Origin of the sequence: Verrucosispora sp. WMMA2044, assembly GCF_027497155.1 — a bacterium.
Classification (GTDB): Bacteria; Actinomycetota; Actinomycetes; order Mycobacteriales; family Micromonosporaceae; genus Micromonospora; species Micromonospora palythoicola.
On the sequence record NZ_CP114913.1, the window covers coordinates 6141949 to 6254732 of the forward strand.

The window sequence follows — 112784 nt, forward strand, 5'->3', positions numbered from 1 at the left end:
CTGACCAGACGGCCACGCCGCGTGCCTCGTCCACGACACCCGGCACCACGATGCCGAGCGCGGTCGGCGTAAGCCCGTCCGCGCACGCCTTGCCGGCGAGCCCCTCGGCCACCGTCAGGATCGTCTCGACCACGGCGTCGGGACCGCGCCCGGCGTCGGTGGGGTGTCGTTCGGCGTGCCGCACGACACCGTCCGCGCCGACCAGCGCGCACTTCATCCCGGTGCCGCCCACGTCGAGCGCGACGGCAACCTCTTCGATCACGTGAGTACCACGGAGCGACTCAGGTGCCGGGGCGCGTCGGGGTCGAGGCCGCGACTGGTGGCCAGCGCTACGGCGAAGCGCTGGGCCAGGATCAGGTCGGCCATCGGGTCGACCGGGGTACGCCCGGCGGCCCACCGGCCGAGCACGGTGCGGTAGCCGTGGGTGCGGCTGTGTGCGAAGGACGCGCCGGTGGCGGCGACATCCTCCGGCAGCCCGTCGGGCAACTCGCCGAAGGCCCAGACCAGCCGGCCGGGGGCGGCCACCGAGATGGGGCCGTGCCGGTAGTCCATCGCGGGGTACGCCTCGGCCCAGAAGGTGGCTGCCTCGCGGCACTTCAACGCGGCCTCCTGGGCCAGTCCGATGGTCCAGCCGCGACCGAGGAAGGTGACCTGTTCGATCAGGCTCGGATCGATCGGCAGCGGGGCCCGGACGGCGACCTCCGCGTCGGCGGCGAGGGCGTCCATGTTGTCGCCGAGGTGGGCGCGGAGCAGCGCCAGCGCGGTGGTGGCGAAGCGGGTCTGCACCACCGAGCGTTCGTCGGCGAACGGCATGGTGACGGCGGCGTCGGCGGTCTCCACCACCGGTGAGCCGGGGTCGCCCACCAGCACCGTGGTCGGGATCCGGCCGCGCAGCGCGGCGATCAGTTCCAGCACCTCGGTGGTGGTGCCGGAGCGGGTGATCGCCAACAGCCGGTCGTAGTGGCGGCCGACGGGGAACTCGCTGGCCTGGAAGGCGTCGGTCTCGCCCTGGCCGGCGGCTTCGCGGCGGGCCGCGTACGCCATGGCCATGAACCAGGACGTGCCGCAGCCGACGACGGCGACCCGCTCACCGGGGCGCGGGAGGCGGTCGAGCATCGCCGGGGCCAGTTCGCTCGCCTGGCGCCAGCAGTCCGGCTGGCTCGCGATCTCCGCGTGGACGTACGCCATGAGAACTCCTCGCAGGCCGGAGCCTTGCGCATTACGGCTCGCTAATCCCGTCTTTCGCGCGTCATTCTGCGTGAAACCCATCGGAAATGGCAACCGGGGACGCAATCGAGCAGAGCTGGTTTTTGCGTCTTCGTAGTTTCGAGCACTAGTGTGCACGCAACCAAGCACCGATCGTGCAGACACGGGAGGCCCGGGGTGGACCGCTACGCGAGATGGAACGCCCTGCTCGAAATGCTCACCGACTCGGGCCGGGTCACCGTGGAGGAGGCCGCCGAGCGGCTGGACGTCTCCCAGGCGACCATCCGCCGGGACTTCGACCAACTCGCGCAACAGCAGATGATCACGCGTACCCGGGGCGGGGCGGTCGCCAACGGCGTCTCGTACGACCTGCCGCTGCGCTACAAGACGGCCAAGCACTCGGCGGAGAAGCAGCGCATCGGCGCGGCGGCGGCGGCGCTGGTCTCGCCGGGCACGGTGGTCGGCCTCAACGGCGGCACCACGAGCACCGAGGTGGCCCGGGCGCTGGCGGTGCGCCCGGATCTCAACACCAACGCCGACGGTGCCCAGTTGACCGTGGTCACCAACGCGCTGAACATCGCCAACGAGTTGCTCGTCCGGTCCCGGATGAAGGTCGTGGTGGCCGGCGGCGTGGTGCGGCCGAAGTCCTTCGAACTGGTCGGCCCGCTCGGCGGGGCGCTGCTGCGTGAGGTCACGTTGGACGTGGCGCTGCTCGGGGTGGACGCCATCGACCCGCTCCTCGGTGCCGCCGCCCATCACGAGGGCGAGGCGGCGATGAACAACCTCATGGTGGCGCGGGCCAAGCGGGTGGTGATCATCGCGGACTCGTCCAAGCTCGGCGGTCACGCCTTCGCCCGGATCTGCCCGGTCGACCGGGTCGAGACGCTGGTCACCGACTCCGGGGCCGCTACCGAGGTGGTCGACGCCTTCCGCGCGGCCGGGGTGCACGTCATCTGCGCCTGAGCGTCCCTGGAGTACTGACGTCGCGTCGCGCCGTCGACGCTCACGGTATCGAAATTGCCCGTTTTCGGCGTGCCGCTGCATACCGGGTATTGCCTGTCGCTGCATACCGCGTATGGTGTCGTCGTCGCCCACACACCAACGGGGGAGGTGCAGCTTGCCAGCTGTCCTGGAAATCGAAGGTCTACGAAAGACGTACCGAAGTCGACGCCGTGGCACCCGCAACGCCCTGGACGGCTTCGACATGCGGGTCGAGGCGGGCCAGGTGCACGGCTTCCTCGGCCCCAACGGGTCGGGCAAGACCACCACGCTGCGTACACTGCTCGGCCTGATCCGGCCGGACGGCGGCCGGATGGCGATCCTCGGTCACGAGGTGCCCGACCGGCTGGACCAGGTCGCACCGCAGGTCGGCGCGATCGTGGAGAGCCCGCAGTTCTTCCCGCACTTCACCGCACGAGACACCCTGTCGCTGCTGGCCGGCGCCGGTGACCTGCCCGAGCAGCGGGTGGACGAGGTGCTGGAACTGGTCGGCCTACGCGACCGGGCCGGTGAACGGGTCAAGACGTACTCGCTCGGCATGAAGCAACGGCTGGCGGTCGCCTCGGCGCTGCTCAAGAACCCGCGACTGCTGATCCTGGACGAGCCGGCCAACGGCCTCGACCCGGGCGGCATCCGGGAGATGCGCACACTCATGCGCAACCTCTCCGAGGCCGGCATGACGGTGGTCCTGTCCAGCCACATCCTCGGTGAGATCCAGCTGATCTGCGACTCGGTCACCATCATCTCGTTGGGTCGGCGGGTCGCCTTCGGCCCGGTCGACGAGGTGCTGGCCCAGCACTCGTCCGGCGCGGTCCGGGTGCGGCTGGAGGCGGTCACCGACCTTCCGGTCGCCGCCACCGCACTGACCCGGGCCGGCGTACGGGTCACCGCCAATGACGATCATCTGATGCTCGCCGGGGTGGACAAGCCCGCCACGGTCACCCGAATCCTGGCCGAGCAGGGCCTCTACGTCAGCGAACTCGCACCGATCGCGGTCGACCTGGAGAGCGTCTTCCTCGAACTGACCGCCACCGCGCCGGTACCCGGCCAGCACCGGCAGGTCGACCAGTCCGTACGAGTCGACGGGACGGCACCGTCCGCACCCGCCGGAGGAGGTTGGGGCGCGTGAGTCTCTTCCGTACCGAGCTGCGCCGGCTGGCCAAGCGGCGCTTCGCCCGCTGGATGACCGCCGGTGGCCTGCTGGTCCTGGTCCTGGTGGCGGTGGGCATGTTCCTGAGCAACCAGAAGATCGGCCCGGATCAGCTCGCCGAGGCACGGCGGGCCGCCGACCAGCAGCATCAGGAGCAGGTCCGCTGGGCCGAACAGGAACGCGCGAACTGTGAGCGGGCCAAGGCGGCGGGTGAGAACGTCGACTACTACCCGGCCGACTGCGCCGAGATCACCCCACCGCCTCGGGAGTCGATCGAGGAACAGTGGTTCCTGCCCTCGACCTTCGACTTCCGGAAGAGCTTCGGCGAGATGCTGATCCCGCTCGCCGGGATCCTGGGAATGGTCGGGTTCGTGGTCGGCGCCTCCTTCGTGGGTGCCGAGTGGAACACCGGCGGGATGATGAACCTGTTGCTCTGGCGGCCGAAGCGGCTGACCGTCCTGCTGACCAAGTTGGGCGCGCTGCTCACCGGGCTGCTCGCGCTGGCGTTGCCCGCCACGGCGGCCTGGTTCGGCAGCATGTGGCTGGTCGCCAACCTGCGCGGCACCACCGAGGGGATGACCTCGGGGACCTGGCAGTCGTTCCTCATCGGTGGTTTGCGCGGCATCGTGCTGGCACTGGTCGCGGCGACGGTGGGCTTCGCCCTGGCCTCGCTCGGCCGGCACACCGCGATGGCGCTCGGCGGGGCGATCGCGGTGATGGTGGTCGGCCAGATCGGGCTCGGCATCCTGCTCTCCATGGCGCAGGTGCGTTTCCCCGAGGCGTGGCTGCTGCCCACCTACGCCATCGCCTGGATGACCAAGAAGGTCACGCTCCAGGACTGGCAGGCGTGCAACGCCACCTACACCGGTGAGTGCGAGCCGGCCACGCTGGACATCACCTGGCAGCACTCGTCGGTGCTGTTCACCGTCGGGATCGTGCTGTTCCTCGGCGCGGCGCTGTGGACGATGCGGCGGCGCGACATCACCTGAGTCGGCCGGTGGCGGACCGACCTTGCCAGGACGGTCCGCCACCGCCCCTCCTTGTCGCGACGGCCCGCCGGTCGGTGGGGTGCGGCAGGTGGTGGCCCTCGTTAGGCTGATGGGCCAGGTTGGCGTTGCCGTGCCGGCCGCCCCCGGATGAGGAGCACGATGCAGCCCGCCGACGCCACCCCGGCAGCGCAGACCGGTTCGGACGCCGTCACGGTGCCACCGCCGCGATCCGCCCCCGAGGTCGAGTCGACGTCACCGGACGCTGGGCAGTCACCTGCCGACGCAGGTGGGGAAACGGCCACGGCCGGCGGGCTCGACGAGCGGGAGCGGGAGATGCTCGCCTTCGAGCGGCAGTGGTGGCGGCATGCCGGTGCCAAGGAACAGGCCATCCGGGACCGGTTCGGGCTCTCGGCCACCCGCTACTACCAGCTGTTGAACGCGTTGCTGGACAATCCGGCGGCGCTGGCCGCCGACCCGGTGCTGGTGGGCCGGCTGGTGCGGTTGCGCGCCTCCCGGGCCCGCAACCGCCGCCGTTAGGCCTGCGATCTCGACGTGTCGTCCGGTGCTCGATGGGTAGGCGGGGGCGCGGGGGGTGGCGAATGAGCGGCGGGGGGCCCAGGCGGCCGGGACGAACGGCGCATCCGGAGACCGGCGTACCCGAAGCGGCCTCGGACGAGCGCCGCCGCGGTGCGGTGGTCGGCACCGCCCCCGACATGCGGGTACGCTCCGCCTCCGCCCCGCCACCCGGTCGGGCCGTCAACGAGGACCTGGTGTTCCGGTTCGGGCCGCTTGTCGGAGTGCTGGACGGCGCCACCGTGCCGGAGGGCTTCGACACCGGCTGCGTACACGGGCCGCAGTGGTACGTCCGGCACCTCGCCGCCCGACTCGGCCTGGCGGAGGCCGCCCGTCCGGCCGCCACGCTGGTGAGCAACCTGGCCGCGGCGATCCTCGCGGTCCGCGCCGACCACGGCGGGCAGTGCGACCTCGACCACCCCGGCACCCCGTCGAGCACGGTGTGCCTGCTCCGCGACGGCGGCGACCAGGTCGACTACCTGGTGCTCTGTGACAGCCCGCTGGTGCTCGACACCGGTGGGCGCGTCGACGTGGTGGTCGACGACCGCCTGGCCAGCTCGGTGACCGACCTACGGGAGACCGCCGACCTGCTGCCCGATTCGACCGACTGGGCCACCCGCTTCCGGCGTGCCGTCACCGCGCAGCGGGAGCGGATGAACCGCACCCACGGCTACTGGGTCGCCGCCGCCGACCCTGACGCCGCCTACCACGCGGTGGTCGGGACGGTGCCCCGGCACGGGCCCGCGGCGTTGCGTCGCGCCGTGCTGCTCTCCGACGGTGCCTCCGCCGTGGTCGAGGAATTCGGGCTCCTCGACTGGTCCAGCCTGTTGGACGTGGTGGCGGCGGAGGGCCCGGACGGGCTGATCGACCGGGTCCGCGCCGCCGAACGGGACCATCCCGACCGACGGCGTCGACACAAGGCGGCCGATGACGCCTCCGCCGTGTACTGCGAGTTCGCCCGGCCGGACGATCGCGGAGCGTGACCCGGGAGGTGATTCGACCCGACCGGTCGGTCCGCTCCGCCAGAGGGACCGGTCGTTTCCGAACCGGGTGGACGCGCGGCGCCGGGCGCGGAAGACTGCGGCACGTGACTGGTGCGGTCCGGTTGGAGCCGGTGGACGAGCGGAACCTCGAACCGTTGCTCTCGGTGGCGGTGGCCGAGGCGGAGCCGGCCGACGTGATGCCGCCGGTGGAGGCGCCGGCCGGCTGGTCGAACGCGCGACGGGAGGCGTTCCGGGAGTTCCACCGGGCCAGCTTCGGCGGGCTGGACGCGTCCACCCGCAGCGCGATGTACGCGATCGTGGCGGGTGGCGAGGTGGTCGGCATGATCCGGATGAGCCGACGGGACGAGCCCGGTGTCGCCGAGGTCGGCATGTGGCTCGGCCGGTCGGCCCGTGGCCAGGGCATCGGCGCGGCGGCGTTGCGGGAGCTGTTGCACCTGGCCGCGGCGGCCGGCATGCGGACCGTGGTGGCGGACACCGCGCCGGAGAACCGCGGCGCGCTGTCCGTGCTGGAGAAGTGCGGCGCGAAGCTGCGCGACGCCGACGACCGGGTGTACGCCGAGATCTCGCTGGACGACGTGGCCGCCTGCTGACCGGGCGTGCTCAGCCGCGCTGTTCGGCGTACGCGGCGAGCCAGGCGACCTGGGCCGGGTCCAGGGACGGGCGGACCCGCGACCGGGCCGCCGCGACGTGCTCGGCGGTGACCGTGGAGGCGGTCAGCGACTCACGCATCGCGGCCAGCGCGGCCTCCCGGACCAGTGCCGCACAGTCGGCGGCCGAGAACCCGTCCAACTCCGTGCCGAGGGCGGGCAGGTCGACGCCCTCGGCAAGCGGCACGTTGCGCGAGGCGGCCCGCAGGATCGCCGTCCGGGCCTCGGCGTCCGGTGGCGGCACGTACACCAGCCGTTCCAGCCGCCCCGGGCGCAGCAGCGCCGGGTCGACCAGGTCGGGACGGTTCGTCGCGCCGACCACCACGACGTTGCGCAGCGCCTCCACCCCGTCCAACTCGGTCAGCAGGGCGGCCACCACCCGGTCGGCGGTGCCGCCGTCGGTGGCCTGACCGCGTACCGGGGCGAGGGCGTCCACCTCGTCGAGGAAGACGAGCGTCGGGGCGGCCTCCCGAGCCCGACGGAACAGCTCCCGTACCGCGCGTTCGCTCTCCCCGACCCACTTGGACAGCAGCTCCGCGCCCTTGACCGACAGCACGTTCGCCCGGCCGGTCCCGGCCAGCGCGGTCACCAGATAGGTCTTGCCACAGCCCGGCGGACCGTAGAGCAGCACCCCACGTGGCGGTTGCACGCCGAGCCGGGCGAAGGTGTCCGGGTAGGTCAACGGCCACAGCACCGACTCGGTGAGCGTCTGCTTGACCTCCGCCAGATCACCGACGTCGTCCAGGGTGACCCGGGCAAGTTCGAGCGTGGCGGCGGCCATGCTGGTCGGCCGTACCACCTCCAGGGCGGCGGTGAAGTCCGCCATCAGCACCGTGGGGGTCTGCGCCGACTTCTGCCGCAGTGCCGCGCGTACGCCGGCCTCGCGGACCAGCGCGGCCAGGTCGGCGGCGACGAAACCGGGGGTACGCGCGGCGACCTCGTCCAGCCGTACGTCGTCGGCGAGCGGCACCGGGCGGGTCAGTACGGTCAGCTGCTCCCGGCGCAGGACGGCGTCCGGCAGCGGCACGTCGATCCGCAACGAGAGCAGGTCGGGCGAGCGCAGGGCCGGGTCGACCGCCTCCGGCCGGCTGGTGGTGCCGACCACCGCCGCGCCGGCCTGTACGAGCTGGGCCACGCACCGCCGGAACACGGTCGCCACCGGTCCGGGAGCCTCCGCCGGGGCCAGTGCCTCCACGTCGGTGACCAGCAGCACGGCCGGCCCGCCGGCCAGCGCCTCGGCCGTCAGCGCCCGCAGCCGGGCCGCCGCCGAGTCGTTTGTCAACGCCGCGACCTCCGGTGCCCAGAGCGGATGCACCCGGGCACCGACCTGGGCGGCCACCGCCCGGACCAGGGCCGCCTTGCCGGAGCCGGCCGGACCGCTCACCAGCACCCCCAACGACACGGTGGTGCCCAGCCGGCTGAGCACCTCCCGGTGGTGGAAACCGAGGTCGAGCAGCTCGGTCAGTTCCTCGGCCTGGGCGCGCAGGCCGGGCAGCTCGTCCACCGACGGCACGTCCAGTTCGTCCGTCCGGGCGGTCCCGGCCCGCCCGCTGCCGTCGGTCTGTCGTCCGGTGTCGCCGGCTCGCCCGGCGGTCCACGCACTGCTGCCGTCGGGACCGGCCGCGCTCCCGCCTCGACCGCCGGCCACCGTCCCGGCACCCGTCGGCCGGCCGCCGTCGGTCCCGGTGACCCCCGTCCCGCCGACGCCCCGCCCGTCTGGTCCGGTCGGACCGGCAGCGACCGAGCCGGTCCCGGCGCCACCGTGGGTCGCGGGGCCGTGCTCCCAGCCGACGAGGGTGTCCATGGTGACCAGCGCGCCCGGATCCGGTTCGGCGGCCAGCACCCGCAGCAGCGTGCTGGTCCAGGCGTAGCCGACCCGGGTGGCGAGACTGCGCCGGGCCGCCTCGACCAGGGTGCGGGTCGAGGCGTCCGGCAGCACGTCCTGAGGCAGCAGGGAGACGTCGTCGCCGGTGGTCACCACCTTGCCGAGCAGTGCCAGCCGCAGCATCTCCGGGGAGACCACCGCGACGACCTCGGCCGGCCCGGCGAGCAGCACCCGGCGGGCCGGGGCGACCGGAGCCGGGCTCAGTCGCACCTGCCCGCCGTCGCGTACGCCGAGGTTGCCCAGCATCAGGTCGTCGGCGAGCAGCAGCGCCGCGCTGGCCGTGCCGTCGGCCGCCGCGACCAGGCCGGCGGTCACCCGTCGCCCCGCCAGCCGGACCGGGTCACCCGGGCGCAGCGCGAGGGCGGTGAGCGCCTCCGGGTGCAGCCGGACGATGCCCCGCCGGGCGTCCAGTGCGGCCGGCCGCAGGCTCGCGATCAGGGTCAGCTCGGGTTCGCCCACCGCCCGACCCTAGCGCCTGCTCACCCCTCGTCCGGTCAGCCCGCCGGCTCCTCCCCGGTGAGCAGGGACGGATCCCGGCGGATCAGCTCGGCCAGCCGGGCCGCCGGGTCGTCGCTGAGCCCGTCCTGAGCGGCGGACCAGCCGGGTACGGTCTTCACCGACAACGGCCAGGACGGTGGCGGCGCGGCGGGCTGTCCGCTGACCGTGACCTCCTGGTCGACCCAGGCCACCCGCAGGTCGTACGCCTGCCCGTCGTGCTCGACCCGAGCGGCGACGGCCGCGCCCGGGTGCGCGGCGACGGCCGCGCGCAGCGCCTCGGCCACGTCCTCCACCGGGTGCCGTGGCGGTGCCTCGTGGGCCGGTTCGTGGACCCCGGCCCAGCCGGGTCCCGCGTTGCGGCTGTCGGTCCGACCCCAACCGGGGCCGGAACCGTGGCCCGGCTCCGGGCCGGGCTGTTCGTCGGCCGGCACGGTCGGATCCGCGGCCCGTCGGCGCAGCGCCTCCTCACGTCGACGCATCCGGGCCAGAGTCTCGTCCAGTCCGCCTCTCATCCGCCTCACCCCTTCCCACGAGGGGCCTGCGAGCCGCTCGGCTCAGGCCCGTTTCTCCCGGGTGGCCCGGTCCAGCGCGCGGTCCAGGACGACCAGCAGGGCGTCCCGGACCGAGAGCCGGTCCCGCGCGTCGAACTGCACCAGGGGTACATGTTCGCCGATCGCCAGGGCCCACCGGATCGCACTGAGGTCGTGCGCCAACCGCCCGTCGAAGGCGTTCACCCCGACCACGAACGGCAGTCCCGCCCGTTCGAAGAAGTCGACCGCCGGGTAGCAGTCGTCGAGCCGGGCACTGTCGACCACCACCAGCGCGCCGAGCGCACCCCGGGCCAGGTCGTCCCACATGAAACCGAAACGGGTCTGGCCCGGCGTACCGAACAGGTAGAGCTTCAGGCTTCGATCGATGGTGACACAACCGAAGTCCATCGCCACCGTGGTGGTGGTCTTCCCGGAGCGCTGACCAGGGTCGTCGACCCCGATCCCGGCGGTGGTCATCTCCGCCTCGGTGGTCAGCGGGGCGATCTCCGAGATCGATCCCACGGTGGTGGTCTTGCCGACGCCGAAACCACCGGCCACCAGGATCTTCACCGGGATCGGCGGGGTCGCCCGGTGAGTACCCGGTCCGGCGGGCGTCGCGGCGGGCGGCCGGTACGGCGGCGGTGCCGTGGCGGCGTGCGGCGGTGGCGGTGGCGCGGTGGCCCGGCCGATCGGCGGCGGGGTCGGTGCGGCACCGCCGTAGCGGGCCGCGGCGCTGTTGGCGGCGAGCGCGCCCGGTGGTGCGGCGGGCCAGTCAGGAGATTGCACGGAGTCCATCAATCACTCGCAGGATGACGTCGGGGTCGAGGGCGTCGTCGGCGTCGGTCACGTGTACGTCCAGGTGGCCGGCGGCGCGCAGATCGCCCACCAGCACCCGGGTCACGCCGAAGTGCAACCGGGTCTTGGCGGAGATCTCGGCCACCGAGATCGGTTCACCGCAGAGCGCCACGATCGCCTGGAGTTCCGGGCTGAGCCGGGCGGCCGTGACGCTCCATGATTCGGTTGTCGGTCGGGCGGTCACCTGGGTCTCCAGGCCGATCGTGGGGTCGGCGCCGGCCACCCGGCCGGCGGTCAGCACAAAGGGGCGGGGTCCACTCGGCCCGACCTCCTCCGTCTCCGGTCCGATCGCCGCCGGTGCGCCCGCCGGGCCGGCGGAGCCGGCCGGGGAGGACTCGCGCAGGTAGGGCCGGATGCGTATCACCGGCTCCTGTTCGGCACCGGCGGCGTCGGGATTCATTGCTGTACGGAGTTCTTGAGTTCGGCGATCAGACGCGGGGTGAGCGCCCCGCCGGCCCGACCGGCGAAGAGGGTCATCTCGTAGGCGACGGTGCCCAGGTTCGCCGACCGGTCGGCGACCACGCCGAGCACCGAGCCACTGCTGATCGCGCTGATCAGCAGGTAACCCTCGGCCATGTCCACCACGACCCGGTTCAGGCCGCCCAACGCGTACCAGCTGGCGGCACCGCCGGCCAGGCTGGTCATACCGGAGACGACCGCGGCGAGACGCTCCGCGTTGGACCGGTCCTTGATCGCGGACATGGCCATCAACAGGCCGTCCGACGACACGGCGATCGCCTCCAGCACCCCCGCCGTGCCGGAGGTGAAGGAATCCAGCAGCCAGTTGAAGGTGCGGGCCTCGGGGCTGAGGTCGCCGTGGCTCTGGTGGTCGAGGTTCTCGTGCACGTGCGGGCTGGTCAACGTGGCGTTCCTTCGTCGTCGCTGCGGTGGTTACGGACATCGCGCAGAGCCCGGGCGACGCCCGTCTCGAACGCGGTCATGCGATCGCGGACCTCGGCCGGATCGCCCGGGTCCTGAGTGAGCGGTTGCTGCGGCAGTTGCTCGATCAGGTTGGCGCCGGGCACCCTGCGGGACAGCTGGGACAGCCCGGGAGGAGTCGGCGGTGCGACCGGCTGTGGCAGGGCGTCGGTCTGACTCTGCTCGGCCCGGCGTACCCCCGACTCGAACGCCTCGACGGCCGCGCGGGCGGCGCTCGGATCGACGCCACCGGCGTCGACCGGGCCCACCCTCGGTGCCGTCCTCGGCAGGCTGGCGCCCGGTACCCGCTGCCGGACGCCGGGCATCGGGGTCGGCGGAGCCGCCGACACCGGTGCGACCTGCGGCACCGTCACGGTCTCCGGATCGGTCTCGGCCGGCTCCGCGCCGGCCTTGCCGGCGGGCTCCGGGCCGGTGGCGAACGCGTCCCAGGACTCGGACAGCTCCATGCTCTCGGACGCCCGGGTCAGCAACGTGGGGTTGAACCCGGGCGGGGCCACCGCCGGTTCCGTGGGGGAAACGACGGCCAGGTCCACCGCCGCCGGGGCGCCCTTCTGCGGTGGCACCGGTTCGAGCTGGTGTCGGGCCGGCAGCGCGGCCACCGGGGCGGCCCGGCCGACCGGCGGGACCGGAGGGCCGGCCGGCTCGGGCGTCCCGACGACAAGTGACGTACGCGGAATCTGGAGGGTGGCGGTGACACCGCCGCCCGGGGTGGCGGACAGACCGACCGCCCAGTGGTGCCGGCGGGCCAACCGACCCACCACGAACAGCCCGAGCACCTCGGTCGGAGCGAGGTCCAGCCGCTCCCGGCGGGTGAGGCGGGCGTTCTCGTCGGCCAGCCGCGCCTCGGTCATGCCGATGCCGTGGTCCACCACGGTGAGCTGTACGCCGTTCTCGGTGAGTTCGCCGCTGACCAGCACCCTGGTGTGCGGCGGCGAGAAGACCGTGGCGTTCTCCATCAGTTCGGCGAGCGCCAGCACCAGGTCGCCGACGATCGCCGGTGCCGCCGCGGCCTCGGTCGGCACCTGGACATCCACCCGGGTGTAGTCCTCGATCTCACCGAGGGCGAGGCGGGCCACGTTGGCCAGCGGAACCGGCGCGACGTGCGCGACGTCGCCCACCGCACCGGAGAGCACCACCAGGTTGCCCGCGTTGCGCCGCAGTCGGCTGGAGATGTGGTCGAGCCGGTACAGGTTCTCCAGCCGCCCCGGGTCGGTTTCCTGCTGCTCCAACCGGTCGATCAGGGCGATCTGCCGACCGACCAGGTTCTGGGTACGGCGGCCGACGTGACCGAACATCTGGGCGACGTTGCGCCGGCTCGCCGCCTGCCGTTCCACCAGCCTGGCGGCGGTGTTCTGCACCCGTTCGAAGGCGCGGGCCAGGTCGCCGACCTCGTCCCGGGCGTGGACGTCGACGGGATCGAGGCGGACGGGCTGGGCGTTGTCGGTCTCGTCGTCGGCCACCCGGACCAGTTCGGATTCGGCGACCCGGGCGACCCGGTCGGCGGAGCGGGTCAGCCGGGTCAGCGGCCCGGTCACCGTGCGGCCGATGGCCAGGGCGAGCAGCACCACGCCGACCAGGGTCACCGCGACCAGCGTGGTCACCCAGTACGCCCCGGCGAGCGCCGCCTGCCGTTGGGCGCGTACCTCGGCGGTCACGTCGGCGACCAGCTTCTTCTCGACGAACTGACCCAGCGTGATCAGCGAGGAGACCGTCGGGAAGAGGGCCTGGATGGGGATGTCCGCCACCGCCGCCACCGGGTCGAGGGCGCTCTGTTGCAGGAACTCCGGGCTGGTCCGGGCGTCCACCGCGGTCTGCTCGATGTTCACCAGCGCCTGCTGTTCCGGGGTGAGCAGGCCGAGCATCTTGTCGCTCTCCGACTGCAGCGTGGCCATGTTGGCCACGAACGCGGTGGCGAACCGTGGGTCCGGTGCGGCGGCGACCAGGACGATCAGGGCACCACCGCCGCTGAGTCCCTCGCTCTTGCGCAGGATGCTGTCCAGCGCCAGCGTCTGCCGTCCGGCCGAGGTCCGGGTGTCCACGTCGTACGGCAGCCGCAACGAGTCGATCAAGGCGAGGTGAACCGGCCCGTACGCGCCGATCACCTGTGGCGGTGCCGCCTCGCCGGCCAGTACGGCCGTGCGTATCTCGGCCAGTTGGGCAACGCCGTCGAGCGCCTGGCCCACCTCGACCGGAAGCTCGTCGTCGAAGTCGACCCGCAGGTCGACGATCCGGTCGTCGACCTCCGCGATCTCCTGCACCAGTGCGCTGCGCTCGACCTGCCCCAGCAGGAGGCCGATGGCGAGCATGCGTTCCCGCTGAAGATGCTGAAGCAGGGTGCCGACCCGGCCGGCGAGCTGGACGGTCTGGTCGATCTCGCCGGCCCGCTGGGCCACTCCGGCTCGTTCCAGGACCACCGGCAGGGTCAGCCCCAGCATGCAGAGCAGGGGAATGGTCACCAGCAGGGTCAGCTTGCCCCGGATCCGGAGCCTACCGAGCAGCATCGAAGGGCCTCCACCGATCCGGCTCGTGGACCTGTCCGACCGGCTGCAGCGCCGGTGGCGGTTCCATGGGACGGGCTCCGGCGTTGTCCCACCGGACACCGGGTGGCGGTGCCGGTGCGTCACCGGCCACCGGTGCGGCGAAAGTGTCTCGCGGACGGGACATCCAGGTGCTCACCGCGAGTCCGACCAGCAACAGTGCGGCGAGGCCGCCCGCGCCGAGAATCAGCAGACGGTCCCGGTCCAGCCCGTCGAGCCGCTCCGCCAGCAACCGGTCGATCTCGTCGAGCAGGACCGGTTGGAGCTGCTTCGCGGCCTGTTGGGCCTCGTTGCGGGCCGCGAGGAGCCGGGTCGTGTCCACCGTGCCGGCCTGGTCGACCGGCTGGGAGTGCAGGGCCATCGTCTCGACGGCCCGCTGGTACGCGTCGAAGGGGGTGAGCACGTTCGCGCCCAGGTCGGCGCTCTCCGTGTTCTCCACCACCGACCGCAGGTTGTTGGCCAGGTCGTTCGCGGGTTGCAGGGCGGCGGCCCGGAGGGTGGCCAGCTGGCTGAGCGACTGGAGCCGTTCGGCTTCGGACCGGCGGTTCATCAGCACGGCCAGGTCGGTGAGGCGGCCGGCGGCCACCATGGCCTCCGGCATCTCCTCCGCGACGCCGTCCTGAAGGAAGTACGCGTCGACGCCGGCGTCCCGGATCAGGCCGGAGGTCTCCCGGACCTTGTTGTGCAGGGCCAGCAGCAGGTCGGTCACCTCGCCGTACACGGTGAAGGCGGCCTCCCGGTCGGTCAGCGCACGTTCGGGGAGGGCCTCCAACTTCGCGCGGAGTCCGGCCCACCGCTCGCTGGTGCTCAACTCACCGCCGATGCGCGCGTCGACCGTGGCGGCTCGCTCGACCGCCTGGTCGAGGGTGTCCCGGCGCAGCGGCCGGCCGGTGACGGCGGCGCTCTGCGCGTCGACAAGCGCGTCGGTCACCGGCCCGAGGGCGCGGAGGTACTCGACGCCGAGTCGCTCCCGCGCGACCACGTCGCGGTCGGTGTCGACGAGTTGGTGTGCCTGTACGACGAGGAACGCCACCGGCAGCAGCAGCGCGGTGGTGAGTAGCAGCGGCAACAGCCGGCCCGGTGTCCGGGGCCGGCGACGGACCCGCGGAGCGGGAACGGTCATGGTTGTCTCCTCCGGCGTGGCGCAGGTTGTCCGACGGCGTCGACGAGCCGGTCCCGTGCGCCGGACCGGAAAACTAATCGAAGCCTGCTGACTTGGGCCCGGTCGGCGAGGGTCAGCTTTGCGTCACTTCGAGCGATGTGACTGACGGCGATCATTTCGCTCACGCTCGGTGTCACTCCTGCTGTAGATAGGCGTACTTGAGTATAGATTCGAGTGAAAGGCAGGAATTCCCGCGATGCGAAGTCGTCCCAAAGGTTCGCCGACTGGACGGTGTGCGGATGACCTTCGCCGGATGACGTTCGGGCTACCAGAACGGACGTACGGCGGATCTCAGCTAATACTCAGGTTTCGGGCCGTACCGTGTGCCCAATGAGATCGCCGTTCTCGGCCGCGCGGCTCCGACGTGCCCTGCCCACCGGCCGCCGGGCCGTCGCCGCCACGGCTGCTGTCATCCTGCTGGCGGCGGCCGTGCTGTGGGCGGTCTGGCCGGACCGGCCGGGCTTCCGTACCGAGTCCGCGATGCTCACCGTCCGGTCCGGACCGAACGGTGACGAGCCGGTCGACCTGGACACCACGTTGTACCTTCCGCGTGACGCCGCGGCCGGCCGCCCGGCGCCCGCGGTGCTGCTCGCCCACGGCTTCGGTGGCACCAAGGAGTCGGTCCGTACCGACGCCGAGGAGTTGGCCGACCGCGGCTACGCCGTACTGACCTGGACCGCGCGGGGCTTCGGGCGCAGCGGCGGGCAGATTCACCTGGACAGTCCCGACCACGAGGTGCGCGACGCCCAGCGGCTGCTGGACTGGCTCGCCGCCCGCCCCGAGATCCGTACCGACGCCGCCGGTGACCCCCGGGTGGGCGTGGTCGGCGGCTCCTACGGTGGGGCGCTGGCCCTGCTGCTCGCCGCCCAGGACCAGCGGGTCGACGCGATCGTTCCCATGATCACCTGGAATGACCTGTCCCGGGCCTTCCTGCCGGAGAGCACCGGTGGCGAGCCGACCGAGGGCGTGTTCAAGTCAGGCTGGGCCGGCATCTTCTTCGGCGGCGGCGGAAACGTCGGCTCCGGCCCGGCCGGGATCTCCGGCACCGGCGCCGAGACGCCGGAGGGCGCGCCGGGCGCCGGGCCACCCAGCCCCGCCCCGGGCCAGGGGCCTGGTACCGCACCCGGCGCACCGACCGCCGGCGCTCTGCCCGATCCCTCCTGCGGACGGTTCGCCGCCGACGTCTGTGCCGCGTACCTGCGCATCGCCGCCACCGGCCGGGCCGACCAGGCCGCCGTCGACCTGCTGCGGCGGTCCAGCCCGACCGGGGTGCTGGACCGCATCACGGCGCCCACCCTGCTGGTGCAGGGCGCGGCGGACACCCTCTTCCCACTGGCCGAGGCCGACGCCAACGCCCGGGGGATCGCCGCGAACGGGACCCCTGTTCGGGTCGCCTGGTTCACCGGCGGCCACGACGGCGGCGCGGGACCACAGACCGACTCCGACCGGGTCAAGTTCCTCACCGCGCAGTGGCTCGACCACTATGTCGCCGGCGACGGTGCGGCACCGGGCGACACCTTCACCTTCTCCCGGATCGCCGGCTTCGACGCGATGGACCGTGGGCTGGTCGCCACCGGCTACCGCACCGACGACTACCCCGGTCTCGGCGGTGGCTCCCGTGTCGAGGTGGCCGTGGCCGGCCCGGCCCAGCCGGTGGCCAACCCGCCCCGCGGCAACCCCGCCGCGATCTCCTCGGTGCCGTTCGCCGGCTCGTTGAGCTCGCTGCTCAGCGGGGTGGCCGGCGACATACCCGGGCAGCACGCCCGGTTCGAGTCCGAGCCGCTGACCGAGGCGGTCGACATCGTCGGCGCGCCGACCGTGTCGCTGCGCGCCGCGTCGAGCAGCGGCGAGGCCGTCCTGTTCGCCAAGCTCTACGTGGTCGACCCGGAAGGGGCAGCCACCCTGCCCAGCGGGCTGATCGCGCCGATCCGACTCAGCGGCCTGCCGGCGAGCATCGACGCCGCCACGCCGGTCACCGTGACCCTGCCCGCGATCGTGCACCGGGTGGCGGCCGGTCACCGGCTCCGGCTGGTGGTCGCCACCTCGGACCAGGCCTACACGACCCCGATCGAGCCGGCCGTCCACGTGGTAGCGCTCGGCGACACCCCCGTCAGCCTGCCGACGGTCGACGCCGACCCGATCCCCACCGAGGCGGCGCTCTGGCGCTGGATCCTGGTCGGGCTGCTCACCGCGATCGTGGTCGGGCTCGTCGTGCTCGTGGCCGTGCTACGCCGGCGGCACCGCCGCCAGGACACCTCGGTGCACCCGGAGTACGCGGACACACCGTTGGCGGTACGCCGGCTGCGCAAGGAGTACGCCGACGGCTTCGTCGCGGTCTCCGAGGTGGACTTCGAGGTGCACCCGGGTCAGGTGGTCGGCCTGCTCGGACCCAACGGTGCCGGCAAGACGACCACGCTGCGGGTGCTGATGGGGCTGACCCAGCCGACCGCGGGGGAGATCTACGTCTTCGGGCACCGGCTGGTGCCCGGCTCGCCCGTGCTGTCGCGGATCGGCGCACTTGTGGAAGGGCCAGGGTTCCTGCCGCACCTGTCCGGCCTGGAGAACCTGCGGGCGTACTGGCGGGCGACCGGCCGGCCGGAGACCGACGCCCACTTCGAGCAGGCCCTGGAGATCGCCGGCCTGGGCTCCTCGGTGCACCGGCGGGTGCGCAAGTACAGCCACGGCATGCGACAGCGCCTCGCCATCGCCCAGGCCATGCTCGGGCTGCCGGAACTGCTGGTGCTCGACGAACCGACCGACGGGCTGGACCCACCGCAGATCGCCGAGATGCGCCGGGTGCTCCAGCGCTACGCCACCGACGGTCGGGCGGTGCTGGTCTCCAGCCATCTGCTCGCCGAGGTGGAGCAGACCTGCACCCACGCGGTGGTGGTGAACAAGGGCCGGATCGTGGCCTCCGGACCGGTCGAGCAGATCGTCGGCGACTCGCCGAGCGTGCTGGTCGAGGTGAGTGACCCGAGTGCTGCCCGGACCGTGCTCGACGGCCTCGGTGGCGTACGGATCCTGGACGACACCGACGGGCAGTTGGTGGTCGACACCAACGGCATTGCTCGCAGCGAGGTGGTCGCGGAGCTGGTCCGGGCCGGGATCGCGGTGGACCGGGTGGTGCCCCGGCGTCGCCTGGAGGATGCCTTCCTCGCCCTGGTGGGCGAGAACTCTCGGGGAAGCGGGGACCGGTGATGGCGGGATCGACTGTCGAGCCGACGCGGGACACGACAACCGTTGCCGCCTCGGGTGCGGCGGCGGGTTACCGGCCCGCCCGGACGCTGCCGTTCGGCGCCGAGTTCCGCCGGCAGGCGTCGCGCCGGCGTACCCAGTTGGCGCTGGGCTTCATGGTGCTGCTGCCGCTGATCATCCTGATCGCGTTCCAGTTCGACTCCAACGACGACGACAACGGTGGCGGAGAGTTCGGCAGCCTGATCGATCTCGCCACCTCCGGCGGGCTGAACTTCACCCTCTTCACCATCTTCGTGTCGGCCTCGTTCCTGCTGGTCGTGGTGGTCGCGCTGTTCTGCGGCGACACGGTGGCGAGCGAGGCGAGTTGGGGCAGCCTGCGCTATCTGCTGGCGATTCCGGTGCCCCGGGCCCGACTGCTCACGGTGAAGCTGCTGGTCGCGCTCGCGTACTCGGCGCTGGCGTTGGTACTGCTCGCCGGCACGGCACTGGCCATCGGCACCCTGCGCTACGGCTGGTCGCCGCTGCGCAGCACGGTCGCGGCCCAACTGGAGCCGGGCGAGGGGCTGCTGCGGCTGCTCGCGGTGCTCGGCTACCTGGCGATCGTCCTGCTGGTGGTCGCGGGGCTGGCGTTCCTGCTGTCGGTGACCACCGACGCGGCGCTGGGTGCGGTCGGTGGTGCGGTGCTGCTGTGGATCCTCTCCAGCATCCTGGACCAGATCACCGCGCTCGGCGTCATCCGGTCGTTCCTGCCGACCCATTACAGCACCGCGTGGTTGGGGTTGCTCTCCACGCCCGTGCAGACCGACGACATCGTGCGGGGCACGGTCTCGGCGATCTGCTACGCCACCGTGTTCTGGGGCCTGGCCTACTGGCGCTTCACCCGCAAGGACATCACCAGCTGAGCCCGCTGTCCGACGTGTTCGGTCCGGTCAGAGCAGCGGGGCCGGTGTGGTGGGCGGCGGGTTGGGCACCGCCCGCGTCGGCTCCGGCGTGCTCGGCTCGCGTTTCTGCCAGGCGCTGACCCCGAGCCGGTCGGTGTTGCCCAGGTCGATCCGCCCTTGCATGACCACCTGTTGAGCGGGTCGGCCACGCAGCGGGGCGACCTCGAGGTGCTCGGCGTTCGTCGCCACCACGGTCGGGTTGTCGACCAGGTTGCGCCAGAGCAGGGCGGCGCCGGCCGCCTCACCGGGGGCCAGCACCAGCGACCGGGGCGGGTCGTCGAAGCCGGAGGTGATCCCTTTCGCGCCCCGGATCACCCTGACCGGGATGGCCCTGCCGTCCGCGTCCCGCAGGCTCGGCTCCGGATATCCACGCAGCCGGTAGGGGCGGTCGCCGCAGTTGACCAGTTCCAGGCCCATCGCCCGCAGCCCCATCGCGGCGCTGACTCCGCGGTAGGTGATCCGGACGCCGGAGTCGGGGCATTCGGACGTCGGGCCGTTACTCCCCCCAAGATCGCCGTCGCGGGAGGGCGGGCCGCCGAGACCGCCGTCGCTGGGCGGCGTGGTGCCGGAGCTATCGGCGCCCGGTCCACTGGAGGCCGGGACCGGGCCGGGTGGCGCCGCCACGATGTCGCCGGCCGGTGCGCACCCGGCAAGCAGGCCGAACGTTGCCGCGATCGAGATCGGCACGGTGCTGAGCCGACGGCCACCGGGGGCCGAGCTGCGGACCGTCGTGCGTGGCATCGGAGCATCGTCGCACCCGGCAGCGGTAGCCGGTGGTCCCGCCCCTCGCGTAAGCGGGCGGTAAGGAATTCCTCGTGGTACTGCTCGCCGGAAGTTTCGGCCGCTAGACTAATTTTGGGAGCGTTCCCACCAAGAGAGATTGCATCGATAACTATCTATCAAGTCCGCATGCTGGTACCACCACCCCATTCGTAGGAGGTACCAATGCGCACTGACCGGTTCGGCGGGCCGGCTCTGTCCCTGTTCCGCATTGTCATCGGGTTGTTGTTTCTCATTCACGGCATGTCGTCCGTCTTCGGCGTCTTCGGCGGCAACCGTGGTAGCGGCGAGGCGGTGCCGCTCGGCCAGTGGCCGGGCTGGTACGCCGCGGTGATCCAGCTGGTCTGCGGTGCCCTCGTGCTCCTCGGCCTGTTCACCCGGCCGGCGGCCCTGCTGGCATCGGGCTCGATGGCCTACGCGTACTTCGTGGTCCACCAGCCCGAGGCGCTGCTGCCGCTGCGGAACAACGGCGAACTGTCCGTCCTCTTCTGCTGGGCGTTCTTCCTGGTGGCGGTGCTCGGCCCGGGCACCTGGGCGGTGGACAACCTGTGGCGCCGGGAGGCGGCGACGGTCGCCCTGGACCAGGCTGAACCGCGGTCCGTGCCGGCCTGACGGCGAGGCTCAGCGGCGCCGGAGGGCGCGGCAACGGCGCCGCTGAGGTTTCGCTCACAGGCTGGGATTGACAGGCGACGGCCGCGTCCGGATTGCCTAGACTCGGCAACACAACTGCATACCTCATCCAGAGGGGCTGAGGGATACGGCCCGACGACGCCCCGGCAACCACCTCGCGCGCTCACCGATGAGCGTCCAGCGGGGCAGGTGCCAATTCCGTCCCCGCCGCAGGGTGCGATGCGGGGAAAGATGAGAGGACTTCGACATGACGTCGACGCTCGCCCCGTCCGGCATCGACACCGCCGCCAGCCCCGCTCGTGCCCTGGTCTGCCGGGCTTGTTCGGCCCGCTACCCGCTCGCCGCCCAGCATGCCTGTTACGAGTGTTTCGGGCCGCTGGAGGTCGACTACGATCCGGCCGTCCTCGCCACCGTCACCCGCGAGCAGATCGAGGCCGGCCCGCGCAACCTCTGGCGCTACGCCGCCCTGCTGCCCGCCGGCCAGGACCCGGCCACCAGGGTCACCCTCGACCCCGGGTTCACCCCGCTGGTGGCCGCCGACCGGCTCGCCGCCGAGTTGGGCGTCACCGCTCCGCTGTGGGTCAAGGACGACAGCGCCAATCCCACCCACTCCTTCAAGGACCGGGTGGTGTCGGTGGCGCTCACCGCCGCCCGCGCGCTCGGCTTCTCCCGGTTCGCCTGCGCCTCCACCGGCAACCTGGCCAACTCCGTCGCCGCGCACGCCGCCCGGGTGGGTACGCCGTCCGTGGTCTTCATCCCGGGCGACCTGGAGCAGGGCAAGGTCGTCACGACCGCCGTCTACGGCGGCGACCTGGTCGCCATCGACGGGTCGTACGACGACGTGAACCGGCTCTGCGGCGAACTGGTCGAGACCGACGCGTTCGAGGACACCGCCTTCGTCAACGTCAACGTGCGGCCGTACTACGCGGAGGGGTCCAAGACGCTCGGCTACGAGGTGGCCGAGCAACTCGGTTGGCGGATCCCCGCCCAGGTGGTCATCCCGATGGCCTCCGGTGAGCTGCTCACCAAGATCGACAAGGCGTTCAGTGAGCTGGTCGAGATCGGGCTGGTCGAGGCCCCGGCCGGCGGCTGGAAGGTCTTCGGCGCGCAGTCGGCCGGCTGCAACCCGATCGCCACCGCACTGCACGCGGGCACCGACACCATCACCCCGGTCAAGCCGACCGGGATCGCCAAGTCGCTGAACATCGGCGACCCGGCGGCCGGGCTGTACGCCCTGGAGGCGGTGCGCCGCACCGGTGGCTGGATGGACCACGCCGACGACGACGAGATCCGGGCGGCGGTGCGTCTGCTGGCGCGTACCACCGGGGTCTTCGCCGAGACGGCCGGCGGGGTGACCGTGGCGGTGCTGCGCAAGCTCGTCGAGTCGGGCCGGCTGGACCCGACCGCCGAGACGGTCGTGTTCAACACCGGCGAAGGGCTGAAGACCCTCGACGCGGTCGCCGGTGAGGTCGGTCCCACCCACCGCATCAAGCCTTCGTTGCGGGCCGCCCGGGACGCGGGCCTGCTGAGCTGACGAACGGATGAGTAAGCGGCATTTCGCAGCCAGTGAGCGAAACACGCCGCCAGGGACTTGACGCCCGCAAACGGACGGCGCAAGATGCTCCGTGCGGGAGGGCGCTTCGCCGTAGACTTTCAGTCTTTACGACCCAGCGCCGGAGGCGTTGTGCGATCGTCCCTCCCGACCAACGTCCGAGCGGGCCAGCGAAAATTCGCTGGCCCGCTCGTCTGTCGCTGGCTCAGGCTGCCGGCATGACCATCACCATCACCTCGGTCGAGGCCGCCGACGAGGCGGCCGTCGAGCAGGCGTACCAGATCAGTGCCGCACAGGTGGCCGCCGATGAGCCGGACTTCCCGGCCCCGTGCCGGCAACGATTCGCTGCTCTGCTCCGCCACCCGATGCCGGGCTACGAAACCATCATGCTGCTGGCGCGGATCGACGGCACGCCGGCCGGTTTCCTCCGGCTGGACCTGCCGCAGCTGGACAACACCGAGAACGCCTCCGCTGAGCTGATCGTTCATCCGGCGCAACGCCGCCGAGGCGTGGGCCGAACGTTGGCCGAACATGGGCTCGGCCTGCTGCGCGAGCGCGGGCGTAGACGGGTGAGTGCGATGAGCCGGGCGGAGCTTGCCGGCGAGACCGGCCGTCGGTCGCCGGGTAACGCGTTCGCGGCGGCCATCGGTGCGGTCGACGCCCTGACCGACGTCCGGCGGCGCCTGACCGTCGCCGACCTGGACCAGGCGCGGCTGGACGCGCTGCTGGCCGACGCCCGGAGGCGGGCGGTCGGTTACGAGGTGCTGCGCTGGCGGGGACGTACTCCCGACGACCTGGCGGCCGACGTGGCGTACCTCGACGGACGGTTGCTGGCCGACGCGCCAATGGGCGACCTGGCGTGGGAGCCGGAGCGGGTCGACGCCGAACGGCTGCGCGGCACGGAGCTGGCGCTGGATGCGCGGGGCCGGCGGCGCTACCACGTCGGCGTCCGCCACGAGGCGTCCGGTCGACTGGTCGCATGGACGCTGCTGGACGTCGGTGCGTCCGCGGACTGGCACTCGTTCCAGCAGATCACCATCGTCGACCCGGAGCACCGGGGCCATCGGCTGGGCCTGCTGTCCAAGATCGAAAACCTGCGACACCTGCTCGCTCACGAGCCCGCCGTGCGGGTCATCGACACGTTCAACGCGGCCAGCAACGACCACATGATCACCATCAACGAACAGCTCGGGTTCCGGGTGCGGGACCGGTGGAGCAACTGGCAGCTCGACGTGTGACCGGCGGGAAATCCGGTGGCGGTGCCCGCCGGTCGGCGGCAGGCTCGCGCCATGGCCGTCACCGTCACGCCGTACGACTCCACCGACGAGGCAGCGCTCGACGCGGCGCACCGCGTCGTCGCGGCGGCGCAGGCCGTCGACCTGCCCGACCTGCCGGTGGGGGACCGGGCCGAGTTCGGGCTCCTGATCGCCCATCCGCCGCACGGCAACGTGATCCACCAGGCGCTGGCCCGGCGGGACGGCGAGGTGGCCGGCCACCTGCGGATGCGGCTGCCGCAACTGGAGAACACCGGCATCGCCACCGTCGAGCTGACGGTGGACCCGGCGCAGCGGCGGCAGGGGGTGGGTCGGGCGCTGCTGGCGTACGCCCGGAAGGTGGCCGCCGAGCACGGCCGGCAGCGGTTGATCGGTGAGACCCCGGGGCCACTGCCCGACGGACCGGGGCGGGCGGCGCCCGGTGCGGCCTTCGCGGCGGCGGCCGGAGCGCAGGCCGCGCTGGCCGAGGTGCGGCGTCGGCTGGACACCACGCGGCTCGACCGGGCGGCCCTGACCGCCCTGCACGATGCCGCCCGCGCCCGCGCCGCCGGCTACCGGACGGTGGCCTGGCGGGGGCCGGTGGCCGAGGAGTACGTGGTCGACGTCGCGCGGCTGGAGAGCCGGCTGCTCGTCGACGCGCCGACGGGCGATCTGGTGATCGAGGCGGAGCGGGTGGACGCCGCGCGGTTCCGGGAGATCGAGCGGATCCAGCGGCTGCGGGGGCGACGGCGCTACCACGTCGGCGCGGTGCACCAGGCGACCGGCCGGATGGTCGCCTGGACAATGATCGACAGAGGTCCGTCCACGCCGTGGCACGCCTGGCAGGAGATCACCATCGTCGACCCCGCACACCGGGGACACCGCCTCGGCCTGCTCGTCAAGGTGGAGAACCTTCGGCACGCGCTTGTCCACGAGCCGGCCCTGGCCGCGATCGACACCTGGAACGCGGCGGTCAACGATCACATGATCAGCATCAACGAGCAGCTCGGGTTCCGCCCGGTCGACGCCTGGACCGACTGGCAGCTGACCATCTGAAGTTGTGACACACCCCTACTGATCTGAGGGCTTCGTGTTGCATGATGGCGGGCATGACGGAGACCCCGCACCCCCTCTACGCCAGGCACGCCGAGACCCTCAACCGCGCGCTGACCGCGATCGCGGAGCGGGGATACTGGTCCGCCTACCCGGAATCACCGAGCCCACGGGTGTACGGCGAGACCGCCGCGGCCGACGGCAAGGCCGCCTTCGAGGCGTACCTGGGCGCGGACTTCCCGCTCGACCAGCCGAGCGACGGCGACCGGGTCACCACCGAGCACAGCCCGTTCGGCGTTGCACTGAACGTGCGGTACCCGCACGCCGACGCCGACCAACTGGTCGCCGCCGCGTCCGCCGCGCTGCCGGCCTGGCGGGACGCCGGCCCGCGGGCCCGGGTGGGTGTCTGCCTGGAGATCCTCGACCGGCTGCACAAGAACGTCTTCGAGCTGGCCAACGCGGTGCAGTTCACCAGCGGTCAGGCGTTCGTGATGGCCTTCCAGGCCGGTGGCGCGCACGCCCTGGACCGCGCGCTTGAGGCGCTGGCCTACGCGTACGCGGAAATGACCCGGCACCCGGGCACCGCCGGTTGGGAGAAGGCCGCCGGCAAGGGCGACCCGCTGCGGATGTCCAAGACCTTTCACGTGGTACCCCGGGGCGTGGCCCTGGTCATCGGCTGCAACACCTTCCCGACCTGGAACTCGTACCCGGGTCTGTTCGCCTCGCTGGTCACCGGCAACCCGGTCGTGGTCAAGCCGCACCCGCGCGCCGTGCTGCCGCTGGCCATCACCGTCCGGTACGCCCGCCAGGTGCTTGCCGAGGCCGGCTTCGACCCGAACCTGATGATGCTGGCGCCCGAGGCCCCGGATGAGAAGCTCGCCTCGACGCTGGCCCTGCACCCGGCGGTCCGGATCGTCGACTTCACCGGCTCCACCGAGTACGGCGACTGGCTGGAGGCCAACGCCCGCCAGGCGGCGGTGTACACCGAGAAGGCGGGGCTCAACACGGTGGTGATCGACTCCACCGACGACTTCGCCGGGATGTGCCGCAACCTGGGCTTCACGCTGACGCTCTACAGCGGGCAGATGTGCACCACCTCGCAGAACATCCTCGTCCCCCGGGACGGCATCGACACCGACCAGGGCCACAAGAGCTTCGACGAGGTGGCCGGCGGCATCGCCGCGGCGGTCGGCAAACTCACCGGCGACCCGGCCCGGGGAGTGGAGCTGACCGGGGCGATCGTCAACGACGGGGTGCTGGAGCGGCTGGCCGAGGTCGCCAAGGTCGGTTCCCCGGTGTTGGAGTCGCGTACCGTCGAGCACCCGTCGTTCCCGGACGCCGTGGTGCGTACGCCGACGATCGTCAAGCTGGACGCGGGTGACACCGCGACCTACTCGCGGGAGTGGTTCGGGCCGATCTCCTTCGCCATCGCCACCGACTCCACCGCGCACAGCCTGGAGATCCTGCGCTCGACCGTGGGTGCGCAGGGTGCGCTCACCGCGGCGGTCTACTCCACCGACGACGCGGTGCTGGACGCCACCGAGGGGGCGGCGATCGAGGTCGGGGTGCACCTGTCGGCCAACCTGACCGGCGGCGTCTTCGTGAACCAGTCGGCGGCGTTCTCCGATTTCCACGGCAGCGGCGCGAACGCGGCGGCGAACTCGGCGTTGACCGACGGGGCGTACGTGGCGAACCGGTTCCGGATCGTGCAGAGCCGTCGGCACGTCTGAGGTGTGAGGAAGGGACGGTTCAGGCAGCCCGGCGCATTTGGAGTTCGCGCAGGGCGGGGATGTTCGGGTGCGGTACCCGGACACCGGTGTCGATGAATCCCAACCGCTGGTAGGCCCGGTAGGCGCGGTCGTTGCCGACCACCACCTCGAGCATCAGTTCGGTGCGTCCGCAGGCCCGGGACCAGCCCGCCACCCCGCTCACCAGTTCCGCGAGCAGGCCGGTGCGCCGCCAGCCCGGGGTGACGTAGACGGCGTAGAGCACGGTCACCCCGGGCTCGGTCGGGTGCGCCATCCCACCGGCGTGCCCGACCAGCCGGCCACCCGGATCCGCCACGAACTGCGCCGTGTCCGGGCCGGTGGAGACCCGGGCGACCCGGGCGGCGTACTCGGCGTGCGGTCGGGCCGCGGCCTCGGCGATCGTCTCCAGGAACGCCAGCGGCGCGTCCGCGAGCATCTCCAGGCGCAGCGCGCGCATCCGAGCCGCGTCGGCTGGTTCGACCCGGCGGATGACGGCCCGGCGCACCCCGGTTCCGTCGGTGACGTTCGTCATGCCCGCATGCTTATCACAATGACGTACGACGATACGGGAGACTGTAATACGCCCGATTTGTGGTCGTGCGCCGTCGTCACTCCTCGTGTAGCGTGCGATTTCGGTCACCCGTTTCAGCGGTCGTCGCGATTGCCGAAACCGGTGGTTTCCGGGTGCCGGTGCGCCGGCGACCCGAAGTAGTGGAACGCCGTGCAGAGTGAGGAAAACACCGTGGCACAAGGCACCGTGAAGTGGTTCAACGCCGAAAAGGGCTACGGCTTCATCGCCGTCGACGGCGGGCAGGACGTCTTCGTCCACTTCTCCGCGATCGAGATGGACGGCTACAAGGCGCTGGACGACGGTCAGCGAGTGGAGTTCGAGATCGCCCAGGGTCAGAAGGGCCCGCAGGCCGAGCGGGTACGCCTCATCGCCTGAGCGCGGACGACCCACCCCAGGCGACCGATCGTCGTCGAAGGTGGCGTGACCATCGCCGGAGGGGGCTGCGGTGCCGGTGCCCCACAAGGAAAGATCATGGGCCGAACCAGCCGTCGCTGAGGAGGTTCCATGTCCGACCAGCCGCCCCCGACAGGTCCGTCCTCCTCGCCCGCGGACCAACCGCCGCCGCCCGGGCCGCTCGATCCGCCGCCCGGTTCCGGACCGCCGCCGTACGACGCGCAACCGGGTCATCCCGCGCAGCCGCCGCACGTCGGCATGACGCCGTATCCCGGTCAACCGCTGTACCCGGGACAGCCGACCTATGGCTGGCACCACCCCGCAGGCTACGGTCTCGATCCCGCGGACGCCCTGGTCACCCCGCCCGGGGTCGGACTGGGCGGCTGGTTCGCGCGTTGTGTGGGCGCCGCCCGCCGGGGCTGGCGACAACTGCTGCCGATTCTCGTCCTCACCCAGGTGCTGCCGGCCGCGGTGCTGTCGGTACTCGCGCTGGCCGTGGACCCCTCGGCGCGCTGGGACAGTCAACTCACCAGCGACTCCGCCGCGCTGCCGGCGAACTTCTGGACGGATCTCGCCACGCTCCTGTTCGTGCTGGTCGGTGGCAGCCTGCTCCTCGGTCTGATGCAGTCGGTCGGCTGGGCCGCCGGCACCTGGTTGATCACCCGCCAGGCGGTCGGTGAGCAGGTCGGCTCCGCCGCCGCGCTGCGCTACGGAATGCGCCGTGCGCTCGGTCTGTGGGGCTGGACGCTGCTCGTCACCCTGATCGTCGTCTTCGGGTTCTGCCTGTGCTTCCTGCCCGGCGTGTACGCGGTGTTCGCGTTGGCCTTGGCCGGCCCGGTCTACCTGTTCGAGCGGCACGACCCGCTCAGCAGGTCGCATCGCATGCTGCGTGACCGGCCGGGCCTGCTGCTCGGTCGGGTGGCCCTGGTGGGCGCCGCGGTGGTAGGTCTCTCACTGGTGGCGAGCCTGATCGAGTCGCTGGCGATCCTGCCGTTCGGCGCCACTCCGCTGGACTCGCCGGGTACGACGGTGGGTGTGGTGCTGACCATCGCGGCGGTCGCGGTGCTGACCCTGCCGGCGTACCTCGCGCAGCAGGTCGGGCTCGTGGTCACCTACGCCGAGCAGCGGGCGCACGAGGGCCCGGTGAACGCCAACCAACTGGCGGCCGAACTCGGCTGACCCGGGCCATCGTGCTTGCACTCGGCAGGGCAGAGTGCTAAACAAGTCATTGGCACTCGCATGGCGTGAGTGCCAGCTGGTCGGGACGGTGGGGCTGCGGTCGCGCCCGTGACATAACCACGGGTGAGGCACGTGGCCGGTCGTCGCGGGCTATCCGGCCCGGCCGAGGAGACGTCGCCGTCGCCAGGTGGCGACGTCCCAAGGTGCGTACACCAGACGGCCCATCCGGGGCACACACTCGGGTGGCCCGTGAGTGTCCAGGAGGACAACGCCGTATGGCCAAGATGATCGCGTTCGACGAAGAGGCGCGCCGCGGCCTCGAGCGGGGCATGAACCAGCTCGCCGACGCCGTGAAGGTGACCCTCGGCCCCAAGGGCCGCAACGTCGTGCTCGAGAAGAAGTGGGGTGCCCCCACCATCACCAACGATGGTGTGAGCATCGCCAAGGAGATCGAGCTCGAGGACCCGTACGAGAAGATCGGCGCCGAGCTGGTCAAGGAGGTCGCCAAGAAGACCGACGACGTCGCCGGTGACGGCACGACGACGGCGACCGTCCTGGCCCAGGCACTCGTTCGCGAGGGCCTGCGCAACGTGGCCGCCGGTGCCAACCCGATGGCCCTGAAGCGGGGCATCGAGGCTGCGGTCGCCAACGTCTCGGAGGAGCTGCTGAAGCTCGCCAAGGACGTCGAGACCAAGGAGCAGATCGCCTCCACCGCCTCCATCTCCGCCGGTGACACCAGCGTCGGCGAGATCATCGCCGAGGCGATGGACAAGGTCGGCAAGGAAGGCGTCATCACCGTCGAGGAGAGCAACACCTTCGGGCTGGAGCTGGAGCTCACCGAGGGCATGCGCTTCGACAAGGGCTACATCTCGGCCTACTTCATGACCGACCCGGAGCGTATGGAGGCCGTCTTCGACGACCCGTACATCCTGATCGCGAACAGCAAGATCTCGTCGGTCAAGGACCTGCTCCCGATCCTGGAGAAGGTCATGCAGGGCGGCAAGCCGCTGCTGATCATCGCCGAGGACCTGGAGGGTGAGGCCCTGGCCACGCTCGTGGTCAACAAGGTCCGTGGCACCTTCAAGTCGGTCGCCGTCAAGGCGCCGGGCTTCGGTGACCGCCGCAAGGCCATGCTGACCGACATCGCCATCCTCACCGGTGGCCAGGTCATCAGCGAGGAGGTCGGCCTCAAGCTGGACGCCGTCAGCCTCGACATGCTGGGCCGCGCCCGCAAGGTCGTGGTGACCAAGGACGAGACCACGATCGTCGACGGTGCCGGCGACGCCGAGCAGATCCAGGGCCGGGTCAACCAGATCCGGGCCGAGATCGACAAGAGCGACTCCGACTACGACCGGGAGAAGCTGCAGGAGCGGCTGGCCAAGCTGGCCGGCGGCGTTGCGGTGATCAAGGTCGGCGCGGCCACCGAGGTCGAGCTCAAGGAGCGCAAGCACCGCATCGAGGACGCGGTCCGCAACGCCAAGGCCGCCGTCGAGGAGGGCATCGTCCCGGGTGGTGGTGTCGCGCTGGTGCAGGCCGGCAAGACCGCCTTCGACAAGCTCGACCTGGCCGGCGACGAGGCGACCGGCGCGCAGATCGTGAAGATCGCGCTGGACGCCCCGCTGCGGCAGATCGCCGTGAACGCCGGCCTCGAGGGCGGCGTCGTGGTGGAGCGGGTCCGCAACCTCGACTCGGGTCACGGCCTCAACGCCGCGACCGGCGAGTACGTCGACCTGCTGGCCGCGGGCATCATCGACCCGGCCAAGGTGACCCGTTCGGCGCTGCAGAACGCCTCGTCGATCGCCGCGCTGTTCCTCACCACCGAGGCCGTCGTGGCGGACAAGCCGGAGAAGACCCCGGCCGCACCGGCTGGCCCGGGCGGCGGGGACATGGACTTCTGAGTCCAGCTCCAACGCCGGAAGGGGCGGGCCGCGTCAGCGGTCCGCCCCTTCCGCTGTCTCGATGTCCTGGCCCTGGTCGGCGGTGGCCGCTCGTCGACTACGTCGGCAGCGGCCGCTGGTTTCGGCGCTTCCGCGCCCGGTCGTACGGCGGGCGGTGCTGAACCGGCTCGTCCACCAGGATGAGGGGCTCCTCGGGTGGCTCGTCCACTCCGGTCATCTCGGCCAGTTGTTCGGCGTCGCCGTGGTCGAGCCGGTCGATCGGCAGTTGGCCGGGGAGTCCGTCGACCGTGGCCCAGGTGGCCGGTGGGGCTTCCCGGGCCTGATCGTCGTCCATGCTCATGGCTGCCTCCTCTACCGAAAACGGTAGGGCGCGCCGGGCAGTGGGAAGGGCGAATGGCGTTATCGGGATCCATTTCATTTAATGCCGTTTTTGGCCGTTTTTGGCCCTGCGGGCACGCCAGCGACCCGCCCCGCCGTGAATGCGGCCCGGGTCAGGGCGGTCCGGTGACGCCACCGCGTTGGCCGAACGGGTCGTCGGTGGCGGACCTGGTGACCACGTGGACCACCCCGCAGCAGAGTGCCACGACGAGAGCCGGTACCCCCAGCAGGATCAGCAGGGCCATGCCCCGCCACCGGGCTGTCGACGATGTCCGGAGAGGAGCCGCCGACCCGGACGAATGACCGTGCATGAAGCCGCAAGATAGCAGGTCCGGAGGGGTCAGATAACCCCTCGGGTGAGTACCGCTCGCGTCGGGGTGTGATCGGTCGTGGGCGATCAACCACGCGCCGCCGAGACGGCCGCGTACGCGTCGACCAGGCCGGCGCCGACGAGGTTCGCCGGGCCGCCGCACTCGTCGGACCGGTTCCGGGGGGAGTCGCTGGTCTCGATCGGTTCGGCCGTCTCGCGCAGGATCCGTCGCGTCCGATCCAGGTCGCCGACGAGTTCCGGATTGGCCGACCACATCAACGCGGCCACCCCCGCCACCTGCGGGGTGGCCATCGAGGTGCCGTCGAGCACGGCGTACCCGCCGCCGGGCATCGCGGAGATGACCTCCGCCCCCGGTGCCATCAGATCCGGTTTCGTCGTCCCGGTGGCCGTCGGACCACGGGACGAGAAGGCGGTGACCCGCCGCCGGTCGTCCACCGCACCGACGGTCAGCACATCCGGGTACGGCGCGGGCGGATCCTGCACGGAGCCGCAGAACGGGCCGGTGTTGCCGGCCGCCGCGACGACGAGAATCCCGGCGGCCTCCAGCGCCGCTGTGGCCGGCTGCAGCGCCCGAGGATCGCACCCCTCGATCGGTGGGCAGCCCCACGAGTTGGTCAGGATCTCCGGTGCCCGGGCGGGCCGGCCCTGCCGGAACGGGTCACCGCCCGGCGGGAAGGGCGCCAGCATGAACTGTAGGCAGTCGAGGTAGGCGGCGGGGTTCCCCAGGTTGCGGTCGAGGTTGACGCAGCCGACCCACTGGGCGCCGGGAGCCACGCCGATGCCGTCCCGCCCGACGGCGCTGCCCATCGTGTGGGTGCCGTGTCCGCCGCGGTCGGTCGGTGCCCCAGTGCCGTTCCACGGGTCGAACCATGAGTCGTCGCCGCCTCGGAAACCCTGGGCCAGGGCCGGGTGCCGTCCGTCCACCCCCGAGTCGGAACTACCCACGGTCACCCCGGCGCCGGTGACGCCGAGTTCGGACCAGACCCGGTCCGCGCCGATCATCGTGATGTGCCACGGCGGGCCGGACGGGGCCGGCGCGCTGCCGGTGGCGCTGTCGGCGGGCGCCGGCAACGGGCGCAGGCGTTGGCTGACCAGTACCCGGGCCACCTCGGGCCGGCTGGACAGCCAGGCCCGTACCGCCGGCCCGCCGGCCACCTCGATCGCGTTCACCAGGTAGTAGGGGGTGTGCGGCAGCCGGGCCCGGCGCAGGTCCCGCCGCAGGTCGGCCTGGGTCCGGTCGGCGGTGTCGACCAGCCGCCGGTAGACCTCCCCGGCGCGCGCGTCCCGGCCGGCCCGACCTGGCCCGCCGCTCACACCGCTCAAATCCGCCTGTTCCCGCAGCAGTACGAAGAGCCGCTCCCCGTGCAGCCCCGGCTGGCCGGCGACCGAGCCGACCAGGCCGACCGTGACGAGCAGCGTCAGCGCGCTCGCCGCGGCCAGCGCGCGGCTCGGCGTGCGGGCCGAGCGTCGCGCCAGCAGCAGGCCGTATCCGACCGCGAGCACCAGTCCGACGGCGAGTCCGGCACCGGTCGCGGCGGCGACCCAGAAGGGCACATCGCGGGTGCCGACCAGCAGCAGGCTGACCTCCTCCGGATCGGTGAAGGCCAGCGGGCCGAACACACCGAGCCCGACCAGCCAGGCCGCCGGTGCCCGGCCGCCCGCCCTGGCCGGATGGCGGGCCACGACATCTCCGGTTGCCGGCTGGTCCGGCACACCGGGCCAGGTGCCCGGGTGGGCGACGCCGCGTCCGGCCGCCGGCCGGCGGCTCATGGCCCGCAGCGCGGCCAGCGCGAACCCGGCCGGCGGCAGCGTCACCAGCAGCGGCAACTGCGCGCCGGAGTGGCCGGTGCCGGCACCCACCAGCAGCAGCACCACCCCGGCCACGAGCCCGCCCAGCAGCACCAGCCGGGCCGGTCGGGGCGGTTCGTCGGCGTCGAAGCGACCCCAGAACCGGGCGTCGAGCAGCGTCGCGGCCAGCGCGCCGACGGCCGCCGCGGCCAGCCCGGCGAGGACGGTCTCCAGCAGCCCGCCGAGCGCGCCCCACCAGACCCAGGGCAGCAGCAGGGCGAGCCCGGCGGCGATCGCAAGCAGGGCCGCCACCGAGGGACGTACGTCCAGTCGTGCCGGTCGCCCGACCGCCATCGCCTCCGGCCCGGTCCCGTGTCCCGGACCGCCGGATGGCAGCCGGTCCGGCTGATCCGGAAGGCCGACATGCTCTCCGGCCCCGCCGACGGGATGGTCGTGACGGCCCGGGACGGGGTCGGCCAGCCGTGCTTCGTCGGCCCGGCGGCCGGGGCCGAGGACGTGGGACGGCAGCCGGGCCGTCACCACCGCCAGCAGCACGGCCACGAACGCCAGCGCGGCGAGGTACGCCTCGTGGTGCACCGGGGGGATCGTCCGCAGCAGCCCGAGCAGGCCGAGCGCGAGCGCGCCGGCAAACCACACCCGGCCGGTGACGCGGACCGCCGCCGAGCGGGGAATGAGGGCCAACGGCAGCGCCGCCGCGGCGACCAACAGCACGGTGAGCAGGCAGACCACCGGCCAGAGCGGCACCAGCCGGTCCAGGCCGCCGATCAGGACCACCTGGTCGACGGCCCAGCCGCCGGTCTGCGCCAGGACCGTGACCGTGACCGTCCAACAGCCGGCGAACACCGCCGCGACGATCGCCCAGGGGCTACCGGTCGAGCCGGGTGTGGTGGGTTCCGCCCGCATCCGCACACAGTACGACGCAGCCGCCCGGTCGTCGGGACGGATCTGCCGGGCGACTGGTCGGGGTGCCCGGGTCGGCACGTGCCGGTGGCGGGTGGGGACGGTTAACGTGGACGGGTGCGTGATCCGAACGTTCTGCGGTCCGTTGCCGGGCAGCTCTCGCCCGCTCGCCGCGCCGCCGACCTGCGTCGGTTGCGCGCCGAGCGGTTCGACGTGCTGGTGATCGGGGGCGGGGTGACCGGTGCCGGAGCGGCTGTCGACGCCGCGTCCCGGGGCCTGAAGGTGGCCCTGGTGGAGGCCCGCGACTTCGCCGCCGGCACCTCCAGCCGGTCCAGCAAGCTGATCCACGGCGGCCTGCGCTACCTGGAGCAGTTGGAGTTCGGCCTGGTGCACGAGGCGCTGACCGAGCGCGGGCTGCTGGCCACCCGGCTGGCGCCGCACCTGGTACGGCCGGTGCCGTTCCTGGTGCCACTCCCCGCCGGTCAGGGCGTACGCGACCTGCCCGCCCGACTGCTGCGGCGGGCCTACTACGGCGCCGGGGTGGCCGCGTACGACGCCTTCGCCGGCCTCTTCGGTGGCGGCCGGGGCATGCCGTTGCACCGGCACCTGAGCCGGGAGGGCGCCCGCCGCGTCTTCCCGAGCCTGCGCTCCGACGGCCTGGCCGGCGCGATCCGCTACCACGACGGGCAGGTCGACGACGCCCGCCTGGTGATCACCCTGGCCCGCACCGCGGCCAGCCTGGGCGTGACCGTGGTCAGCAGCGCCCGGGCGGTCGGACTGATCCGACAGGCCCGGGAGGTCACCGGGGTCCGGGTTCGCGACCTGGAGGCGCCCTCCGGTGCGCCCGAGGCCGAGTTCGAGGTACGCGCCCGCACGGTCATCGCCGCCACCGGTGTCTGGACCGACGACATGTCCCGGATGCTCAACGACGTCGGCCTGCGGCCCGGTGTCCGGGTGCGGGCGTCCAAGGGCGTGCACCTGGTGGTGCCCCGCTCGGCGATCACCGGCGAGACCGGACTGATCCTGCGTACGGCCACGAGTGTCCTGTTCGTCATCCCGTGGGGCGGGCACTGGATCATCGGCACCACGGACACCGACTGGCGGCTGGACCGCTCCCACCCGGCGGCCTCGGCCAGCGACATCGACTACCTGCTCCGGCAGGTCAACACGGTGCTGGACCGCCCGCTGACCACGGCCGACATCGAAGGTGTCTACGCCGGACTGCGGCCGCTGCTGGCCGGTGAGGCGGACTCCACCTCGAAGCTCTCCCGGGAGCACGCCGTCATCGAGCCGATGCTCGGGCTGCTGCTGGTGGCCGGTGGCAAGTACACGACGTACCGGGTGATGGCCGCCGACGTGGTCGACCGGGCGGTCCGCCGACTCGGCGGTACCCGGGTCTCGCGTACCGCCGACCTGCCGCTGCTCGGTGCGGACGGGTACGCGGCCATGTGGCGGGACCGGGCGGATCTGGCCCGTCGCCACGGGTTGCCGGTGGGCGTGGTGGAGCACCTGCTGGAACGCTACGGCAGCCTGACCCTCGATCTGCTCGCCCTGATCGACGCCGATCCGCTGCTGTCCTCCCCGCTGGCCGGTGCGCCGGAGTACCTCGCCGCCGAGGTGACGTACGCGGCCCGCGCCGAGGGGGCGTTGCACCTGGAGGACGTGCTGACCCGGCGTACCCGGATCTCGATCGAGACCACCCACCGGGGTCTGGAGTCGGCCGAACACGCGGCCGAGCTGATGGGTGCGGTGCTGGGCTGGGACGCGGCTCGCCGGGCCCGGGAGGTGACCCACTACCGGGCCCGGGTGGAGGCCGAGCGACAGTCCCAGCTGATGCCGGACGACGCCACCGCGGACGCCGCTCGGCTCGGCGCTCCGGACGTACGCGGCTACCCGGCGGATCGGAGTGCCGACGACGGCGCGGCAGGCCTGGCCCGCTGACGGTTCCATTCTGGAGATCGCCGAGCATGGATATCCATTCAACGGGGTTACGCTCGCTACCTACGGTGGGGTAAGTTCCGCGAGTGATGGCGCTTTCCCGATCACGACTGGTCTTCCTGCCCGGCATCGTTGCGCTGGCGGTCGCTCTCGGCGGCTGCGCGCCGTTCGGCGACAACTCCGAACCACCCGCGGCGGCAAGCGCGCCGGCCGCCGGGCAACCCGGCGGCGCGGGGGCGACCACCGCCGGAAAAGGCCGGGTCAGCCTGCTGCAGAACGACGGGGCCGACGGTCCGCTGCGCACCCTGAACGTGGAGCCGGACGGGCGCTGGGAGTGCGTCGACTGTGCCGGTGACGGAGTCACCTCGACCGGTGAGTTGAGTGCCGAGCACCGGGAGCGTCTCCAGCAACTGCTGGCCGAGCCGGACCTGGCCCTGGAGACCGACGAGGCCCGGGGCTACCGGGTCAGCTGCGTCGGCGCGCTCACCTCCACCCTGCTGACCGCGGCCGGCCTGATCACCTCGCAGGACTGCCCGGGGGAGGAACGGCCGCCGGTGGCCGAGGAGATCCTGCTGCTGCTCACCCAGAACACGCCCGCCGAGATGGTGGGCTAGCGGCAGCGCCGATGCGGCGTCGTCAGAGCACCTTCCCGGGGTTGAGCAGGCCGGTCGGGTCGAGCGCCGCCTTGATCGCCTGGTGCACACGTACGCCCACCGGGCCGATCTCCCGGGCCAGCCAGTCCCGCTTGAGCAGGCCGACGCCGTGCTCGCCGGTGCACGTGCCGCCCAGGTCCAGCCCCAACCGCATGATCTCGTCGAAGGCCCGCCGGCCGCGTTCCAGGCTCGTCGGATCGGCCCGGTCGACCACGATGTTGGGGTGCATGTTGCCGTCGCCGGCGTGACCGACCACCCCGATCGGCACCTGACACTCCGCCGCGATCCGGGCCACCCCGTCGAGCAGCGCGGCGAGCGCACCCCGGGGCACCGCCAGGTCATCGATGATCAGGCCACCGTTGCCGTCCGGGTACGTGTCCACGGCGTACTTCTCCATCGCCGGGTGGGCCAGCCGGCGGGCCTGCAACAGCGCGGCGGCCTCGACGGCGTCACTTGCCGCGTACACCTCCTCGGCGCCGGCCGCCTCGCAGACCGCAGCCAACTCGGCCAGGTCCGCCGCCGCCCGGGGACCGGTGTCGGCCGCGGCCAGCAGCAGCGCCTCCGCATCGGTGCGCAACCCCATCGGCCGGTACGCCTCGATCGCCGTCAGGTGGGTGCGGTCGAGCAGTTCCAGCAGGCTGGGGGAGAGGCCCTGGGCGGCGATCCGGGCCACCGCCGCGCCGGCGTTCGCGGTGGAACCGAACACGGCCACCAGGGTCAGCGACTCCGCCGGCGCGGGCCGCAGCGCCACCGTCACCTCGGTGATCACTCCGAGGGTGCCCTCCGAGCCGACGAAGAGCCGGGTCAGGTCGTAGCCGGCCACCCCCTTGGCGGTCCGGCGGCCGGTGCGCAGCACCTCGCCGGAGGCGAGCACCACCTCCAGTCCGAGCACGTACTCGGTGGTCACGCCGTACTTGACGCAGCACATCCCACCCGCGTTGGTGGCGACGTTGCCGCCGATGGTGGACGACTCCCAGGAGCCCGGGTCGGGCGGGTACCACAGGCCGTGCTCACCCACCGCCGCGGTGAGCGCGGCGTTGACCACTCCCGGCTGCACGACCGCGATCCGGCTCACGGGATCGATCTCCAGGATGGCGTTCAGCGCGGTGGTGCTGATCACCACCGCGCCGTCGACGGCGTTCGCCGCGCCCGCCAACCCGGTGCGCGCACCCTGCGGCACCACCGGTACGCCGTGTCGCCCGGCCGCCCGGACCACCGCGACGACCTCCTCGGTGCTGCGCGGCCGGGTCACCACCAGCGGTGTGGCCGACGCACACAGGTCGGCCTCGTCCCGCTCGTGCCCACGCAGCAGGTCGGGATCGGTGAGCACCGCGTCCGGCCCGAGAGCGGCGCGGAGGTCGTCGAGGAGCGGGGAGGTGGCCATGCGGCCGAGGCTACGACCGGTCACTGGTGATCATCAACCTGCGCCGACGCCCGGTACCGTGGCCGCGTGATCTACCTGGACCGGCCGTCCTGGCCGGGGCGCGGCCGGCTCTGGTCGCACCTGATCAGCGACGTCTCCCTCGCCGAACTGCACGCCTTCGCGGAGATGCTGGGTGCTCCCCGGCGGGGCTTCGACCGGGACCACTACGACATCCCCGCGGACCGCTTCGCGATGGCCGTCTGGCTCGGCGCGCAGGTCGTGCCCAGCCGCGACATCGTCCGCCTCCTCCGCGCCGCCAACCTCCGCCGCCCCAAACACCTCGCTCGCCCCCGCCCGGACTCCCGCGATCTTGCACTTTCGGTCCCCCATCCGCGGCTTTGACGCCGTTATGTCCCGACGAAAAGTGCAAGATCGACGTCGGGTTAGGGGTGATGAGTCAGGTGGGACAGTTCGCGGGTGAGGTTGGTGTGGGCGGGGTGGGTCCAGCGGGCGGCCAACTCGGGAATGCGGTAGAGGGAGGGCAGGGCGAGCAGGGCGGCGAGCACCCTGGCCCGGCCGATGCGGTAGTCCGGCTCGGGCACGTGGGCGTACTCCTGGCGGATCGCGGCTGCGTACCTGTCGTACTCCGGTGGTGAGGCGGCCAGCACCGCCAGGTCGGCGTCGCAGAGCAGCGCGCCGTCGGCGTCCGTCGGCGCCACCACATGACCGGCGGTGAGCAGGACCAGCCGGATCACCTCGGTCACCTCGGCGGTGGGCAGTCCCAACCGGGTGAGCAGGGCGTCGGCGAGCGCCGCGCTGGCGCGCTCGTTCTGATCGCCGAGGGCGCGGGGGTCGTACACCGCGTCGTGGCACCACGCGGCGAGCCGGACCAGATCGGGTCGCGACGCGGTCGAGGCGTACCGGTCGACCACGTCGAGCACGGCGGTCAGGTGCGCGACCGTGTGGTAGTGCCGGTGCGGCTCCCGCCACCGTTCGAACAGATCCACCCCAGCCGCGTCGACCGACGCCGGGTCAGCCGCTCCGGCCGCCCGGGCGGTGGTACGCCACCGTGCCAGCAGCTCCGTCACCGGCCCGAGTCTGCCCGATGCGGCGACGTGTCGCCGGTCTGGGGCCATGTGCCGCTTCGGCGGGGAATGTCCGGGCGTCAGGCGGGTAGTCCCGGCCATGGCGGTGGCCCGGAGCGGACTTTCCCGGCTGCTGCGCCGTGACCGTGCAAGCGACGGCCGGTCCGACGTGGACACGGCTCGGATCGCCGGGACCATGGCGCAGCTGCACCACCGTGGCAAGGCGACCCTGCGCGACCGTCTGCACCGGGTGCGCCTGTCGCTCGGCCTGGCCGCCCAGGCGGGTCTGGCGGCCGGGCTGTCCTGGGTGGCGGCGCACGAGCTGCTGGGCAACCCGCAACCGGTCTTCGCCCCGATCTCCGCCGTCGGCACCCTGGCCGTCTCGGTCGGCCAGCGGTTCCGCCGGACCGTCGAGCTGATCCTCGGGGTGGGCGTCGGGGTGTTCGTCGGCGACCTGCTGATCTACTTCCTCGGCACCGGGCCGTGGCAACTCGGCCTGGTGGTCACCTCCGCCATCGTGCTCACCGTCTTCGCCGGGGGCAGCGTCGCGATCGTCATCCAGGCCGCGGCGACCGCGGTGCTGATCGTGACGCTCAGCCCGTCGGTGGAGGACCTGGAGCTACCCCGGTTCATCGACGCGATCGTCGGCGGCAGCATCGCGCTGCTGGTCACCGCGATCCTGCTGCCGCTCAACCCGCTACGGGTGCTCAACCGGGCGGCCCGGCCGGCGCTGGATCTGCTCGCCGCCCAGCTCGACGTCGCCGCCGACGGGTTGCGGGAGCGCGATCGGGAGAAGATCCAGAGCGCGCTGGACCGGCTGCGCGACAACAAGGACGAACTGGCCACCTTCTCCGAGGCGATCGAGGGTGCCAAGGAGACCGCGCTGCTCTCCCCGGCGCGGTGGCACCGGCGCAGCGAACTCACCCACTACGCGGAGGCCGCCGATCCGATCGACCGGGCGATGCGCAACAGCGGCACCCTGATCCGGCGCGCGGTGACCCTGGTGGAGGACGACGAGGCGGTCCCGGAGCCGATGCCGGACGCGGTCGGTCACCTGGCCGAGGCGGTACGAATGCTGCAGAAGGAGTTCGCCCAGGGTGAGGAGCCCGAGCAGGCCCGGGAGCGGTCGCTGCGCGCCGTCAGCGAGGCCGGTCGGGCGTACGGCGAGGGGGTGGGTTTCTCCGGCAGCGTGGTGGTGGCGCAGGTGCGTACCACCGCCAGTGACCTGCTGGTCGCCTCCGGCATCAGCCAGGAGGAGGCGAACCGGTTGGTCCGCCGCTCCTTCGGTGAGCTGGACCGACCGGGGGCGCCGGCCGGGCCGGAGCCGACCGTGCGGCGGCCCACCGCGCCTCCGGTCGGCTGAGTCCTCCGGGGGCGGCCATGCGCCCGGCCGGACGGCCGGGCATGACTACGCTGACCGCATGGCCGTCACCCCGTCCGGCGGATCTCTGCCGCCGTCGCCGTCCGTGCTCGTCGCGCCAGGCGCGGGTGGTGGCGTACCCGGAATGCCACGACGTCGCCTCAGTTGGCGGCGGGCGCTGGTGCTGGTCGGGGTGATCATCCTGATCGCGGCCTGTGCGATCTTCATGCTGTTCACGCTCGGCACCAGTCTCGGCCCGGAGGCGCTGCTGGTCGGTACCGCCGCGGCGGTACTGCCGGTACCGGTGCTGGTGGCCTGCTTCCTCTGGCTCGACCGCTACGAACCCGAGCCGCTCAAGTACCTGATCTTCTGCTTCGCCTGGGGCGCGTTCGTCTCCACCGCGGCGTCACTGACGGTGAACGAGACGGCCGCCGGCTGGTTCGAGGACCAGAACCTGCCCGTCGCCCTCACCGCCGTCCTGGTCGCACCCTTCATCGAGGAGCTGACGAAGACTCTCGGCCCGATCCTGCTGCTGATCTTCCGGCGACGGGAATGGTCGGGCATCACCGACGGCCTCGTCTACTGCGGGCTGTCCGCGATCGGCTTCGCGATGGTGGAGAACATCCTCTACCTGGGCGGGTACGGGTACGCCTCGGGCGTCGAGCAGTACGGGCCGGCGACCGGGGCGCAACAGGTGATCGCCATCTTCATCGTCCGGATCCTGCTGTTCGGGTTCGCCCATCCGTTGTTCACCTCGATGGCCGGTATCGGGCTCGGTATCGCCGCGCGATCGGCGGACCGCCGGGTGCGGTTCTTCGCTCCGGTCGCGGGGCTGCTGCTGGCGATGATGCTGCACGGGACGTGGAACCTGCTGCCGACGCTCACCCAGGCCACCGGTCAGGTGCTGATCTCGCTCTTCGGTTTCGTCGGCGTGATGGTGCCGATCTTCTTCGGCATGGTCGGCCTGGCCGTGTGGCTGCGGGCCTGGGAGGGGCGGCTGACCGAGCGGGTACTGCCGGACTATGTCCGGGCCGGTTGGCTCACGCCGCCGGAGGTGGCCGCGTTGAGCAGCCTCGGCCGGCGACACGCGGCCCGGGTGTGGGCCCGGCGGGTGGCCGGTGACGCCGGTCTACGGGCGATGCGCGGTTACCAGTTCGCGGCGACCCGGCTGGCGCTGCTGCGGGACGGTGCCACCCGGGGTCTGGACCGCCGGCCCGTCGACCGGGACCGGACGGCCCGGGAGGAACAGGAGCTGCTGCACTCCATCGCCGCGTACCGGTCGTACTTCGTGGGCCGGGATCCGCAGTCGCCGGTCGGTGTCTGGGACGGACACCGCTACCACCTGCGTTTTCCGGACGGTTCACAGCGGGCGGTGGAGGCTCCCGAGGAGCCGGTGGTGCCGATTCCGGTGGTGCTCACCCCACCGCCCCCGCCACCGCCGTTCCCCGTCGGCTACGGCGGGCCCGGCTGGTACGGTCCACGGCCGGCCGCCCCCTGGCCACCGGGGCATCGCTGACCACCGACGCCGGCCGGTCGCGAGCTGACCGGCCGGCGGGTGTGCTCAGGTCATCAGGCTGGTGAGGAAGTCTCCGAGCCCCTGGGCCATCATCATCAGCGCCGCACCGATGGCCTTGAACATCTGTGCGGCGCCCTCCGGCCGGAACGCCATGAAGTAGATCAGAAACGCGAGGCTTCCCCAGGCCAGCACCTTCTTCACGAATACCGGCATCGTCCCTCCCCAGGCCGGTGGTGCGGCTGGCTTCCCGCCGGGGAGCGCGGCAAACGACACGAGGCCGTCGAGGGACCGGAGGCCGGTCAGAGATACAGGCCGGTCGCGTTCTCCTCGACCCGCTCGGCGGCCACCGCGTGCACGTCGCGTTCCCGCAGCAGCACGTAGCCGCGGCCGTGCAACTCGACCTCGGAGCGGTCGTCGGGGTCGAAGAGCACCCGGTCGCCGGAGACGATGGAGCGTACGTTGGGGCCGACCCCGACCGCGGTCGCCCACGCCAGGCGTTTGCCGACCGCCGCGGTGGCCGGAATGACGATGCCGGCGCTGGAGCGCCGCTCACCGTCGCTGCCCTCCATCCGCACCAGCACGCGGTCGTGCAGCAGCCGGATGGGCAGGCCGGAGTCGAGGTTGTCGGCGGTCACGCCGCAGACGCTACCGTGTCGTCCCGCACCGGCCGGCCGGTGGTCACCGGGTTAGCGGACCGGTCGGACGGGGCACTGTGGGTGGCGAATCCGTCCTACCGTTGCCGGGTCGGGCGTATCCTGTCCGACCTGACGCAGTGCGCAGGCGAAGATCTGCCAGGAGGTGCGCTTGAGCCGCTTCGAGCGGATACGCGGACGGCTGCGTCGCGCGTACGAGTCGGGCCGGGAATCGGTTCGCGCGGGTCGCCAGACACCGTCCGACGTCCCGGAGTCGGCCACCGTGGCCTCGCCCTCCAGTCCCGGGCCGGCGGCACCGGCCGCGGCGACCGTGGTCGGTGCCGAACCGACCGCGCCGGTGCACAACTCCACCTCCAGTCGCGACGACGCCGACGTGCCGCACGCGCTGCGGATCGCCGCCGCCTGGTGCTGGCGGCTGATCGTCATCGGCATCGTCTTCTGGGCGCTGCTGAAGCTCGTCGGCACGATCAGCATCGTGATCATCCCCCTGGCGGTGGCGCTGTTGCTGTCGGCGTTGCTGGCACCCGCGGTCGGCTGGCTGCTGCGGGCCCGCCTGCCGCGGTCACTGGCGACGGCGGTGGTCCTGGTCACCGGGCTGGCCGCGGTGATCGGCACGCTCACCCTGGTGGTCAACGAGTTCATCAAGGGCGTGCCGGAGCTGACCGCGAAGTCGACCCAGGGTCTGCAACAGATCCAGGACTGGCTCAAGACCGGGCCCCTGCACCTGTCGGACAACGACCTCGACCGGTACATCGAGGAGACCCAGCGGTGGGTCGACAACAACACCGAGCGGTTCACCAGCGGCGCCCTCTCCACCGCGGCCACCCTGGCCGAGGTGTTGACCGGCACGGTGCTCGTCCTCTTCGCCACCTTCTTCTTCCTGCGTGACGGCAACATCATCTGGCGGTTCCTGGTCCGGCTGCTGCCCGTCGCCGCGCGCTGGAAGGTCGACGACGCCGGTCGGGCCGCCTGGGCGACGCTTGTCGCCTACGTGCGGGCGACGGTGCTGGTCGCCTTCATCGACGCCGTCGGCATCGGCATCTTCCTGGTCATCTTCGACATCCCGTTCGCCTTCCCCCTGGCCGCCCTGGTCTTCCTGGGCGCGTTCATCCCGATCGTCGGTGCGACCCTCTCCGGGGGCGTGGCGGTGCTCGTGGCGCTCGTCGACAGCGGCCCGGTGACCGCGTTGATCATTCTTGGTGTGGTGATCGGGGTGCAGCAGGTGGAAGGCCACATCCTCCAGCCGTTGATCATGGGAAGGGCGGTCGCCATCCACCCGCTCGCAGTGATCATCGGTCTGGCGGCCGGCGTGGTGCTCGCCGGGATCACCGGCGCGCTGGTCGCGGTGCCCATCATCGCGGTGCTCAACACGGCGGTACGTCGCCTCGCCGCCCGACGCGTCCCCGACACCCCACCCGACGCGGTCGTCGTCGCCTCCCGGGCGCCCTGACCGCCGTCCCACGCCTCAGCTGTGGTGGTGCGGCGCGGCGAACGCGGCGGCCGGCAGGCGGGTGGACGCCCTGCCCGCCCACCGGTAACGCCGCCCGGCTCAGCTCGCGGCGAGGCGGGCCAGGGCGCCCCGGGCCACCTCCGGACGGGTCGTGTACCAGAACGGGGGCAACGAGCGGCGCAGGAACGAGCCGTAGCCGCGGGCCGTCTCCAGTCGGGAGTCCAGCACCGCCACCACGCCTCGGTCACCGTTGGCCCGGATCAGCCGGCCCACGCCCTGAGCCAGCCGGACCGCCGCGATCGGGACGCTCACCGCGGCGAAGCCGGAGCCGCCCTGGGCGTCGACCGCCGCCGCCCGGGCCGCGGCGAGCGGTTCGTCCGGGCGCGGGAAGGGCAGCCGGTCGATCACCACGAGCTGGCACGAATCACCCGGAACGTCGACGCCCTGCCACAGCGACATCACCCCGAACAGGCAGCTCGCCCGCTCCTCGCGGAAGCGCCGGACCAGCAGCGGCAACGCCTCCTCGCCCTGGAGCAGCACCGGCAGGTCGGTCCGGGCGCGCAGCAGCTCCGCCGCCTGCTGCGCGGCCCGCCGCGAGGAGAAGAGGCCGAGCGTACGCCCGCCGAGCGCGATGACCAGCGCGAGCAGTTCCTCCCCGGCGGCCTCGGGCAGCCCGGACGCCCCCGGACGGGGCAGGTGGGCGGCCACGTAGAGGATGCCCTGCCGGGGATAGTCGAACGGCGAGCCGACGTCGAGCGAACGCCACCCGAGCCCGGAGTCGGTCGCCGTGCCCGCGTCCTCCGGTCGGGCTGGCGCGGTACCACCCGCCGCGTCGCCCCGCCCCGCCGGTCGCCGAGCGTCCTCGGTCAGGGCGGCGGGTCGTCGAGCGGCCTCGGCCAGGGCGGCGGCGGCCGGTGACGGTGGGCCGGGCGGGGGCGAGTCGAGACCCAGTGCCCGGGCGACCGTGTCGAACCGCCCGCCCAGCGCGAGCGTGGCCGAGGTGGCCACCACGGTCCGCTCGTCGTAGAGGTGGGTGGCCAGGGTGCCGGCGACCGACAGCGGCGCCACCACAAGTGCCCGGCGTCCGGTCACGTCGTTGCGCTCCACCCAGGCCACGTCGTGCTCGGCCTCCTCCAGCAACCGCTGGGCCGTGGTGGACAACTCGTCGAGGACGGCCTTGGCCTGTTGCTTGCGTACCGGGTCGGGGTCGTCGGCCTTGACGTCGCCGATGCTGTCCAGTGCGGAACGGGTGGCGGCGTCCAGCAGCGTGCAGGCCTCCCGCAGCGGGCCGGGCAGCCCGCTGGTGATGCGTCCGACCGGTGCCTCGGCCAGCCCGACCGCGAGGGCGTCACCCGACGCGGTCAACGCCTCGGCCGTCTCCGGGCGCAGCAGCGGACGGGCCCGCCGGGCGGAGCGGTCGATCAGCTCCGGGGTCAGCTCCGCCTGGGCCGCCGAGGAGACCCGGTCGGCCAGCTCGTGGGCCTCGTCGACGACCAACAGCCGGTGCGGCGGGACGATGTGCCGACCGGCGAGCATGTCGACCGCGAGCAGGCTGTGGTTGGTCACCACGATGTCCGCCTCCCGGGCCCGGGCCCGGGACGCCTCGGCGAAGCACTCCGCGCCGTACGGGCAGCGGGAGGCGCCCACACACTCGCGGGCGGGCATCGAGACCAGCCGCCACGTCTGGTCGTCGACGCCCGGATCCAGCTCGTCGCGGTCACCGGTGTCGGTCTCCAGGGCCCAGTCCCGCAGGCGTTGGATCTGCTTGCCCAGCCGGCCGGCCTCACCGAGCCAGCGCGTGCCGCCGGGACGCTCGGCCGGAGCGTCGAAGAGGGTGTCCTCCGGTTCGTCCGCCGTGGAGTTCTCCAGCCGGGCCAGACAGAGGTAGTGGTGGCGGCCCTTCAGCACGGCGAACGTGGGGCGGCGCCGGAGCAACGGCTCGACGGCGTCGGCCAACCGGGGCAGGTCGTGCTCCACCAGCTGGGACTGCAACGCCAGGGTGGCGGTGGAGACCACCACGGGCCCGTCCACCGTCAGCGCCGGCGCGAGGTACGCCAGGGACTTGCCGGTACCCGTGCCGGCCTGCACCAGCAGGTGGTCACCGCTGGCGACGCACTCCTCGATCGCCGCGGCCATCCGCTGCTGGCCCGGACGGGCCGTGCCGCCGGGCACCGCCCCGACCGCCGCGGACAACAGCTCGGCCCCGCCCGGCCGGTCGCCCCGGCGGCGGGCCTTGTCGCGGGTGGTGTTGGTGCCGGTGGCGGTGCGGGGCGGAGTCACCGTGGCACGGTACCCGCCGGGTCGGACGTGGTCGGTACCGAACAGCCGTGTGTTGCGGCCGCACATAGCGGAAACACCGCCCGGTCGTCCGGTAACTTCCCGACGGCGACGCGTGGGCGGAATCGGTTAGGGTGCGACTCATGCCGAGCGACGTGATCCGGGTGATCTACCGCAAGTTCGACGGCAGCGCCCACCGCGACTACCCGGCCCGTCGGTTGGCCGAGGACGACCTCGGCATCTGGCTCGGCGTGTCGGCCGGCACCAGCTCGGTCTACCACGGCCGGCCCTCGGTCGAGCAGATTCCCTTCGTGCTGCTGGTGCCCCACCACGCCTGGTGGACCGGCATGTTCAACCCGCCGCCCCGCACCAGTGAGGTCTACTGCGACATCGCCAGTCCGGCCCGCTGGGAGGGCGAGGACACCGTTCATCTGATCGACCTCGACCTGGACGTGGTCCGGCGCCGGGAGACCGGTCTGGTCGAGTTGCGCGACGAGGACGAGTTCGCCGAGCACCGGGTCCGCTTCGGGTACCCCGACGACCTGGTGGTGGCGGCCGAGGCGGCGGCACGTTGGCTGTTCGGCGCACTCGGCGACGGCACGGAGCCCTTCGCCACCTCGTACCGCAAGTGGTTGGCGCTGGTGGTCTGATCGCCGCGGCCACCTCCGTCGGCGGACCGGCGGCGAACGGGTGATGATGCTCCGATGGTGGACGACGGTGACTTTGACGTGGTGGCGCCGACCGGCGGCGCGGTACGCGACCTGCTCCGGGTGCGGCCCGGTGGCCCGGTGGATCTCGCCGAGATCGACCCCCGCTCGACCCCGGGGCTGCCCGGCCCCGAGGTGACCTGGCCGGACCGCAAGGCCTGGGCCCGCCGGCAGCTCGCCCGGCTGGGTGCGGAGCTGGCCGACCAGCAGGAGATGCTGTTCGCCGGTGCGAAGGCCGACCCGGGCGTCGGGCGGCGGGTGCTGCTGGTGCTCCAGGCGATGGACTGCGGTGGCAAGGACGGCACGGTCAAGCGGGTGGTCGGCGCGATGAACCCGCTCGGCGTGCACATCCGGGCGTTCGGCCCACCGACCGCGGAGGAACTGCGGCACCACTTCCTGTGGCGGATCCGCCGGGCCCTGCCGCCCCCGGGCAGCCTCGGGGTCTTCAACCGTTCGCACTACGAGGACGTGCTGGTGCCCCGGGTCCAGGAGCGGGCTCCGGAGGACCTCTGGCGGCCCCGGTACGCGGAGATCGACGAGTTCGAGCGGGAGTTGACCGACGCCGGGGTGGTCGTGGTCAAGGTCTTCCTGCACATCTCCAACGTCGAACAGGCTAGGCGGCTGCTGGCCCGGCTCGACGATCCGACGAAGCACTGGAAGTACCACCCGTCCGACGTCGACGCCCGGTCCCGGTGGGACGACTACCAGGCCGCGTACGCCGAGGTGCTCGCCCGGTGCGGCACCGAGGTCGCGCCGTGGTACGTGGTGCCGGCGGACCGCAAGTGGTACCGGGACTGGGCGGTGGCGCACCTGCTGCGTGAGACGTTCGACACTCTCGATCTGGGGTATCCGCCAGCCGACTTCGACATCGCACGGGAACGGGAGCGGCTGCTGGGAACCACGGGGCCGGTGAAGGTGAACGGAAGTTGAACGAGCGGTGAATGCGATCTGGCCAGGGGTGGGCCGAAAAATCGCCGGTCTGACGGTTCCCTAGCATTCCCTCAGCAGGGCGCCCGAGCGACGGCCGCCACCCCTTCCACCCGACACGACGAGGTCCGTGCTGTGAGGTTTTCCTTCCGCCCCAACGAGGGCGCTTTCTACGAGCTCTTCACCAGGGCCGCGCAGAATCTGGTCCGGGGTACCGAGCTGCTCAACGAGCTGGCCCTGCCCGATGTCGAGGTGCAGTCGGTGAGCGAGCGGCTCACCGAGGTGGAGCACGACAGCGACCAGATCACGCACGACCTGTACAAGAAGATCAACTCCACCTTCGTCACCCCCTTCGACCGGGAGGACATCTACCGGCTCGGCTCGCTGCTGGACGACGTGATGGATCACCTGGAGGCGGTGGGCAACCTGCTCTACCTCTACGGGCTGACCAAGCTGCCGTCGTTGCCCCGGGAGATGCACGAGCTGGTGCACGTGCTCGACCAGCAGGCGAAGCTGACCGCCGACGCGATGCCCCGACTGAAGTCGATGAAGGATCTCGAGGACTACTGGATCGAGATCAACCGGCTGGAGAACGACGGCGACCAGGCCTACCGGATGCTGCTGGTACGGCTGTTCTCCGGGGAGTACGACGCGTTGACCGTGCTGAAGATGAAGGAGGTCGCCGACGAGCTGGAGGCCGCCTGCGACGCCTTCGAGCACGTCGCCAACACGGTCGAGACCATCGCGGTCAAGGAGTCCTGATCCTGTGAGTCCCGAGCTCATCGCCGTGCTGGCGGTGATCGGGGTGGCCCTGGTGTTCGACTACACCAACGGCTTCCACGACGCCGCAAACGCGATCGCGACAAGCATCTCCACCCGGGCGCTGACACCCCGGGTCGCCCTGGCCATGGCGGCGGTCGGCAACTTCATCGGCGCCCACTTCGGCGCCGAGGTGGCCAAGACCGTCGGCAGCGGCCTGGTCGAGTTGCCCACCGGTGTCTCCAGCCTCGGCATCGTCTTCGCCGGGGTGATCGGCGCGATCACCTGGAACCTCATCACCTGGTACTTCGGCCTGCCCTCGTCGTCCTCGCACGCCCTGATCGGTGGCCTGGTCGGCTCGACCGTCGCCGCCTCCGGCACCGTGCTGTGGACCGGCATCGGCGAGAGCGTGATCATCCCAATGATCCTGTCGCCGATGGTCGGTTTCATCCTCGGTTACATCGTGATGGTCGCGGTTCAGTGGATCTTCCGGAACGGGCATCCGGGCAAGCTCAACCGCGGCTTCCGCTGGGCTCAGACCGCCTCGGCGGCGGCCATGTCGGTCGGCCACGGCATGCAGGACGCCGCCAAGACCATCGGCATCGTGGTGCTCGCCCTCTTCGTCGGCGGCTACCAGGAGGACGCCACCTACATCCCGGAGTGGGCGTTCTGGACCTCGGCGGCGGTGCTGGCGGCCGGCACCTACGCCGGTGGCTGGCGGATCATCCGGACCCTGGGCCGGAAGATCATCGACCTGCGCCCGCCGGAGGGCTTCGCGGCCGAGACCGTGGCCAGCGGCGTGCTCTACTTCAACGCCCTGGTGCTCGGTGCCCCGATCTCGACCACGCACACGATCACCTCGGCGATCATGGGCGTCGGCGCCACCAAGCGGCTCTCCGCGGTGCGCTGGGGCGTGGCCGGCAACATCATCGGCGCTTGGATCCTGACCTTTCCGGCGGCCGGCTCGATCGGTGCCCTGATGTACTTCCTGGTCCGTCCGGTCTTCAGCTGAGCTGTGTCGAAGGGCCCCTGGGACGGCCCAGGGGCCCTTCGACCGGCCGTCAGAGGTAGGAGACGCCGATCTGGGCGCGGATGTCGTCCAACAGGCCCATGATCTCCAGGGTGGCCGAGTGCGGTACCAACGGGCTCTCGGTCAGTCCCTCGGCCAGGCACCGCTGCACCTCGATGGCCTCGTGCTGGTAGCCCGAGCCGACCAGTTCCTCGGTGATCGTCTCCGGCTCCGCGTCGGCACGGTGCAGGGTGAACCCTGCGGGACGGAAGAACGGCTCGGGTAGGTCGATCCGCCCGGTGCTGCCGGTGATCGAGGCGGTGAGTCCGGTGGCGCCCACCATGCTGCAGCTCAACGTGGCCACGGCACCGGAGTCGTAGCCGAAGACCAGGCCGGTGTTCTCGTCCGTGCCCTCCGGACCCAGCTTCGCCCAGGACCGTACGTGCTGCGGCGGGCCCAGCAGCAGATGGGCCAGGCTGATCGGGTAGACACCGAGATCCAGCAGCGCGCCGCCGCCCAGCGCCCGGGCGCGCATCCGGTGTTCGGGTGGGAACGGCCCGGCGACGCCGAAGTCGGCCCGGACCCCGGTCAGGGTGCCGATTGCGCCGTCGGCGATCAGCTGGCAGACCCGCCGGATCAGCGGGTTGCACCGCATCCACATCGCCTCCATGAGGAAGACCCCGGCGGCGCGGGCGGTGTCGACGAGTTCGGTGCTGGTGGCCAGGTCGAGGGTGATCGGCTTCTCGACAAGCACCGGCTTGCCGGCGGTGAGGCAGGTCAGGGCCGCCTCGTGGTGGGCGGCGTGCGGGGTGGCGACGTAGATCACGTCGACGTCGGCGTCCGCGGCCAGTTCCGCCCAGGAGGCGTACGCCCGTGGTACGCCGTGCCGTTCCGCGAAGCGTTCCGCGGTCTCGGCGGTGCGTGAACCGACCGCGACGAGTTCGGCCCCCGGCACCAGCCGGAGATCCTCGGCGAAGCGGGCGGCGATGTGGCCGGTGGCCAGGATGCCCCAACGAGTCATGGCGCGACGCTACCGAAGATCAGCAGAGCGCTGTACTGGGCATCCACGGGTCGGGACTAGTCTCGGCGCATGACGATCGACCGTGGCTTCCCGGCGCCGCCCGCGCTCGTGGAGCACGCCCGCCGGTTCCGGGCCTCCGGTGCGGTGCCGGCGGTGCCCCGGGTGGCCGCCACCGTGCTGCTGCTCCGCCCGGCCGACGCCGGCTTCGAGGTCTACCTGATCCGTCGGGTCGCGGCGATGGCGTTCGGCGGCATGTACGCCTTCCCGGGCGGTGGGGTGGACCCCTCGGACTCCACGACCCACCTGGACTGGGCCGGCCCGACACCGGCGGACTGGGGCGGGCGCCTCGGGCTGGCCCCGAGCGCGGCCCAGGCGGTGGTCTGTGCGGCGGCCCGCGAGGTCTTCGAGGAGGCGGGGGTGCTGCTCGCCGGGCCGGACGCGACGCGGGTCGTCGGTGACGTCAGCGACGACGGCTGGGAGGCCGTCCGGGTGGACCTGGAGCAGCGGCGGACCGGCTTCGCCGACCTGCTCGCCAGGCGCGGGCTCACCATCCGGTCGGACCTGCTGCTGCCGTGGAGCCGGTGGGTGACCCCGGAATTCGAGCCGCGTCGCTTCGACACGTACTTCTTCGTGGCGCTGCTGCCCGAGGGGCAGCGCACCCGCGACGTCTCCGGCGAGGCCGACCACACGCTGTGGATCCGGCCCGCAGAGGCGGGGCGGCAGGTCGCCGCCGGTGAGCTGACAATGCTCCCGCCGACCCTGGTCACCCTCCGCGAGATCGCCGCCTGCACCGACCTCGACGCGGTGGCAGCGGCGGCGGCGGACCGCGACGCGGTCACCCCGATCACGCCCCGGCTGGATCTGTCCGACCCCGACCGGCCCCGGTTCCACCTGCCGTGACCCGGAGGGATCAGCCGAGCTGGTAGTTGACGTGGGCGGACCAGCGGGCAAAGCCGAGCCGCTCGTAGAGCGCCACCGCGCCGGTGTTCGACTCGTCGACGTAGAGCATCACCCGGTCAAGCCCGCGTCGGTCACGCAGGTACGCCAGTCCGGCCGTGGTCAGGGCCCGCCCCAGCCCGCCACCGTGCGCGGAGGGCTCCACCCCGAGCACGTACACCTCACCGATGCGGGCGGAGCCGGTGCGCTCGTGCACCTTGGTCCAGTGGAAGCCGAGCAGTCGGCCGGTCGCCGACTCGACGGCGAGCAGGAAGCCGGCCGGGTCGAACCACGGCTCGGCGAGGCGTACCCGCAGGTCCTGCGCGGTCCACCGACCCTGCTCCGGATGGTCGGCGAAGGCGCGCGCGTTGAGCGTCAACCAGGCCTCGTCGTCGCTGCCGGGGCGGAACGCGCGCAGCGTCACCCCGTCGGGCAGGTGCGGTTCGGACAGCGGGGCGGCGAGCGGTCGACGTAGCTGCCAGAGGACCCGGGCGCGGTGGAAGCCGAGGTCGACGGCGAGGGCGGCGGCCGAGGGGTGGTCGCCGTGCGCCCACGCCCGCAGCGGCCCGGTGGCGGCGGCCAGCACCCCCCGGGCCAGCGTCCGTCCGGTGCCCCGCCGCCGGTACGCCGGGTGCACCACCAGGTCCACGCCGACGCCGCTGCCCGGGTCGGTCGTGTCGAGGTGTGCGTACCCGGTGAGCGTGCCGTCGACGGAGCGGGCAACCAGGTGGATCGCCGCGGCGTGTTCGTCGCGTAGGCGCAGCAGTACGTGCTCGTCCATCGGGTCCGCGCCGTCGGCGTCGCCGGCGGCACCGGCCAACGCCAGCACGTCGGCGACCTCCGCGGGACCGAGCCGGTCGAGTCGGCTGACCTGGTCGACGTCCGACTGGGTGCTGCTCATCGCCTCACCGTAGTCGCACGGTGGGCCGGCCGCCCGGATGGACGGTGGGTACCCGCGTCACAGTCCGCGCGGTGGCAACGCCTGAACCTCGAACCTGCCGGCCAGTTCGGGCAGGATCCGGTACAGCGCGTTCACGGTGCCCTGACGGTCGCCGCCCGCGTCGTGCAGCAGGACGATCGAGCCGGGTCGTGCCTCGTTGATGACGGAGGCGGCGATCCGGCTCGCGCCCGGCGCCCGCCAGTCGGACGGGTCCAGCGTCCAGTGCAGCGGCGCCATCCCGAGGTCCCGGGAGACGGAGACGACCGAGTAGGTCCAGGCACCGCCGGGCTGTCGGTACCAGGCGATCGGCGCGTCGGGCACCGCGGCGCGGATCGCCTCGCTGGTCCGCATGAGGTCGGCGCGGATCCAGTCGGCGGACCGGGCGCCGAGGGCGACGTCGTGGTCCCAGCTGTGGTTGCAGAGCGTGTGTCCCTCGGCGACGATCTGCTCGACGAGCCACGGGTACGCCTGGGCGTTCTTGCCGACCACGCAGAAGGTGGCCGTGACGTGGTGGTCCCGCAGGATCGCGAGAACCTGGGGGGTGTAGTCGGGGTGCGGTCCGTCGTCGAAGGTGAGCGCGACACCGGCGGTGCCGGTGCTCACCCGGGTACCCATCGGGCCGATGGTCGGATCCTCCTCCTGCGGGTCGGCGGACTGCGACCGGTCCGGCTCGGCGTGCGGCGCACGGGTGTGCTCCGGATCGGCGTCGAGGGCGGACTGGTCCGCGTACTCGGGGTGCTCGGCGCCGGTCGCGGTGACGGCGGCGTCGGTCCGAGACGCGTCGGGTACCAGGCCCCGTCCGAGCAGGAACGCCGAGCCGAGCACCGCTGTCACCACGAGCGTGATGATGCCGACGGCCCGCGCCGCCCCCACCTGGTTAGCGCCCACCAATGCCCCCCGCTGGTCAACTGGCAGTCACCATATGACTCGCGAGTCGACCAAAAGGGGCATACAGGAAATTTTACCCTTCGATGGTGAGGGCCCGCATCGGCAGCGGCGTGTGTTCGGTGGTCTCCGGCAGGTTCCGCGACGACGGCACCACGAACTTGTAGCCCACCTGCCGGACGGTGCCGATCATCGACTCGTACTCGGAGCCGAGCTTGGCGCGCAGGCGACGCACGTGCACGTCGACCGTCCGGGTGCCGCCGAAGTAGTCGTAACCCCACACCTCGCGCAGCAGTTGGTCGCGGGTGAACACCCGACCCGGGTGCTGGGCGAGGAACTTCAGCAGCTCGAACTCCTTGTAGGTGAGGTCGAGCGGGCGACCCTTGAGCTTCGCCGCGTAGGTGTCCGGATCGATCATCAGCTCGCCGGCCCGGATGGAGCCGCCGGCGCCGGCGGTCGCGTTGCTCAGCCTGCCGACCGCGAGCCGCAGCCGGGCCTCCACCTCGGCCGGGCCGGCGGAGGCGAGGATGACGTCGTCGACGCCCCAGTCGGCGTTCAATGCGATCAGGCCGGCCTCGGTGACCACCGCGACCAGCGGCACGCCGAGCCCGGTGGCGTGCAGCATCCGGCAGGTGGCCCGGGCCTCGCTCAGTTCGGAGCGGGCGTCGACCAGCACGGCGTCCGGGCTCGGGCCGGCGACCAGGGTGCGGACGTCGCGGGGTGCGGTGCGAACCGAGTGCGGCAGCAGGTCCAGTGCCGGTAGCACTGCGGATGGTTCGCCTGCCCGTGCGGTCACCAACAGCAGGATCTCCACGATCACCTCCGTCCCGGCGGCCCGTTGCGGGCCGCGCGCGACCAGCGGCACTCCTGCGGGGTGTGGCGCTGGGAACTTCCGTGGGTCCCGGCGTCGCTGACGGGCGGGTTTCGCCGTTGAGCGTAACCGATTGCTCGCGTACGACCTCGGCGCGGTTTCCTCTTTGCCCTATCTGCCCCTGATCGCGGCGCATGTTTTAACGTCGTGGAAACGCTGGCACCCGCGATGTGAGGTTGGTCTGGCACGATCGGTGGGTGTTTCCCGCCAACTCGCCCGAGCCCGGCCGTGACCCGTGGGCCGAGGACCCCTCCGCCCCGGGAGGCTCGGTGCCGCGTACCGGTCCGGCGGTTGAGGTCGACGAACCGCGTTCGCGTGGCCCGCGCCGCCTGCGCCGCGGCGGTTCGGCTCGCCGCCCTGACGACGAGACCGACGCCGACGACGAGGAGGAGGCGGAACCACCGGTCGAGGTACGCCGGCAGATCTCGCTCGCCATCGGTGGTTTCGCCGCGCTGCTCGGCCTCGGCCTGGTGGTCGCGGCGCAGACCTCCAGTCCCGGGCACCGGCTGCCGTTCACCATCGTGGTGCTCGCCGTGCAGGTGTTGTTCCTGCTCGCCTGGACCATGGTCACCCGGCCACCGGCGCTGGCGGTCGTCCTCGGGGTGGGCGCGGTCACCGCGGTGGCGGCCGACGTGGTGGCCGTACGGTCGGCCGAGGCCCGGTTGGCGCCACTGCTCTACGTCGCGGTGGGCGGGGTGCTCGCGGCGGTGCTCGGGCAACTGGTCCGACGGGTGGACCGGGTCCGGGTGACCGACTCGCTACGGAGCACCGCCACCAGCGTTTTCGGAGTCGTCGCCTTCGCCACGCTCATCGTGCTCAGCCGGATCCCGGCCGGCACCCAGGCGATCACCGTCTGCCTGACCGCGGCCGGGGTGGCGCTCGTCGTCGCCCGGGTGACCGACGCCGTCGCTGCCTGGCCACGACTGGCGCCCCAGGTGCCCAGGGGAGCGGCGGGGGTGGTCGGCGGCGCGATGGTCGGCACGCTCATCAGCGCGCTGCTCGGTGGCTACCTGGTCACCCCGTTCACCCCCACCCGGGCCGCGATCATCGGCCTGGCGGCGGCCGTTGTCGCCGTGCTGGCCGATCTCGCCGTCAGCTATGCGGAGGCGGGGCGGCTGATGGCCGGCGAGATGCCGCCGACCTGGGCTGCACGGCACGTGCAGGGCCCACTCGGCGGTTTCGCGATGGCGGCGCCGGCCGCGTACCTGATGTGCCGGTTGCTGCTCTGACAGCCCGGGGCGGCGCGATCCGGCCCGGCGCGATTGAGAAATCCGGACCACGGGTACCACCGGTCCACCGCTGGCGGCATCGAGGTACGACGAAACAGGAGGCGGCGTGGAGCAGACGCAGGCGTACGAACGGCGACCGCGGCGACGTGGGCGCAAGGTGTTGATCGGGTTCGTCGTCCTGTTGATCGTGCTCGCCGGACTGATCGCCATCGCCGACCGGGTGGCGGCGTCCGTGGCCGAGCGCACCATCGCCGACGAGGTGCGCCAGCAGGTCGCCGAGCAGAACGCCCAGTCCTCGCCACCCGAGGTCGAGGTGGGTGGTTTCCCGTTCCTCACCCAGGTGCTCGACGGCCGCTACGAACGCATCTCGATCAAGCTGCGGGACGTGCGGGCCTCGGTGCAGGGCGACGCGGTCGCGCTGCCCAGTCTGGACGTGGACGCTCGAAACGTACGGGCCTCGCTGGACACCCTGCGCACCGGGCAGGGTGAGGTCGTGGCGGAGACGGTGAACGGCACCGGCACCATCAGCTACCAGAGCCTGTCCGCCCTGCTCGACCGGGAAGGGCTGACCCTCGGTGAACGGGACGGGCAGCTCGCCGTCACCGCCCCGGTGGACGTCCTCGGCCAACGACTGACCGTCACCGGCACCGCCGACATCATCGTCGGTGAGCAGGGGCAGGTGTCCCTGAAGTTCGACGACCTGGACGCCGAAGGGCTGCCGGACGTGCCGTTGGCCCGCGCCCTGGTGAGCAACTTCGCCCGCAGCATCTCGGTCGACGTGCCCCTGCCGGAGTTGCCGTTCCAGCTCACCGTCCGCGAGGTCCGACCGCAGCCGCAGGGGCTGACGGTGACCGCCGACGCACGGGACGTGCCGATCAACTCGGCCGGCTGACCAGCGGCCCGGCGTCCCGGATGCTGGTCGGTCCGATAGAGAATTCTGGGATCGCTGGTAGGCTCCCTGCTCATGGGGACGCTCCTCACCAAACGGCGCGCGGTCGACCTGTGCCGCGTGGCCACCTGCCTGTGTCGCCCCGTCATCTGACGGCGGGGCTGTCTCGGGCCGCCTAGCGGCCAAGGCACTCGGGGCATGCGTACCTAGTTCCCGGTGCACCCCACCGGACGCCCGGCAGCGGCGCCGTCGCACGAACCCGTGATCCGTTCCGAGCTATGGGTCCCGCGCGTGGTGCGACACCATCACATCCGACAACCTCCGCGCGCTGGCTCACCATCCATCCTCACCAGGGAGTGATTCGATGAGTCGCGACACCGCACTCGTCTCGGCCGAGTGGGCCGAGAAGAACCTCGACGCCCCGGGCGTCGTCTTCGTCGAGGTCGACGAGGACACCTCGGCCTACGACTCCGGCCACATCGCCGGCGCCATCAAGCTGGACTGGAAGACCGACCTCCAGGACCCGGTCCGCCGGGACTTCGTCAACAAGACCCAGTTCGAGGCGCTGCTGTCCGAGCGGGGCATCAGCAACGACGACGTGGTCGTGCTCTACGGCGGCAACAACAACTGGTTCGCCGCGTACGCCTACTGGTACTTCAAGCTCTACGGCCACCGCGACGTCAAGCTGCTCGACGGCGGTCGCAAGAAGTGGGAGCTGGACGCGCGTCCGCTGGTCACCGACACCGTGACCCGCCCGGCGACGCAGTACGTCGCCGGCGAGCCGGACACCAGCATCCGGGCCTTCCGGGACGAGGTCGTCGACGCGATCGGCACCAAGAACCTGGTCGACGTACGCAGCCCCGACGAGTACGCCGGCCGCCTGCTCGCCCCCGCTCACCTGCCGCAGGAGCAGGCGCAGCGCGGCGGCCACATCCCGACCGCGATCAGCGTGCCGTGGTCGAAGGCGGCCAACGAGGACGGCACCTTCAAGTCGGACGACGAGCTGCGCAGGATCTACGGCGAGGCCGGGCTGGACGACAGCAAGGAGACCATCGCCTACTGCCGCATCGGCGAGCGCTCCTCGCACACCTGGTTCGTGCTCCAGGAGCTGCTGGGCCACCGCAACGTGAAGAACTACGACGGATCGTGGACCGAGTACGGCTCGCTGGTCGGGGTGCCGGTGGCGCTCGGCGACGAGCCGGGGGAGGCCTGAGATGACCGCACCCACCGCAGCAAGCACCGCCGCCGGTTGCGCGGCCCCCGACCAGGCGGCCCCGCTGCCCGCCGGCCTCGACCTGGAGCGGGAGACCGTCATCACCGGTGTCGTCCGCTCCGGGGAGGGCGAGGCGGTGGCCGGCGCGTACGTCCGGCTGCTCGACTCGACCGGTGAGTTCACCGCCGAGGTGGTGACCTCGCCGGCCGGTCAGTTCCGGTTCTTCGCCGCGCCGGGCGCCTGGACCCTGCGCGCACTGTCCCGCCAGGGCAACGGAGACACCACCGTGACCGCTGGCCGCGGCATCAACGAGGTGACGGTAACCGTCACCGACTGACCCCCACTGCAGACGGCGGGTGGCCCGCATCCCTCCCAGGAGGAATGCGGGCCACCCGCCGCCTTCACCCGCGCCCTACGCATCGCCCCGCCGTGTTGGTCGGGTCAGATGCCGGTGGCTCTGGTGCAGGTGGAGGCGGGTTCCAGGGCGAAGTCGAGCGTGCCGACGATGCCCGCCTCGACGCGATGGCGCTGCACCTGCGGCACCCAGCCGTCCTTGGCCACGATCACCTCGTAGCGGCCCTTCGGCAGCCACCAGGCGTAGCGGCCGTCGGCGCCGGCCGTGAGGGTCGTTCCGGTACCGGCCGAGATCAGGTTCACCCGTACCGTCGCCGGGATACCGACCGTGACTCCGCCGCAGGTGGTGCCGGTGACGGTGCCCCGGATCTTGCCCCAGCTGGCCGGCGGCGACACGTTCATCTCCACCGCGACCGGGGTCACCGGGTACGGGCTGTCCGAGGCGATGGCGACCTCGCCCGCGTACCGGCCGGGTTGAGCGACGCCCGCCGCCTCGGTGGCGGTCAGGGTGACCGTCACCGTCCTCGACTCGCCCGGTGCGAGGGTGAACGTGGTCGGGGACGTTTCCAGCCAGGGCAGGTCCGCCTCGGCTGCGCAGAGTTCCAGGCCACCGAGCCGCTCACTGTCCGCGCTGCCCACGAAGGACGTGGGTGAACCACCGATCTTGTACGCGCCGCAGGCGGCGGCCCCTCGGTACCGGCTGAACCGGACGTTGGGCAGGTCCCGCCAGGCTCCGGCGACCGGGTCGAAGCCGACGGTGCGGTTGGTGACCGCCGTCGAGCCGTCGGTCACCCCGCCGGCCAGCACCAGCAGCCCGCCGGCGGCCGCGTACTGGGAACCCCACAGGTCCAGCGGCAGGTCCGGCAGCGGACTCCAACTGTCGGCAGCGGGGTCGTACCGGTAGGCGTCGGTGTACTCGGTGCTGCCCGTACCACCGGCGCAGTAGACCGAGGCGCCGATGCCGCCGCAGGCCAGCCACGACACCGGGTGCGGGTAGGCGGCACCGGTGCTGAACGAGCCCGCCGCCGGGTCGAACACCACGAGTCCGTCGCTGTCGGTGCAGGTGGCGTCGGCGCAGCCGCCCACCAGGTACACCTTCCCGCCGACCACGGCCGAGCCGGCCGCCGCGACCGGCGCCGGGTTGGTCACTCCCGGCAGGGTGCTCCACGTTCCGGCGGCCGGGTCGAAGACGTCGACCGTGGCCACGGTGGCGTCGTCCGCGCCCCAACCGCCGATCACGTAGAGCTTGCCGTCGACCGCCACCGCGGCGGGCTTGGAGCGCACCGTCGGCAGGTCGGGCAGCGCGGTCCAGGCACCGGACCCCGGGTCGTACACCCAGGCCTTGCGCTCGGTGCCGGTGCCACCGCCACCGCCGACCGAGTAGATCTTCCCCTCCAGCCAGGCGGCGGCGTTGTCGAAGATCGCCGCCGGCAGCTTGGCGATCTCGCTCCACGCCTCGTCCTCGGCGACAGCGGCCTGCGGTGCCGCCCCGCCGTACGCGGTGCCGGTGCGAGCCTTGCTGATCCCCTTCACCTTCTGCTCCCGCAGTGGCGCGCCGTCGCGCCGGAGCAGGTCGAACTGGCCGGCGCGCTCCAGCAGGTCCACGGTGGCCGGCGCGGTGCCGGTGTTGCTGACCGTCACCCGGGTGGTGCGGGTGCTGCCGTACGGCTGATGTGACTCGATCGACGTCGGGCTGACCGTCAGCCGGCCGGCGGCGAGGGCGAAGTTGGCCCGCTTCACCCGGTCGGCGGTGACCGTCACCTCCTTGGTGACCGGTGCGTACGGGGTGCGCTCGGCGGTGAACGGATGGGTGCCGGTGAGCCCGGAGAACAGCCAGTAGAAGCCGTCCGGCTCGGCCGGATCCTCGGGCGTGGCCGCCGAGACCGCCCGCTCCTCGGGACGGTGGTCGCTGGTCACCGTCACGCCGTTGAGCGGGTCACCGGTGTTGCGGTCGGTGGTGGTGCCGACCACCAGCCCACCGGGCACGGGCGAACACTCACGGTTGACCACCGCCACGTCGTCGACCTGCCACCACCAGGCGAAGGTGCCCTTGAAGCGGAAGCGGACAAGTGCGGAAGCGGCGTTCGCGGCCGGGTCGAGTGGTACCTCCTCGACCCGGGGACCACGGCGGCTGGCGGTCTGGTGCCAGACGTTGGTCCAGGTCTCGCCGCCGTCGGTGGAGACGTCGATGTCGGCGGTGTCGCTGATGCCGACGGCGCGCCAGTCGCTGCGGAACCGCAGCACCGGTGCGGCGGTCGTGGACAGGTCGATCGGTGGGGCGATCAGGTCGGTGTCCTGCGTGTTGCCGGAACCGAGGGCATCACTGTCGATGATGGCGAAGCCGCCGGTGCCACCGGTGAGGTTGCCCCGGGAACGGGGATCGTCGAAGACCCAGCCACCGGAGGCGGTGCGGTTCTCCACCCGCCAGCCGGGCGGGGCGCTCGTCGTGTCGAAGCTCTCGGTGAGCAGCGGCGTGCCGAACTGTGCCGTGTAGCCGGCGGCGGTGCAGGCGGCGTCCACGGGCACCGCCACGTTGACCTTGGTGGCGTCGTCGCCCACGGCCACCTCGCGGGTGACGGTGCGGTAGCCCGGGTACTGGGCGGTCACGGTGAACCGGTACGCGGTGTTGCCGGGCAGGGTGACGGAGTAGCGGCCGGTGACCGGGTCGGTGAAGACCGGATCGCCGGGCCGACCCGCCACCTCGATCTTGGCGTACAACGGCCAGCCGTGACCGGAACCGTCGGTGACCTTTCCGCTCACCGTCACAGCCGGCGTGGCCAGCAGGGCGAAGTCCTGGTCGACGGTGCCACCGTCGGGCACCGTCACGGTCGCCGACTGGTCGGCGTAGCCGTAGGCGCTTGCGGTGAGCGTGGTCTCGCCGGCGGGCAGGGTGAGCGCGTAGCGCCCGTCGGCGTCGGTGGTGGTGCTGCGGGTGCCGTCGGTCACCGTCGCGCCGGACAGCGGGTCGTCGTCGCCGGAGTCGGTGACCACGCCGGTGACCCGGCCCACCGGTCCGCGTGGTGCGTCCCGCACCGCCGCGTACGCGTCGAGCCGCCCCTCACCGAAGACGTTGTTGTCCGCCGGAGTGCCGCCGCAGGTGGTGGCATCGACGTCGCGGGCCGTACGGTCCAGCAACTCCTCGGTCGCGGCGAGGTCCCCGCGCAGGCCCGGTGCCGCCGCCCAGAGCAGTGCCACCGTCCCGGAGACGTGCGGCGCGGCCATCGACGTGCCGTTGAACGAGGCGTATCCGCCGTTGCGGACGCTGGATCGGACGTTGCTGCCGGGCGCGGCGATGTTCGGCTTCAGCGGGTCGGTGCCGGAGCCGCGCCCGGAGAACCCGGCGATGACGTTGTTCACGTCGTACGCGCCGACGGCGTACGCGTCGGTGTAGTCGCCGGGTGAGCCGGCGCTGCCGCAGGCCGGTCCGTCGTTGCCGGAGGAGAAGACGGGGAACATCCCGGCGGCCCGCCAGGCGGCCACGGTCTGCTGGTACCAGGGGTCGCCACCGTCGCCGCCCCAGGAGTTGTTGACGATGTCGGGCCGCAGATCGGGCCGGGGGTTCTGGCCGTTGGCGTCGGTGGGGGCGAGCACCCACTGACCGGCGGCCAGCAGCGAGGCGTCGGAGCAGTTGTTCGACTCGCAGCCCTTGGCGGCGATCCACTTCGCACCGGGTGCGACGCCGATCTGGTTGCCCGCACCGTCGTCGCCGACCATGGTGCCCATGGTGTGCGTGCCGTGATCGTTGTTGTCGCAGGGCGCGGTGCCGGTGCACACGCCGGCCGGGTCGAACCAGTTGTACGCGTGCTCGAAGCTGCCGCCGCCGAGGTTGCCCCGGTAGGAGGCGACGAGCGCGGCGTGGTCGTAGCGCACGCCACTGTCGATGTTGGCCACCACGATGCCCTCGCCGCGGGTACCGAACTCGTCCCACACCCGAGGTGCGCCGATGTTGGTGAGGCCCCATTCGACCGCGGCGGTGCGCGCCCGAGTGGCCTCGGTCTCGGTGGGCCGGATCAGGGGGTAGCTGCGACTCGGCTCGATCCGGGCTACCTCGGGCCGGCGGGCGATCTCGTCGAGCAGTTCCTTGTCGCCCTCGACCCGCACCGCGTTGGCGATCCAGTACGCGGTGTGCGGCACCTTGCGCTCGTCGAGCAGCGTCCGCAGGTCGCGTTGGGTACGGCTGGCCGTGGTGGTGAGCAAGCGGTGCACCTCGCCGGCCCGGGCGTCGGGGTCAGGCAACCGGGCGGCCTGCGCCAACGGCGCGGTGTCGGCCAGATAGACCAGGAACGGTGCGGTCGACGTGGTGCCGAGCTGGTCGAGCAGCGCCGGGTCGACGGCGGCCCGGTGCGGCGCCGTCGGTTGGGCCGGCGCGGCGAGCGCCGGTTGACCGGTGACGCCCAGCACGGCGGCGGTCAGCACCGCCACCGCCCGCCAGCGTGGCGACCGGGTGGATGGTCGTGTGAACAAGGTTCCTCCCCACGTCGTCGGTCCCGATCCGTTCGGGCCCGCACACCCGCGCGCCGCGACGCGGCGGCGCGGAGCGGCCGGGGCGATGTGGGTGGCCGGTGGTGGTGCCTCCGCCCGCTGAAAGTCATGCTCTTGCCCCGACCGTCGGTGATCAATGAAAGGCGTCGGTCAGTACTCGGTCAGTGACGAGGCGCGATCCTGACCGTTAGGCTGAAACCAGGTGCCATCGGTGACCGTCACTGGCGATCGGTGGGATTCGCAGGTCTCGGGGTGCCCTGGGGGAGGCTTCGTGTCCGGTACAGAATTTCCGATCCTGGTCTGCGTCAGCTCCGATGCCACCGTGCGGCAGCGGGTGGTGCAGCGGCTGGAGGGTGTCGGGCCGGTGGTGATCTGTGCGGACCTCGCCCAACTGCGGGCGGTGTTCCCCACGCCACCGACGGAGTCCGGCGGGTCGGGCGACGAGCCTGCCGAGCGCCCCCCGGAACGGCCGGCGACCTGGGGAGACCTGGTGGTCGACCGGGCCGGGCACCTGGTCACCTGGCGCGGTGCGCCGCTGGGGCTGACCCGCACCGAGCGGGAACTGTTGGCCCGGCTGGTGAGCCCGCCGATCACGTTGTGGAGCTACGAACGGCTGTTCGCCTCCGTCTGGGGCGGCGCCTACCTCGGCGACACCGCGATTCTGCACTCAGCGGTGAAGCGGCTGCGCCGCAAGCTGCGGGCGCTGTCCGACGGGCCGCAGGTGCAGACCGTACGCGGCGTCGGCTACCGGTTGAGCATGCCGCCGGAGGCCGGCGACGGGCGTCCCAACGGACGGGCGTACCAGGCGTGACACGATGACCGGGTGAGCAGCGCCGTCCATGCCGAGTACCCTTCGCCGACCGGTCCCCGACCACCTGCCGCCGGCTCCCGGTTGCCGCGCTGGCTGATCGCGGCGACGGCGCTCTGGGCGGTGCTGCTGGCCGGCCTCACCTGGATGTCCTCGGCCGAGGATCCGCCGACCGTCCGTGAGCAGCGCACCCTGTCGCAGGCCGGGCCGGTGGTCGACGGCGCGATAGGTGAACTTGTCGCGGCGGCCGGCGGCGGTGTGCCGGCGCTGAGCCCACCCGAGGTCGACCGGGGCTGCCGGATCAGCCCGTTCGCGGACGGTGCGACGCTGATCCGCGCGGTCGACCTGGCCGCGCCGGTGGGCGAGGAGCGGGCCCTGCTGGAGCAGATCGCCGAGCGGCTGCCCGGGCGGTGGCGGGCCGGTGTCCGGCTCACCCCGGAGGGTCCGCGCCTACGCGGCGACGCGGGCGAGTTCGTCACTGTGACCGGGCGGCCGGCGACCGACGGCCGGATCAGGTTCACCGTCGACACCGGGTGCCGGCCGGTGGGTGACGACTACGACAGCGCGGGGTCCGCCCCGGCCGGCCCGGAGGCCGACGCACTGGCCGAGGCGGTGCGGGCGCTGAACGGCCGGGCCGGTGCCCCCGACTCGGTGACGAGCGCCCCGTGCCCCGGTGGCGCGACGGCCCGTACCGTCCGGACCGTCGTCGAGCCGGTGGCCGCGGCGCCCCAGGCCGCGCTCGCGCCGCTGGCCGGCGGCACGCCGGTGGTGGAAACCCCCGAGGTGTACGCCTACCGGCGCGACGGTGTCGCGGTGCTCGCCGATCTCCAGCCGGACCGGGTCGTGGTCTCCGCGACGACGGGTTGCGCCGGCTGAGCGGCGACCCGTCGCTGCCGGTCAGTAAGGTCGGGCCGGCCCCTGGTCGCGACTGCGGCCCAGCGCGTCGACCCGGCCCCATCGGCCGGGGATGTCCAGCAGTTCCACCCGGCCCATGCCGGCCGGCACGTACGGGTCGATGATGAGGTGCTCGCCCTGGGGTTCGAGGCCGAGCATCACCCGTAGCAGCATCAGCGGGGTGCCCGCCGACCAGGCCTGCGGGCTGCACGCGGTGGGGTACTCCACCGGGTAGTCGGTCAGGTCACGTTCGTAGCCGGCGAAGGCCTCCGGCAGCCGGCCGAAGAAGTAGCGGGACGCCGCGAACATCGACTCGCAGATCCGTCCCGCCTCCTCCCGGAGACCGTACTTCCACAGTCCCCAGGCGATGATCGAGTTGTCGAACGGCCAGACGGTGCCGACGTGGTAGCCGATCGGGTTGTATCGGCCCTGGTCGTCGGCGAGGGTACGGACGCCCCAGCCGGAGAAGAGCCGGGGACCGAGCAGGTGCTCGGCGACCCGCTGAGCCCGGGACTCGTCGACGATGCCGCTCCACAGCAGGTGCCCGATGTTGGACGTGAGCGCGTCGACCGGGCTGCCGTCGGAGTCCAGGGCCAGCGCGTAGTACTCCTTGTCGGGCAGCCAGAAGTCCCGGTTGAAGCGTTCCTTCAACTCGGCGGCCTCGCGTTCCAGCCGGTCGGCGTAGACCGGGTCGTTCCAGCACAGGCGGGCCAGCCGGGCACCGCGCAGCTTCGCGTCGTAGGCGTAGCCCTGCAACTCACAGGTCGCCCGCGGAAAGCTCGGTAGCCGACCGTCGGAGTAGCAGATCGCGTCCCAGGAGTCCTTCCAGCACTGGTTCTCGAGGCCGACCTGAGGGCTGCGGGTCTGGTACCAGACGTATCCGGTGCCGAGCAGGTCGCCGTAGGTGTCGATCCAGGTCAGCGCGGCTCGAACCGAGAACTCCAACCGTTTGACCAACTCGACGTCGCCGGTCCACCGCTCGTACTCGTCGAGCAGGATCACGAACAGGGCGGTCGAGTCGGCCGCGCCGTAGTAGGGCGAGTGCGGCTGCTCCTCGAAGCCGGCCGACTCGCCGTAGCGCAGCTCGTGCAGGATCTTGCCCGGCTCCTCGTCGCGGAAGTCGTCCACCCGGTGGCCCTGCAGCCCGGCCAGCATGGTCAACGTCGGTGGGATCAGCTCCGGCACGAACGGCAGCACCTGAAGCGAGGTGAAGATGCTGTCCCGGCCGAACAGCGTCATGAACCACGGCAGGCCGGCGGCCATCAGCCGGACGCCGAGCGCGATCGACTCGTACCGCAGCGCGGCCAGGTCGGTCAGGCTGCGCCGGTACGCCCCGGCCAGCCCTGCGCAGTCGCAGCCCAGCTTGGGTGCCCGAGCGACGAACTCTGCGTGCTCCACCTCGATCGCCGGCGTCGTCCGGCTGCCCGCGAAGGGCAGCAGGGAGCGGATGTCCTGACCGCGGGCGCCGTAGATGACGACGTTGACCGTCAACCGGGTGGTCCACTCGCCGTGCGGACCGATTCGGATCGGGAAGGTCATTCCCCGGCGATCGACCTGGGCGGCGGTGCTGCTCGTGATCGTCGTCTCGCGGTGGAACGCGTCCCGCTGGTAGGTCAGCCGCAGTGAGTTCTCGCCGGGTGCGGCGGTGTTGTGTCCCTTCTTGCGTTGGGTGTCCTTGATCTCGAAGATGTCCGCGAAGTCGGACGCCATCTCCATCCGGACGGTGAAGCTCATCTCCTGCCCGGAGTGGTTGAGCACGGTCAGTTCCTCGGAAAGGTCGCCGCTGATCGCCCGACTCCTGATCACCGAGACCTTCGCGTCCATGAAGTGGGTGGGCTCGCCGGGTACCAGGAAGTAGCGGGTCCGGTGGGACACGGCGTCGTCGATGGAGAGTGCGTGCAGCCGCTCGCCGTCGATCAGCAGCAGCCAGGTGGACAGGAACCGGGTGTCGAAGGCGAACAATCCGGTGGGAAAGTCCAGCGAGGGCTCGACGTCTCCACGGCGGTCGCTGACCATGAACGTGTTGCCGTCGAGGATGCTGACCAGCTCCTTCACCGGGTCCACCTGGCGTGTTCGCGGGCGACCTCGCGCGGGTCGCGGGTACCGGGTGCGGACGGGAAGAACAGGCGGAAGGCGAGGAACAGCACCACGTCGCCGCGAAAGGTGCTTTCATTACGAAGCACCGCGGAGATCGCCTGTGCGCGTCCGGTGACCAGCCGGTCGAAGAGATCGACCCCGCAGTACCAGGTCGCGTCGCCCGGCTCCGCCCCCTGGTCGACCTCTGCCGCGCCGGGCCGCATCCGGACCAGCCAGTGTTCGGTGCGGTGTCCCTCGGACAGGTCGATCCGCAGCGTTCCCACGACCGGAGTGCGGAGGACTTCCGGGGCGCGGGCCGGCAGGGTCGCGAAGAACTGCTGGGTGGCCTCGGTCACACCCGAATCGTAGGCATTCGCCCGCCTTGTCGGGCGGGTTCCGTCGCCTTCCCAGGCAGCATCCCGCGAGCCTGCCCGGGCGCTGACCGGCCGGTCAGTAAACGAGCGCCTGCGCGCCCTCGGCCATCGTCTCCTCGACGAAGACCGCCGCCCCGGCGATCCGTACCCCGGGGATCACGTCGCCGGAGTCGATGTCCCGGCGTGCGGCGCACTGGGTACAGGCCGTCACCGTGCCGGTGGCGAGGATCACGTGCAACAGCTCGGCCAGCGGGGCCGAGTGCGGCAGTTCGAAGCTCTGCGCCCGGCCGGGCAGCGCGAACCAGGTCGACTCCCCGGTCAGCCAGAGGGAGACGGGCACCCCGGCGGCGGCTGCGGTGGCCGCCACGGTGAACGCCTGGGCGCACCGTTCCGGTGCGTCGGCGCCGGCGGTGGCCTTGACGACGAGAGTGCGGGCCATGACCGCCAGCATAGGATGACCCGGATGGTCACCGAGATCGGGTTCGTCAGCCTGCTGGTCGCCGGCCTGGGCGCGCTCGCCGGTGGCCTGGTCTACCTGGCGGTACGGATATCGAGAGGCAAGTGGTGATCCGGTGAGTGACGACAATCCGTTGGCGCCGCCGCCCTGGCTGAACGCGCCACCGGTGGAGGCGTATCCCTTCGAGGAGAGTCACGATCTGCGGGTCGGCCCGAAGCTGCACCCCGCGCTCGACGGCCTGCTGCCGTACATCGGCGTGTGGCGGGGGCGGGGGCGGGGCGGCTTCCCCACCATCGAGGACTTCGACTTCGCCCAGGAGATCCGGATCAGCCACGACGGGCGGCCGTTTCTGCACTACGAGTCGCGGGCGTGGATCCTCGACGAGCAGAGCCGGCCGGTGCGGCCGGCTGGCCGGGAGGTCGGCTGGTGGCGTCCGGTGCTGGCCGGTGACCGGGCCACCGACGAGCTGGAGGCCCTGCTGACCACCCCGACCGGGGTGATGGAGCTGCACCTCGGCCGGCGCAAGGGCACCCAGGTGGAGTTCGTCACCGACGCGGTGGTGCGCACCTCCACCGCCAAGGAGGTCACCGCCGGGCACCGCCTCTTCGGCATCGTCGAGGGCGCCCTGCTCTACGCGCAGGACATGGCCGCCGTCGGTCAGCCGCTGTCTCCGCATCTGTCCGCCCGCCTCATCCGGGTCGCGGGCTGATCCGCCCGCTGGCGGAACGGGCCTGCCGGGGCCTCGGCTCGGCGCACCCGAGAACGCGGCCTCAGTGCAGCGGAAAGCCGAGCAGTTCCTGCAACGGGCGGGTCAGCGGGCTGAGCGGCAGCGGCTCGGCGTCGAGGGTGTGCACCGCGACCAGGCCGCGTACCGACGAGGTGAGCCATACCCCGTCGGACCCGCGCAGGTCCGCCGGGGTGACCATGCGTTCGGCGGCCCCGCAGCCGACGTCGGCGCAGCGGGCGAGCAGCCAGGCGACCGTGGTGCCGGGCAGGATGCCGGTGCGTCGGGCGGGCACCGTGCACAACGTCTCCCCGGCCAGCCAGACGAGGTTGGCGGTCGGGCCTTCCAGGGCGTACCCGTCGGAGGAGATCCAGAGCACGTCGTCCACGCCGGCCCGGGCGGCCCAGCGCCGGGCGGCGCTGCTCGCCCCGTACGACGTGGACTTGATGCCCGCCGGCAGCCAGTCCAGTTCCGGACGGGCCTCGGCGGGCACGCCCAGGGAGAGGGTGGCCACCCGCACGCCGTCGTGCCGGGCCTGCCGGGCTGTGGGGGGCACCTCCGAGAGGGTGGCGTACACCGTCGGTGGGCCGCCGCTCTCCGGCCCCCGGGTGCAGACCAGCCGAAGCGCGCCCTCCACCTCCGCGGGCCAACCGGCGGCCACCTGGTCGAGCAGCTCGACCAGGGCGTCGTCCGCCGGGAGGGTCAGTTCCACGGCCGCCGCGCCGGCCCGCAGCCGGGTCAGGTGCTCCTGGCGCAGCCAGGGCCGCCCGTCGCGGAGGTGCATGGTCTCGAAGAGTCCGTCACCGCGCAGCACGCCGAGATCGTCGCCGCGCAGTATCGGCTCCCCGACCGGCAGCCGCCCGCGACCCAGCACGCCGATCCGCGAGGTCACCACGGGGGCCGAGCATAGTGCGACGCCGGTCGCGCCGGGAGGTGCGCGCCGGCCCGAACTATGATCGGGGGGTGTCCGAATCCTCCCTCGCGGAACTGCTCCGCGCCCGTGGGCTGCGGCTGACGGCGCAGCGACAGCTGATCCTCCAAGCGGTGCTGGACCTGGGGCACGCCACCCCTGAGCAGGTGCACACCGCCGTACGCGAGGTCGCCGCCGGGGTCAACATCACCACCATCTACCGCACGCTGGAGCTGCTGGAGCGGCTCGGCCTGGTCACCCACACCCACCTCTCGCACGGGTCGCCGACCTACCACGCCGCCGGTGAGGACCAGCACGTGCACCTGGTCTGCCGCGAGTGCGGCGCGATCGACGAGATGGATCCGGAACTGATGCGTCCGCTCTCCGACCAACTGGCCGGGGAGCGGGGCTTCCGGGTGGACATCGGGCACGTCTCCTTCTTCGGCCTCTGCGCGCGGTGCGGAAACGGGGAGCAGACATGATCGACATCGCGGGCGCGGTGGCCGTGGAGAGCATCGACGAGGCCAGCCGGGACCAGCCGGAGCCGGTGCACGCCGCAGCCGGGGTGCGGGGCGTGGCGGCGCACTACGGCGACCCGATGCGCGAGCAGCGCCAACTGGACACCGAGGTGGGCCTGGTGGACCGATCGCACCGGGGAGTCGTCGCGGTGCCGGGTGCGGAGCGCATCTCCTGGCTGCACACCCTCACCACCCAGCACCTCGCCGAGCTGGGGCCGTGGCAGGGCACCGAACTGCTCGTACTCTCCCCGCACGGTCATGTCGAGCAGCACGCCATGGTGGCCGAGGACGGTGACACCACCTGGCTCGACACCGAGCCGGGGGCGACCGGCGGGCTGCTGACGTACCTGGAGAAGATGCGTTTCTTCAGCCAGGTCGACCCCCGGGACGCCACTGCCGAGCACGCACTGCTGTCGTTGGTCGGGCCGAAGGCCGTCGAGGCGGTGGCGCTGCTCGACGTGCCGCCGCTCGCCGAGCCGGACGTGGTGGGACTGCCCGGCCCGAAGTTCCGGTCCGGTGAGCTGCCACCCCGCCCGACCGCCCGCTACCACGTGCGGCCGCTGCCGCAGGGTGGCTGGGCCCGACGCGGCCCACTCGGCGTGGACCTGCTGGTTCCCCGGCCCGCGATGGACCAGGTGGTCGCGCGGCTGCGCGACAACGGGGTGCCCCCGGTGGGGCTGTGGGCGTACGAGGCGGTGCGGGTGGCCGCCCGGCGGGCCCGGGTCGGCGTCGACACCGACCACCGGACGATTCCCGCCGAGGTGGACCTGATCGCACCGGCCGTGCACCTGGACAAGGGCTGCTACCGAGGGCAGGAGACGGTCGCCCGGGTGCACAACATGGGCCGCCCACCGCGCCGGCTGGTGCTGCTGCACCTCGACGGGGTGGCCACCGACCAACTACCGGTGGCCGGCACCCCGGTGACCCTGGACGGCCGTCCGGTCGGCTTCGTCGGCACCGCGGTCCTTCATCACGAGCTGGGCCAGGTCGCGCTCGCGGTGGTCAAGCGCTCGGTGCCCGACGACGCTGCGCTCCGCGCCGGCGACAGCGCTGCCGCCATCGACCCCTCGTAGACGCCGACTCCGCTGGTGGCCGGGGGCGCTCTAGGATCGCCGGCATGACGACAGGGACGTTGATCACGGTTGCCCCCACCGGCGCGGAGTCGGCGAAGACCGAGGTGCCGGCGCTGCCGGTGACCCTCGACGAGTTGCTGCTCACCGCCAAGGAGTGCGAGGCGCTGGGTGCCGCCGTGATCCACGTGCACATCCGGGACGACGAGGCCCGGCCGACCCTGGACCTGGGCCGGCTCCGCGCGACCGTGGCGGCGCTGCGGGAGAGCACCGATCTCATCGTGCAGCTGTCCACCGGAGGCGCGGTCACCGACCCCGAGGCCGACCGGCTCGCGGTGCTGGAGGCCGCACCGGACATGGCCTCCTGCACCATGGGTACGGTCAACTTCGGTGACGAGGTCTTCCTCAACCGGTGGGAGTTCGTCGTCGAGCTGCACACCCGGATGCAGGAGCGGGGCATCGTGCCCGAGTACGAGATCTTCGACCTCGGTCACCTCGGTGCCCTGCAGCGCCTGTTGGGGAAGTACGGCCTGCCGCACGGCGGCCACGTCCACGTCGACTTCGTGATGGGGGTGCCGGGCGGCATGCCGGGCACCACGGCGACGCTCGTGGCGGCTCAGCAGATGCTCCGGGACCTGCCGGAGGGCACCACGTTCTCGGCGACCGGCATCGGCCGTACCAGTCTTCCGGTGCTGCTCGCCGCGCTCTCGGCCGGCGGTCACCTGCGGGTCGGGATGGAGGACACGGTCACGTACGCGAAGGGCCGCCCGGTGGAGTCGAACATGCAACTGGTGGCGCGGGCGGTCGGCTTCGCCCAGCTCGCGCAGCGTCCACCGCTGAACACCGCCGAGGCCCGGGTGCTGCTCGGCCTGTAAGGCGCGGGTCGCCCGGCGTTCTTCACCCCCGGAGGTGGAGTGCCAGCTCACCCCAGGGTGAGCGCGGCCGGACACCTCGGTACCGTCCACGTCGTGGGAAAGACGTACGAGGGCGGCGTGCCGCTCGCCGAGGTGGTCCGGTCCGGTTTCGTGGAGGGCGTGCACCGTGGCTCGGTGGTGGTGCTCGACAGCACCGGCGCACCGCTGGCCGCCGCGGGTGACGTCACCTCGCCGATCTTCCCGCGCTCGTCGAACAAGCCGATGCAGGCGGTCGGCATGCTCCGCGCCGGGCTGTCGCTTACCGAACCCGCCGACCTGGCCATCGTCGCGGCCAGCCACGCGGGGGAGGAGTTCCACCTGGCCCGGGTCGCCGGGCTGCTCGCGGGTGCCGGTCTCGACGGGGACGACCTGCACTGCCCGCCGGATCTGCCGGTCGGCGATCTCGCGCGGATGGCGGTGCTGCGGGCCGGCGGCGGCCCGAGCCGGATCCAGATGAACTGCTCCGGCAAGCACGCCGGGATGCTGCTGACCTGCCGGTCCGCCGGTTGGCCGATGGAGGGCTACTGGCGTGCCGACCACCCGCTGCAGCGCCGGCTGCGTGACACGGTGGAGGAGTTCACCGGCGAGGAGGCGGTGGCCGTCGGCGTCGACGGCTGCGGCGCTCCGGTGCTGTCCGCGTCGTTGACCGGACTGGCCACGGCGTTCCTGCGGATGGTCGCCGCCGAGGGCGACAGCGGAGCGGGTCTGATAGCCGACGCGATGCGGGCCCACCCCGAGGTGGTCGGCGGTACGCAGGCGGACGACACCCGACTGATGCGTGGCGTACCCGGACTGCTGGCGAAGATCGGCGCGGAGGGTGTCATCGCCGCGGCGCTGCCCGACGTCGGTGCCGTCGCGCTGAAGATCGACGACGGCGCCGGCCGCGCCCGGATGCCGGTCCTGGTCTCGGCCCTGCGCCGACTCGGCGTCGACGCCCCGGTCCTCACGGAGTTCGCCGAAGTACCGATCTTCGGTGGCGCCCTCCCCGTAGGCGCCACCCGCCCCCTCTGGTAACCACCCACCCCACCCCGGATCTCGTCGATCTTGCGCTTCCTGTCCCCGCAAAGCGCGCTAAAAGGCGCATGTGGGCGACCAAAAGTGCAAGATCGACGGGGTGGTCGGGGTGTGGGGTGGTTTAGGGGAGGAAGGTTAGGAGGGGGGTGTTGATCTGGGTGGGGCTTTCGAGGGGGAGTAGGTGGGCGGCGTTCGGTACGTCGGGTAGGCGCACCGCCTGTCGAGCCTCCGCCGCGATGCGATCGGCTAGGTGACGGATGTCAGGCACGTCCGCCGCCCCGGCCGCGACCAGTACGGGCATGGTCAGCTCGGCCAGTCGCCCGATGGCCGGCGGGTCGAGTTCGGCCACGTCCACGGCGCTGAGTGCCAGCTCGGCGGCGAGCGCCCGTTCGTCCATCTCGGTGGCGAAGGCGACCAACTCCGGGTCGACGTCAGCGGGTTCGCGGTCCGGACCGACCACCCAGAACCGCACCTCACCCGCGGCCGTCGCGGCGAAGTCCTCCGGGTCGACGTCGCCGACCAGGTTCTCCCACAGCTCGTTCGTCTGCTCCGACCATTCGTGACCGGACACCGCGGTGCCGAGCAGGGCGAGGGCGCTCACCCGGTGCGGGTGGGCGAGCGCGGTGTCGATCGCCACCGCCCCGCCGAAGGAGCAGCCGACCAGGGCCGCGCTGGCCAACCCGAGGGCGTCGAGCAGGCCGACCACGTCGTCGTGGTGGGCGAAGGCGCTCGGCGGCAACTCGGACTCCCCGTAACCGCGTAGGTCGACAGTGATCACCCGGTGCCGGGTCGCGAGCGGTGCGATCTGGTCCCGCCACATACGGCGGTCGGCGATACCAGCGTGCAGCAGGACGACAGGCGATCCGGTGCCGGCCTCGTCGTACGCCAGCAGGGCTCCATTTACCTGGATCTTGGTCACCGCAGGACGGTACGACCGGGCGTGCGGGGTTCGCAAGCGGGTGATGAGACGTTGCTAACTCCGGCTAGCACTTTGCTTGCAGCTGCTAGCAGGGCGGGCTAGCGTTGAATCATGGCCACTCCCAAGGACCTTCCCGACGTCGGCGGGTTCATTCGTGACCTGCGGCGGAATGCGAAGATTTCGCTTCGGCAACTGGCCGAGCAGGCGGGGGTCAGCAACCCCTACCTCAGCCAGATCGAACGAGGCCTGCGCCGGCCCAGCGCCGAGGTGCTCCAGCAGCTCGCCAGCGCGTTGCGGGTCTCCACTCCGGCGATGTACCTGCGGGCCGGTCTGCTCGACGACAAGGAGGGTCAGGGCGTGCTGGCCGCCATCGCCGTCGACCCGGACCTGACGATGGCCCAGAAACAGTCCCTGACCCAGATATATGAGACATTCCGCCGGGAGAACTCGCGGCTGGCCGAGGCAACCGCGACGATGACCGGCGCGAGCGGCGAGGGCGACGCGCCCACCACGGGCGACCGGGCCGGCGGCTCCGTCGCGAGCGGCGCGGCCGGCGTCTCCGACGCGGCTGACGTCACCGCCCCCGACGTGGCGAATCTGGCCGCGACCGGGCCCACCACCACGGCGGGCACCCCGACCGAGGCGGTGCTCGAATCGGTCGCCGTGACCGAGGCGGGTTCCGCGCCCGCTCCGAACAGCACCCCAGCCAGGAAGGCCGCCCGCAAGGTGGTCCGCAAGACCGCGACCGCGGTCCAGGAGGAGAAGTAGTCATGACCCAGCCGAAGACCAACCGCATCCCTGCCCCGATCTACGCCGCGGCCGGCGCCGGTGAACTGGCCCTGCAGCAGCTGCGCAGACTGCCCACCGTGGTCGGTGAGCTGCGTGACCGTGCCGTCGCCGACGGTGGCCGGGTCGTCAGCGAACTCGGCGGCAAGGCCGTCGTCACCGGTTTCGAGCTGCGCCAGAAGGCCAACGACACGCTGCGCAACGCCAACCGGACGGCCGAGTCGCTGCGGCAGAAGGCCGCGCCAGCGGCCGACCTGAACCGGCTGCGCGAGCACGCCGACCTGGCCAAGCTCCGCGAGGCGGCGGATCTGCACAAGCTGCGCGAGACGGCCGATCTGAACAAGCTGCGTGGGGCGGCCGATCTGGACCGGCTGCGCGAGCTGGCCACCCGTAACGCGGCCGCCGTCGTCGCCGGCGCCCAGGCCGCTCAGGAGCGGGCGCTGGCCGCGTACGGGGCGCTGGTGGCGCGGGGTGAGCGGGTCGTCGGCACCGGTGTGCTGGAGGTCGCCGACACGGTGAACACCGACATCGAGGCGACCGAGGCCAGCGTTGCCGCCGCGCCTGCCGCTCCCGCCGAGGAGACCGCACCGGCCGCCGTCAAGCAGGCCGACGCCGCGGCCGAGGTGCCGAGCCCGGCCGAGGTGGCCGAGATCGTGGAGGCCAAGCCGGCTGCCGCGAAGAAGACCACCCGGGCGAAGTCGACCACCCGGCAGATCGCCGCCAAGCGGACCGACAGCCCGTCGGCGAAGCTCCCCCGGGGCGCCAAGCGGAGCCAGTGAGTCAGCAGCCGGCGACCCCGGGACCGTCCTGTCGCCACGGACCCGGGGTCGCCGGCATAAGCTTGCCGTCATGGCCAACGCCGCGCCGATCTTCGTCTTCGACGTCCGCTACGTGATCGAGCTGATCCTGTTCGTCTTCGCGCTTGTCGTGCAGGGGGTGGCTCTCGTGCACGCCGTGACGCAACGTTCCGATGCGTTCCCGGCCATCGGGACCCTGCCGAAGGGCGGCTGGATCGCGATCCTGGCGGTCACTCTCCTGCTCACCCTGCTCACCCGCTCCACCCTCAGCATCTTCGGGCTGATCGGGGTGGCGGCGGCGCTGATCTACCTGCTCGACGTCCGGGTCGGGCTACGTGACCTGGGCGACAACAGAGGGTCCTGGTGAGAGCTTTCCGCTGGCCACCACCACCGGACGGTGGACCGCGCACCTGGGGGCCCGGCCCGGGTGCCCCGCGCAGCGGCCGGCCGCCGTTGCCCGACCCGGAGACCGAACTGGTCGCCACCCCGCACGGCGTACGACTGGAGCGGCTGGTCACCGGCGTCGGTGACCCGGTCACCGTCTTCGCGCACGGGCTGGCCAACGGCATCGCCACCACCCGACCCTTCGGCAGCGGCGTCACCGGTCGCCGGGTCTTCTTCCAGTTCCGTGGCCATGGCCGTTCCGACGCGCCCGACGGGCCGTGGAGCTATCTGGACCTGGCCCGCGACCTGCGGGCGATCGCCGACCTCAGCGGTGCCACCCGCGCCTTCGGGGCCAGCCTGGGTGGCGGTGCGCTGTGCCGGCTGCTCGCCGAGAGCCCGGAACGGTTCGAGCGGCTGGTCTTCTTCCTGCCCGCCGCGCTCGACCGGCCACGCGGACCGCTCGCCCGAGCCCGGCTGACCGAGCTGTTGTCGGCGGTGGAGAGTGGGGACGCCTCGGCGGCGGCGGAGGTCGTCTCCACCGAGCTGCCACCGGCCGTACGCAACACGCCGGCCGGCTGGGCCTACCTGCGGCAACGGCTGGACCACCTGCTGCGTGACGGCCTCGCCGCCGGGCTTGTCGAGCTGCCGGAGCAGGCCCCGCTGCCCGACGCCGGCGTGCTCGCCCGGGTGACCGCGCCGGCGCTTGTCATCGCCGCCGAGGGCGACGAGCTGCACCCGGTGGAGGTGGCCGAACAGCTCGCCGCCGTGCTGCCCCGGGCCACCCTGCACCGCTACGACCGTCCCGGGGTGCTCTGGACGGAACGCGCCGACCTGCGCCGCCGCATCGCCGACTTCCTCAACGGCTAGCCTGCCGCCTGCCCCCTGACGTGGGCGCCCGCCGCCCGCCGCCCGTGGGATGCGGCATGTCGCGGCATCCGGCGCGCGGGACGGCGCGACATGCGGCATGCCGTGACGTCCGGCGCGCGGGAAGGCCCGACATACCGCGTCGCGTGGGTCACAGCCGTAGTCGCGAATACCTGCCACCAGGTGGCAGGTATTGCTGGCAGCGTGAGACGCATGACGAAACCGCTCATCGAAACGGTCGCGCTCGTCGCCGGTGCCACCCGGGGCGCCGGCCGGCAGATCGCCGTGCAACTCGGCGCCGCGGGAGCCACCGTGTACGCGACCGGCCGCAGCAGCCGCGCGGGCCGCTCCGAACTGGACCGCCCGGAAACCATCGAGGAGACCGCCGAACTGGTCACCGCGGCCGGCGGCACCGGCATCCCGGTCCGGGTCGACCACCTGGTGCCCGACGAGGTGCGGGACCTGGTCGCCCGGATCGACGCCGAGCAGGGCCGGCTCGACGTGCTGGTCAACGACGTGTGGGGGGCCGATCCGCTGATCACCTGGGAGAAGCCGGTGTGGGAGCAGCCACTCGACGCCGGCTTCCGCACCCTGCGGCTGGCCGTCGACACGCACGTGATCACCAGTCACTTCGCGTTGCCGCTGCTGATCCGCCGCCCCGGTGGCCTGGTGGTCGAGATCGGTGACGGCACGAAGGCGTACAACGACGAGAACTACCGGCTCTCGGTCTTCTACGACCTGGCCAAGACCTCGGTCAACCGGCTCGCCTTCAGCTGGGCCCACGAAGTCAGGCCGCACGGCGGAACGGCGGTCGCGCTCACTCCGGGCTGGATCCGTTCCGAGGCGATGTTGGAGCACTTCGGCGTCACCGAGGCCAACTGGCGCGACGGCGCGGCCAAGGACCCGCACTTCCTCATCTCGGAGACCCCGGCGTTCGTCGGCCGGGCGGTCGCCGCGCTCGCCGCCGACCCGGACCGGGCGCGCTGGAGCGGCCGGTCCGTCTCCGCCGGGGAACTGGCCCAGGTGTACGGCTTCACCGACGTCGACGGCTCCCAGCCGGACGCCTTCCGCTACATCAGTGAGGTGGTCGACGCCGGCAGACCCGCCGACGTCACCGGCTACCGCTGATCCTCCCGCCCCCGGTGTCCGCCCGTCTGAGCGGACCGACCGGCACTCTCCCGCCCGGCCGTACTACGCCGGCCGGTCGGGAGACCGGTCCTCGGCGGAGTACAGCGTGGCGGCCCTGATGGCCGCCTCGGCCAGCCGCGCCCGTAACTCCGCTGGCTCGATCACCTCCACCTCCGGCCCCAGCGCGAGGAGTTGGGTGTAGGCCACGTCGACGGACTCGACGGGCAGGCGGGTCCGTACCCAGCCCTGCCCGTCGGGTTCGTCCGCGGCGGCGACCGCCGCCTCGTACCCGAACGGGAACTCGGCGAGGTGCCGGAGCCGGCGCAGGCCGGCGGGGCTCAGCCGGATCGTGACCTCGGCCCGCAGCATGCCGCGCAGGAACTCCTCAGCCCGCGCCCGCCAGTGGCCGGCCAGGTCGAATCCCGGATCCCGGTCGAAGCCCTCCTCGTGTGACTCGACCGCGGTGACCCGATCCACCCGGTAGGTGCGCACGTCCTCGCCGACCCGACCCACCAGATACCAGGTACCGCTCTTGAGGACCAGGCCGTACGGGCAGACCCGACGGACGACCTCGTGTTCCCCGCGCCGGTAGCGCAGGGTCACCACCCGGTCCCGCCAGACCGCGCCGGCCAGCTCGGCCAACCACCGCGGCGGTGCGGTCTCGCGGTACCAGCCCGGCACGTCCAGATGGAACCGCTGGCCGGTGCGTGCCGGGGCGTCGCGCAGGCTCGGCGGTAGTGCCGCGAGAACCTTCAGTTCCGCCGCCGCCACCGCGTCGGCCAACCCCATGTCACCGGCCGGGCCGGGCAGCCCGGCCAGGAACAGGGCCTCCGCCTCGTCCCGGGTCATGCCGGTCAGCCGGGTCCGGAAGCCGCCCAGCAGCCGGTAGCCGCCGGCCCGCCCCCGGTCGGCGTAGATCGGCACGCCGGCGGCGGAGAGCGCCAGCACGTCCCGGTAGACCGTCCGCTCGGACACCTCCAGCTCGCGGGCCAGCTCGGCCGCCGTCAACACCTCACGGGCCTGCAACAACAGCAGCAGGGAGAGCAACCGCGACGCCCGCACCGACGCTCACCGTCCACCGGGGGTCAACAACCCCCGGTCGTACGCGACCGCGACCGCGGCGGCCCGGTCGTTGACCCCGAGCTTGGCGTAGACGTGCAGCAGGTGGGTCTTCACCGTGGCCTCGCTGATGAACAGGCGCGCGGCGGCCTCGCGGTTGGACGAGCCCCGGGCCACCAGGGTGAGCACCTCCAACTCGCGTTGGCTCAGCGGTTCCTCTGCTGGCCGACGTGGCGTCCGCAGGCGACCCATCAGCCGGCCGGCCACGCTTGGCGAGAGCACCGACTCCCCTCGGGCGGCGGCGCGTACCGCCCGGACCAGTTCGTCGCGGGGCGCGTCCTTGAGCAGATAGCCGGTGGCACCGGCCTCGATTGCCGGGAGCACGTCCGCGTCGGTGTCGTACGTGGTCAGTACCAGCACCTTCGCCGGGCTGTCGGCCTCGACCAGGCGGCCGATCGCGGTCACCCCGTCCATCCCCGGCATCCGCAGGTCCATCAGCACCACGTCGGGGCGGCTGCGGGCGGCCATCGTCAGGGCCTCGGCGCCGTCCGCCGCCTCGCCGACCACCTCGAACCCGGGGTCACCGGCGAACATGCCGCGCAGCCCGTCGCGCACCACCGGGTGATCGTCGACGATGAGCAGGCGCACCGGATCGGTCATGCGGCGGCTCCGGGCAGGGCCGGTACGGAGGCCGAGACGGCGGTGCCGCCCCCCGGTTCGGACTCGACGGCCAACTGGCCACCGACCCGGTTGACCCGCTGCCGCATCGCGGTGAGGCCGTAGCTGCCGTTCTCGTTCGGGACTGCCGAGCGGCTGGTCAGGTCGAATCCCGTTCCGTCATCGCGGACGTCCAGGGTCACCACGTCCGACATGTACGACAGGGTGAGCCCGACCCGGGAAGCGGCAGCGTGTCGGGCCACGTTGCTCAATGCCTCCTGCGCCGCCCGCAGCAACGTCACCTCGATCTCCGGGTGCAGCGGGCGGGGCGTCCCGGTGGTGCTGACGCTGGCCGTCACCCCGTGCACGGCCGACCAGCGGTCACCGAGTTCGGCGAGCGCGTCGGGCAGCCGGGCCGTCTCCAGCGGCTCGGGGCGCAGCGCCCGGACCGATCGGCGGGCCTCGGTGAGGCTCTCCCGGGCCAGTGCCAACGCATTGTCCACGTGCCGCCGCCAGTCGGCGGAACGGTCGCGGGTCTGCTCGGCCGCCTCCAGTTGGGTGATGATGCCGGTCAGCCCCTGGGCCAGGGTGTCGTGGATCTCCCGCGCCATCCGCTGCCGCTCGTCCAGCACCCCCGCTTCGCGCGCCTGGGTGATGAGTTGGGCGTGCAGCCCCTCGTTCTCCTGGATCGTCTCGGCGAGTTGGCGGTTGGTGGCGGCGAGTTCCGCCACCAGCCGCTTGCGCCTGGCGTCCTCCCGTTCGCCGACAAGGTTGAACCAGCTCACCGCACCGGCCAGGGCCAGGTTGACAAGCACCAGCACCAGCCACAGCGGCCAGTTCGACCACGAGGACGGCAGGCCGCCGCCCTGCGCGGTGGCGACCAGCACGGCGGTCGCGGCCATCCCGACGAAGCGCCATCGTCCGTCGAGCACCAGGAAGGCGTGCAGGAAGCCGACCCAGGCGAAGAAGCCGTACCACGGGCTCGCGGTCACCAGGACGGCGGCGAAGGCCAGCAGCCCGACGTAGTAGAGCGTCATCGACCCCCGTCGTCCCGGCCACCGCGGAGACAGGATGACGAACCAGGTGACCCAGCAGGCGGTCAACCCGGCGACGACCAGGGTGGGCAGCATCGGCAGCCCGCGCGGTGCCGGTGCGAAGGCGGCCAGCAGCGAGCCGACGAGCAGTCCGCCGTAGGGCAGGAGGCGGTGCAGCCGCGCCTCCCGCGCCCGCCAGTTGGCCAGTCGGTGATCGTGGGTGGGCAGGGCGTCGTCGCGGCCAGCCGTCCGGTCCCCGCCGCCGCTCGTCCCGTCCCCGCCCATCATGCGCTCACTCCCAGCGGAACAGCTTCACCGCTGCGGCACCGGCCGCCACGGCGATCACGGCCATTATCCCCAGGTGCAGCGGGTGCGGTGCGGTGCCGGTCCAGGCGTCGAGCAGCGCCTGGATCCCGGGCGGCGTGTAGGCGCCGACGTCGGCCAGGAAGTCGGGCAGCAGGAACCGGGGCAGGTACACCCCACCGAGGAACATGACCAGGATGAACAGCGGTACGGCCAGCGCCTGGGCCGACTTGGCGGTGGGCGCGACCGCCGCCACCAGCAGCCCCACCGCGAGCAGTGCGGCCGTACCCAGGACGAGTGCCGCCGCGAACCCGAGCGGGTGCTGTGGCAACGGGGTGTCGAACGCCAGCCGGGCGACCACCGCGAGGAGCACCGCGCTGACCAGGATGCCCGTCAGGGCAAGCACGAGTTGGGCGGCCAGCAGTGCCAGTGGACTCGCCGGTGTGGTGGCCAGCCGACGCAGGATGCCGCGCTCCCGGTAGGTGGCCAGCACGGTGGGCAGGGCGTTGATGCCGACCATGGCCAGTGTGATCACCAACAGTGAGGGGGTGAAGTAGGTCACGAAGGACTGGTTGCCGAGGTCCGGACTGGGCTCGCGGAGCGAGGGAATCAGCCCGAGCACCACCAGGATCAAGGTCGGCAGGGCGATGGTGAGCACAAGCGTCGGGATGTCCCGCAGGTGCAGCTTCGCCTCGGTCCTGAGGATCTGGCGGAAGGCGTGCATCGGGTCCTCCTTCAGTCGACGAACCGGCGCCCGGTCAGCTCGACGAACGCGTCGTCGAGCGTGGCCTGCTCCAGCCGTAGGTCGGCGGCGACGATCTGGTGGCGGGCGAGCACCGAGGTGACCGCGTGCAGCACCTCGCCGGTGCCGGTCACCAGGATCTGGTTGCCGCTGCGTGTAACGGCCGTGACCTGCGGCAGGTCGGTCAGCAGCCGGTCGTCGAACGGTGCTGAGGGGCGGAACCGGATGCGCTGCTCGGGCGTGACGGTCGAGACCAGCCCGGCGGGGCTGTCCAGGGCCACCACCCGCCCCTTGTCGATCACGGCCAAGCGGTCGCAGAGCCGTTCGGCCTCCTCCATGAAGTGGGTGACCAGCAGGATGGTCACCCCGCGATCCCGGACCCGTTCGATCAGGCCCCAGGTGTCCCGGCGGGCCTGCGGATCCAGCCCGGTGGTCAGCTCGTCCAGGATGGCGATCCGCGGGTTGCCGACGAGCGCCAACGCGATGGAGAGCCGCTGCTTCTGGCCACCGGAGAGCTTCTCGTACGGGGTGTCCCGCTTCCCGTCGAGACCCAACTCGTCGAGCAACTGCGCCGGGTCGGCCGGCTCGCGGTAGAACGACGCGTAGAGCGTCAGCGCCTCAGCGACCCGGAGCCGGTCGGGCAGTCGGCTCTCCTGAAGTTGCACCCCGACCTGGTGGCGCAACCGGGTGGCGTCCCGGCGGGGGTCGAGCCCGAGGACCGACACCCCGCCCCCGTCTGGGACGCGCAAGCCGGCGACGCACTCCACCGTGGTGGTCTTACCGGCACCGTTCGGGCCGAGTACGCCGAAGATCTCGCCGGCCTCGACGTCGAACGACATGTCGCGCACCGCCACCGTCTCGCCGTAACGCTTGTGCAGGCTGGTCACCTCGATGACCGGCATGGCAACCGCCTCTCGCCGTCGCTTTCGGCTACCACTCAAGGGTGGCGAGGAGCGGCCGGCGACGAATCGACCGGCTGGAGGTGATCTTGATCGGCTCCGGTTGATTCCGGTGATCCGTCAACCGGTGGATGCGTCGGCGAGTGACTACGCTCCTGGGCGTGCACGCATCCGAGCTTCCCTCCACCGCCGTGGGCGCCGGTCGCCGCTTCCTCGGCGGGGCCACGCTCCTGCTGCGGGGCGTCCGCCTGTACGTACGCAGCCCAGGTCTGATGCTGCTCGGCGTCATTCCGGCGCTGATCTCCGGGGCGATCTTCCTGACCGCGTACGCTCTCCTGGTCTTCTTCGTCGACGACCTGGCCGCCGCGGCCACCCCGTTCGCCGACGACTGGGCGACGACGCCGCGCAGCGCGGTCCGGGTGGTCGCCGGGCTGGCCTTCCTCGGTCTCGGTGGCCTGCTCACCGTCCTCACCTTCACGGCGGTCACCCTGGTCATCGGCGATCCGTTCTACGAGAAGATCTCGGAGCGGGTGGAGCGACGCTACGGCGGTACGCCAGACGAGGTCGAGGTGCCGTTCTGGCCGTCGCTGCGGCGCAGCGCCGCCGACTCGCTCCGCCTGGTCGCCCTGGCGGCGCTGTTCGGTGTGCCGTTGTTCGCCGCCGGCTTCATTCCGCTCGTCGGCCAGACCGTGGTGCCGGTCATCGGCGCGGCGGTGGGCGGCTGGCTGCTCGCCGTGGAACTGACCGGCGCGCCCTTCTCCCGGCGCGGCAAGCGACTGCCGCACCGGCGCGCCGCGCTGAAGGCGGACCGCCCCACCGCACTCGGCTTCGGGGTCGCGGTCTTCGTCTGTTTCCTGATCCCGCTCGGCGCCGTACTGCTGATGCCGGCCGCGGTGGCCGGTGCCACCCTGTTGGCCCGCCGTTCGCTCGGCCAACCCATCACGGAGGGCTGACATGGACATCGCCCTGGTCGAGGGAGACATCACCAGCGAGCGGGTGGACGTGGTGGTCAACGCCGCGAACTCGTCGTTGCTGGGCGGCGGCGGAGTCGACGGTGCGATCCACCGCCGGGGTGGACCGGCGATCCTCGCGGAGTGCCGCGCGCTGCGCGCCGCCCGCTACGGGCGCGGCCTGCCGACCGGGCAGGCGGTGGCCACCACCGCCGGTGAGCTGCCGGCCCGCTGGGTGGTGCACACGGTCGGCCCGGTCTGGTCGGACACCGAGGACCGCACCGCACTGCTGCGTGGCTGCTACACCAACAGCCTCGCCGTCGCCGACGAACTGGGCGCGGCAAGCATCGCCTTCCCGCTGATCTCCGCCGGGGTCTACGGCTGGCCGGTCGAGGACGCCGTGCGTCAGGCCCTGTCGGTGCTGCGCTCGGCGACGCCGACGACAATCACCGAGGCCCGGCTGGTGCTGTTTGGCGCCGACACCCACGCCATCGCCGAGCGGGTGTACGCGGAGGGTTAGCCGCCGGGGCGCAGCTCGCGTACGCAGGACCACTGGCTGGCCACCCGTCGGTAGCCGAGCCGGTCGTTGACCGCCAGCATCGGCGCGTTCGCCGCGTCGTTCCCGGTGTACGCGACGGTGACGCCGCGCGCCGCCGCCCGGTGCAGCGCGGCCAGCTTCACCAGCCGGGCCAACCCGCGTCCCCGGTGCTGCGGCACGGTGCCGGTGTAGTCCGACCACATCCGCGCGCCGTCCCGCTTCACCAGGCTGATCGCGACCAGCTCGCCATCCACCTCGACGCCCATGCTGGCCTCCCGGTCCAGCCCGACGTTGTCCCAGGTGTCGGCGCACCAGGTGGCGTAGCTGATCGCGTCGGAGGCCACGTCGCCCGGCTCGTCGGCGCTGGCCAGCACCTCCACTTGGTGGACCTGGCGACTGTCGACCCCGGCCAGCGGGACCAGCCGGACGTCGTCCGGGGCCGCCGGCAGCGGCGGCAGCGCGCGCAGCTCCAGGGCCGAGAAGCGCTCCTGGCGACTCGGGATGAAGCCGTGCCGGCGGGCGAACGGCAACGACTCCGGCAGCGCCCGCCCACGTAGCCGGATCAGGTCGAGCGGCGCGAGGTGCTCCAGCGCCCGGCTCAGCAGTGCCCCGCCGATTCCGCGTCGCCGCTGGTCGGGATGTACGTGCAGCAGGGACACCTCGCCGACCGCAGCGCTCGTGTTGGTGTTGCGGGACGCCGACACCCAACCGACGACCTGCCCGTCGACCTCGGCGACGAAACCGCCCCAGTGCTGCTCCGCCGGTGGCGTCGAGATGAGCTGCCGGGTGGACGAGACCCCACGGATCAAGAAAGGAAACACGAGCGTACGCAACGCCACCACGGCTGGTGCGTCGTCAGGGTGTGTCGGACGGATCAGCGCGGACGGTGCAGACATGCGCGGCAGGTTAACCAAGCCCGACCGACCTCCGCGCCCGCTTTTCCGCCCCCATCTCCGCCGCGCGACACCGGGACGGTGGGTACGTTTCCTGTTGCCCCAGCGACAAGAAACGTACCCACGCTCAGCCTCGCCAGCCAGCGGCGGTCAGGGCGGCGCGGAGTTGGGCGGCGACATCGTCGGGGCGATGGCGGACGTCGAAGGCGGTGAACCGGAGGATGCGATCGCCGTCGATCCAGATCCGGTTCTGTCGGCGCAGGTCCGCCGCCCAGTGCCGGGCGTCCATGTGGTGCGCGCCGTCGACCTCCACGTGCAGCCGCCACTGTGGCCAGTAGGCATCCAGGTAGCGGATCCGTCCGTCGGCGTCGCGGCGTCGCTGCTGGGCGGTCGGTGCCGGCAGATGGTGGCGTCGGCAGAGCCGTACCAGGTCGATCTCGGAGAGCGCCTCCGCACCACCGGCGATGTCGTGCAGCGTCTGTCGGATCAGGACGCGCCGCCGGGCCTGGGGCAATCGGGCGAGGACCGCGCCGATCTCCGCCGGGGTCGCCCGCCGCTGCTGGCAGCCGGCCGCGAGGATCTGTTGCGCCTCGGCGTCGGTACGCACCCACTGCGCCGCGTCGACCAGGGACCGTGCCATCGACGTGCGGTCGGGCCGCCCACGCTGCCGGTCCTCGTCCGACAGTTGCCGAGCCCGGCGTACCCGGACCGCAGGCAGGCCGAGCGGCAACCGACGCAGTAGGTCTGCCCGACGTCGGTGATGCGGGACCAACACATCGACGGTCTCGTGGCGCCAGTTGCCGCGTAGCCCGCCCGCTGTCGCCGCCGCCAGCCCGGCCAGCACCGCACCCGGACCGGCCGCCAACACCGCCACCCACCAGTGCTGCTCTCGACGGTACGGCTCATCGGTCGAGGCGGCCCGCAGGATTCCCCGACACACCCTGGTCCACCGCCCTGTCGCCAGCAGGTGCCGGACCTTCGCCGGGGACAGTTCGGCGGTGGCCTGCGCCCAGCTGACGATCCCCGACTGCTCGAACAGCAACCACCGCAACGCGTCGGCGTCGTCTCCAGGTATCCGCATCTATCAATTGAACCCGAAGCTGGGTACGTTTCTTGTCGCCCCAGCGACAAGAAACGTACCCACGCACCCGCCGTACATCGCCGTCGGGCGGACTCAGGCGGAGTCGCGGATGATCAGCTCGGTGGGCAGGATGAGTGCCGGCTCGACCTGTTCGCCGGCGGCGAGGCGGAGCAGCAGCCGGGTGCCCTGCCGGCCCAGCTCCACGATCGGCTGCCGGACGGTGGTCAACGGCGGATCGGTGTACGCGGCGGTCTCGATGTCGTCGAAGCCGATCACCGCCACGTCCTCGGGCACCCGCCGTCCCGCCTCGCGCAGCGTACGCAGGGCGGCGTGTGCCATCAGGTCCGACGCGGCGAAGACGGCGTCCAGGTCGGGGTGGGTGGCGAGCAGCTCGCGCATCGCCGCCGCGCCGGACTCACGGGTGAAGTCGCCCACCGCCACCATCTCGGGCAGCCCGGCGGCGACCACGGTGTCCCGGTACCCGGCCAGCCGCTCGATGCCGGCGACCATGTCCTGCGGGCCGGCGATGGTGGCGATGCGACGTCGGCCGCTGTCGATCAGGTGCCGTACCGCGCGGGTGACCCCACCGACCTGGTCGACGTCGATGTACGGCACCTCCGCCCCGTCGAGCGGTCGGCCGCTGCACACCACCGGGATGCCCAGTGCGGCCAGCCGGGCGGGCAGCGGATCGGCCCCGTGCAGCGAGGCGAACAGCACCCCGTCGACGTGTCGACCGGTGGTGTACCGGGCGACCCGCTCGTGCCCGGCCGGCGACCCGGCCAGCATCAGCACCAGCTGCTTGTCGGCGGCCTCCAACTCCTGGGCGGCGCCGCGGATGATCCCCGGGAAGACCTGGTCGTCGGAGAAGACGCGGGTGGCCTCCTCCGGCATCACCAGGGCGATCGAGTCGGTCCGCTGGGTGACGAGGGTCCGTGCGGCCAGGTTCGGCACGTACCCAAGCTCGGCGACCGCCAGACGGACCGCCTCCTGGATCGGTTCGGCGACCGTGGTCGAGCCGTTGACCACCCGGGAGACGGTGGCCCGGGACACACCGGCCCGTCGTGCCACCGCTTCCAGAGTGGGCCGCTGCGCCCCCGTCATCGGAGAAATCACCACCTCGTCACAGCCCGTTCCGGGAGATCACCTCCTGGTACCACCGGGCGCTGGACTTCGGTGTACGCCGCTGAGTGAGGTAGTCGACGTGCACGATGCCGAAACGCTTACGGTACCCCTCGGCCCACTCGAAGTTGTCAAGCAATGACCATACGAGATAGCCGCGCAGGTCGACGCCCCGGGCGATGGCCTCGTGCGCGGCCCGCAGGTGACCGTCGAGGTAGGCGACCCGGTCCGAGTCCTGAAGCGGGGTCGTCGGGTCGGCGGTCTTGTCCGGGAACGCCGCGCCGTTCTCGGTGATCAGCAGCGGCACCGCCGGGTAGTCGGTGGCGATGCGCTCCAGCAGCCGGGTCAGACCGGCCGGCTCGATCATCCAACCCATGTCGGTGAGCGGTCCGACCGGTGCCAGGAACTGCACCTGCCCCTCGGTGCCGGGGTACGCCCCGCCACCGCCGGCACCGTCCGGCCGGCCGGCGACGTAGGTCGGCGCGTAGTAGTTGATCCCGAGCAGGTCGATCGGCGCCGCGATGATCTTCTCGTCCTCGTCCCGGACGAAGGTGGGTTCGACGAACCGTGCCACGTGCTCGCGAACGTCGTCCGGGTACCCGCCGACCAGCAGCGGATCGAAGAAGATCCGGTTGTGCAGCCCGTCGACCAGACGTACGGCCGCGGCGTCGGCGGCGCTGTTCGGGTCGGCGGGGCGTACGTCCGCGGGATTGAGCGTGACCCCGACGCGGCCGGCGCCGGCCGCGCGCAGCGCCTGTACGGCCAGGCCGTGCGCGAGCAGCAGGTGATGGACGGCGCTGAAGGCGGCACCCGGGTCCTGCACGCCGGGGGCGTGCACGCCGTTGCCGTACCCGAGGTACGCCGAGCACCACGGCTCGTTGAGCGTGGTCCAGGTGCCGACCCGGTCGCCCAGGCGGGCGTACACGGCGGAGGCGTAGGTGGCGAAGTGCTCGGCGGTGTCCCGGCTGGTCCAACCGCCCCGGTCCTGCAGCGTCTGCGGCAGGTCCCAGTGGTAGAGCGTGACGATCGGGTCGATGCCCCGGCCCAGCAGCGCGTCCGTCAGTCGGTCGTAGAAGTCCAGGCCACGAGGGTTGACCGGGCCACTGCCGTCGGGCTGGATGCGGGGCCAGGACACCGAGAACCGGTACGCCTGCAACCCCAGCTCCGCCATCAGCGCGACGTCGTCGGCGTACCGGTGGTAGTGGTCGCAGGCGACGTCACCGGTGTGGCCGGCGTGCACCTTGCCCGGGGTACGGCTGAAGGTGTCCCAGATCGACGGGCCGCGCCCGTCGTCGCGGGCCGCCCCCTCGATCTGGTACGCCGCGGTGGCCGCACCCCAGAGGAAGTTGTCCGGGAATCTCAACTCAGTCACGCCTTGACCGCACCTTCCATGATCCCGCCGATGATCTGGCGGCCGAACAGGACGAATACCAGCAGCAGGGGCAGCGTGGCGATGGCCGTGCCGGTGAAGACCTGGGACATGTCCTGGTAGTAGCCGTCGGACAGAGCCCGCAACGATAGCTGCACAGTGGGATTCTCCGGGTCGTTGAGCACCGCGTACGGCCAGAGGAAGTCGTTCCAGGTGGTCATGAAGGTGAGCAGACCGAGTACGGCGGCGGCCGGCCGCAGTGCCGGCACCACCACGTTCCAGTAGATGCGGGCGGTGCCGCAACCGTCCACCCGGGCGGCCTCGATCAGCTCACTGCTGACCGCCTGCCCGGCGTACTGCCGCATCATGAACACCCCGAACCCGGTGACCAGGGCGGGCATGATCACGGCCGGCAGCCGGTCGTTCAGGTTCAGCTTCGTCATCAGGATGTACAACGGGATGACGCCCAGCTGGGTGGGCACCATCATGGTGGCAATGATGATCATCAGCAGTGCGCTGCTGCCCCGGAACCGCAACTTGGCGAAGGCGAACCCGGCGAGGGTCGAGAAGAACACCACGGAGACGGTGACCGTGATCGCGACGATCGCCGAATTGATCAGGCCGGTCAGGAAGTAGGCGTCGGTGTTGGCGAACAGCCGGGCGATGTTCGCACCCAGGTTGCCGCCGGGGGTCACCGGCGGTGGCAGTTGGCCCATCGCGTCGCTCGACCGGCTGGCCACCACGAACATCCAGTAGATCGGGAAGACCGACAGGACGCCGGCGGCGACGAGTGCGAAGTACGTCAGCGGGCTCGCCCGCCACAACCTGCTCATCGCGCCACCTCGCTGCGCTCGGCGTCGCGATGAGCCACCACGGCACTGCGCTGAATGATTCGCTCACTGCGCTCGCTCACCGGGAGCCTCCCTTCCGCTTGCCGGTGTCCGGCCGGGCGCCGGCACCCAGCCGGCGGATGATCAGTACGTTGATCGCCGCGACGATGGCGATCAGGGCGAAGAGCAGCCAGGCGACCGCGGACCCGTAGCCGAAGTTGTAGTACGGCGCGAAGGCGTTCTCGAACATGTACATGGTCATCGTCTGCGACTCGCGCATCGGCCCACCCCGGATCGCGTTGGTGCCGGAGTGGAACAGCCGGGGCTCGGTGAACAGTTGCAGCCCGCCGATCGTGGAGATGATGACGCAGAAGATGATCGTCGGTTTGAGCAGCGGCACGGTGATGGTCCAGAACTGCCGGGCCCGGTTCGCGCCGTCGATCGCCGCCGCCTCGTAGAGGTCGCGGGGAATGGCCTGCATGGCGGCCAGGAAGATCAACGCGTTGTAGCCGGTCCAGCGCCAGTCGACCATCGTCGAGATGGCCACCCAGGAGGCGAACCGGTTGGACTTCCACTCGATGCCGTCGACGCCGACCAGGTCGAGCAGCCAGTTGACCATGCCGAACTCGCGGCCGAACAGCACGCCGAACACGATCGCCACGGCGGCCGTGGACGTGACGTTGGGCACCAGCACCGCCATCCGCCAACCGGTACGCATCCGCAGCTGCCGGTTGAGCAGGTTCGCCAACCAGAGCGCGGCGAGCAGTTGCGGGACCGTGCTGAGGACGAAGATGCCGAGGGTGTTGACCACCGAGTGCCAGAAGTCGCTGTCCGCCAGCAGCCGGGTGTAGTTGTCCGCGCCGACAAAGGTGGGATTGCTGCCCAGCAGGTCCCAGTCGTGCAGCGAGACCCAGAAGGTGTACGCCAGCGGCCAGGCCCCGAAGATCGCGAAGATCACGAAGAACGGGGCGATGTAGAGGTAGGGCGAGTACTTCGCGTCGATCCGGCTGAGCCGGCCGGCCCGGGACGGGCGGGTGCCACGCGGCGCCGGTGTGGCCGGTGGTCGCGCGTCGAGCTGCAACGCCATGACCCGTTGACTCCTTTCCACGCCCCCGCCCCGCGCCGGTCCAGGGCGAGCCGCGGACGCGTGCGCATCACGGCGGAGCCTGGACCGACGGCGGGGATGGGGCCTCGGGCCGGTTACTTGGCGGCGGCCTTCTTGGCGTTGTCGACCGCGTCCTGCCAGCCCTGCTCGGGGGTGCGCTGGCCCAGCTCGACGGTGCGGACCGCGTTCTCCACCTCGGTGCGGACGGCCTGGTTCTTCGGCCCCATGTAGACCGGCTTCAGCGTCTTCGCGCCCTCGCCGAAGATCCTGCCGACGGGCGCGTCGGAGAAGTACGCGTTGGTGGCCTCGGTGATGGCCGGGTCGTCAAGCGCCTGCGGCGAGGACGGCAGCGGGCCCTTGGCCTTGAAGGCGCCGATGTGCCCCTCGGCGCTGGTCAGGAACTTGACCAGCTTGACCGCCTCGTCCTTGTGCTTGCTCTGCTGCGGTACGGCCAGGTGCGAGCCGCCCCAGTTGCCGCCGTTGCCCGGCACCCGGGCGATGTCCCACTTGCCCTTGGCCTCCGGCCCGGCGTTGCCCTCGATCACACCGGTCATCCAGGCGGGGCAGGCGATGGTGGCGAACTTGGCCTGCTTGAAGGCGGAGACCCACTCCTCCGACCAGGAGCCGTACTTGCCGGACAGACCCGCGTTGACGATGTTCATGGTGATGTCCCAGGCCTGCTTCACCGCCGGGTTGGTGTCCACCACCAGGTTGTCGCTGGTGTCGTAGTAGTGGTAGCCCTGCGCGTTGCCGGCGGTCTGGAGCACGATGGTGTTGAAGGTGTTGGTGGCCGCGTCCAGGAACGAGGCGCCGGTGTTGGCGGCCTTGAACTTCTCGCCGGTGGCGATGTAGTCCTCCCAGGTCGGCCAGAGCGCGGAGACCTGCTCCCGGTCGGTCGGCAGGCCGGCCTTGTCGAAGAGGTCGGTGCGGTAGCACATCGCCATGCCGCCCACGTCGGTGCCGAGCCCGATCAGCTTCTGGCCGTCGGCGGTGAGCCCCTGGTTCCACTTCCACTCCAGGAAGTTGCCCTTGAGGTCGGCGGCGCCGTGGTCGAGCAGGTTCACGAAGTTGTCCGGGTTGGCCTTGTACTCGACCATCAGACCCTCTTCGATGGCCACGACGTCGCCGGCGCCCTTGCCAGCGGCGAGCCACTGGGTCAGCTTCGGCGAGTACTCGTCGAGGTTGCCGCCGGTGCCCCGCTCGACGATCTTGATGTTCGGGTTGGCGTCCATGTACTGCTGGTAGAGCTGCTCGTAGCCGAACTGTCCGAAGACGTCGACGGTGAGCGTTATCGTGCCGTCGCCGGCGGCCTCGTCGCCGCCGCCGCAGCCGCCGGTGACGAGCAGGACGCCGGTGGCGGCCAGAGCGACCGCCGCGAGGCGGTGACGCGGGAATGTGCCCATTTTTGGTGACCCCTCTCAGGTCGGGTGGTGGTGGAAGGGCTCTGAGAGCGCTCTCACGTAGCCTGCGGTCCGCCCCGGACCGGTGTCAAGAGAGCGCTCTCTCGCGAGGGGTCACAGAATGGCCACGAGCGACCCTCGTCGCACCGGAGGGCCGCTCGTCAGGACGGACGTGCTGATCAGCCGGTGCGGACCCCGTCGAGCAGGGTGCGGTCGCCGGAGACGGTCAGGGTGTCGAAGCTGACCCGTCCCCAGAGCGCCAGCAGCAGATCGCTCGCGGTGCCGGTGACCTGCACCCGGGCGTGGTGGTCGTCATGATCGAGGATGGTGCCGGTGTCGAGCAGGGCGACCCCCTCGCCGCGCAGCCGCAGATACCACTCGTGGTCGGCGTCGGTGGCGGTCAACCGGACCACGCCCGCCCACGGGCCGCCCGACCTGCGCCGGCCCGCCGGCAACCAGGTGTCCAGCACCTCGCTCACCCCGTCGGCCGCGAGCTTGGCCTCGATCGGTTCACCCGCGGCGATGGCGAGTTGGGCGTCCCAGCGGTGCACCGCCGTCTCGTGGGCCATCCGGCGCGGCCAGAAGCCGGCCTTCTTCGGCTGGGGGGCCCAGTTCCATGCCGGCGCCTCCGGATCGAGGGTCTCGAAGAGCGCCATCAGGTCGTCGTACGCCTGCTGCCACTGCTGCACGGCGGTGACGCCCTCCGCCGGCTCGACCGGCTGTGCCCGGCCCTGCCGCGGCGCCGCCGGATCGCCCGAACCGGCCACCTCGTGCACCCACCGGTAGATGCCGGCGAGATGACGGGTCAGGTCGGTCACGGTCCAGCCGGGGCAGGACAGCACGGGTGTCTCGGGCGGTGCCTCGGCCACCGCGGCGGCGAACGCCGGGCCCTCCGCCCGCAGCGCACCGATCCAGAAATCCTTGCTGCCGTGCAATCTGCTCATTGCCATCCTCCCGGGGGTGACCGGGCCACCAGTGGGTGCCACGGCTACCCCTCAGCCTAGGGTGAGAGGCGTGTCTGACGTCTACGCCCAGCCGACAGCCGCCGCGCAACCCGCCAGCACGGACGATCTGGCGCAATACACGACATTGTGCGTGGGTGGGCCGGCCGGCCAGGTGGTCACCGCCACCAATGCCGACGAGATCGTCAGCCGGGTACGCGAGGCGGGCACCGACATCCTCCTGATCGCCGGCGGTAGCAACGTGGTGATCGGTGACGGTGGCTTTCCCGGCACGGTGGTTCTCGTCCGCTCCCGGGGGCTGCGGGTGCTCGCCGAGGACGAGCGGACCGTGACGGTCCGGGTCGAGGCCGGTGAGCCGTGGGACGAGCTGGTCGCCGCGACGGTACGCAACGGCTGGTCCGGGCTGGAGTGCCTGTCCGGCATTCCCGGCTCGACCGGTGCCACCCCGATCCAGAACGTCGGGGCGTACGGGCAGGAGGTCGCCGAGACCATCACCGCCGTGCAGGTCTACGACCGGACGGCCGGAGCCGTCGGGGAGGTCGCGGCGACGGACTGCGGTTTCGCCTACCGGTCCAGCGTCTTCAAGTACAACGACCGCTGGGTGGTGCTCTCGGTGGACTTCCGGCTGGCCCGTTCGCCGCTGTCCGGCCCGGTGCGCTACGCGGAGCTGGCCCGGGCACTCGGCGTCGAGGTCGGTGACCGGGTGCCACTGGCCCAGGCCCGGGCCACGGTGCTGCGACTACGCGCCGGCAAGGGCATGGTGCTCGACGCGGACGACCCGGACACCCGCTCCGTCGGCTCGTTCTTCACCAACCCGGTCCTCGACGCCGCGACGTACGAGCAGCTGCGGCAGCGGGCCGTCGGGCTGGGCGAGCCGCCGGCCTGGCCCGGTGCCGACGACCTGGTCAAGGTCAGCGCCGCATGGTTGATCGACAAGGCTGGTTTCGGCAAGGGACATCCCGGCCCCGAGGGCACCGCCATCTCCACCAAGCACACCCTGGCCCTGACCAACCCGACCGGCACCGCCAGCACCCGGGCCCTGCTCACCCTGGCCCGCGAGATCCGCGACGGCGTCCAGTCCCGCTTCGGCGTAACCCTCCACCCCGAACCCGTCCTCATCAACTGCACCCTCTAACAACCCACCCCCACCCCCCCACCCCCCCACCCCCTCGCCCCCACCCACCCCCACCCACCCTCCTGCCCCCGCCCGCTCGGGTCGATCATGAAGTTGTTGCACCGGGCAAGCGTTTTCCCGGACAACAACTTCATGATCAGCGCGGTGGGGGGTGGAACGGGGTGGGGGAGACTGCGGGCCAGGGGAGGGTGAGGCGGCCGTGGCGCCAGTGGCGAGGGCGGTCGAGGACGGGCCAGCCCTGGGCGCGGACGGCGGAGACGGTGTGCAGCCAGCGTTGGCGGGGGCCGAAGGGGACGTAGCCGGCGGCGGCGTGCCAGGCGTCGTCCAGGGCCCGGATCAGGTCGTGGATCCGCTCACCCGGCACGTTGCGGTGGATCAGCGCCTTCGGCAACCGCTCGGCCAACTCGGCCGGACTCGCCAGGGTCGCCAGCCGGGCGGCCAGGGTCAGCGAGCGTGGGCCGTCGGCATCGAGCAGCACCCAGCCGGCGAGGCGTCCCAACTCGTCACAGGTCCCCTCCACCAGCAGGCCGCCCGGGGCCAGGCCGGCGCACATCGTGGCCCACGCGCCAGCCACCTCGCTCTCGTCGTACTGGCGTAGCACGTTCAGCGCGCGGACCAGGGCGGGACGCAGACCGGCCAGTTCGAAGCCGCCCCGGGCGAAGGTGAGCCCGGGCGGGTCGGCGGCGGGCTGCGCGTCGGCGACGCGTACCGGATCGATCTCCAGCCCGACCACCCGCACGTCGGCGCGGACGCGTGCGGCGAGCCGGGCCCGCAGCTCCACCGCCGTCACCGGGGCCGCACCGTAGCCGAGGTCCACCACGAGGGGGTCCGGTGCGGCGCGCAGCGGGTCGGCGCAGGTCTCCACGATCCAGTTGTCCACCCGCCGCAGCCGGTTGGGCCCGGTGGTACCCCTGGTGACCACGCCGAGCGGCCGGGACGCCGGCACCACCATCAGCCCGTCCGGTGCACCTTGTGCTGGGCGGCCTGGGCCAGCGGCCGGACCACGAGCCGGTCCACGTTGACGTGGTGCGGGCGGGTGGCGCACCAGGCGATGCAGTCGGCGACATCCTCGGCGAGCAGCGGCTCGGCGACACCGGCGTAGACCGCCTCCGCCCGCTCGACGTCCCCGCCGAAGCGGGTCAACGAGAACTCGTCGGTCTTCACCATGCCCGGGTCGATCTCGATCACCCGCACCGGGCGCCCGCACAGCTCCAGCCGCAACGTGCCGGCGACCGCCGTCTGCGCGTGCTTCGCCGCGGTGTAGCCGCCCCCGCCCTCGTACACGGTGAAGCCGGCGGTCGACGAGACGACGACGATCGTGCCCGCCCCCGAGGCCTCCAGCATCGGCAGCAGCGCCTGGGTGACCCGCAGCGTGCCGAGCACGTTGACGTCGTACATCCACTGCCAGTCACCGACCGCGCCGGACTCCACCGGGTCCAGCCCGCGTGCGCCACCGGCGTTGTTCACCAGGACCGTCACCGGCCCGCCGGCCTGCTGCGCGGCCCGGGCGAGGCCGGCCACCGACTCGTCGGAGGTGACGTCACAGCTCACCGCGGTGGCGGAGCCGCCGGTGGCGGTGATCTCCTCGACCAGTTCGACAAGCCGGTCGGTACGCCGCGCCGCGGCGAGCACGTGGAAACCCTCGCCCGCGAGCCGCCGCGCGGTGGCGGCGCCGATCCCGCTGGACGCTCCGGTGACGATCGCGACACGACTCATCCGGCCATTCTCGCTCCCCGCCGTGCGACCGCCGGCGGCGCGGTCGCCATGAGGTCGGTCACGCCCAAGACCCTGCCCGACGTATTTCCCGCCGCCGATCGGGAAGATGACATCCGGCGTGGCGTGTTTACGCAGGAGCGCCGGTCGTGCGGGGACGGCATCAACCGTGGCAAAGGGAGCGGACGTGGCGGAAGAGCACACCGGTGTCGGGCGTCAGCGGGGTTCCCTGCCGTGGCCGCGACCCCGGCGGATCGCGACCCTGTCGGTGCACACCTCACCGCTGCACCAGCCGGGCACCGGGGACGCGGGCGGCATGAACGTCTACATCCTTGAGGTCTCGCGGCGGTTGGCCGAGGCGAACGTCGAGGTCGAGATCTTCACCCGGGCCACCTCGGGTGACCTGCCGCCGGTGGTGGAGGTGGCCCCAGGCGTGCACGTCCGGCACGTGATGGCCGGCCCGCTCGAAGGCCTGACCAAGGAGGAGCTGCCCGGCCAGCTGTGCGCGTTCACCGCGGGCGTGCTGCGCGCCGAGGCGGCCCGCCCGCCGGGCCACTACGACCTCATCCACTCCCACTACTGGCTCTCCGGCCAGGTGGGCTGGCTGGCCAAGGACCGTTGGGGGGTGCCGCTGGTGCACACCGCGCACACCCTGGCCAAGGTGAAGAACGCGCAGCTGGCCGCCGGTGACCGGCCGGAGCCCAAGGCGCGTGTGATCGGTGAGGAACAGGTGGTCGCGGAGGCCGACCGGCTGGTCGCGAACACCCGGGTCGAGGCGCGGGACCTGATCGGCCGGTACGACGCGGACCCGACGCGGGTCACCGTGGTCGAGCCCGGTGTGGACCTGGAACGGTTTCGTCCCCCAGCCGGCGACCGGGAGACCGCCAGGACCGCCGCCCGGATCCGGCTGGGCCTGCCGACCCGTGGCCACCTGGTCGCGTTCGTCGGCCGGATCCAGCCGCTGAAGGCACCCGACGTGCTCGTCCGGGCGATCGCCGCCCTGCGGGCCCGGGATCCCGAGCTGGCCCGTGAGGTCGCGGTGGTGATCTGCGGCGGCCCCAGCGGCACCGGGCTGGACCGGCCCACCGCGCTGATCGAGCTGGCCGCCTCGCTCGGTGTCACCGACCGGGTGCACTTCCTGCCCCCGCGTACCGGAGCGGAACTGCCCCTGCTCTACCAGGCGGCCGACCTGGTCGCGGTGCCGTCGTACAACGAATCCTTCGGCCTGGTCGCGCTGGAGGCCCAGGCGTGCGGTACGCCGGTGGTGGCCGCGGCCGTCGGCGGACTGGTCACCACGGTGCGCGACCAGGTCAGCGGGGTGCTGGTGCGCGGACACGACCCGGCGGACTGGGCGGCTGCGCTGGCCCGCCTGCTGCCCGACCGGGCCCGCCGGGCCGAGTTGTCCGTCGGCGCCGCCCGGCACGCCCGGGATTTCTCCTGGCACCGCACCGCCGCCGGCCTGCTCGCCGTCTACGGTGAGGCGGTCGCCGACCACCGGGCCGGCCTCACCGCCGAACTCACCGCCTCCCGCTGTTGACGCCGAGACGGGCCCGCTCGCGCCGGGCCACGTGCCACCGGACAGCGCCGGACCACAACGGTGCCCGGGCGGTGCGGTGCTGGTCGCCGTAGAGTTGGCCGGATGAGCGACCTCGGGGCACTTATCGAGTCCGTCTGCGCGGAGCGGGAACTCGCCTGCGAGTCCACCGGCCCCGGGTCGTACGCGGTGACCCTGCCCGGTACGCACAAGCTCAAGACGATCTGCAACCTGATCGTCGGCGAGCACGCGCTGCGGGTCGAGGCGTTCGTGATGCGCCAGCCGGACGAGCGGCGCGAGGAGCTGTGGGCCTGGTTGTTGCAGCGCAACGCCAAGATGTACGCCGTGTCGTTCTCCATCGACGCGGTCGGCGACGTCTACCTCACCGGTCGGGTGAACCCGGACGCGGTCGACGCCGACGAGCTGGACCGGCTGCTCGGCGCGGTACTGACCTACGCCGACGAGTCCTTCGACACGATGCTGGAGATCGGGTTCGGCAGCTCGATCCGCCGCGAGTGGGAGTGGCGGGTGAAGCGGGGTGAGTCGACCGCCAACCTGGCAGCCTTCGCGCACCTGTTCGAGCCCTCGGCGGGGGCCCGGTCGACTCCGCCGACCGCCGGAGGTTCGGACCGCTCCTGACGGGTAAGCCGCAGCGCGCGGTGCGGCGTTGGGACCCGCCGCGCCGAGACGGCGAGTGGCGAGGAGCGTGAGCGTCCATGGCTCAGCGAAGCAGCTCGGGTCGCGGCGGGACCGCGACCAGGACCAAACGGCAGGGTGGCAACCAGACCCCGAACACGCCGAGGATCTCCGAGTCGGAGATCGCCCGGATGCGGGTCGACGACATTCGGGGACAGCTGCGGCGGCACGGGGTCTCCGGCATCTCCGCCCTGCGGAAGCCGGAACTGGTGAAGACACTGACGAAGACGTTGCGGTCCAGTGGCGCCGGGCGCCGCAGCAGCGGTCCGGCCGGCCGGGCCGGCGCCACGAAGAGCTCCGGTGCGAAACAGGCGGCGTCGGGCCGTACCGCGTCGGGGCGGGCCAAGGCGGCGCCGGCGAAACGGGCCGCGCCGGGGCGGAAGGCGACCGGCGCGGCGGCCAAGTCGACCGCCGGCACGGCCCGCAAGACGACGAGTGCGGCACGCAGGTCCACGACGGGTACGGCGCGAAAGAGCACGGCGGGCGCGCGGAAGTCGACGCCGCGCGGGTCGGCCCCGAGCGGCACGACGGCCGGTGGGGCCACCCGCGCCCGCAAGGCGGCACCAACCCGCCGGCCGGCCGAGGCCCGGCCGGCCCGTGGTGGCGCGGTGCGTACCGGGCGCTCGACGTCCCGGTCGGTCCGGTCGTCGCAGGTGATCTCCTCCCTCCAGGACCGGCCGGAACGCCCCGGCCGCAGCCTGGTCACCACCAACCACGACGTCATCCGACGGTGGGCCCGGGAGCGGGGAGCCAAACCGGCGACGATCAGCGGTACCGAGCGCGAGGGCCGGGCCGGGGTGCTGACGTTCAACATTCCGGGTTACCGGGAGAGCAGCCGGATCCGCGAGATCACCTGGGACGAGTGGTTCCACACCTTCGACCTGCGTCGGCTGAATCTGATCTATCAGGAGCAGATGCGGGACGGCCGGCCGAGCAACTTTTTCCGCACCGAGTCACCCGATCGGGAGGACGGGTGAGAGGTTTGCGGGAATAGCGCTCGGGTACCCGCAGTTGGCCTTGACCGAGGGCCTAAGCGCCGTCTCGAAAGGGATCGCGCTGTGACGGGCGAGACAGTCGCTCAGGTTGAATCGCGAGGTCGGGCCCCACTAACTTTATTGCACCGTGCCACGCTCGGAACCGTTCGGGGGAGCGGCGGATCGATCAGATCTGGACAACCGGGCGAGGCGCGGGGGACGGGTGGACCGACACCGTTGGGGGACGGTGGCCCACCTGTTTGACCGGCGGCGCGAGCGGGCGTCGCTTACGGGGGTGAGTGTCGCCCGCCGCCGCCGGTCGTACGACGTGACATGCCCGGCACGGTCCGTGCCGGGCATGACGCGTCTTCACGCCTGCCCGGCCAGCGACGCCTCGGCCGGTTCCACCTGGCGCCGCAGGGTGGCCACGCGGCGTTCCCGTGACGGCCCGGCGAGCAGGTGCACACCGGCGGCCAGCAGACCCAGCGCGCCGACCAGCAGCCAGTGCCCGTCGCCCCACCGTTGCAGGCTGAAGCCGCCGAGCGTCGGCGCGAGGAACGACGCCGCCGGGAAGGCCAGGTAGAACACCGACTGGTAGCGGGCCCGCAGTGCCGGTGGTGCCAGGTCCGCGTTGATCTGTGCGTTGGGTGGCGCGGCCAGCATCGAGCCGACCGTCCAGACCACGCAGGCGCCCAGGTAGAACGCGAGGTGGTCGGCGATGGCGAGCGCGCCGAAGCCGACGGCGAGCAACGCCGTCGACAGGGCCAACACGTGAGCCTTCCGGTGACGGTCGATCAGCCGGGGTACGAAGAGCTGCCCGAGCACGATCAGGACGCCACCGAGAGCCACCACCGCGCCGTACGACGACGGCCCCAATCCGTCGGCACGCATGGCCAGCGGCATGATCGTCGACGCCTGCATGGTCAGGACGGCCAGCACGAAGGTCAGTCCGACGAAGACCAGGAAGTGCCGGTCGGTCAACGCGGTGTGCAGGCCGGGACGACGCGGACCTCGGGCGCCGACGACCGGATTCGCCCCCGGTTGCCGACGGGCCAGGGTTTCCGGGACCTTCCAGGCGATGAGCGCGGCGGTGGCCACCGTGGCGACGGCGTCGACCAGGAAGAGGGCCACGTAGCTGGCCTCCGCCAGCAGACCGGCCAGCATCGAGGCGACGGCCATGCCGAGGTTGAAGGCCCAGAACTGCAGGTTGAAGGCGCGGGACCGGCGATGCTCGGGCACCACGTCGACGATCGCGGCGACGAAGGCCGGGCTCGGCATGGAGTGCGTCACCCCGACCAACAGGGCGAGCGCCGCGATCACGCCGAGGTGCTGGCTGAGGGCCAGGGCGACCATCAGGGCGGCGGTGACCACGTGCGCCGCCACCAGGGTCGAGCGTCGGCCCCACCGGTCGGCCAGCACCCCACCGAGCAGCACCCCGGCCGCACCACCCGCGCCGTACGCGCCGACCACCACGCCGGCCAGCGACTCGCTGGCCCCCCGGGCGGCGGTCAGGTAGAGCGACAGGAAGAGCATCGCGAACGCGCCGGCCTTGTTGATCAGCAGGCCGGCCCAGAGAAACCAGAAGGTGGCGGGTAACCCACCCGCGGTGTCGGTCAGCCAGCGACGAAGCGCCCCGACCTGCGGCGGGTCGTGCCGCGCGACCTTCCCATTCTGTTCGGACACCTAACAGATCTTGCCCGGATCGCCGGACCGGAGCGGCGCCGGGTGGCGCGGCTCACCCCCGCGAGGTGGCCACCGGCTCGGCGGCCTGCGGTGCGGCGGGCTGCGGTGCGGTCGACTGCACCGTCACCACGGGGGCCGCACCGGCGGTACGCAGGGCGACGGCACGCCGCTCCCGCGCCGGTCCGGACAGCAGGTGGCCCACCGCCATCACCAGACCGATCACGGCGCAGCCGGCCCAGAGAGTCGCGTTGCCGGCCTGCTCCCGCACCAGCCCGCCGAGGATCGGCGCCGCCGCTCCGGCCAGTTGCCAGGAGAGCGAGAAGACGCCCTGGTAGCGACCGCGTAGTTCGGCGGGGGAGAGCTCGGCGATGAGGGTGGCGTTGGACGGCGAGTTGAGCATCTCGCCGAGGGTCCAGATCAGCACCGTGACGGCGTAGAACCAGGCGACCTCGGCGAACGCGGTCAACCCGAAGCCCACGCCCATCACCACCGCGGCCAGGGCGAGCACGTGTGACCGGCTGCGTCCCTTGATCAGCCGAGGCACGAAGAGTTGACCGGCCACGATCAGCACGCCGTTGAGTGCGATCACCGACCCGTACGTGGCGGGGCTCAGGCCGGAGTCGGCCATCGCGATCGGCAGCATCGAGATGTGCTGAAGGAAGACCAGCGCCCCGAGCAGGTTCAGGGCGACGAAGCCGAGGTACACCCGGTCGGTCAGGATGGTCCGCAGGGCTTTCGCCGGCACGCCGCCGCGTGGCATGCCGACGGTGATCGTCCGGGTCTCCTTGACCTTCACGAAGATGATCAGCGCGGTGACCACGGTGGTGGCCGCATTGACCACGAAGAGCAGCAGGTAACCGGCCTGCGCGGCGAACCCGGCCAGCACGGCGGCGCAGGCGAACCCGAGGTTGATCGCCCAGTAGTTGAGCGAGAAGGCCCGCAGCCGGTCCCGCTCCGGCACCACGTCGATCATCATGGCACCGAACGCCGGGCGGGCCGCCTCGGCGAAGAGGCCGAGCAGCAACGCGCCCGCCGCGACCGTCCACAGGTCACGCGCGAAGCCCAGGGCGAGCATCATCGTCGCGGCGCCGAGATGGGCGGTGAGCAGGGTCGGCCGGCGACCCCACCGGTCGGTCAGGGTGCCGCCGGCGGTGGTGCCGACCGCACCGCCGACGCCCCAGGCGCCGAGCACCAGACCGGCCTGCGAGGCGGAGAAGCCGCGTTCCTGGGTCAGGTAGATGGCGAGGAAGACCAGGACGAACGAGCCGAGTCGATTGATCAGCGTGCCCGTCCAGAGGTACCAGAAGGTCCTCGGTAGCCCACCCGTGGTGTCCCGGAACCAACCCCGTATCGCGCGCACGCCGGCGCCCCCGTTTCCGTAATGCCTGATGATCTATTGGATCCTTACCAACCTAGTGGTGTGCCGGAATCAAGGTCACCCGCATTTCCACGTGTTGGTCGTCACCACCCTTCGCGCGCGTGCCCCAGCGGGTTGCGGCAGGATGATCGGCATGACAGCTAGCGAGGGACCCACCGTCGGGACGCTGGTCCTGCTGCGCCACGGCGAGAGCGACTGGAACGCCAAGAACCTCTTCACCGGCTGGGTCGACGTCGACCTGACCGCGAAGGGGGAGGACGAGGCGCGTCGCGGCGGCGAGCTGCTGCGCGAGCACGGCCTGCTGCCGGACGTGGTGCACACCAGTGTGCTGCGCCGCGCCATCCGGACCGCCGAGTTGGCGTTGAACGCCGCCGACCGGCACTGGATCGCGGTGCGCCGGTCGTGGCGGCTCAACGAGCGCCACTACGGCGCGTTGCAGGGCAAGAACAAGAAGCAGACCCTGGATGAGTACGGCGAGGAGCAGTTCATGCTCTGGCGTCGCTCGTACGACACCCCGCCGCCGCCGATCGCGGACGACGACGAGTGGTCGCAGGTCGGCGACCCGCGGTACGCGTTGCTGCCGACCGAGCTGATGCCGCGTACCGAGTGTCTGAAGGACGTCGTCGAGCGGATGCTGCCGTACTGGTACGACTCGGTCGTGCCGGACATCCTGGCCGGCCGCACGGTGCTGGTGGCCGCGCACGGCAACTCGCTGCGGGCGCTGGTCAAGCACCTGGACCAGATCAGTGACGAGGCGATCGCGAAGCTCAACATCCCCACCGGGATTCCGCTCCGCTACGACCTGGACCCGCTGCTGCGTCCCCAGACGCTGGGCGGGACCTACCTCGACCCGGAGGCCGCCAAGGAGGCTGCCGCCGCCGTGGCCAACCAGGGCCGCTGAGCCGGCCGAGCCCGATTGTCGGAAGGGCCCCCTGCGTTGACCGGGGGCCCTTCCTCGCGCCTCAGGGGGAGGTGACCGGTTCGCCGGTGATCAGGTAGACCACGTGTTCGGCGCTGTTGACGGCGTGGTCGGCGAAGCGCTCGTAGAAACGACCCAGCAGGGTGGCGTCGATGGCGGTCTCCACGCCGTACGGCCAGTCCGCGCCGAGCAGCACCCCGAACAACCCCTTGTGCAGCTCGTCCATGGCGTCGTCGTCGCGGTCCAGCTCGGCGGCGAGATCGGCGTCGGGGTGGGCCAGCACCGAGGCGATCTTCTCGGCCATCCGGTCGGCGATGCCGGCCATGTCCGTGAAGACCGGACGCAACTCGGCCGGCACGGCCGGGGACGGGTGCCGGCGTAACGCGGTCTTGGCGACGTGGTCGGCCAGGTCACCCATCCGTTCCAGATCGGCGGCCACGTGCAGCGCGGTGATCATGGCGCGTAGGTCGGAGGCGACCGGTGCCTGGCGGGCCAGCAGGTCGCAGACCCGCTCCTCCACCTGACGGTACAGTCCGTCGATCTCCTCGTCCCGCTCGATGACGGACTCGGCCGCCCGGCGATCGGCGGTGAGCAGGGCCCGGGTCGCCTGTCGCAGCGCCGCCCGAACTCCCTCGGCCATCTCGACAAGCAGTTGGCTGACGGCCTCAAGTTCGGCCCGGAACTCGTCGCGCATTCTCACGTCCTGTCCATCGGGGCCGGCGATCCCGCCGGCGGGTGTTCGCGCAGGTACGCCCGCCAAGCTATGACTCCCGGGCGGACCGGAGGTGAACGCTGATGAACTGCGCCGGACGCGCGGGTGAACTTTCCCGGAAGTGAGAGTGCTTCGTCCTGTTCTGGGCGATAGCCAGGTTAACAATGACCCTACGATCGCCGAGTGACGTGGGCGGTGACGGTGGGTGTGGCGGCGGCCCTGGTGGTCGGGGTGGTCGCCGGCCTTTGGTTGTCCCGCATGGTCCCGTTCGGCAAGGGGAGGCTCGCGATCGTCGACGAAGTGCAGGTCGGGCTCGGCCGCCGCGCGATCGATTCGCTGCGCGCGGGAGTCGTGGTGCTCGACGCGGACGATGTGCCCGTACTTGTCAATCCGGCCGCGCGGGCGATGGGGCTGCTGCGGACCGGTGGCCGACCAGGTTCGATCATGGCGCATCCGCTGGTCCGTACCCTGGCGGGGCAGGTACGGCGCACCGGTGTGCGGCGCGAGATCGAGCTCGACCTGCCCCGGGGCCGCGACAACGCCGGAGAGAACCCGCTCGGCGTGCACCTGCGGGCGATGGGACTGGGCAACGGCTACATCGCGGTGGAAGCGGCCGACGTGACCGAGTCACACCGGTTGGCCCGGGTACGCCGCGACTTCGTGGCCAACGTCAGCCACGAACTGAAGACTCCGATCGGTGCGTTGCAGTTGCTCGCCGAGGCGCTGCTGGACGCCACCGAGCCGGCCGGTGAGGGTCGGCCGGATCTCTCCGAGGACCTGGTCGCCGCCCGGCGGTTCGCCGAGCGGATCCAGCACGAGTCGACCCGGTTGGGGCGGCTGGTGCAGGAGCTGCTGGAGTTGACCCGGCTTCAGGGCGCCGAACCGCAGCCGGCTCCCGAGCCGGTCGCGGTGGACTGGGTGATCTCCGAGGTGATCGACCGCACCCGGACCGCCGCCGCGGCCCGCCGGATCGAGGTGACCGTCGAGGCGGAGCGGGGCCTGACCGTTTACGGCAGCGACAACCAGCTCGCCACGGCGGTGGCGAATCTGGTGGAGAACGCCCTGAACTACTCCGGCGAGGACACCACGGTTCGGATCGCCGCCCGGACCGCCGGGGAGCAGGTGGAGATCGCCGTCACCGACCAGGGCATCGGCATCGCCCCCACCGACGTCGACCGCATCTTCGAACGGTTCTACCGGGCCGACCAGGCGCGGTCGCGAGCGACCGGCGGCACCGGCCTCGGGCTGGCGATCGTCAAGCACATCGCGAGCAACCATGGCGGCCGGGTGGAGGTGGCGAGCACTCTTGGTGGTGGGTCGACGTTCACTCTCCGGCTGCCCGCCCGTCCGCCGGACGACCTGCTGGCGACACTGCCACCTGCTGGGATCGAGGCCGGTCCGGCCGAGCTCCGGCAGGTCTGAACCGCACCTGGATCAGGCTGGGCGCCCGCCCGGTCCGACCGATGAAAGGAAACGCCGTTGAGTCGCGTTCTGGTGGTCGAGGACGAGGAGTCGTTCTCGGACGCACTGTCGTACATGCTCCGCAAGGAGGGGTTCGAGGTCTCCGTGGCCGCCACGGGGACGTCGGCCCTCACCGAGTTCGACCGGACCGGCGCCGACATCGTCCTGCTCGACCTGATGCTGCCGGAGATGTCCGGTACCGAGGTCTGCCGGCAGCTGCGCCAGCGCTCGCACGTGCCGATCATCATGGTCACCGCTCGGGACAGTGAGATCGACAAGGTGGTCGGCCTGGAGATCGGGGCCGACGACTACGTGACCAAGCCGTACTCGCCCCGGGAGCTGGTCGCCCGGATCCGCGCGGTGCTGCGCCGGCAGAGCCCGGAGGCGCCCGAGTCGGGCGCGCCGACGCTGGCCGCCGGTCCGGTCCGGATGGACATCGAGCGGCACGTGGTGACCGTCGACGGCGGTGCGGTGCAGTTGCCGCTCAAGGAGTTCGAGCTGCTCGAACTGTTGCTCCGCAACGCGGGTCGGGTGCTCACCCGGGGCCAGTTGATCGACCGCGTCTGGGGTGCCGACTACGTCGGTGACACGAAGACGCTCGACGTGCACGTGAAGCGGCTGCGCTCGAAGATCGAACCGGAGCCCTCCACCCCGCGCCACATCGTCACGGTGCGCGGTCTCGGCTACAAGTTCGAGCCCTGATCGGACCGGCCGTACCCGCTCCTGACCGCCGTCGTTGATGACGGCCTGTCACGACCTGGTGTAGTTGCGTTGCGTAACCGCACAGCCGCCTACCCAGTGCTCTGTTCCGCTCCTTTGCTCTGCTTACGTATACGCACAACTCGCTGACCAGGACTTATGTGGTCGCTTCGCGGCTGACGTGCGCAACGCCGACCACGCAGAGCTACCTGTGCGTATAGGTAAGCAGAGCAAAGGCGGCGAGGGGGTTGGTCGGGTCGGATGCGGATGGTTACCCGGTGTGAGAGCTTGTTTGCCTCGGCGCGTGGCCAGGCCGACCGGCGGGTGGACTCCGCGTGACGCCCGCGCGTCAGGCGCCGTCGGCCGGGTGCGGGGCGACGAGGCCCTGCCGGGTCCGCGCCGCGCACAGTTCGGCCAGTTTCGCGTACGCGGGCTCGCCGACGAGCGCGGTCAGCTCCGGGGCGTACGACAGGTACATCGGGTCGGCACCGACGTGCGCGTCGGTGGAGGAGGTGCACCACCAGTCGAGGTCGTGCCCGCCGGCACCCCAGCCGCGCCGGTCGAACTCGGCAAGCGTGGACACCAGCACCTTCGTGTTGTCCGGGCGCTTCACCCACTCCTGGTCCCGGCGGACCGGCAGCTGCCAGCACACATCCGGCTTGTACTCCAGCGGATGCGCCCCGTCGCGCAACGCCTGGGCGTGCAGTGCACAGCCGCCACCGCCCGGGAAGTCCGCGTCGTTGAGGAAGACGCAGGGCCCGTCGGCATCGCGGGTGGCGGTACGCCGGGCCGGTGTCTTGCCGTCGACGGTGTCGTTCGCCGTCCAGTTCTTGAACCCACGCCGATAGTGCTGCCAGGTCTGCGGGGTCAGCCGCTTCGCCGCGGCGCGTACCCGCGACTCGTCGTCCGAGTCGGTGAAGAACGCACCGTGCGAGCAGCAGCCGTCGGCCGCCCGGCCGGCGATGATGCCGTGGCAGCCCTTGCCGAAGATGCAGGTCCACCGGGACAGCAACCAGGTGAGGTCGGCCCGGATCAGGTGTCGTTCGTCCGCCGGGTCGACGAACTCGATCCACTCCCGGGGGAAGTCCAGCGGCACCTCCCGGCTGCGCGGGTCGGCCGGGTCGTCCACCAGCACACGGAGTTCGATCTGCCCTGTCACCCGGCCAGCGTACGCGTGGTGCGGCGGGCAGGTCGCCGAGTGGCGCGAACCGGGTGGGCCTAGGGTTCTCCCATGCGACTGGGTGTCCTCGACGTCGGTTCCAACACGGTGCACCTGCTGGTGGTCGACGCCCACCGTGGCGCGCACCCGTGGCCGGCGCACTCGGAGAAGGCGGTGCTGCGTCTCGCCGAGCAGATCGGACCGGACGGCGCCCTTCGCGAGGCCGGCGCCGACGCCCTGGTCACGGCGGTGGAGGCGGCGCGTACGTCAGCCGCCGGTCTGGAGGTCGACGACCTGATCGCCTTCGCCACCTCCGCGGTACGCGACGCCACGAACGCGGCGGAGGTGCTGACCCGGGTGCGGGACTCCACCGGCGTACGGCTGGAGGTGCTCTCCGGCGCCGACGAGGCGCGGATGACCTTCCTCGCGGTCCGGCGGTGGTTCGGTTGGTCCGCCGGGCGGCTGCTGGTGCTGGACATCGGTGGCGGCTCGCTGGAGATCGCGGCCGGTATCGACGAGGATCCGGACGTCGCGGTGTCGCTGCCGCTGGGTGCCGGTCGGCTGACCCGGGACCGGCTCGACGTGGATCCGGACAGCACCGCCCCGCCCGCGCCGGAGACGGTGGAGCAGTTGCGGGAGTACGTCGACGCCCACCTCGATCCGGTGGTCGAGCGGATGACCGAGGTGGGGTGGGAACGGTCGGTGGCGACCTCCAAGACGTTCCGTACGCTGGCCCGGCTCGCCGGTGCGGCACCCAGCGGGGCCGGGCTCTGGGCCCGCCGCCGGCTCACCCGGTCCGGGCTGCGACAGGTGCTCGGGTTCATCCGGCACATCCCGCCCGCGCAGCTTGTCGAGCTGGAGGGGGTCAGCGCGGGGCGCGCCCACCAACTGCTGGCCGGTGCCGTCGTCGCCGAGTCGGTGATGCGTCGACTCGGGATCGACGCGCTCGACGTCTGTCCGTGGGCGCTGCGGGAGGGTGTGATCCTCAGCCGACTGGATCGACTGACTCCGGTGTGATGCTGATCGTCCCGGCTGTCTGTTTTGCCGGTTCTCGTCATGATGCCCGACCGCATCCCGGCTACCCTCGATGGCGTGACTTCCCGCGTCCCGGTGCTCCTGTCCAGTTCCTCGGTCTTCCCTGAGCGGACCGCGGCGGCGTTTCAGCTGGCCGCCACGCACGGTTACGACGGCCTTGAGGTGATGGTGTGGACCGACGCGGTCAGCCAGGATGCGGGCGCACTGCGCGGGCTGTCCGATCACTACGGAGTGCCGGTACTCTCCGTGCATGCACCGTGTCTGCTTGTCACGCAGCGGGTGTGGAGCCCCGACCCGTGGGAGCGGCTGCGCCGGGCGGCGGTGCTGGCCGAGACGTTGGAGGCGCCGACCGTCGTGGTGCACCCGCCGTTCACCTGGCAGCGGGAGTACGCACGCGGCTTCGCCGAGGGGCTCGATCGGGTGGCCGGCGAGTTCGGCGGCCTCCGGTTCGCGGTGGAGAACATGTATCCGGTACGGATGGCCGGCCGCCAGTTCGTCCCGTACGTGCCTGGTTGGGATCCCACCGAAGCCGGCTACGCCTCGTACACCCTGGATCTGTCGCACTGCGCGGCCTCGCACAGCGACGCCTTGGCGATGGCCGACCGGATGGGCGACGGTCTGGCCCACGTGCATCTCGGCGACGGCACCGGCGAGGGACGCGACGAGCACCTGGTGCCGGGGCGCGGCAACCAGCCCTGCGCCGAGCTGCTGCGCTCGCTTGCCGGGCGGGGCTTCTCCGGTTCGGTGGCGGTGGAGGTGACCACCCGGGGCGCGAAGAGCCGGCAGGTCCGTGAGGCGGACCTGCGCGAGGCGCTGGCCTTCGCCCGGCAGCACCTCAGCACGCCGTCACCGGTCGACGCCTGAGAAACGGGCCGGGACGGCCCGTGATCGCAGGTCAGGGAACCGGCGCCAGCGGGTCCGGCTGGCTGGGCACGGCGGCCCGCTTGCGGGCCCGGTGCGCGGCCACGTGTGAGCGGGTGGCGCAGCGCTCCGAGCAGAACCGCCGGCAGCAGTTCGACGAGGTGTCCAGGTAGACGTTGCCGCAGCGGTCGTCGGCGCAGACGCCGAATCGGGCGCTGCCGTACTCGCACAGCCACACCGACAGGCCCCACACCGCGCCGGCCAGATATTCCGAACTGACCGAGGCACCCCGGCTGGTCACGTGCATGTGCCAGTCGCTGGAGTCGTGCCCCGAGATGCGCGGCTGCACCGGGAACGCCTCCAGCAGGGAGTTCAGCTCGCTCACCGCCTCGGCGTCGCGCCCCGAGGTGCCGTACTCGAAGACGTCACGCAGCCGCTTCTGCGCGCGCCGGAAGGTCGGCAGGTCCCGTTCCGCGACCTCGTCGCGCATCCACTCCTGGTCGTCGCAGAAGATGGCGCGCAGATCGTCGAGATCGTCCAGGCGCGCGTTGACGAGGTCAACCCCGGTCCGGGCGTACGCGTCGAAGTTCACGCCCCAACGGTAGACGACTCACTGCGGGCGTGGCGCGTCGATGTAGTGCGGCAGGAACCGCGCGTAGCCGTCGGTGATCAGGCTCGCGCTCTCCCGCAGCCCGGCACCCGCCGACTCCCCGTCGACTGTCCAACTGCCCAGCACCAGACGGCTCCCGGCGAATTCGGGCAGCGCCCGGAACTCCTGGTAGCAGTAGCCCTCGTCGCCGTAGTCGCCCGGATTGTTGATCTCGCCACCGGGGGTGACGATCCGCACCGCGGCGCCCTCCCGACCGAGCAGCGGCTTGGCGACGTACTCGGACATGCCGCGCGGCGAGTCGAGGTACGCCGGCAGCAGCAACTCGTGCCCCGGGTACAACTCCCACAGCACGGCCAGCAGCGCTTTGTTGGACAACAGCAGCTTCCAGGCCGGCTCGATCCAGGTGGTCGGGGTGCCCGGCCGCAGCGCCAGTGGGCCGTACGGCTCGGCGAGCATCCACTCCCACGGGTAGAGCTTGAAACAGGTGGTGACCGGGCGGTCGTCGGTGTCGATGAAACGCCGGCCGTCCCAGCCGAGATCCTGGATCGGCAGGAGTTCGACGTCCAGCCCCGCCTGGCGGGCGGTCTCGGCCAGGTAGCCGGCGGTCATGTGGTCCTCGCCGGTCTCCTCCTCGTTCGACCAGACCACGTGCACCCGCCGGTCGTACAGCTCGGCGCCGATCTTCGCCCAGCTGCCCACGAGCCGCTCGTGCAGGCTGTTCCACTGGTCCAGGTCCGGTCGGGTGTGCTCCAGCCAGTACCACTGGATGATGCTCGCCTCGACCAGGGCGGTCGGGGTGTCGGCGTTGTACTCCAGCAGCTTCGGCGGCCAGCTGCCGTCGTACCAGAGGTCGAAGCGGCCGTAGAGGGTCGGCGGCGTCTCCCGCAGCGAGCGGGCGACCGCCTCGGCCGCCCACGCCGGGATGCCGAAATCGGCGTACCGGTTACGCGCCACCACGTGTTCGGCGGCGGCCACCGACATGCGGTGCAGCTCCTCGGTGGCCTCCTCCAGCCGCAGCACCTCGTCCAGCTCGAAGGCGTACGTGGCGGTCTCGTCCCAGTACGACATCACCCCGCCGTCGGGCAGTTCCGTGTCGACGTAGACCAGGCCCTGCTCCCGGATGGTGGTGTCCCAGTCGGGGCGGGGTGTGGTCGTCTCGCGACGCACGCCTAGCCGCCGCAGGAGGCGAGGTGGGTGCCGAAGCCGCCGCGCTCGGGCACGGCCGCGCCGACCGGCTCGGGCGCGGCACGGCCGGCGCCGGTCTCGGCGGCGGGGGCCGGCACCCGCAGGGCCAGGGCCACCGTCTCCCCGCCGCCGGCCGGGCCGAGGGCGCAGTCGTCATCGTCGTCGTCGGAGGTCATGTTGCAGCCGGAGAGGGCGAGCGCCAGCGCGGTGATGGCGCCAAGCTGCACGGAGGCCGATCGGAGTCGGCGGCGAGGGCGTTGTTCCACGACATGGTTGTAACCGATGAACGCCATCCCGTCCGCCCCGGGCCGGGGGGTGACGGGGAAGGTACCTGGCGGTCGGGTGGGCGTTACGCTCGGCTCATGCTCCGTTCCGTCATCCTCGCCGCCTCCCGGTCAACCCGGGTCGAGCGGCTCGTCGCGACGGCCCCGTTCTCCCGGGACGTCGTCCGCCGGTTCGTCGCCGGCGCCAAGACCGACGACGCGTTGCGCGCGACCCGCGAACTCGTCGACGACGGTCTCGCGGTCACCCTCGACAATCTCGGCGAGGACACCGTCACCGGTGAACAGGCCAACGCCACCCGGGACGAGTACCTCACGTTGCTGCGGATGCTCGCCGAGGCGAAGCTGACGCCCGCCGCCGAGGTGAGTGTGAAGCTCTCCGCGCTGGGCCAGGCGTTCGACGAGCAGCTCGCGTACGACAACGCCCGGGCGATCTGCGCTGCCGCCGAGGCGGCGGGCACCACGGTCACCCTGGACATGGAGGACCACACCACCACCGACTCGACCCTGGACATCCTGACCAAGCTCCGCAAGGACCACCCGTCGACCGGCGCGGTGCTGCAGGCCTACCTGCGGCGCACCGAGTCCGACTGTCGCGAGCTGGCGTCGGCCGGGTCGCGGGTGCGGCTGTGCAAGGGCGCGTACCGGGAGCCGGAGTCGGTGGCGTACCAGTCCGCCCGCGAGGTCGACAAGTCCTACGTCCGGTGCCTCAACATTCTGATGTCCGGGGACGGCTATCCGATGCTGGCCACCCACGACCCACGCCTGATCGCGATCGGTGAGGACCGGGCACGCTGGTTCGACCGTGACCCCGACCGCTTCGAGTTCCAGATGCTGTACGGCATCCGCCCCGAGGAGCAGGCCCGCCTGGTCGGCGAGGGTTACACGGTGCGCACCTACGTGCCCTACGGCGACGACTGGTACGGCTATCTGATGCGCCGGCTCGCCGAGCGTCCCGCCAACCTGGCGTTCTTCGCCCGCGCGCTCAGCTCCAGGAAGTAGTCCTCGTCCGTGGCCGCACCGCCGGTCGACAGGGTCCGGCGGTGCGGGGCGCATCCTTGACGTTGTTGGCTAATGCCATTAGCCTTCTGGCTATGATAACTAGCTGGGTGGAGCGTGCCGCGGGCCGGATCGCGTACGAGGTGCACGGGCAGGGGCCGCTGGTGGTGCTCGCGCACGGCATGGGGGAGAACCGCGGCTCCTACCGGCATCTGATTCCGCTGCTGGTGGCATCGGGCTACCAGGTCGCCTCGGTCGACGTACGCGGGCACGGCGACTCCAGCGCCGACTGGCCCTCGTACGCGCCGGTGGAGGTGGGCGGCGACCTGCTCGCGGTGGTTCGTGAGCTGGGCGGCGGACCGGCCGTCCTGGTGGGCAACTCGTCGAGCGCCGCGGCCGTGGTCTTCGCCGCCGCCGACGCGCCGGACCTGGTCAACGGGATCGTGCTGGTCGGCGCGTTCGTCAACCAGCCGAGGCTCAACCCCTTCCTGCGGCTGGCGCAGACCGTGGTGCTGCGCAGTCCACGGCTGTTCGGCCTGTTCCACCGCACGCTCTTTCCCGTGCACCGGCCGACCGACGACGCGCAGTACCGCCGGCAGCTGGTGGCGGCGCTGCGCCGCCCCGGCCGGATGGCGCCCGTGCGCGGAGTGATCCATCCGGTGCGGCCGCACTGGACCACCCGCGCCCCGCAGGTGCGCCAGCCGGTGCTGGTGCTGATGGGCACGAAGGACCCCGACTTCCCGGACCCGGGCGCCGAGGCGCGGGCCGCCCGGCGGCTGTTCCCGGTCGCCGAGGCACGGATGATCACCGACGCCGGGCACTATCCGCACGCCGACCGTCCGGAGGCGATGGCGGCGGAACTGGTCGGCTTCCTGGCGGCGGCGAACCGTGCCTAGGGCCGGGCTCAACGCGCAGGTGGTGGTGCGCGAGGCGGCCCGGCTCGTCGACGAGGTCGGATACCACCGGCTCACCCTCGCCGCGTTGGCGAACCGGCTCGGCGTGGCGCTGCCGAGCCTCTACAAGCACATCAAGGGCGTCGAGGCGCTCACGCAGCAACTGTCCGCGCTGGCCACCGCCGAGATCGCCGACGAGATGACCACGGCCGCCGCCGGCCGTAGCGGCGAGGACGCGCTGCGGTCCGTCGCCGCTGCCTACCGCTCGTACGCCCGGCGGCACCCCGGCCGCTATCCGGCCACCCAGCGGGTACCGGATCCGGCCGACCCGGCGCACCTGGCCGCCGGGGAGCGGGCGGTCGGCGTGGTCTACGCCATTCTGCGGGGGTACGGCATCCACGGCGACGCCGCGGTGGACGGAGTCCGGATGTTCCGCGCGGCCGTGCACGGCTTCGTCGCACTGGAGGCGGCCGGTGGCTTCGGGTTGCCCCGGGAACTCGACCGTTCCTTCGACCAGATGATCGCCGCGTTGGGCGTGGCGTTCTCGTCCTGGCCCGAATCGAGGACGCCCGGTCCTGCCTGAACGTACCGACCGGGACGGCGTCGGTCGATCGCCCTTCCGTCGGCGCCACCGCAGGCCGTACCCTTCGCCGGTGGATCACGGGGGCCCTGTGGGCAGCGATCAGCCAGCGCCGACCGGTGCGACACCGGAAGGGGATACGGCGGAGCCGGCGTCTGCTCCGGCGGTGGAGGGGCCGCCCGCCGGTCCGGAGACCGAAAGCCGGCGACGTCGACGGTGGCCACTGTGGACCGCCATGGTCGCGGCGCTGCTGACCCTGAGTGTCGGCGTTCCGGTGGTGCTGCTGGCCGGCGGAGCGTCCGATGTCGAGGTCGGTGAGCCGGCGACCGCCGCCTCGCCGACGGAGAACCCGACCACGGCCGCCGCCCGACAGGTCGCCGAACGGATCACCGCGCAACTCGACAAGCAGGCCGCCGCCCTGCTCGGTGGTGACCGGTCAGCGTTCGCCGCGATCGCGGCCACGGCGGTACGCCCCGAGCTGCGTCGTCGGTTCGACGCGCTCAGGGCCCTACGGGTCACGCACTGGCAGGGGCGGCCGAGTGGCCTGCCCACCTCCGCGGGTCGGGCGGGCGAGTGGCGGGTGTCGATCGAGTTCCG

At 72.0% G+C, this 112784-nt stretch carries 111 protein-coding genes and 1 riboswitch (2 of these 112 only partly in view); of the genes, 60 read left to right on the plus strand and 51 right to left on the minus strand.

The window, feature by feature from the left end; translation table 11 throughout:
* Positions 1 to 262: the start of an ROK family protein gene (locus O3597_RS27830; RefSeq protein WP_281602876.1), read on the minus strand. It extends 752 nt beyond the left edge of the window; 262 of the gene's 1014 nt are visible here — the first part of the coding sequence; the start codon lies at positions 260 to 262; the stop codon falls past the left edge of the window.
* Positions 259 to 1188 carry a sugar isomerase gene (locus tag O3597_RS27835; protein ID WP_164448563.1) on the minus strand — a complete coding sequence of 310 codons (930 nt, stop codon included), beginning with the start codon at positions 1186 to 1188 and terminating at the stop codon, positions 259 to 261. Before O3597_RS27835 ends, O3597_RS27830 begins: the two co-directional genes overlap by 4 nt.
* A gap of 195 nt (positions 1189 to 1383) precedes the next feature.
* Between O3597_RS27835 and O3597_RS27840 the strand changes: the two genes are divergently transcribed.
* The 6 genes from O3597_RS27840 (at position 1384) to O3597_RS27865 (ending at position 6511) form a co-directional block, all read left to right on the plus strand.
* The gene (locus tag O3597_RS27840) at positions 1384 to 2169 is read left to right on the plus strand and encodes a DeoR/GlpR family DNA-binding transcription regulator (RefSeq protein ID WP_164448562.1); all 786 of its coding nucleotides are present in this window, start codon (positions 1384 to 1386) and stop codon (positions 2167 to 2169) included.
* A 154-nt stretch (positions 2170 to 2323) separates the two neighbouring features.
* Positions 2324 to 3334, plus strand: coding sequence for an ATP-binding cassette domain-containing protein (locus O3597_RS27845; protein ID WP_164448561.1), 1011 nt, complete (start codon positions 2324 to 2326; stop codon positions 3332 to 3334).
* Positions 3331 to 4344: an ABC transporter permease subunit gene (locus O3597_RS27850; RefSeq protein WP_281602877.1), complete on the plus strand. Its 1014-nt coding sequence runs from the start codon at positions 3331 to 3333 to the stop codon at positions 4342 to 4344. Before O3597_RS27845 ends, O3597_RS27850 begins: the two co-directional genes overlap by 4 nt.
* A 159-nt stretch (positions 4345 to 4503) precedes the next feature.
* Positions 4504 to 4881: a DUF3263 domain-containing protein gene (locus tag O3597_RS27855; protein ID WP_164448559.1), complete on the plus strand. Its 378-nt coding sequence runs from the start codon at positions 4504 to 4506 to the stop codon at positions 4879 to 4881.
* 62 nt (positions 4882 to 4943) lie between these two features.
* Positions 4944 to 5900, plus strand: coding sequence for a hypothetical protein (locus tag O3597_RS27860; protein WP_166458803.1), 957 nt, complete (start codon positions 4944 to 4946; stop codon positions 5898 to 5900).
* A gap of 104 nt (positions 5901 to 6004) precedes the next feature.
* Positions 6005 to 6511, plus strand: a complete 507-nt coding sequence (locus O3597_RS27865; protein ID WP_164448558.1) for a GNAT family N-acetyltransferase — start codon at positions 6005 to 6007, stop codon at positions 6509 to 6511.
* Positions 6512 to 6521: 10 nt separating this feature from the next.
* On the opposite strand, the gene O3597_RS27870 is transcribed toward O3597_RS27865, so the two are convergent.
* From O3597_RS27870 to O3597_RS27900, 7 genes are read right to left on the minus strand one after another with little or no spacing between them, the layout of a single operon-like run.
* The gene (locus O3597_RS27870; protein ID WP_281602878.1) at positions 6522 to 8912 is read right to left on the minus strand and encodes an AAA family ATPase; all 2391 of its coding nucleotides are present in this window, start codon (positions 8910 to 8912) and stop codon (positions 6522 to 6524) included.
* A gap of 35 nt (positions 8913 to 8947) precedes the next feature.
* Positions 8948 to 9463, minus strand: coding sequence for a hypothetical protein (locus O3597_RS27875; RefSeq protein ID WP_281602879.1), 516 nt, complete (start codon positions 9461 to 9463; stop codon positions 8948 to 8950).
* Positions 9464 to 9505: 42 nt separating this feature from the next.
* The gene (locus O3597_RS27880; RefSeq protein ID WP_281602880.1) at positions 9506 to 10276 is read right to left on the minus strand and encodes an ATP/GTP-binding protein; all 771 of its coding nucleotides are present in this window, start codon (positions 10274 to 10276) and stop codon (positions 9506 to 9508) included.
* Positions 10254 to 10736 carry a DUF742 domain-containing protein gene (locus O3597_RS27885; RefSeq protein WP_281602881.1) on the minus strand — a complete coding sequence of 161 codons (483 nt, stop codon included), beginning with the start codon at positions 10734 to 10736 and terminating at the stop codon, positions 10254 to 10256. Before O3597_RS27885 ends, O3597_RS27880 begins: the two co-directional genes overlap by 23 nt.
* Complete coding sequence (locus O3597_RS27890; RefSeq protein ID WP_164448556.1) at positions 10733 to 11197, minus strand: roadblock/LC7 domain-containing protein; 465 nt, start codon at positions 11195 to 11197, stop codon at positions 10733 to 10735. The genes O3597_RS27885 and O3597_RS27890 overlap by 4 nt, the downstream gene beginning before the upstream one ends.
* Entirely contained in the window at positions 11194 to 13776 is a 2583-nt protein-coding gene (locus tag O3597_RS27895) for a nitrate- and nitrite sensing domain-containing protein (protein WP_164448555.1), read from the minus strand. The genes O3597_RS27890 and O3597_RS27895 overlap by 4 nt, the downstream gene beginning before the upstream one ends.
* Positions 13763 to 14935, minus strand: coding sequence for a hypothetical protein (locus O3597_RS27900; RefSeq protein WP_281602882.1), 1173 nt, complete (start codon positions 14933 to 14935; stop codon positions 13763 to 13765). Before O3597_RS27900 ends, O3597_RS27895 begins: the two co-directional genes overlap by 14 nt.
* A gap of 369 nt (positions 14936 to 15304) precedes the next feature.
* Between O3597_RS27900 and O3597_RS27905 the strand changes: the two genes are divergently transcribed.
* Positions 15305 to 18172 (plus strand): alpha/beta fold hydrolase, encoded by a 2868-nt coding sequence (locus O3597_RS27905; protein WP_281602883.1) that lies wholly within the window; start codon positions 15305 to 15307, stop codon positions 18170 to 18172.
* A complete protein-coding gene (locus O3597_RS27910; protein WP_281602884.1) occupies positions 18172 to 19071 on the plus strand; it encodes an ABC transporter permease subunit in 900 nt (299 codons plus the stop codon). The genes O3597_RS27905 and O3597_RS27910 overlap by 1 nt, the downstream gene beginning before the upstream one ends.
* A 27-nt stretch (positions 19072 to 19098) precedes the next feature.
* Here the strand turns inward: O3597_RS27910 and O3597_RS27915 are convergent, their stop codons facing one another.
* The gene (locus tag O3597_RS27915) at positions 19099 to 19851 is read right to left on the minus strand and encodes a DUF4232 domain-containing protein (RefSeq protein ID WP_281602885.1); all 753 of its coding nucleotides are present in this window, start codon (positions 19849 to 19851) and stop codon (positions 19099 to 19101) included.
* Positions 19852 to 20055: 204 nt separating this feature from the next.
* Between O3597_RS27915 and O3597_RS27920 the strand changes: the two genes are divergently transcribed.
* The 5 genes from O3597_RS27920 to paaN all read left to right on the plus strand — a co-directional run bounded on the left by O3597_RS27920 (position 20056) and on the right by paaN (position 26108).
* Entirely contained in the window at positions 20056 to 20502 is a 447-nt protein-coding gene (locus tag O3597_RS27920) for a DoxX family protein (protein ID WP_164448550.1), read from the plus strand.
* A gap of 120 nt (positions 20503 to 20622) precedes the next feature.
* A riboswitch (SAM riboswitch) is annotated at positions 20623 to 20758 on the plus strand.
* A gap of 9 nt (positions 20759 to 20767) precedes the next feature.
* Positions 20768 to 22054 carry a threonine synthase gene (thrC, locus tag O3597_RS27925; protein ID WP_281602886.1) on the plus strand — a complete coding sequence of 429 codons (1287 nt, stop codon included), beginning with the start codon at positions 20768 to 20770 and terminating at the stop codon, positions 22052 to 22054.
* 236 nt (positions 22055 to 22290) lie between these two features.
* Positions 22291 to 23310, plus strand: coding sequence for a GNAT family N-acetyltransferase (locus O3597_RS27930; protein ID WP_281602887.1), 1020 nt, complete (start codon positions 22291 to 22293; stop codon positions 23308 to 23310).
* Between the two features lie 51 nt (positions 23311 to 23361).
* Complete coding sequence (locus O3597_RS27935; RefSeq protein ID WP_281602888.1) at positions 23362 to 24381, plus strand: GNAT family N-acetyltransferase; 1020 nt, start codon at positions 23362 to 23364, stop codon at positions 24379 to 24381.
* 53 nt (positions 24382 to 24434) lie between these two features.
* The gene (paaN, locus tag O3597_RS27940) at positions 24435 to 26108 is read left to right on the plus strand and encodes a phenylacetic acid degradation protein PaaN (RefSeq protein ID WP_281602889.1); all 1674 of its coding nucleotides are present in this window, start codon (positions 24435 to 24437) and stop codon (positions 26106 to 26108) included.
* 19 nt (positions 26109 to 26127) lie between these two features.
* Here the strand turns inward: paaN and O3597_RS27945 are convergent, their stop codons facing one another.
* A complete protein-coding gene (locus tag O3597_RS27945) occupies positions 26128 to 26658 on the minus strand; it encodes a GNAT family N-acetyltransferase (RefSeq protein ID WP_281602890.1) in 531 nt (176 codons plus the stop codon).
* A 210-nt stretch (positions 26659 to 26868) separates the two neighbouring features.
* Between O3597_RS27945 and O3597_RS27950 the strand changes: the two genes are divergently transcribed.
* From O3597_RS27950 to groL, 3 genes are all read left to right on the plus strand, one after another.
* Positions 26869 to 27072 (plus strand): cold-shock protein, encoded by a 204-nt coding sequence (locus O3597_RS27950; protein WP_018787966.1) that lies wholly within the window; start codon positions 26869 to 26871, stop codon positions 27070 to 27072.
* Positions 27073 to 27201: 129 nt separating this feature from the next.
* Positions 27202 to 28269, plus strand: coding sequence for a hypothetical protein (locus O3597_RS27955; protein WP_164448545.1), 1068 nt, complete (start codon positions 27202 to 27204; stop codon positions 28267 to 28269).
* 275 nt (positions 28270 to 28544) lie between these two features.
* Positions 28545 to 30167: a chaperonin GroEL gene (groL, locus tag O3597_RS27960; protein ID WP_164448544.1), complete on the plus strand. Its 1623-nt coding sequence runs from the start codon at positions 28545 to 28547 to the stop codon at positions 30165 to 30167.
* Positions 30168 to 30264: 97 nt separating this feature from the next.
* On the opposite strand, the gene O3597_RS27965 is transcribed toward groL, so the two are convergent.
* From O3597_RS27965 to O3597_RS27975, 3 genes are all read right to left on the minus strand, one after another.
* Positions 30265 to 30501 (minus strand): hypothetical protein, encoded by a 237-nt coding sequence (locus tag O3597_RS27965; RefSeq protein WP_164448671.1) that lies wholly within the window; start codon positions 30499 to 30501, stop codon positions 30265 to 30267.
* 157 nt (positions 30502 to 30658) lie between these two features.
* Positions 30659 to 30790, minus strand: coding sequence for a hypothetical protein (locus O3597_RS27970; protein ID WP_268968058.1), 132 nt, complete (start codon positions 30788 to 30790; stop codon positions 30659 to 30661).
* 152 nt (positions 30791 to 30942) lie between these two features.
* Complete coding sequence (locus O3597_RS27975) at positions 30943 to 33588, minus strand: S8 family serine peptidase (RefSeq protein ID WP_281602891.1); 2646 nt, start codon at positions 33586 to 33588, stop codon at positions 30943 to 30945.
* Between the two features lie 114 nt (positions 33589 to 33702).
* On the opposite strand from O3597_RS27975, the gene O3597_RS27980 reads away from it, so the two are divergent.
* Together O3597_RS27980 and O3597_RS27985 are read left to right on the plus strand one after the other, a co-directional pair.
* A complete protein-coding gene (locus O3597_RS27980; RefSeq protein ID WP_281602892.1) occupies positions 33703 to 35526 on the plus strand; it encodes a glycerol-3-phosphate dehydrogenase/oxidase in 1824 nt (607 codons plus the stop codon).
* A gap of 86 nt (positions 35527 to 35612) precedes the next feature.
* The gene (locus O3597_RS27985) at positions 35613 to 36137 is read left to right on the plus strand and encodes a hypothetical protein (RefSeq protein WP_166458802.1); all 525 of its coding nucleotides are present in this window, start codon (positions 35613 to 35615) and stop codon (positions 36135 to 36137) included.
* A 22-nt stretch (positions 36138 to 36159) separates the two neighbouring features.
* Here O3597_RS27985 and O3597_RS27990 read toward each other — a convergent pair whose 3' ends face one another.
* Positions 36160 to 37560: an FAD-linked oxidase C-terminal domain-containing protein gene (locus O3597_RS27990; RefSeq protein ID WP_281602893.1), complete on the minus strand. Its 1401-nt coding sequence runs from the start codon at positions 37558 to 37560 to the stop codon at positions 36160 to 36162.
* Between the two features lie 66 nt (positions 37561 to 37626).
* Here O3597_RS27990 and O3597_RS27995 point away from each other — a divergent pair, with 66 nt between their 5' ends.
* Positions 37627 to 37941, plus strand: a complete 315-nt coding sequence (locus O3597_RS27995; protein ID WP_164448540.1) for a DUF4031 domain-containing protein — start codon at positions 37627 to 37629, stop codon at positions 37939 to 37941.
* Positions 37942 to 37982: 41 nt separating this feature from the next.
* On the opposite strand, the gene O3597_RS28000 is transcribed toward O3597_RS27995, so the two are convergent.
* Entirely contained in the window at positions 37983 to 38627 is a 645-nt protein-coding gene (locus O3597_RS28000) for a metal-dependent phosphohydrolase (RefSeq protein ID WP_281602894.1), read from the minus strand.
* 103 nt (positions 38628 to 38730) lie between these two features.
* Here O3597_RS28000 and O3597_RS28005 point away from each other — a divergent pair, with 103 nt between their 5' ends.
* Entirely contained in the window at positions 38731 to 39987 is a 1257-nt protein-coding gene (locus O3597_RS28005) for an FUSC family protein (protein ID WP_281604655.1), read from the plus strand.
* A 58-nt stretch (positions 39988 to 40045) separates the two neighbouring features.
* On the plus strand, positions 40046 to 41500 hold the full coding sequence (locus O3597_RS28010) for a PrsW family intramembrane metalloprotease (protein ID WP_281602895.1): 1455 nt from the start codon (positions 40046 to 40048) through the stop codon (positions 41498 to 41500).
* 45 nt (positions 41501 to 41545) lie between these two features.
* On the opposite strand, the gene O3597_RS28015 is transcribed toward O3597_RS28010, so the two are convergent.
* Both O3597_RS28015 and O3597_RS28020 read right to left on the minus strand, forming a co-directional pair.
* Positions 41546 to 41713: a hypothetical protein gene (locus O3597_RS28015; protein ID WP_166458800.1), complete on the minus strand. Its 168-nt coding sequence runs from the start codon at positions 41711 to 41713 to the stop codon at positions 41546 to 41548.
* Between the two features lie 86 nt (positions 41714 to 41799).
* Positions 41800 to 42135, minus strand: coding sequence for a co-chaperone GroES (locus tag O3597_RS28020; RefSeq protein ID WP_164448536.1), 336 nt, complete (start codon positions 42133 to 42135; stop codon positions 41800 to 41802).
* A gap of 169 nt (positions 42136 to 42304) precedes the next feature.
* On the opposite strand from O3597_RS28020, the gene O3597_RS28025 reads away from it, so the two are divergent.
* Entirely contained in the window at positions 42305 to 43603 is a 1299-nt protein-coding gene (locus O3597_RS28025) for an AI-2E family transporter (protein WP_166458799.1), read from the plus strand.
* 99 nt (positions 43604 to 43702) lie between these two features.
* On the opposite strand, the gene O3597_RS28030 is transcribed toward O3597_RS28025, so the two are convergent.
* The gene (locus O3597_RS28030) at positions 43703 to 45883 is read right to left on the minus strand and encodes an ATP-dependent DNA helicase (RefSeq protein WP_281602896.1); all 2181 of its coding nucleotides are present in this window, start codon (positions 45881 to 45883) and stop codon (positions 43703 to 43705) included.
* 140 nt (positions 45884 to 46023) lie between these two features.
* On the opposite strand from O3597_RS28030, the gene O3597_RS28035 reads away from it, so the two are divergent.
* From O3597_RS28035 to O3597_RS28050, 4 genes are all read left to right on the plus strand, one after another.
* Positions 46024 to 46530, plus strand: a complete 507-nt coding sequence (locus O3597_RS28035) for a DUF402 domain-containing protein (RefSeq protein WP_210824841.1) — start codon at positions 46024 to 46026, stop codon at positions 46528 to 46530.
* Between the two features lie 54 nt (positions 46531 to 46584).
* Complete coding sequence (locus O3597_RS28040; RefSeq protein WP_281602897.1) at positions 46585 to 47517, plus strand: PPK2 family polyphosphate kinase; 933 nt, start codon at positions 46585 to 46587, stop codon at positions 47515 to 47517.
* A gap of 132 nt (positions 47518 to 47649) precedes the next feature.
* Positions 47650 to 48276 (plus strand): DUF47 family protein, encoded by a 627-nt coding sequence (locus O3597_RS28045; RefSeq protein WP_093403380.1) that lies wholly within the window; start codon positions 47650 to 47652, stop codon positions 48274 to 48276.
* 4 nt (positions 48277 to 48280) lie between these two features.
* Complete coding sequence (locus O3597_RS28050; protein WP_164448532.1) at positions 48281 to 49285, plus strand: inorganic phosphate transporter; 1005 nt, start codon at positions 48281 to 48283, stop codon at positions 49283 to 49285.
* Between the two features lie 49 nt (positions 49286 to 49334).
* On the opposite strand, the gene O3597_RS28055 is transcribed toward O3597_RS28050, so the two are convergent.
* Positions 49335 to 50303: a Gfo/Idh/MocA family oxidoreductase gene (locus O3597_RS28055; RefSeq protein ID WP_164448531.1), complete on the minus strand. Its 969-nt coding sequence runs from the start codon at positions 50301 to 50303 to the stop codon at positions 49335 to 49337.
* A gap of 69 nt (positions 50304 to 50372) precedes the next feature.
* On the opposite strand from O3597_RS28055, the gene O3597_RS28060 reads away from it, so the two are divergent.
* Complete coding sequence (locus O3597_RS28060; RefSeq protein WP_281602898.1) at positions 50373 to 51203, plus strand: NUDIX domain-containing protein; 831 nt, start codon at positions 50373 to 50375, stop codon at positions 51201 to 51203.
* Between the two features lie 10 nt (positions 51204 to 51213).
* Here the strand turns inward: O3597_RS28060 and mshD are convergent, their stop codons facing one another.
* The 3 genes from mshD to O3597_RS28075 all read right to left on the minus strand — a co-directional run bounded on the left by mshD (position 51214) and on the right by O3597_RS28075 (position 53884).
* Entirely contained in the window at positions 51214 to 52140 is a 927-nt protein-coding gene (mshD, locus tag O3597_RS28065; protein WP_281602899.1) for a mycothiol synthase, read from the minus strand.
* A 57-nt stretch (positions 52141 to 52197) separates the two neighbouring features.
* Positions 52198 to 53070 carry a polysaccharide deacetylase family protein gene (locus tag O3597_RS28070; protein ID WP_281602900.1) on the minus strand — a complete coding sequence of 291 codons (873 nt, stop codon included), beginning with the start codon at positions 53068 to 53070 and terminating at the stop codon, positions 52198 to 52200.
* Between the two features lie 70 nt (positions 53071 to 53140).
* Positions 53141 to 53884: a response regulator transcription factor gene (locus O3597_RS28075; RefSeq protein ID WP_281604656.1), complete on the minus strand. Its 744-nt coding sequence runs from the start codon at positions 53882 to 53884 to the stop codon at positions 53141 to 53143.
* Between the two features lie 248 nt (positions 53885 to 54132).
* Here O3597_RS28075 and O3597_RS28080 point away from each other — a divergent pair, with 248 nt between their 5' ends.
* The 5 genes from O3597_RS28080 to O3597_RS28095 all read left to right on the plus strand — a co-directional run bounded on the left by O3597_RS28080 (position 54133) and on the right by O3597_RS28095 (position 57603).
* Positions 54133 to 55164 carry a hypothetical protein gene (locus tag O3597_RS28080; RefSeq protein ID WP_281602901.1) on the plus strand — a complete coding sequence of 344 codons (1032 nt, stop codon included), beginning with the start codon at positions 54133 to 54135 and terminating at the stop codon, positions 55162 to 55164.
* A 106-nt stretch (positions 55165 to 55270) separates the two neighbouring features.
* Positions 55271 to 56056: a DUF2993 domain-containing protein gene (locus O3597_RS28085; RefSeq protein WP_164448527.1), complete on the plus strand. Its 786-nt coding sequence runs from the start codon at positions 55271 to 55273 to the stop codon at positions 56054 to 56056.
* Positions 56057 to 56128: 72 nt separating this feature from the next.
* Positions 56129 to 56206 carry an Ms5788A family Cys-rich leader peptide gene (locus O3597_RS28630; protein WP_311202345.1) on the plus strand — a complete coding sequence of 26 codons (78 nt, stop codon included), beginning with the start codon at positions 56129 to 56131 and terminating at the stop codon, positions 56204 to 56206.
* Positions 56207 to 56417: 211 nt separating this feature from the next.
* Positions 56418 to 57266 (plus strand): sulfurtransferase, encoded by an 849-nt coding sequence (locus tag O3597_RS28090; RefSeq protein ID WP_164448526.1) that lies wholly within the window; start codon positions 56418 to 56420, stop codon positions 57264 to 57266.
* A 1-nt stretch (position 57267) separates the two neighbouring features.
* Positions 57268 to 57603 carry a DUF1416 domain-containing protein gene (locus O3597_RS28095; protein WP_164448525.1) on the plus strand — a complete coding sequence of 112 codons (336 nt, stop codon included), beginning with the start codon at positions 57268 to 57270 and terminating at the stop codon, positions 57601 to 57603.
* A gap of 104 nt (positions 57604 to 57707) precedes the next feature.
* Here O3597_RS28095 and O3597_RS28100 read toward each other — a convergent pair whose 3' ends face one another.
* Positions 57708 to 62084, minus strand: coding sequence for a S8 family serine peptidase (locus O3597_RS28100; RefSeq protein ID WP_281602902.1), 4377 nt, complete (start codon positions 62082 to 62084; stop codon positions 57708 to 57710).
* A 289-nt stretch (positions 62085 to 62373) separates the two neighbouring features.
* Between O3597_RS28100 and O3597_RS28105 the strand changes: the two genes are divergently transcribed.
* Positions 62374 to 62913: a winged helix-turn-helix domain-containing protein gene (locus tag O3597_RS28105; protein ID WP_281602903.1), complete on the plus strand. Its 540-nt coding sequence runs from the start codon at positions 62374 to 62376 to the stop codon at positions 62911 to 62913.
* Positions 62914 to 63057: 144 nt separating this feature from the next.
* On the plus strand, positions 63058 to 63786 hold the full coding sequence (locus O3597_RS28110; protein WP_348650368.1) for a hypothetical protein: 729 nt from the start codon (positions 63058 to 63060) through the stop codon (positions 63784 to 63786).
* A gap of 21 nt (positions 63787 to 63807) precedes the next feature.
* Here O3597_RS28110 and O3597_RS28115 read toward each other — a convergent pair whose 3' ends face one another.
* The 3 genes from O3597_RS28115 to O3597_RS28125 all read right to left on the minus strand — a co-directional run bounded on the left by O3597_RS28115 (position 63808) and on the right by O3597_RS28125 (position 66705).
* The gene (locus tag O3597_RS28115) at positions 63808 to 65859 is read right to left on the minus strand and encodes a glycogen debranching N-terminal domain-containing protein (RefSeq protein WP_281602905.1); all 2052 of its coding nucleotides are present in this window, start codon (positions 65857 to 65859) and stop codon (positions 63808 to 63810) included.
* Positions 65856 to 66236 carry an SCP2 sterol-binding domain-containing protein gene (locus O3597_RS28120; RefSeq protein ID WP_164448521.1) on the minus strand — a complete coding sequence of 127 codons (381 nt, stop codon included), beginning with the start codon at positions 66234 to 66236 and terminating at the stop codon, positions 65856 to 65858. The genes O3597_RS28115 and O3597_RS28120 overlap by 4 nt, the downstream gene beginning before the upstream one ends.
* 94 nt (positions 66237 to 66330) lie before the next feature.
* On the minus strand, positions 66331 to 66705 hold the full coding sequence (locus tag O3597_RS28125) for a DsrE family protein (protein WP_281602906.1): 375 nt from the start codon (positions 66703 to 66705) through the stop codon (positions 66331 to 66333).
* Between the two features lie 12 nt (positions 66706 to 66717).
* Between O3597_RS28125 and mtfM the strand changes: the two genes are divergently transcribed.
* Positions 66718 to 66822, plus strand: a complete 105-nt coding sequence (gene mtfM / locus O3597_RS28130) for a small membrane protein MtfM (RefSeq protein ID WP_046570768.1) — start codon at positions 66718 to 66720, stop codon at positions 66820 to 66822.
* A 4-nt stretch (positions 66823 to 66826) separates the two neighbouring features.
* Entirely contained in the window at positions 66827 to 67420 is a 594-nt protein-coding gene (locus O3597_RS28135; RefSeq protein ID WP_164448519.1) for an FABP family protein, read from the plus strand.
* Between the two features lie 61 nt (positions 67421 to 67481).
* On the opposite strand, the gene O3597_RS28140 is transcribed toward O3597_RS28135, so the two are convergent.
* Positions 67482 to 68330: an aminotransferase class IV gene (locus O3597_RS28140; protein ID WP_281602907.1), complete on the minus strand. Its 849-nt coding sequence runs from the start codon at positions 68328 to 68330 to the stop codon at positions 67482 to 67484.
* A gap of 68 nt (positions 68331 to 68398) precedes the next feature.
* Here O3597_RS28140 and O3597_RS28145 point away from each other — a divergent pair, with 68 nt between their 5' ends.
* The 4 genes from O3597_RS28145 to O3597_RS28160 all read left to right on the plus strand — a co-directional run bounded on the left by O3597_RS28145 (position 68399) and on the right by O3597_RS28160 (position 71861).
* On the plus strand, positions 68399 to 68827 hold the full coding sequence (locus O3597_RS28145) for a Fur family transcriptional regulator (protein ID WP_164448517.1): 429 nt from the start codon (positions 68399 to 68401) through the stop codon (positions 68825 to 68827).
* Entirely contained in the window at positions 68824 to 69936 is a 1113-nt protein-coding gene (locus O3597_RS28150; RefSeq protein ID WP_281602908.1) for a folate-binding protein, read from the plus strand. Before O3597_RS28145 ends, O3597_RS28150 begins: the two co-directional genes overlap by 4 nt.
* Positions 69937 to 69980: 44 nt before the next feature.
* On the plus strand, positions 69981 to 70808 hold the full coding sequence (locus O3597_RS28155; protein WP_164448515.1) for a 3-keto-5-aminohexanoate cleavage protein: 828 nt from the start codon (positions 69981 to 69983) through the stop codon (positions 70806 to 70808).
* Between the two features lie 93 nt (positions 70809 to 70901).
* Positions 70902 to 71861, plus strand: coding sequence for an asparaginase (locus O3597_RS28160; RefSeq protein WP_281602909.1), 960 nt, complete (start codon positions 70902 to 70904; stop codon positions 71859 to 71861).
* Between the two features lie 121 nt (positions 71862 to 71982).
* Here O3597_RS28160 and O3597_RS28165 read toward each other — a convergent pair whose 3' ends face one another.
* The gene (locus O3597_RS28165; RefSeq protein ID WP_281602910.1) at positions 71983 to 72780 is read right to left on the minus strand and encodes an alpha/beta hydrolase; all 798 of its coding nucleotides are present in this window, start codon (positions 72778 to 72780) and stop codon (positions 71983 to 71985) included.
* 111 nt (positions 72781 to 72891) lie between these two features.
* Between O3597_RS28165 and O3597_RS28170 the strand changes: the two genes are divergently transcribed.
* From O3597_RS28170 to O3597_RS28190, 5 genes are all read left to right on the plus strand, one after another.
* Entirely contained in the window at positions 72892 to 73548 is a 657-nt protein-coding gene (locus O3597_RS28170) for a helix-turn-helix transcriptional regulator (protein ID WP_164448512.1), read from the plus strand.
* 2 nt (positions 73549 to 73550) lie between these two features.
* On the plus strand, positions 73551 to 74345 hold the full coding sequence (locus O3597_RS28175; RefSeq protein ID WP_281602911.1) for a hypothetical protein: 795 nt from the start codon (positions 73551 to 73553) through the stop codon (positions 74343 to 74345).
* A 70-nt stretch (positions 74346 to 74415) separates the two neighbouring features.
* Positions 74416 to 74730: a DUF2516 family protein gene (locus O3597_RS28180; RefSeq protein WP_164448510.1), complete on the plus strand. Its 315-nt coding sequence runs from the start codon at positions 74416 to 74418 to the stop codon at positions 74728 to 74730.
* On the plus strand, positions 74727 to 75614 hold the full coding sequence (locus O3597_RS28185) for an alpha/beta hydrolase (protein WP_281602912.1): 888 nt from the start codon (positions 74727 to 74729) through the stop codon (positions 75612 to 75614). Before O3597_RS28180 ends, O3597_RS28185 begins: the two co-directional genes overlap by 4 nt.
* 210 nt (positions 75615 to 75824) lie before the next feature.
* A complete protein-coding gene (locus O3597_RS28190) occupies positions 75825 to 76739 on the plus strand; it encodes an SDR family oxidoreductase (protein ID WP_281602913.1) in 915 nt (304 codons plus the stop codon).
* A 63-nt stretch (positions 76740 to 76802) separates the two neighbouring features.
* Here the strand turns inward: O3597_RS28190 and O3597_RS28195 are convergent, their stop codons facing one another.
* Genes O3597_RS28195 through O3597_RS28215 form a run of 5 tightly spaced genes read right to left on the minus strand, consistent with a single transcriptional unit; the run spans position 76803 to position 81436 of the window.
* Complete coding sequence (locus O3597_RS28195) at positions 76803 to 77801, minus strand: YafY family protein (protein ID WP_164448508.1); 999 nt, start codon at positions 77799 to 77801, stop codon at positions 76803 to 76805.
* 6 nt (positions 77802 to 77807) lie between these two features.
* Positions 77808 to 78458, minus strand: a complete 651-nt coding sequence (locus tag O3597_RS28200) for a response regulator transcription factor (RefSeq protein ID WP_281602914.1) — start codon at positions 78456 to 78458, stop codon at positions 77808 to 77810.
* Positions 78455 to 79777: a sensor histidine kinase gene (locus O3597_RS28205; protein WP_281602915.1), complete on the minus strand. Its 1323-nt coding sequence runs from the start codon at positions 79775 to 79777 to the stop codon at positions 78455 to 78457. Before O3597_RS28205 ends, O3597_RS28200 begins: the two co-directional genes overlap by 4 nt.
* Positions 79778 to 79781: 4 nt before the next feature.
* On the minus strand, positions 79782 to 80516 hold the full coding sequence (locus O3597_RS28210; protein ID WP_281602916.1) for an ABC transporter permease: 735 nt from the start codon (positions 80514 to 80516) through the stop codon (positions 79782 to 79784).
* 11 nt (positions 80517 to 80527) lie between these two features.
* Positions 80528 to 81436 carry an ABC transporter ATP-binding protein gene (locus tag O3597_RS28215; RefSeq protein ID WP_281602917.1) on the minus strand — a complete coding sequence of 303 codons (909 nt, stop codon included), beginning with the start codon at positions 81434 to 81436 and terminating at the stop codon, positions 80528 to 80530.
* Positions 81437 to 81594: 158 nt separating this feature from the next.
* On the opposite strand from O3597_RS28215, the gene O3597_RS28220 reads away from it, so the two are divergent.
* Together O3597_RS28220 and O3597_RS28225 are read left to right on the plus strand one after the other, a co-directional pair.
* Positions 81595 to 82386: an EI24 domain-containing protein gene (locus O3597_RS28220; RefSeq protein WP_281602918.1), complete on the plus strand. Its 792-nt coding sequence runs from the start codon at positions 81595 to 81597 to the stop codon at positions 82384 to 82386.
* Between the two features lies 1 nt (position 82387).
* Positions 82388 to 82903 carry an O-acetyl-ADP-ribose deacetylase gene (locus O3597_RS28225; protein ID WP_281602919.1) on the plus strand — a complete coding sequence of 172 codons (516 nt, stop codon included), beginning with the start codon at positions 82388 to 82390 and terminating at the stop codon, positions 82901 to 82903.
* On the opposite strand, the gene O3597_RS28230 is transcribed toward O3597_RS28225, so the two are convergent.
* The 8 genes from O3597_RS28230 to O3597_RS28265 form a co-directional block, all read right to left on the minus strand.
* Positions 82900 to 83817 (minus strand): GNAT family N-acetyltransferase, encoded by a 918-nt coding sequence (locus O3597_RS28230; RefSeq protein ID WP_281602920.1) that lies wholly within the window; start codon positions 83815 to 83817, stop codon positions 82900 to 82902. The two genes, O3597_RS28225 and O3597_RS28230, sit on opposite strands and share 4 nt — an antisense overlap.
* A gap of 124 nt (positions 83818 to 83941) precedes the next feature.
* The gene (locus O3597_RS28235) at positions 83942 to 84895 is read right to left on the minus strand and encodes a DUF559 domain-containing protein (protein ID WP_164448501.1); all 954 of its coding nucleotides are present in this window, start codon (positions 84893 to 84895) and stop codon (positions 83942 to 83944) included.
* A 93-nt stretch (positions 84896 to 84988) separates the two neighbouring features.
* Positions 84989 to 85996 (minus strand): LacI family DNA-binding transcriptional regulator, encoded by a 1008-nt coding sequence (locus O3597_RS28240; protein ID WP_164448500.1) that lies wholly within the window; start codon positions 85994 to 85996, stop codon positions 84989 to 84991.
* 19 nt (positions 85997 to 86015) lie between these two features.
* Positions 86016 to 87386 (minus strand): GH1 family beta-glucosidase, encoded by a 1371-nt coding sequence (locus O3597_RS28245; protein ID WP_164448499.1) that lies wholly within the window; start codon positions 87384 to 87386, stop codon positions 86016 to 86018.
* A complete protein-coding gene (locus O3597_RS28250) occupies positions 87383 to 88216 on the minus strand; it encodes a carbohydrate ABC transporter permease (protein ID WP_164448498.1) in 834 nt (277 codons plus the stop codon). Before O3597_RS28250 ends, O3597_RS28245 begins: the two co-directional genes overlap by 4 nt.
* Before the next feature lie 76 nt (positions 88217 to 88292).
* Entirely contained in the window at positions 88293 to 89300 is a 1008-nt protein-coding gene (locus O3597_RS28255; protein WP_281602921.1) for a sugar ABC transporter permease, read from the minus strand.
* Positions 89301 to 89413: 113 nt separating this feature from the next.
* The gene (locus O3597_RS28260; RefSeq protein ID WP_281602922.1) at positions 89414 to 90721 is read right to left on the minus strand and encodes an extracellular solute-binding protein; all 1308 of its coding nucleotides are present in this window, start codon (positions 90719 to 90721) and stop codon (positions 89414 to 89416) included.
* 176 nt (positions 90722 to 90897) lie between these two features.
* Positions 90898 to 91662, minus strand: a complete 765-nt coding sequence (locus O3597_RS28265) for a maleylpyruvate isomerase family mycothiol-dependent enzyme (protein WP_164448494.1) — start codon at positions 91660 to 91662, stop codon at positions 90898 to 90900.
* A gap of 70 nt (positions 91663 to 91732) precedes the next feature.
* On the opposite strand from O3597_RS28265, the gene O3597_RS28270 reads away from it, so the two are divergent.
* The gene (locus O3597_RS28270) at positions 91733 to 92815 is read left to right on the plus strand and encodes a UDP-N-acetylmuramate dehydrogenase (RefSeq protein WP_281602923.1); all 1083 of its coding nucleotides are present in this window, start codon (positions 91733 to 91735) and stop codon (positions 92813 to 92815) included.
* Between the two features lie 136 nt (positions 92816 to 92951).
* On the opposite strand, the gene O3597_RS28275 is transcribed toward O3597_RS28270, so the two are convergent.
* Together O3597_RS28275 and O3597_RS28280 are read right to left on the minus strand one after the other, a co-directional pair.
* The gene (locus O3597_RS28275) at positions 92952 to 93767 is read right to left on the minus strand and encodes a class I SAM-dependent methyltransferase (protein WP_281602924.1); all 816 of its coding nucleotides are present in this window, start codon (positions 93765 to 93767) and stop codon (positions 92952 to 92954) included.
* A complete protein-coding gene (locus O3597_RS28280) occupies positions 93767 to 94531 on the minus strand; it encodes an SDR family oxidoreductase (protein WP_281602925.1) in 765 nt (254 codons plus the stop codon). Before O3597_RS28280 ends, O3597_RS28275 begins: the two co-directional genes overlap by 1 nt.
* A gap of 184 nt (positions 94532 to 94715) precedes the next feature.
* On the opposite strand from O3597_RS28280, the gene mshA reads away from it, so the two are divergent.
* The 3 genes from mshA (at position 94716) to O3597_RS28295 (ending at position 97735) form a co-directional block, all read left to right on the plus strand.
* On the plus strand, positions 94716 to 96065 hold the full coding sequence (gene mshA, locus O3597_RS28285) for a D-inositol-3-phosphate glycosyltransferase (protein ID WP_281602926.1): 1350 nt from the start codon (positions 94716 to 94718) through the stop codon (positions 96063 to 96065).
* 102 nt (positions 96066 to 96167) lie between these two features.
* Positions 96168 to 96701: a YbjN domain-containing protein gene (locus O3597_RS28290; protein WP_164448487.1), complete on the plus strand. Its 534-nt coding sequence runs from the start codon at positions 96168 to 96170 to the stop codon at positions 96699 to 96701.
* 188 nt (positions 96702 to 96889) lie between these two features.
* A complete protein-coding gene (locus O3597_RS28295) occupies positions 96890 to 97735 on the plus strand; it encodes a hypothetical protein (RefSeq protein WP_281604657.1) in 846 nt (281 codons plus the stop codon).
* 366 nt (positions 97736 to 98101) lie between these two features.
* Here O3597_RS28295 and O3597_RS28300 read toward each other — a convergent pair whose 3' ends face one another.
* Together O3597_RS28300 and O3597_RS28305 are read right to left on the minus strand one after the other, a co-directional pair.
* A complete protein-coding gene (locus O3597_RS28300) occupies positions 98102 to 99415 on the minus strand; it encodes an MFS transporter (RefSeq protein ID WP_281602927.1) in 1314 nt (437 codons plus the stop codon).
* Between the two features lie 52 nt (positions 99416 to 99467).
* A complete protein-coding gene (locus O3597_RS28305) occupies positions 99468 to 100775 on the minus strand; it encodes an MFS transporter (RefSeq protein WP_164448485.1) in 1308 nt (435 codons plus the stop codon).
* Positions 100776 to 100926: 151 nt separating this feature from the next.
* On the opposite strand from O3597_RS28305, the gene O3597_RS28310 reads away from it, so the two are divergent.
* On the plus strand, positions 100927 to 101694 hold the full coding sequence (locus O3597_RS28310; RefSeq protein ID WP_164448484.1) for a phosphoglyceromutase: 768 nt from the start codon (positions 100927 to 100929) through the stop codon (positions 101692 to 101694).
* A 61-nt stretch (positions 101695 to 101755) separates the two neighbouring features.
* Here O3597_RS28310 and phoU read toward each other — a convergent pair whose 3' ends face one another.
* A complete protein-coding gene (phoU, locus tag O3597_RS28315; protein ID WP_281604658.1) occupies positions 101756 to 102406 on the minus strand; it encodes a phosphate signaling complex protein PhoU in 651 nt (216 codons plus the stop codon).
* Positions 102407 to 102682: 276 nt separating this feature from the next.
* Between phoU and O3597_RS28320 the strand changes: the two genes are divergently transcribed.
* Both O3597_RS28320 and O3597_RS28325 read left to right on the plus strand, forming a co-directional pair.
* Positions 102683 to 103846, plus strand: a complete 1164-nt coding sequence (locus tag O3597_RS28320) for an ATP-binding protein (RefSeq protein WP_281604659.1) — start codon at positions 102683 to 102685, stop codon at positions 103844 to 103846.
* A 57-nt stretch (positions 103847 to 103903) separates the two neighbouring features.
* A complete protein-coding gene (locus O3597_RS28325; RefSeq protein WP_093403456.1) occupies positions 103904 to 104587 on the plus strand; it encodes a response regulator transcription factor in 684 nt (227 codons plus the stop codon).
* A 346-nt stretch (positions 104588 to 104933) separates the two neighbouring features.
* Here O3597_RS28325 and O3597_RS28330 read toward each other — a convergent pair whose 3' ends face one another.
* The gene (locus O3597_RS28330) at positions 104934 to 105743 is read right to left on the minus strand and encodes a hypothetical protein (protein WP_164448483.1); all 810 of its coding nucleotides are present in this window, start codon (positions 105741 to 105743) and stop codon (positions 104934 to 104936) included.
* 72 nt (positions 105744 to 105815) lie between these two features.
* Here O3597_RS28330 and O3597_RS28335 point away from each other — a divergent pair, with 72 nt between their 5' ends.
* Both O3597_RS28335 and O3597_RS28340 read left to right on the plus strand, forming a co-directional pair.
* Positions 105816 to 106760, plus strand: a complete 945-nt coding sequence (locus tag O3597_RS28335; protein WP_164448482.1) for a Ppx/GppA phosphatase family protein — start codon at positions 105816 to 105818, stop codon at positions 106758 to 106760.
* Between the two features lie 75 nt (positions 106761 to 106835).
* Positions 106836 to 107642 (plus strand): sugar phosphate isomerase/epimerase, encoded by an 807-nt coding sequence (locus O3597_RS28340; protein WP_269738400.1) that lies wholly within the window; start codon positions 106836 to 106838, stop codon positions 107640 to 107642.
* Between the two features lie 31 nt (positions 107643 to 107673).
* On the opposite strand, the gene O3597_RS28345 is transcribed toward O3597_RS28340, so the two are convergent.
* Genes O3597_RS28345 through O3597_RS28355 form a run of 3 tightly spaced genes read right to left on the minus strand, consistent with a single transcriptional unit; the run spans position 107674 to position 109661 of the window.
* Entirely contained in the window at positions 107674 to 108231 is a 558-nt protein-coding gene (locus O3597_RS28345; protein WP_164448481.1) for a CGNR zinc finger domain-containing protein, read from the minus strand.
* Positions 108232 to 108249: 18 nt separating this feature from the next.
* A complete protein-coding gene (locus O3597_RS28350) occupies positions 108250 to 109416 on the minus strand; it encodes a glutathionylspermidine synthase family protein (RefSeq protein ID WP_281602928.1) in 1167 nt (388 codons plus the stop codon).
* Between the two features lie 2 nt (positions 109417 to 109418).
* On the minus strand, positions 109419 to 109661 hold the full coding sequence (locus tag O3597_RS28355) for a hypothetical protein (protein ID WP_164448479.1): 243 nt from the start codon (positions 109659 to 109661) through the stop codon (positions 109419 to 109421).
* 135 nt (positions 109662 to 109796) lie between these two features.
* Here O3597_RS28355 and O3597_RS28360 point away from each other — a divergent pair, with 135 nt between their 5' ends.
* From O3597_RS28360 to O3597_RS28375, 4 genes are all read left to right on the plus strand, one after another.
* The gene (locus tag O3597_RS28360) at positions 109797 to 110717 is read left to right on the plus strand and encodes a proline dehydrogenase family protein (protein WP_164448478.1); all 921 of its coding nucleotides are present in this window, start codon (positions 109797 to 109799) and stop codon (positions 110715 to 110717) included.
* A gap of 107 nt (positions 110718 to 110824) precedes the next feature.
* Positions 110825 to 111610 (plus strand): alpha/beta fold hydrolase, encoded by a 786-nt coding sequence (locus tag O3597_RS28365; protein WP_281602929.1) that lies wholly within the window; start codon positions 110825 to 110827, stop codon positions 111608 to 111610.
* A complete protein-coding gene (locus O3597_RS28370; RefSeq protein WP_281602930.1) occupies positions 111603 to 112190 on the plus strand; it encodes a TetR/AcrR family transcriptional regulator in 588 nt (195 codons plus the stop codon). The genes O3597_RS28365 and O3597_RS28370 overlap by 8 nt, the downstream gene beginning before the upstream one ends.
* Positions 112191 to 112422: 232 nt before the next feature.
* On the plus strand, positions 112423 to 112784 hold the 5' portion of the coding sequence (locus O3597_RS28375) for a M1 family metallopeptidase (protein WP_164448475.1). Its footprint extends 889 nt past the window's final position; 362 of the gene's 1251 nt are visible here — the first part of the coding sequence; the start codon lies at positions 112423 to 112425; its stop codon lies off the right edge, out of view.

Excerpts from the sequence above, each read along its gene's own strand:
- O3597_RS27835 (WP_164448563.1), bottom strand. The coding sequence starts at position 1,188 with ATGGCGTACGTCCACGCGGAGATCGCGAGCCAGCCGGACTGCTGGCGC.
- O3597_RS27855 (WP_164448559.1), top strand. The coding sequence starts at position 4,504 with ATGCAGCCCGCCGACGCCACCCCGGCAGCGCAGACCGGTTCGGACGCC.
- O3597_RS27860 (WP_166458803.1), top strand. The coding sequence starts at position 4,944 with ATGAGCGGCGGGGGGCCCAGGCGGCCGGGACGAACGGCGCATCCGGAG.
- O3597_RS27875 (WP_281602879.1), bottom strand. The coding sequence starts at position 9,463 with ATGAGAGGCGGACTGGACGAGACTCTGGCCCGGATGCGTCGACGTGAG.
- O3597_RS27880 (WP_281602880.1), bottom strand. The coding sequence starts at position 10,276 with ATGGACTCCGTGCAATCTCCTGACTGGCCCGCCGCACCACCGGGCGCG.
- O3597_RS27885 (WP_281602881.1), bottom strand. The coding sequence starts at position 10,736 with ATGAATCCCGACGCCGCCGGTGCCGAACAGGAGCCGGTGATACGCATC.
- O3597_RS27895 (WP_164448555.1), bottom strand. The coding sequence starts at position 13,776 with ATGCTGCTCGGTAGGCTCCGGATCCGGGGCAAGCTGACCCTGCTGGTG.
- O3597_RS27900 (WP_281602882.1), bottom strand. The coding sequence starts at position 14,935 with ATGACCGTTCCCGCTCCGCGGGTCCGTCGCCGGCCCCGGACACCGGGC.
- O3597_RS27905 (WP_281602883.1), top strand. The coding sequence starts at position 15,305 with ATGAGATCGCCGTTCTCGGCCGCGCGGCTCCGACGTGCCCTGCCCACC.
- O3597_RS27910 (WP_281602884.1), top strand. The coding sequence starts at position 18,172 with ATGGCGGGATCGACTGTCGAGCCGACGCGGGACACGACAACCGTTGCC.
- O3597_RS27915 (WP_281602885.1), bottom strand. The coding sequence starts at position 19,851 with ATGCCACGCACGACGGTCCGCAGCTCGGCCCCCGGTGGCCGTCGGCTC.
- O3597_RS27920 (WP_164448550.1), top strand. The coding sequence starts at position 20,056 with ATGCGCACTGACCGGTTCGGCGGGCCGGCTCTGTCCCTGTTCCGCATT.
- thrC (WP_281602886.1), top strand. The coding sequence starts at position 20,768 with ATGACGTCGACGCTCGCCCCGTCCGGCATCGACACCGCCGCCAGCCCC.
- O3597_RS27930 (WP_281602887.1), top strand. The coding sequence starts at position 22,291 with ATGACCATCACCATCACCTCGGTCGAGGCCGCCGACGAGGCGGCCGTC.
- O3597_RS27935 (WP_281602888.1), top strand. The coding sequence starts at position 23,362 with ATGGCCGTCACCGTCACGCCGTACGACTCCACCGACGAGGCAGCGCTC.
- paaN (WP_281602889.1), top strand. The coding sequence starts at position 24,435 with ATGACGGAGACCCCGCACCCCCTCTACGCCAGGCACGCCGAGACCCTC.
- O3597_RS27945 (WP_281602890.1), bottom strand. The coding sequence starts at position 26,658 with ATGACGAACGTCACCGACGGAACCGGGGTGCGCCGGGCCGTCATCCGC.
- O3597_RS27955 (WP_164448545.1), top strand. The coding sequence starts at position 27,202 with ATGTCCGACCAGCCGCCCCCGACAGGTCCGTCCTCCTCGCCCGCGGAC.
- groL (WP_164448544.1), top strand. The coding sequence starts at position 28,545 with ATGGCCAAGATGATCGCGTTCGACGAAGAGGCGCGCCGCGGCCTCGAG.
- O3597_RS27965 (WP_164448671.1), bottom strand. The coding sequence starts at position 30,501 with ATGGACGACGATCAGGCCCGGGAAGCCCCACCGGCCACCTGGGCCACG.
- O3597_RS27970 (WP_268968058.1), bottom strand. The coding sequence starts at position 30,790 with ATGGCCCTGCTGATCCTGCTGGGGGTACCGGCTCTCGTCGTGGCACTC.
- O3597_RS27975 (WP_281602891.1), bottom strand. The coding sequence starts at position 33,588 with ATGCGGGCGGAACCCACCACACCCGGCTCGACCGGTAGCCCCTGGGCG.
- O3597_RS27985 (WP_166458802.1), top strand. The coding sequence starts at position 35,613 with ATGGCGCTTTCCCGATCACGACTGGTCTTCCTGCCCGGCATCGTTGCG.
- O3597_RS27990 (WP_281602893.1), bottom strand. The coding sequence starts at position 37,560 with ATGGCCACCTCCCCGCTCCTCGACGACCTCCGCGCCGCTCTCGGGCCG.
- O3597_RS28010 (WP_281602895.1), top strand. The coding sequence starts at position 40,046 with ATGGCCGTCACCCCGTCCGGCGGATCTCTGCCGCCGTCGCCGTCCGTG.
- O3597_RS28015 (WP_166458800.1), bottom strand. The coding sequence starts at position 41,713 with ATGCCGGTATTCGTGAAGAAGGTGCTGGCCTGGGGAAGCCTCGCGTTT.
- O3597_RS28035 (WP_210824841.1), top strand. The coding sequence starts at position 46,024 with ATGCCGAGCGACGTGATCCGGGTGATCTACCGCAAGTTCGACGGCAGC.
- O3597_RS28040 (WP_281602897.1), top strand. The coding sequence starts at position 46,585 with ATGGTGGACGACGGTGACTTTGACGTGGTGGCGCCGACCGGCGGCGCG.
- O3597_RS28055 (WP_164448531.1), bottom strand. The coding sequence starts at position 50,303 with ATGACTCGTTGGGGCATCCTGGCCACCGGCCACATCGCCGCCCGCTTC.
- O3597_RS28060 (WP_281602898.1), top strand. The coding sequence starts at position 50,373 with ATGACGATCGACCGTGGCTTCCCGGCGCCGCCCGCGCTCGTGGAGCAC.
- mshD (WP_281602899.1), bottom strand. The coding sequence starts at position 52,140 with ATGAGCAGCACCCAGTCGGACGTCGACCAGGTCAGCCGACTCGACCGG.
- O3597_RS28630 (WP_311202345.1), top strand. The coding sequence starts at position 56,129 with ATGGGGACGCTCCTCACCAAACGGCGCGCGGTCGACCTGTGCCGCGTG.
- O3597_RS28090 (WP_164448526.1), top strand. The coding sequence starts at position 56,418 with ATGAGTCGCGACACCGCACTCGTCTCGGCCGAGTGGGCCGAGAAGAAC.
- O3597_RS28095 (WP_164448525.1), top strand. The coding sequence starts at position 57,268 with ATGACCGCACCCACCGCAGCAAGCACCGCCGCCGGTTGCGCGGCCCCC.
- O3597_RS28110 (WP_348650368.1), top strand. The coding sequence starts at position 63,058 with ATGTCCTCGGCCGAGGATCCGCCGACCGTCCGTGAGCAGCGCACCCTG.
- O3597_RS28125 (WP_281602906.1), bottom strand. The coding sequence starts at position 66,705 with ATGCTGGCGGTCATGGCCCGCACTCTCGTCGTCAAGGCCACCGCCGGC.
- mtfM (WP_046570768.1), top strand. The coding sequence starts at position 66,718 with ATGGTCACCGAGATCGGGTTCGTCAGCCTGCTGGTCGCCGGCCTGGGC.
- O3597_RS28150 (WP_281602908.1), top strand. The coding sequence starts at position 68,824 with ATGATCGACATCGCGGGCGCGGTGGCCGTGGAGAGCATCGACGAGGCC.
- O3597_RS28155 (WP_164448515.1), top strand. The coding sequence starts at position 69,981 with ATGACGACAGGGACGTTGATCACGGTTGCCCCCACCGGCGCGGAGTCG.
- O3597_RS28170 (WP_164448512.1), top strand. The coding sequence starts at position 72,892 with ATGGCCACTCCCAAGGACCTTCCCGACGTCGGCGGGTTCATTCGTGAC.
- O3597_RS28175 (WP_281602911.1), top strand. The coding sequence starts at position 73,551 with ATGACCCAGCCGAAGACCAACCGCATCCCTGCCCCGATCTACGCCGCG.
- O3597_RS28180 (WP_164448510.1), top strand. The coding sequence starts at position 74,416 with ATGGCCAACGCCGCGCCGATCTTCGTCTTCGACGTCCGCTACGTGATC.
- O3597_RS28190 (WP_281602913.1), top strand. The coding sequence starts at position 75,825 with ATGACGAAACCGCTCATCGAAACGGTCGCGCTCGTCGCCGGTGCCACC.
- O3597_RS28200 (WP_281602914.1), bottom strand. The coding sequence starts at position 78,458 with ATGACCGATCCGGTGCGCCTGCTCATCGTCGACGATCACCCGGTGGTG.
- O3597_RS28205 (WP_281602915.1), bottom strand. The coding sequence starts at position 79,777 with ATGATGGGCGGGGACGGGACGAGCGGCGGCGGGGACCGGACGGCTGGC.
- O3597_RS28210 (WP_281602916.1), bottom strand. The coding sequence starts at position 80,516 with ATGCACGCCTTCCGCCAGATCCTCAGGACCGAGGCGAAGCTGCACCTG.
- O3597_RS28215 (WP_281602917.1), bottom strand. The coding sequence starts at position 81,436 with ATGCCGGTCATCGAGGTGACCAGCCTGCACAAGCGTTACGGCGAGACG.
- O3597_RS28225 (WP_281602919.1), top strand. The coding sequence starts at position 82,388 with ATGGACATCGCCCTGGTCGAGGGAGACATCACCAGCGAGCGGGTGGAC.
- O3597_RS28230 (WP_281602920.1), bottom strand. The coding sequence starts at position 83,817 with ATGTCTGCACCGTCCGCGCTGATCCGTCCGACACACCCTGACGACGCA.
- O3597_RS28235 (WP_164448501.1), bottom strand. The coding sequence starts at position 84,895 with ATGCGGATACCTGGAGACGACGCCGACGCGTTGCGGTGGTTGCTGTTC.
- O3597_RS28240 (WP_164448500.1), bottom strand. The coding sequence starts at position 85,996 with ATGACGGGGGCGCAGCGGCCCACTCTGGAAGCGGTGGCACGACGGGCC.
- O3597_RS28250 (WP_164448498.1), bottom strand. The coding sequence starts at position 88,216 with ATGAGCAGGTTGTGGCGGGCGAGCCCGCTGACGTACTTCGCACTCGTC.
- O3597_RS28255 (WP_281602921.1), bottom strand. The coding sequence starts at position 89,300 with ATGGCGTTGCAGCTCGACGCGCGACCACCGGCCACACCGGCGCCGCGT.
- O3597_RS28260 (WP_281602922.1), bottom strand. The coding sequence starts at position 90,721 with ATGGGCACATTCCCGCGTCACCGCCTCGCGGCGGTCGCTCTGGCCGCC.
- O3597_RS28265 (WP_164448494.1), bottom strand. The coding sequence starts at position 91,662 with ATGAGCAGATTGCACGGCAGCAAGGATTTCTGGATCGGTGCGCTGCGG.
- O3597_RS28275 (WP_281602924.1), bottom strand. The coding sequence starts at position 93,767 with ATGGTGGTGCCGGCGTCCCGGCCGCTCGGCGTGGTCACCAGGGGTACC.
- O3597_RS28280 (WP_281602925.1), bottom strand. The coding sequence starts at position 94,531 with ATGAGTCGTGTCGCGATCGTCACCGGAGCGTCCAGCGGGATCGGCGCC.
- O3597_RS28290 (WP_164448487.1), top strand. The coding sequence starts at position 96,168 with ATGAGCGACCTCGGGGCACTTATCGAGTCCGTCTGCGCGGAGCGGGAA.
- O3597_RS28295 (WP_281604657.1), top strand. The coding sequence starts at position 96,890 with ATGCGGGTCGACGACATTCGGGGACAGCTGCGGCGGCACGGGGTCTCC.
- O3597_RS28310 (WP_164448484.1), top strand. The coding sequence starts at position 100,927 with ATGACAGCTAGCGAGGGACCCACCGTCGGGACGCTGGTCCTGCTGCGC.
- phoU (WP_281604658.1), bottom strand. The coding sequence starts at position 102,406 with ATGCGCGACGAGTTCCGGGCCGAACTTGAGGCCGTCAGCCAACTGCTT.
- O3597_RS28320 (WP_281604659.1), top strand. The coding sequence starts at position 102,683 with ATGGTCCCGTTCGGCAAGGGGAGGCTCGCGATCGTCGACGAAGTGCAG.
- O3597_RS28335 (WP_164448482.1), top strand. The coding sequence starts at position 105,816 with ATGCGACTGGGTGTCCTCGACGTCGGTTCCAACACGGTGCACCTGCTG.
- O3597_RS28360 (WP_164448478.1), top strand. The coding sequence starts at position 109,797 with ATGCTCCGTTCCGTCATCCTCGCCGCCTCCCGGTCAACCCGGGTCGAG.